We start from the raw sequence: 115,343 nt of genomic DNA on the forward strand, positions 1-115,343 counted from the left end.
TACGCTTAGTAATTTGGAAAGTAATTCAGAAATTTCTACAGATGTAGTACCAATAAGTACGGGTCTACCAGCTTGCGAAAGTTTGGTTACTTCCTCTATGATGGCATTGTATTTTTCTCGCTTTGTTTTGTAGATTAAATCATTTCTATCATCACGCGCTATAGGTCTGTTGGTTGGGATTTCTACCACATCTAATTTATAAATTTCCCAAAACTCACCTGCTTCTGTTACGGCAGTACCTGTCATCCCAGAAAGCTTGTTGTACATTCTAAAATAATTCTGTAGGGTAATAGTAGCAAAGGTTTGTGTTAACGCTTCAATCTTAACATTTTCCTTAGCTTCTATAGCTTGGTGTAAACCATCAGAATACCTACGGCCATCCATGATACGGCCAGTTTGTTCATCTACAATGAGAACTTTATTCTCCATTACAACGTACTCCACATCTTTCTCAAACAATGTGTAAGCCTTTAGTAATTGGCTCATAGTGTGGATACGCTCACTTTTAATAGCAAACTCTTTAAATAGTTCGTCTTTAAGTTCCGCTTCTTTTTCTATTTCTAGATTCTGATTTTCTATTTGGGCAATTTCTGCTCCAATATCTGGCATTACAAAGAAATCAGTGTCTTGGCCGCCAGATAGGTATTCAACTCCTTTTTCTGTTAGTTCTATCTGGTTATTCTTTTCGTCAATCGTAAAATACAGGTCTTCATCTACCTTTACCATTTCTCGATTGTTGTCTTGCATGTAAAAGTTTTCCGTTTTTTGGAGGAGTTGTTTTACGCCTTCTTCACTTAAAAACTTAATTAATGCTTTGTTTTTAGGCAAACCGCGGTGTACGCGCAACAATAGAAAACCACCTTCTTTTTGGTCACCTTCCTTAATTAACCGCTTCGCTTCCGCCAATACGCCTGTTAAGTGTTGCCGTTGTTTTTGTACAATGTCTGCTACTTTTGGTTTTAATTCTGTAAACTCATGTCTATCACCTTCTGGTACAGGACCAGATATGATTAAAGGTGTACGAGCATCATCTATTAAAACAGAATCCACCTCATCTACAATAGCATAATGATGCGGGCGTTGCACTAAATCTTTTGGCGTATGCGCCATATTATCTCTTAGGTAATCAAAACCAAATTCGTTATTGGTGCCATAGGTAATATCTGAATTGTAAGCCGCTCTTCTGCCTTGAGAATTGGGTTGGTGATTGTCTATACAATCCACAGAAAGCCCATGAAATTGAAATAACGGCGCCATCCAAGCACTATCCCTTTTTGCCAGATAATCATTGACTGTTACCAAGTGCGCACCTTTGCCAGAAAGGGCGTTTAAGTAAAGCGGTAGGGTAGCCACTAAAGTTTTACCTTCTCCTGTTTGCATTTCTGCAATTTTACCTTGGTGCAATGCAATACCACCTATGAGCTGTACGTCATAATGTATCATGTCCCAAGTAACTTCCTTGCCAGCTGCGTTCCAAGAGTTTTTCCAAATGGCGTTGTCTCCTTCTAAAGTTACATAGTCTGCGTCGCCAGACAATTGTCTGTCAAACTCATTAGCTGTAACGGTAAGTGTAGGGTTGTTGGCAAAACGTTTGGCAGTTTCTTTGACTACTGCAAACGCTTCTGGTAGAATTTCATTTAAAACGTCTTCAGAAAGTTTATAGGCCTCTTCATTCAGCTTGTCTATTTCTGTATAGATTTCTTCGTTCCTATCTATATCTGTAGAGGCTTCTGCTTCTTGCTCTAATGCTTGTATTTGTTCGTTAACACCAGCGCAGCGTTCTGCAATCTTATCTTTAAACTCTTGGGTTTTTTGTCTTAGTTGGTCATGGCTAAGGCTCTCTAGCGCCTGCTCAAAAGATTTTATCTTCTTTACTAAAGGTTGTAAGGCTTTTACATCTTTCTCGGATTTATCCCCTACAAAAACCTTTAGTACAGCGTTTAATATGCTCATGAATTAATATTTGTTTAGTTTCAGCAAAAGCTGTTCCATTGTCCAGAAGGACAAAAAATTGGTTACTAGGCTGCCAAAATTACATAAAAAAAAGCCTCTAAAAGAGACTTTTTATTGAGTTGTTTTACTAAAGGATGTTAATACTCATCCTCATTCCATAAGTAATCTTCTTCGGTTGGGTAGTCTGGCCAAATCTCTTCTATGGATTCATATATCTCTCCACCTTCTTCTTCCATAGATTGTAGGTTTTCTACAACCTCTAAAGGGGCTCCTGTTCTAATAGCGTAATCTATAAGCTCATCTTTAGATGCTGGCCAAGGTGCATCACTTAAATAAGAAGCCAATTCTAAAGTCCAATACATAGCAATGGTCTGATTTTAAAATTTTTGCAAAAATAATTTTTAAACCCTAAGTTCCAAGGATTTTCCAATTTAATTAAAGATTATTTTTAACATTTCAAAATTGAAACGGTAAAATTCTCAATTTATTGGTCGACTTTGGTCGGAATCCATTTCACCTCTTCGGCTTTTAATTCTTTTGACAACATCCGTGCCAACACAAATAAATAATCTGATAAACGATTTACATAGGCTAAAACGGTCTCTGGAACCGCTTGTTCTTCGTTTAAATAAGATATCATACGTTCTGCACGTCTACATACCGTACGTGCAATATGACAGTATGACACTGTAGTATGGCCGCCAGGTAATATAAAGTGTGTCATTTCTGGCAATTCATCATTCATTCGGTCCATTTCCTGCTCTAAAACGGCAATATCTTCTGCGCTTATTCTTGGAATTTTAAGCCGATTATCTTTATTGGGCTCGGTAGCTAATATGGCTCCTAAGGTAAATAGTTGGTGTTGTAACTGTGTTAAAAAATCCTTGTAAAACGTAGGTATTTCTTGGTCTCTTATAAGCCCTAGATACGAATTAAGCTCATCAATAGTTCCGTAACTTTCTATTCTAATATGGTGCTTAGGCACTCGTTTTCCTGTAAATAGAGCGGTGGTAGCCTTGTCACCTGTTTTAGTATAAATTTTCATGCAATTCTTTTCAGTTGTCAAAATGTTTCTCTTCAACTAGTTATCAAACCTACGTTTATCATCCATGAACTTTCTAGACTTTCTATTGCGTTGGTTCCGCTTGTTGTTAAAAAGGATAATAAAATACACCAAGGCTAAACCTCCTAGAATAAAATATATGGTGTTGTTCATCTTTTTGTTTTAAAATTAAGGCATTAAATTCTTATCGTGAAATGCTCTTTTTCTTGCTCTTTGCGGATAAATAAAATTCCGCACCAGAAAGCATCAATACTAACTGTAATATCTTTTGTGTTAATAAGTTGTTTCCAATCCCTTTTATTAGTTTTAAAAAGATTTGTAATAACAAAAACAGTGTCATTATGAATTTCTCCTTTTTCCATAAGGAAATCAAAATTGATTTGAGGTAATTCTTCTACAAGAACCAAATCATAAGGGGGGCTACCAAAAATTACATGTGGGTAGCATGCAGCTATTTCCTTTTTAAATTCTGCATGACCGTGCCAGAGGACATGCTTAATATTGAAATAGGGTATGCTTTTTAAGACTAAATTTTTTGTTCTATTGTAATGTCTTCTCGGTCTTTTATACAAGCACTTTGTGAGTAAATTATATACAAACGGACTATGTACGCCATGCTGGTTGGTAGACTTTACCAAGAAACTTAAATATGTGATAAAGTTAGCAATCATTAGCCTTCTAAAATAGAAGAAAGGTGAAACCACCGTTCTGTTTTGGCTTCAATTTCAGCTTCTACTTCTCCTAATTCAATAGATAGCGATGTAATTTGCTCCCCATCTAAAGTTTCGTCTGTAAATTTTTGCTGTAGTTCTTCTTTTTTCTTTTCTAGTTTCTGAATTTCTTTTTCTAAGTTTTTGTACTCCTTTTGTTCCATGTAGGTTAACGTAGGGGTATCTTCTTTAGTTTTCCAGTTGGCTTTTTCAGAGGCTACATTGTTTTCTCTTTTTTCTTCTCTTGCTTCTTGCAAGCGGCTACTCTCATACACCCTATAATCCGTATAATTGCCAGGGAAATCTTCTATTAAACCATCGCCTTTAAAAACAAATAAGTGATCCACTATTTTGTCCATAAAGTAGCGGTCGTGAGATACCACAATTAAACAGCCCGGAAAATCTAGAAGAAAGCTTTCTAAAACGTTTAAAGTGACAATGTCTAAATCGTTGGTAGGCTCATCTAAAATTAAGAAGTTGGGATTTTGAATTAATACGGTACACAGATATAATCTTTTACGTTCTCCTCCGCTTAACTTTTCTACAAAATCATATTGTTTTTTACGGTCAAAAAGAAAGCGTTCTAACAATTGCTGCGCAGAAATTTGTCTACCTTTTTTAAGTGGAATATAGTCGCCAAACTCTCTAATAACATCAATTACTTTTTGGCCTTCCTTAATTGTAATTCCTTTTTGAGTATAATAGCCAAACTTAACTGTTTCTCCTACTACAATTTTACCGGAGTCTAACTTTTCGCCCCCTGTTAGTACATTTAAAAAAGTAGATTTTCCTGTTCCATTTTTGCCAATAATGCCAACACGCTCCCCTTTAGTAAAACTGTAGTCAAATTTTTGAAGCATTACCTTATTTCCAAAACTTTTGGTAAGATTGTGTAGTTCTACAATCTTGCTGCCCAAACGTTCCATATTGAGTTCTAATTGCACCTCGTGCTCCTTTCTACGCTGGTGTGCTAAAGATTTTATTTTGTAAAAATCGTCTATTCTAGATTTAGATTTAGTAGTACGGGCTTTAGGCTGTCTCCGCATCCAATCTAACTCTTTCTTAAACAAAGATTTATTTTTATGTTGTTCTACGGCTTCTCTTTCTAGGCGCTCTCCTCGCTTTTCTAAATAATAACTGTAATTACCCTTATAACTGTATAATTGGTTGTTGTCTAGCTCTATAATCTCATTACATACACGTTCTAAAAAATAGCGGTCGTGCGTTACCATAAAAAGCGTAATGTTCTCTTTTCTAAAAAACTCCTCTAACCACTCAATCATTTCTAAATCTAGGTGGTTGGTGGGCTCATCTAAAATTAGGAGTTCTGGTTTATTAATTAGGGCGTTAGCAAGAGCTAAACGTTTTTTTTGCCCGCCAGAGAGCACTTTTACTTTTACATCTAAATCGGTAAGGTTTAATTTAAATAATATTTGCTTGTATTGGGTTTCAAAATCCCAAGCATGGTGGCGCTCCATAGCATCGAACGCCTTTTGATATTGCTCTTGGTCTTCTGGATTAGCAATAGCCTCTTCATAAGCCGCTATTACAGTAAGGATTTCGTTTCCAGATGCAAAGATGGTTTGTTCAATGGTAAGTTCCGGGTTTAAATCTGGCTCTTGTTCTAAAAAAGAAACCTTAATTCCTTTTCTGGTATTTATTTGTCCTGTTTCTGAGGTGTCTTTGCCTGATAAGATGCGTAAGATAGAAGTTTTTCCACTGCCGTTTTTGGCAATTAATGCAATTTTCTGGTCCTTATTTATACCAAAAGAGATATCAGAAAACAAAACTACCTCGCCATAGCTTTTAGAAATGTTTTCTACCGTCATTAAATTCATCTTACCCTATTTTATTTTATTGTAAAGGAACAAATATCGGATGGATAATGCTGCCATCAAAAATAGATTTAGAGGTGATATGGCGTGGATGCCAAAAGTCCACAAAAGAATTATAATTACAATTCCGCCTAGAGCTACCAATAAATAAGTTTTTAGCCATTTTGGAAACCCAGTAGATTTGCTAACTATAAAGGCCATATAGGTGTTAAATGGTAAAAGCCAAATAAAATTTAGATTAAAACGTGTAACCTCATGGTCAGTAGCTAACCATAGTAATAGAATAAAACAGCCTGCGATACCACTTAAAAAGAACAAGCTAAAATCTAATATTTTGCTTCTAAATCCATGCTTTCTGTCCAAATAGGTTATGGCAATAACTAGTCCTAAAAGAATTAGAAACCAAAACAATGGCGTAGTGATAAAAATGCTACCCTTTTTTACTTCTGGGTACTCTAAAACCGTGCGCTCCCTTTTAACTATAGGTTGGTCATCTATAGTGGTGTTTTTTAATTGTTCATGGGCGTAATATGGTAGAAACATTTGTTCTACCGCACTTGCCTTACGGTCAGTAATACCGCCAAAAGCTAAATCTATCCCAAAAGCGCCCCATGAGTTAATGGGTATAAACTCGTGGACTAAATTTCTAAAGGTTTTTTGTTCAGTAAGGTGATGGTCTTTAAAAGTTATGCGACTCCCAAATTGATTTTTAAGGACGACCCCGGTAATGCTAGAGCAATTGTTAAATAGAGGGTCATATAAATATTCTCTGTTCTCTGGCAGATAATTCTGTTCAAAAAACTGAAACATCTCATTTGTTTCTTTTGGTGTTAAATTCAAGATTTGTTCCTTTACCCATCGCCTATCAAGTTCATATTCATACAAGAAGCGGTCAAAGCTCCGTCTGCTAAGGGAGTAAATTAATTTCCCTTTTGTGAAATTGAGGTAAAAATTAGGCCTATTAAAATCGAACGTGCCATAATTGTAAATTACATCAATACCTTGTGCAGGGTCCTGTACTCTAAAAGCAGAATGTCCAAAGGAGTAATACAAAACATCACCCGCTCCACAAGTCATTACGCTTATTGTAGCCTTGTCAGACAAGGTAATTTGCTGTGCAAATGTCCATTTAAAACTCAGTAAGCACAACAGTATAAGGAGGTAGAAAGTTCTTTTCATAATCTGATATGCGCAAATATCCATATAATTGTTAATTGTTAAAAAAGTACAGTGCTTATATGCCTGTTTTTTAGCTTATTTTTACCAAAACACTAGTAGATGAAACAATACATTCCTAATTTAATTACGCTTCTTAATCTTTTTTGCGGTTGTGTTGCCATACTCTTTGCTGTAAAGAATCAGTTAGATTTGGCTGCTGCATTTGTGGTTTTAGGAATTATATTTGATTTTTTTGATGGATTTGCAGCACGATTGTTAAATGTTTCTAGTGAAATAGGAGTACAGTTAGATTCTCTAGCTGATATGGTAACGAGTGGCGTAGTCCCAGGAATCGTAATGTATCAACTACTAAGTATGGCTCAGGTGGGGGGCTGGAATGTAGATGTATTTGGAGTGCACTCATCTGTAGCTCTTTTGCCTCTCTTTGGTTTTGTAATTACATTGGCATCTGCCTACCGTTTAGCTAATTTTAATGTGGATGAGAATCAAGTTTCTTCTTTTATAGGCCTGCCAACACCTGCTAATACCTTGATGGTGTTGTCTTTACCATTAATTTTGCTATTTCAGCATAATGATACTTTGAATTCTATCATTTTAAATCAATGGTTTTTGTTAGGTTTTACTGTTCTCAGTGCCTATTTGCTAAATGCGAAGATTGCATTATTTGCATTAAAGTTTAAGAACTGGGATTTTAAAGAGAATGGTGTAAAATATCTGTTTTTGATTGGGAGTTTGATTCTCTTGCTTACCCTAAAATATTTAGCAATACCCATAGTGATATTGCTTTATATAGGGCTGTCTTTAGTTTCTAAAAAGTAAGGGGTTTAGAATTCTAGCTTCTTTTTACGTAGTTCAAAGTTTTGACCCAAATACACTTTACGTACCATTTCGTCTTGTGCCAAATCTTCTGGAATACCTGCTTTCAAGATTCCACCTTCAAACATCAAATAAGAACGCTCTGTAATGGCTAACGTTTCTTGTACGTTGTGGTCTGTGATAAGAATACCTATATTCTTATTTTTTAGCTGCGCTACAATCCGCTGAATATCTTCTACGGCTACAGGGTCTACACCAGCAAAAGGCTCATCTAACAAGATGAATTTTGGGTCTGTAGCCAAGGCTCTTGCAATTTCGGTTCGTCTACGTTCCCCACCAGATAGCAAGTCACCTCGGTTTTTACGTATATGCCCAAGGCTAAATTCATCTATCAAAGACTCCATCTTCATGTGCTGTTCTTTTTTAGAAAGATTGGTAGTTTGCAACACACTTAAAATGTTATCTTCTATACTTAGTTTTCTAAAGACAGAAGCTTCTTGCGCCAAATATCCTATACCGTTTTGTGCACGCTTATACATGGGAAACTCGGTTATTTCCATGTCGTTTAAAAATATCTTTCCACCATTGGGTTTAATAAGCCCAACAATCATGTAAAAAGAGGTGGTTTTACCAGCGCCGTTTGGGCCTAGAAGACCAATAATTTCGCCTTGTTTTACTTCTAAAGATATACCTTTCACTACCTTACGGCCGCGATAGGATTTCATAATATTGTCTGCGCGTAGAATCATAATGGATAGTCAAAGCTAACCAAACCAACTGAAATGCCTAGTAGGTTTGTGAAAAAATTAGTTCTCGTTTTCTTCCAAAGCTTCCCAATACTCGTAGGCCCTTCTTAAGTGTGGAATCACAATGGTGCCACCAACTAAAGTTGCTATACCTAAAGTTTCCATTACTTCTTCTTTAGTTGCTCCGTTTTCCTTAGAACTTTCTAAATGGTATTTAACGCAATCATCACAGCGTAATACTGCTGATGCCACTAACCCTAAAAGCTCTTTGGTTTTAATGTCTAATGCCCCTGGCATAAAAGCGTTGGTGTCTAGATTAAAAATCCGTTTGATTAATTTATTGTTATCACCTAGAATTTTATCATTCATTTTTGCCCTGTAGGCATTAAATTCTTCTACTTGATTAGCCATTTTTTGCTGCTTTTTCTTTTTTAAGGTCGCGCTTAATTACCACGCCTGAAATATAAATACTTACTTGATATAAAATAAGAACTGGTATGGCCACCACTATTTGGCTGGCTACATCTGGAGGTGTAATAACTGCAGAAAGTATAAGAACCACAACCAGTGCTATTTTACGGTATTTCTTGAGAGTTTCTGGAGTAACTAGTCCAATTTTAGTTAGGAAAAAGATAATTATCGGGAGCTCAAACATTATACCACATGCAATAACAGATGCTCTTACAGTAGAGATAAAAGAACTAATGTCTATCTCATTAGTAACCTCTTTACTAACTTGGTACGTTCCTAAAAAATTTATAGATAAGGGAGCAACTACGTAGTACCCAAATAAAACACCTAAAAAGAATAAAAAGGAGGCAACAAATATGAAGCCTTTACTGTATTTGCGTTCTTTCTCGTACAATCCAGGACTTATAAATTTCCATAGTTCATATAACAAATAGGGAAAGCCAAGAATAAATCCAGCCCAGATAGAGGTCCAAATATGCGCGGAAAACTGCCCTGCCATTGTTCTGTTTTGTATGGAAAAAGGGAGCGACTCTCCACAAAACTCAGAATCAATACCAAAGGTAGTCGCTATTTTGCAAAAGAATTTATAGGTGGGGAAGTCCATTTTTTTAGGACCAAAAATGACGGTGTCAAAGATAAAATCTTTCATAACAAATGCTACACAGCCAATGATAACAATGGCTAATGTGGAGCGTATCAAGTGCCATCTTAGTTCTTCTAAGTGGTCAAGGAAAGACATTTCGTTAGGGTCCTTTGCTACTTTTGCCATTAAGTTATTCCTTCGTTTATAAGATTATGAATATGTATAACACCCTTGTACTCGTTATCTTGTACTACTAAAAGCTGAGAAATTCCGTGTTTCTTTAGGAGTTCCATGGCTTTTACTGCTAAGATATCAGCTTCTATAGTTTTAGGAGCTCTGGTCATAATATCTTTTGCGGTTAGGGTGCTTATATTATCGTGTTTATTTAACATCCTACGGATATCACCATCGGTCACCACACCAACAACCTCCTTGTTTTCCATTACGGCCGTTACCCCTAACATTTTCTTAGAGATTTCTACAATAACCTCTTTAACGCTAGCATCTGCCGCTACTATAGGTTTTTCATTAGTCTCTACGATGTCTGCTACCCTCAAATACAAGCGTTTGCCTAAAGAACCTCCTGGGTGGTATTTAGCAAAATCTTCTTTACCAAATTCTCTCAATTCTAGCAAGCAAATGGCTAAAGCATCTCCCATAACCAATTGCGCGGTTGTACTTGTGGTTGGTGCTAAATTGTTTGGGCAAGCCTCTTTTTCTACATAGGTGTTCAAAACAAAATCTGCCTGTTTAGCTAAAACTGATTCTGCGTTACCGGTTAAACCAATTAAAGTATTGCCACCTCTTTTTATAAGAGGAATGAGCATCTTAATTTCTTCCGTATTGCCACTTTTAGATAGGCAAATAACCACATCATTATTCTGTATGGTACCAAGGTCTCCATGGATAGCATCGGCAGCATGCATAAATATAGAAGGTGTACCTGTAGAATTTAAAGTTGCTACTATTTTAGAGGCAATGAGCGCGCTTTTACCTACGCCAGAAATAACTACCCTTCCCTTACTATTAAAAATGGCAGTAACGGCACCTTCAAATTGTGTATCTAAAAAGGGAATTAAATCAAGTATGGCTTTGCCCTCGTTCTCTATAGTTTTGCGGGCAATTTCTAGAATTGCTTTGTTAGCGTTCAATGTTGTTGTGCTATTATGGGTTGTAATCTAAAAGAATGTATTATCTTTAATTTTACAAAATTAAACAAAGAAATCTGTATAGTTTATATAAAAAGGACGCTTGGATAAAAACTATGACCAAATCCTCTCATCTTGACCAACTTAATTGTTTGTCCTTTTTAAACTGAAATTAGAGAATGAGTGCTATTGCAATGGAATTACAGAACGCATTAAAGAAGTATTTTGGTTTTTCACAGTTTAAAGGACTTCAAGAACAAGTAATCACCAATATTTTAGAAGATAAAGACACGTTTGTAATAATGCCTACAGGTGGTGGTAAATCGCTTTGCTATCAATTACCTGCATTAATGCAAGATGGAACGGCAATTGTGGTTTCTCCTTTAATCGCCTTAATGAAAAATCAGGTCGATGCGATAAGAGGGGTGTCATCAGAACAAGGTATTGCCCATGTATTAAATTCGTCTTTAACTAAAACAGAAATTAAACAGGTTAAGAATGATATATCCTCAGGGGTTACAAAATTACTGTATGTAGCTCCAGAAAGCTTAACCAAAGATGAGAACATAGCGTTTTTACGTAGCGTTCAATTATCTTTTGTTGCGGTGGACGAAGCACATTGTATCTCTGAATGGGGACATGATTTTAGACCGGAATATAGAAACTTAAGGAGTATAATTTCTAGATTAGGAGATAATATTCCTATCATAGGGCTTACTGCAACGGCTACGCCAAAAGTGCAAGAAGACATCATTAAAAACTTAGGGATGGTAGATGCTAAAGTGTTTAAAGCATCTTTTAATCGTCCTAATTTGTTTTACGAAGTACGCCCTAAAACTAAAACAGTAGATGCAGATATAATTCGTTTTATTAAGCAAAACGAAGGCAAATCTGGGATTGTATATTGTCTTAGTAGAAAACGCGTAGAGGAGTTAGCGCAAGTATTGCAAGTAAACGGTATAAGCGCAGTGCCCTATCATGCGGGATTTGATGCTAAAACTAGAGCCAAATACCAAGACATGTTTTTGATGGAAGATGTAGATGTTGTGGTGGCTACTATTGCCTTTGGTATGGGTATAGACAAGCCTGATGTTCGTTTTGTCATTCATCATGATATTCCTAAAAGTATAGAGAGTTACTACCAAGAAACAGGTAGAGCGGGTAGAGATGGTGGCGAAGGCCATTGTTTGGCATACTATGCGTACAAAGATGTGGAAAAACTAGAAAAATTCATGTCTGGGAAGCCTGTAGCGGAACAAGAAATTGGTCATGCTTTATTACAAGAGATAGTTGCCTATGCAGAGACTTCCATGTCTAGAAGAAAATTCATTTTACATTATTTTGGAGAAGAGTTTGATGAGGTGAATGGGGAAGGAGCAGACATGGATGATAATGCTCGCAATCCCAAACCAAAAGAGGAGGCCCAAGAAAATGTGCTAAAACTTTTACGTACAGTATCAGAAACAAATGAAAAGTTCAAAACTAAAGAGATTGTAAAAACCCTAGTGGGGAAAACTAATGCACTAATAACATCTCATAAAACCAATGAACGTGAGGTTTTTGGTATAGGTGCTGATAGAGAAATTGGCTATTGGATGGCGCTCACTAGGCAAGTATTAGTTGCAGGCTATCTAAAAAAAGAAATAGAACGGTACGGCGTATTGGGAGTTACTAAAGAGGGTAAGGATTTTATGCAAAATCCTAGCTCTTTTACGATGACCTTGGATCATGAATATTCTGAGGCGGTCAATGATAACATCATTACAGCAGGCAAAGGAGCTGGTGCTAGTACGGACGAAAATCTTTTAAAACTGTTAAAGGATTTACGCAAAAAAGAAGCAAAAAAGAATGATGTACCACCATTCGTTGTGTTTCAAGACCCTTCCTTAGAAGATATGGCACTTAAATATCCTATTTCTATGGAAGAATTACTCAATATCCACGGAGTAGGAGAAGGTAAGGCTAAAAAATATGGGAAACCGTTTGTTGCCTTGATTAATAACTATGTGACGGAGAATGATATTGTTAGGCCAGAAGATTTAGTGGTGAAAAGCACTGGAGCCAATTCTGGATTGAAACTATACATCATACAAAATGTAGATAGAAAATTACCCTTAGATGATATCGCTTCTGCAAAAGGATTAGAGTTGCCTGAATTGATTAAAGAAATGGAACAGATTGTCTTTAGTGGTACCAAGCTTAATTTAGGCTATTGGATAGATGAGATTTTAGACGAAGACCAACAAGAAGAAATTCACGATTACTTTTTAGAAGCGGAAACCGATAGTATTTCCGCAGCTATGGAGGAGTTTGATGGAGACTATGAAGACGAAGAACTGCGTTTATATCGCCTTAAATTTATAAGCGAAGTAGCGAACTAGTTTATAATGGAGAATTATCAATATCAAAAAAAGCCCTTGAATTTGTTCAAGGGCTTTTTATTATGAGAAAATTGAATCTTTAATCTAATTCAATTCCTAATTGCTCATAAACTTCTCTCTGTTGTTCCATATAGCCTTCCCAGCCGCCAGCAGATATAATTTGGAAAATGCCTAATCCAAGAACTAGAATACCTAAAACCAAGCCTACAATTGCCAATATTCTGGCTGTATTTACTTGACTATAGTTAGAATATTGTTCAGGAGCAAGTGCATATGTCTTTTTATCTTTATTAGCTAATACTAGTGCTATAGCAGAAAGGATAATACCACCAATACCAGCACTAAAACAGCAGCATAGATAGCCAAAAATGCTAAGTACGATAGAAATGGTTGCATTAGGTAACTTTTGTTGTTCCATAAGAAATTGTTTAATGTAAAAGTTTGATTATATAGTTGATTATTATTAACCCTACAGTAGCGAAACTAAAAATATTGATTAGCAAGGTTACATTTTTTTTAGGACTTAACTTGCTAAAAATGAATAAACCTAATAGCGGAATTAAGGTGTATATCGCCGGATACATAAAAAAAGCATCTATAAATTCACCTCTAAGCAATAGTGCAATAGATCGTTGCAATCCACAGCCAGGACACTCTATCCCAAAGAGCTTTTTATTCATACATGGTAGCATGAATTTTTCTAAGGAGGCATGTAATGCTAACATAGAATTTAAGTTTCGGTTTTAATCAGGTTCAAATTACTATTATTTTTGAACTAGAAAACAGATAAGGTTAAAATTGTTTTAACAAATATGTTTAAAAAAGGAGATTCGGTAGAGGTGTTAGACGAGCCCATTAAAGGTAACGTCATCGCTATCAATAATAATCAAATTACAATAGAAACCGAAGATGGTTTTCCATTAACTTTTTCTGCTAAGCAATTGGTTAAAGTGGCTGGGGAAATTAAAGTAAGTAATTTTGAGGCTTTTCAAGTCCAAAAACAAAAAGACCGCCCACAGAAAAAGCGCAAACCTGTTGTTAAGCCAAAGGAACGTAATGCTCCTAAAATGGAGGTAGACTTACATATACACCAACTTACCAAATCTGTAAGGGACCTAACTAATTTTGATATGTTGAACCTTCAGTTAGATACTGCAAAACGTCAGTTAGAATTTGCAATCAACAAACGCATACAAAAAGTTGTCTTTATCCATGGAGTGGGAGAGGGCGTATTAAAAGAGGAGTTACACTATCTATTTGGCAGGTATAGCAATGTGTCTTATTATGATGCCGACTACAAAAAATACGGCCTCGGAGCCACGGAAGTATATATTAGCCAAAATGGTTAATTACTCGTAGTGGTAATTACGCCAAACTCATTGATAGTTAAATCTGTAATTCGCTCTTTGTTATCATTTTCTAATGTGATGCCTTGTAATTGAATCGTATGCTCAAAGGTAGTCTCATCTACAGCAACAGTGGTAATTAAGACCTGACCATCAGAAGCTTCTATCTCTTCTGTTACTGTTGGTGTGGCAGGCGGAAAATCTGAGCAGAAGTATGCGCTAGTCACATTATCAGAAAATATTCGGTAGGTTAATTGGGAACCGCTAGTGCCAATGTTACTGGTTATGGTACTTGAGCTAGCTTCGTTTTTTAGTAAACCGCTTGCTAATTTTAATATAAGGGCTTGGTCGTCATTTAGTTTAAAAAATAGCGTTGTACTTGTGGTAAGTGTACCACAATTTTGTGGGTCAACACTATCAAAATCAATGGTTTCTATTTGTAAATCGCCGTCGCTGCAGGCTATAAAGCTGCCCAAGGCCAAAAGTAAAAGTACTCGTTTCATGTTTTCAAATTTAAAGCAAATACATTTTATGCCGCAGGGCAAGCACATCAAATTTAGAAGTAATTAACAGAAGAATGGCTAATTTTGCTTTTTAGAAAATACGGATAGATGCAACAGGTTTACTTAGATAATGCGGCCACAACCCAAGTAAGACAAGAGGTTATTGTTAAAATGCAAGAAGCTTTAGCGACTGTTTACGGCAATCCTTCTTCTACACATAGTTTTGGTAGGTCTGCTAAAACAGTTGTAGAAAAAGCAAGAAAGACCATTGCTAAGTATATAAATGCGCACCCTGCAGAAGTTATTTTTACATCTGGGGGTACAGAGGCGGATAATATGATATTACGTTGCGCTGTAAGGGATTTAAATGTTGAAACTATAATTACCTCTAAAATAGAGCATCACGCCGTGTTGCATACGGTAGAAGAATTGGCTAAGGAATACCAAGTAAAATTACATTTTGTGCAAATAGATGCTTATGGTAATCCAGATTTAAACCATTTAGAATCTTTGTTAGCTAAAGATGAGACCAAAAAGTTGGTTAGTTTAATGCATGTAAATAATGAAATAGGGAATCTGTTAGATTTGCATACAGTTGGTAATTTGTGTCAAAAATATGGTGCACTATTCCATTCAGACACGGTACAATCTTTAGGTCATTATCCTTGGAACTTTAAAGAAACACCTATTCATTTTTTAACCGCTGCAGCTCATAAATTTCATGGACCAAAAGGTATTGGTTTTGCTGTAATTAAAAGAAATTCTGGGTTAAAACCACTACTATTTGGCGGTTCACAAGAGCGTGGCTTTAGAGCAGGTACAGAGTCCTTTCATAATATTGTTGGGCTAGAAGAAGCATTTACCATTTCTTACGACTCGTTGGCAGAAGAAATGGCCTACGTTAAAGAATTAAAGGCACATTTTATTAATGGTTTAAAAAGAGAATTGCCAGGGGTGGCTTTTAATGGCTATTCTGCAGATATGGATAAAAGTACCTATACTTTAGTCAATGTTAGGTTACCGTTTAATGAGCAAAAGTCTTTAATGCTTCTATTTCATCTAGATTTAAAAGGGATTGCTTGCTCCAAAGGTAGTGCATGCCAATCGGGGAGTGATTTAGGGTCTCATGTATTGACTGAGATTTTACCAGAGGAAGAACTTAAAAAGCCGTCGCTTAGATTTTCTTTTTCTAAATACAATACTATAGAAGAGTTAGATTATACCATTAGTATACTTAAAGAATTTGCCAATAGCTAGTTATTCTTTCTACGCTTCTTTTCTTTATCATATGGAAACTTTCTAGAAGCTGCTTTCATCATTTTGTCAATTAACTCGGTTGTGTTTTTTCCAGTTTTTTTTGTGATGGCCTTTTCGTATTTCCAAAGTAGTTTTCCAGTATCGCCATCTGCAATTTTAATGCCGATACGACCGTAATTGGCATCACCTCTAAAATAATCAAAGAAGCTAAACTCTGTAGATACGCCCTTAGAAAGTAAAACATTAAGGTCTAGGCTACCACTGATAATACCATCTACACCCAATATTTTGGACAGCTCTTTAGTGCTATACACATCTAAATTAGTGTAATCTATACCCTTTTCTTTTAAAATACGGTTGGTTTCCTTGGTTTCTTGAAAATCTACATTAAATTTCTTTTTCTTCTTGCGAATAGAAAAATATGTTTCTAAAGCATTTTGCACAGCATATGCTTCTCTTTCAGTAAGCGATTTTAATTCTTCTCCTGGACTTTGTTCTAGCTCTAATTGGGTGATAAAAGGTAAAATGGCTAGTATTTGGTGGTCATCCGTAAGGTCGTCAAAAGAAGCGCTCTCATAAATATTTTTCTGTGCATCAACTGTAAAACCTAGAAAAAGTAAACTAACTAAAAGTAAATATCGAATCATGAGTTCATTAAAAACGCATATTCATTTTTAAATTGAATAAGCGAGAGGTTAAAAAATTGGGTACCGCAATTTGATTTTGGCTTTCTACATCTCTAACCCATGTGTTTGTAATGCTATTTTGATTGTTAAAGAGGTTAAAAATTTCAAAACCTACATCTAACTCTTTAAAAACGGCCAACCAATGGTCTTTAGGTCTGTTAGAATTTCCGTCCGCAAAAATATAGGAAATTCCTAAATCCACCCGTCTATAGTCTCTTAATCTACGTTGAAACTCATAAGGATTTTCATAGTTAGGCGAGCCACCTGGCACTCCTGTATTATAAATAAGATTCAGGTATAATTTTATATTGGGTATTGTAGGCATATAATCTTGGAATAACACTCCAAATTTTAATCGCTGGTCGGTTGGCCTAGCAATATAGCCACGGTTGTTCCAATTTTCTTCTGTTTTTAAATATCCTACGCTCACCCAAGAATCTGCGCCAGGAACAAAGGTGCCGTTTAATCTTAAGTCCACACCGTACGCGTACGCCTTTGCAATATTAGCCGCAGCATAGCGGATGCGTACATCTTCTATAGTATAAGGGTTTACGTTATTTAAGTGTTTATAATAAGCTTCACTAATCAATGTAAAAGGACGAGAAAACCACTGAAAGGAATACTCATTACCTATAACTAGGTGTGTTGAGCGTTGTTCCTGTACAGAAGGCTGCACTATGCCTCTAAAGTTTCGCATTTCTCTATAAAATGGAGGTTGTTTATAACTCCCTACAGCAATTCTAAATAAGGCATCTTGTTCCCAGTTTGGTTTTATAGAAAACTGGGCTCTTGGACTAAAAAAAAGATGTGAGTTATTGTTGCCATTCTCCACACGAGAGTTCCAATAATGACCACGAATGCCAAGGTTGTAATAAATGTCATGGTTGCCCCATTGCGTTCTATTTTCCCATTGTAAATAAGCACTTAAACGGTCTGTCTTAACGTAATTTAGGGCTGCTACCTGTTCAAAAGGGATTATGGCGCCGGTAAATGGTTCTTCTGGCTGGTTATTAGGTATTGCCGTATTTGGAGGTCTTAAAGAAAAACCTGCAGAATCTAAGAAAGTCGCCTCTTGTAGCTGGTCTCTAAAATCTTCTAAACTAAATTTTACACCCCATCTAAATTGTTGGCTATCATTTTTAATTATCCCTTTATGTTCTAAATTTAAAATCAGGGCATCCAATTCGTTCCTAGCTCTACTTAGTTGAGCGCCTATACTTCTTGCATTTACTGCTTGTCCAAAATCAGTAGTCCCCAAATTATTTGCCACTTCACCAATTTGGTAGGCCGCAATAACATCAGATAGTTCACTCTCATTAGTATGGTAGGCACTGGCAATAACATCTAATTTTACATTGTCTTTTGGTAAAATACTTGCTTTTAGGGCTCCAAATTCAGTTTGGTATTGTGTTTTTTCTTTTCCATCATAATAAACAATTAAAGCCTTGGGCTCATTTATGGTGCCAAAATTAGTTTGCCTAGCTATAGGCGTATTGGTGTAATTGTTAAGTGCTACATGCCCCAAAACATTAAAAGAAAGAGTGGGGCTCACTTTAAAAATAAATTGAGATTGAGCATCTAAAAATCGAGGTCTTACTGTAGTTTGCGTTTGTTGACTATTTACAAAAAGGCTATTATCTCTGTAGCGTACGCCAGTGATACTGCTTACATTTTTGTTTTTAGAAATCGTTTCTAAAGTACTGCCGAATCCAAGAAAGCTAGCATTGGCGGCAACTGAAAATTGAGTTGGCCTCTTATAGGTTATTTCTAGTACAGAAGACAAGCGGTCACCATGTTTGGCTTGGAAACCACCTGCAGAAAAATCTACCTTAGAAACCATTTGTGGATTTATAATACTAAGACCTTCTTGTTGCGCAGACCGAATTAAAAAGGGACGATATACCTCTATTCCGTTAATATATATAAGGTTTTCATCAAAGTTGCCACCTCTTACATTGTATTGTGTGCTGAGTTCGTTGTTAAAATAAACTCCAGGAAGTAGTTTTAGTATGTTTTCTACTCCGGCGTTGGCAGCAGGAATTTTACGTACAAGTTCTGGAGCTATGGAGGTAATACCTTTTGTAATCCTATCTCCTGTGGGGCTTACCTCTACATTCGCCATTTGTATGGCATCTGCACGTAACACGGGATTAAATTCAAACGTTTCATTCGTGTTTAAAACCAAATTATTTACGGTAATTGTTTTAAAACCAATGTGTGTAAAAGTCAGTTGTAGGTTTTTATCTGCTATAACCTCTAATAAGTAACTGCCATCGCTGTTGGTTACCGTGCCATAGGGAATAGCGGTAATGTTAACGCCAGCTATGGGTTGTTGTGCTTCATCTAAAACAATACCTGTTATCACTGCGTTTTGAGCAAGAGACAAGGGTAGGGAGCAAAAGAAAACTAATAGAATTAGTAGGCCCCGATTGGTAATTTGTGCGCTATTTTCTAAAGAAAGTTTGTTCAAGTGTGGTAGTATTACCAACATTATCGGTTACCGTAACTTTTAAATTGCATTCGGTCTTATCCATAATCTTATCATCAAAAGTGTAGGTTATGGTTCGGGTCTTTGGCTCATATTCCATTAGAATCCATTCGCCATTAATTGTTGCATTATAACTGTTTATGCCACTTAAATCATCAGCAATGGTTAAGCTTAAATAACGATAATTAGTTAACCATTGTTTTGCTTTAAAATTTTTAGGCGTAATAACTGGTGGAGTTGTATCTTTTGCTATTGTATAAGTGCCAAACGTTCTAGTTCTAGCCGTAAATGTGTTGCCTCGTTTATACGTTTTGGTGTAACTCGGGGTTTGGTCACTATCTTTTAGTCTGGCTATGAATAGTTGTTTTCTTTCTTCAGCAGGGAATGCGGAAACATCAAAACTTATGGTAAAGTTTCTGTGTGCAGCGACCGTGTTATCATGAATGCCAACCGTATCTTTTCCTTTTTTTAGGTCGATGTAAAAATCGTTGTAAAACGTATTCTCAGGAAAAAAAACCTTAGCAGCACCAAGGTCAAAGCTATTGGGCTTATTGGCCAAGATATAATTATCGGTTTTTTCCACTTTTTTGGGGCTCTTAATGGCTTCTTTAGCTCCTTTGACAGGAATAATTAATTTGGTTTTATTTCCTTTGTAATCTGCTAAAAGGATTTCCACTTTATAAGATAACCCTTGCTCAATAGTAATCTTACCGTCTAGGTATAGCTGTTTATATATGCTTAATTTATTATAGGGTTCTTTAAATAATTTCTGAATTCGTTGACGGTGTTTACCAAAATGTTTGTAATCTATTAACGTATTGATGTAGCGTGATTCCGCAAAAGAAAAGGTTTCAAAATCAAACTCAGAGTATACTTTTCCGTTTACAATTTGTTTTACAGAATAAACACCATTTTTATTTGCGGCCATATCTAAACGGTCAAATCCATTAACTCCAAAACCAATGGTGCCTAAAGCAGTAACTTCATCCGCCAAAAAACTACCATCTTTTTGTTTGGTAAAATTAATTTGTAACTGATTCTCACTTCCGTTTATATGAGCATTTTCTAAAGGATAACCATATAGCCCAAGTAAGGTGGGGTTGGTTGCATCCCTTACTTCGTAACCATATAACAACGGATTGGTGGGTTTTTCTGTAACACTGCTACGGATTTCAAAATGAAGATGAGGACCACCAGAGCTCCCCGAGTTTCCGGAATATGCAATTACATCACCTTGTTTTATTTTTAATTCACCATAATCAGGAAATACCTCTACCTCATAAGACTTTTTCTGGTATTGTATTTTTTTAATATACGCTTCTATTTCTGGACTAAATTTCTGTAAATGTGCATAGACAGAGGTATATCCATTAGGGTGTGCAACATATAGTGCTTTACCATATCCCCAATGAGATATTTTTATGCGGGTTACCGTTCCATCTGCAATGCCGTAAATTGGTAAGCCTTCCCTCAACTGAGTTTTAATATCTATCCCTGCATGAAAATGATTGGAGCGTAACTCGCCAAATGTACCAGCCAAAATTATAGGTATATCCATGGGAGACCTAAAGACATCTTGTGGATATTTTGTTTGTGCCAATGAGCTAAAAACGGATAAAAATAATACACAGATTAAGGGTATGCGCATAGCAAGGAAAAGTATTTAGGCACTAAAGTAACTATTCGCTCTCAATATAAAAAGCAGGGAAAATGTTAAGAAAGTGAAAATGTAAGAATAATGTAAAAACTATTGTAAGGTATTTTTAGGATAGTTAACTTTGTTTGAATACGCATTGCAATTTGCATATGGCCGAACTTATTGAAATAGTTGATGCTTTAGAAAACAGAATGAGCAAAGTGTTGCACAAATTAGAAGTGTTGCAGCAGCATAATTTAAGTTTAACCCAAGAGGTAAACCGTTTAAAAGGGCAACAACAGGTAGACAAAGAGGCTTTAGAGGCTTGGGAAGAAAAGTACAATTCCTTAAAACTCGCAAATTCTATGCTGGGTAGTAATACAACAAATAAAACAGAAGCAAAGCTCAAGATAAATACACTGATACGCGAAATTGATAGCTGTATAGCACAATTAGCGGAATAGTGGAGAAGGATAATATGGGGGAAAAGCTAAAAATAAAGCTTTCCATTGCGGATAGGGTCTATCCATTGACCATTGACCCTAAACAAGAGGAAGGTTTAAGAAAGGCAGCCAAAAACATAGATATGTTGGCCAAAAAATTTGAGCAAAACTATGCGGTTCGTGACAAGCAAGATGTGCTTGCCATGTGTGCATTACAGTTTGCCTCCAAAATTGAGCAAGGAGATATACAAGAAGCAGAAAGCGTTAAAGAGGCAAAAGAGAGATTAAAAGCCTTAGACCAATTGGTCCGCACTAAGCTTGGCGTAGAATAAGTTCTTTTAAATAGAAAATTGTTACTGCCCACATTGGTACTATTTTTTTGACAAACTCAACACTAATACAATTAAAAAGGGTGAGTTTGGATTGTAAAGGCATGCCTTCTTTGTCAAGGATCCCTGATCAGTCTGGTAGCCCTAAACCTGTTAATAGGAGTTTGTACAAAACTTCTTGGCTAATGTGGGCTTTTTTTTTAAATCAAACTAAATATAGAGATGGATATTACAATTATTTCAATTGTAGCGGTGATTATAGGATTAGCAATAGGTTTTGGTATTGCTAAGATGTTAGAGAAGGGAAAGGCTACTAAGACAATCGCAAATGCGAAAAAAGAAGCAGAAAAAATACTTAAAGATGCCCAGAAGGAGGGCGAAAACATAAAAAAGGATAAGATTTTCCAGGCAAAGGAAAAATTTTTAGAGCTGAAAGCGGAGCACGAGAAAGTTATAATAAACAAGGATAAGAAGATTGCAGAAGCAGAAAAACGTACTAGAGACAAAGAATCTCAAGTGGGTAGTGAATTGGCTAAGAACAAAAGGTTAAAAGATCAACTAGAGGCTGAACTAAAAGACCTTGAGCACAAAACCGACATTCTAGAAAAGAAAAAAGCAGAGGTAGACCGTTTGCATAAAAGTCAAGTACAACAATTAGAAGTTATTTCTGGATTGTCTGCAGATGAGGCTAAAGCACAATTATTAGAGTCTTTAAAAGAAACTGCAAAATCTGATGCCATGGCATTTATGCAAAGTACCATGGAAGAAGCTAAACTTACTGCACAACAGGAAGCGCGTAAGATTGTAATTAATACTATACAGCGTATTGGTACAGAGGAGGCTGTGGAAAACTGTGTCTCGGTATTCAACCTAGAGTCAGATGATGTTAAAGGTAGAATTATTGGTAGAGAAGGTAGAAACATACGGGCTATAGAGGCGGCAACAGGAGTAGAGATAATTGTTGATGATACGCCGGAGGCTATCATTCTTTCCTGTTTTGATTCGGTAAGGAGAGAAGTAGCACGTTTGTCTTTGCACCGATTGGTAACCGATGGAAGAATACACCCAGCGCGTATAGAAGAAATAGTAAAGAAAACAGAGAAGCAGATTAATGAAGAGATTGCTGAAATTGGTAAGCGTACGGTTATCGATTTGGGAATACACGGTTTGCATCCAGAACTTATAAAAGCGGTCGGTCGTATGAAGTACCGTTCTTCTTACGGTCAGAATCTATTACAACACTCGAGAGAGGTGGCAAAATTATGTGGTGTAATGGCTTCAGAATTGGGTGTTAATCCTAAACTAGCTAAACGTGCAGGTTTATTGCATGATATAGGTAAAGTTCCAAATTCTGAAGTGGATGTAGAAACACCACACGCAATTTTGGGAATGCAGTGGGCAGAAAAGTATGGAGAAAAGAAAGACGTTTGTAATGCCATTGGGGCTCACCATGATGAGATAGAGATGACTAGCTTAATATCACCTATTGTTCAAGTGTGTGATGCTATTAGTGGAGCAAGACCAGGGGCTAGAAGACAAGTGTTAGATTCTTATATACAAAGATTAAAGGACCTTGAGGATATTGCTTTTGGTTTTGGTGGTGTACAAAAGGCATATGCTATACAAGCAGGTAGAGAGTTACGTGTTATTGTAGAGAGTGAAAAAGTTAATGATGATCAAGCAGCAGAATTATCTTTTAATATCTCTCAAAAAATACAAACGGATATGACCTATCCTGGACAGGTTAAGGTAACGGTTATACGAGAAACACGCTCTGTTAACGTTGCTAAATAATATGTAAAGCCCCGAAATTACTTCGGGGCTTTTTATTATAACTTCTCGGTAATTAATTTACTCCATTTTTTTGCTAAATCAAATTCACCATTAGGTTGAATTTTTTCATTTAAATTAAAAAATTCTAATAGCAGTGGTGGTTCTCCTTCTGCTTTTGCATAAAGCTTAAGTCCTAAGGAATTAATTGTTGCTATCCTTTTACTACCTTGTTTTGTGTTTATATAAGTGTCATAGAACTCACATTTGCGGTATAATTCCAAATCTATTGTTCTTTGTTCATTATTCTTGATGAAAAAGAGAATTTTGTCGTGTGCCTCTAGCCCTATGGCCATATCTAACAATATGTCTTTTTCTACAATAGTAGCGTGTATTGGAGTAGCCATTGCAGCTAAACCTAGGGTTAATTTTTTACGATTTTTATTACTCATCTTGCTTAACCAAACAAAAGGAGATAAGGATACAATAAGTAGTAGTATCCCTATTAAGGTATTGTAATAGTCCATGATCAATATGTATTTTATGTGATACATGCGTTTAACTACCTAATAGTTAGCGCCTTTAAAACTTAGTTGTAAAGTGTATTGTTACACAAAATCATGGAAGGGGTAGACAATGTCTTCCTTAGAAAATTTAGGAAATAAAGTGTTATTTTCTAATAACTTTTGGGCAAGTTGCTGGGTTTTATTTGCAGATAATACTTTTGTAATTATCGATTTGTTAAACCATTTTGTAAAAGGATTTTGTTGCCGCTTAACAGTTAAGATAGGTTTATAATCTACCTCTTGTACTTGTTGCTCGTGCTTTTGTATACTTTGGTGTACTACAAAGGTCTGCTCGTCTTTAGAAAGTACATCCTTTTGAATCTGCTCACTTGGTACAAAAGCCAATTGTTGTACCAATGTAACTAGGTACAATAACAAAAGGGGCAATCCTATATACTGTTTGCAAATAATATTCATGCAAACAAAGGTATAGCTTAAAAGTAAAAGCCCTATTATTTTAAGCAGTTCTTAACGTTCTTTAGTTCGTGCTCATTTTCTGCCAGGACAACAAGAATATCATTTGGTTCTATTACGGTAGAACCGTTTGGAGTGATAAAAGAATCATTGCGCTTAATCATAGCAATAATGGCATTCTTAGGAAAACTTAGCTCTACAATTTTCTTATGTACTGCTGTACTATTGTTGTCGATACTAATTTCAGTAATGGTGTTTTTTGGTAATTCTGCGATAAATTGCTCGGTTTCGTTGGTCGTTTTTTCACCTTCCGGATGTATTACATTAAGCCACTTTGCAACTACCGATAGCGTTGTTCCTTGCACTAATACAGAGGTGACCGATATAAAAAATACAATGTTAAAAATGATATTAGCCTTATCTATGCCTGCTAATAAAGGATAAGTTGCAAAAACGATAGGTACTGCACCACGTAACCCTACCCAAGAGATGTAGAACCTGCGTGCTAATTTCATTTTAAAAGGCATTAAACTTAAAAAGACTCCTATAGGGCGAGCTATAAAAATTAAAAACAAAGCTATTAATAACCCAATACCTATATAAGGCACAACCTGTGTGGGAAAAACTAGTAAACCTAAAGTTAAAAAAAGTACGATTTGCATTAACCATGCCAGTCCATCATACATTTTTAAAATGGTCTTTTTGTGTATTAAATCTTGATTACCTAAGTAAACAGCACAAATATAAATGGCTAAAAATCCATTACCTCCAATTGCATCTGTAGCAGAGAATGTGATAAACATTAATGTTATCACTAAAACCGGATATAAGCCCTCAAAACCGAGTTCTATTTTATTAATAATCCATTTGCTTAGTAAACCAAAACCGTAACCTGCCATCGCACCTAAAATCATTTGTAAGAAGAAGGTGGGCACTACACTTAGTATGTGTTGATCTTGATTTACAACCAAGGATAAAAAGGCAATGGTAAGTACATATGCCATTGGGTCATTACTACCACTTTCTAACTCTAAGGTTGGTCTTAAATTGGTTTTAAGAGCTATATTTTTAGACCTTAGAATAGAAAATACGGCCGCAGCATCAGTAGAAGATACAATAGAACCTACCAACATACTCTCATACAAAGTAAAATCACTTATAATGTATACAAAAGTACCTAGGCTTGTTGCAGTAAGTAAAACTCCAATAGTAGATAATGCCATGCCTTCTTTCCAAATAGGTTTTACGGCATTCCAATTGGTATCCAAGCCACCAGAAAATAAAATAAAGTTTAAAGAGACAATGCCAATAAACTGTGCCTGTTTGGGATTGTCAAAGGCTATGCCACCAATACCATCAGAGCCCGCTAACATTCCTATGAATAAAAATAATAGTAATGTAGGTACGCCAAATTTATAAGAGGTTTTTCCTGCTACAATACTTATAAAAAGTAGTACGGAACCCACTAGTAGTATATTTTCAATGGTAAGTTCCATAATACGGTTTACTATGATTAGGTTTAAGCGCAAAACTAAAGCCTGAATTTTTATAGGAAAGTTAAATAACCTATAAAAGTTCAGGCTCTGGTTTAATGTTGTAGAAGAAAATTATTCTTCTTCCGAGCTGGCAGTGTCTTCTTCGTCTTCTTTGGCCAGCTTATTTTCCATGATATTCAGGTTTTTAAGTTTTGCTTTCCAAGTAGCTAAAGCATCTTTATGTCTATTTATGTTGTTGACTACCTCTTTAACTAGCGGATTATCTTCTGATGCGTTAGAGAAAAACTGCAGGTTATTTTCTAATTGACGAATTTCACTTTTGCTTTCGTCAATTTTACGCTTTATAAAGGTACGTTCGTTACTAATAGCGCGTTCGTTATTATCTGCATTGGCTAATTGCTTTATTTTATCGCCATATTTCAATAACTCAGATTCTTGCTTGCTGATGTCTAGCTTCTTAAATAGCGCATCTATAATTTTATTAAACTTACCATTAATATGCCTTTTGTTGTAAGGAACGTGACCTACCTTTTTCCACTCGGTAATAAAGCCTTTTATTTTTGGTAAATCTTGGTCTTTGTCACCTGCCAACTTAAATTCTTTTAAACGACCAAGAATTTCATTTTTTAGGTTAAGGTTAGTAATTTCTTCTTTTTGACTTTCATTTTTTTGCGCATGTAACCTATCAAAATAATGGTTGCAAGCATCTTTAAAATCTTTCCAAATGCTATCAGAATACTTTCTTGGAACATGACCAATCTTTTTCCATTCGCTTTGAATGCGCTTCATTTCTGGAGTAGCATGGTCTAAATCTTCCGAATCTTTTAGCGCCTTTGCAGTCTCTAATAAGGCTCTTTTCTTTTCTAGATTATCATGCTGTTCTTTTTTTAGGTCCTTGTAGAAGCTATTTTTCTTTTTATTAAAACCTCTAACGGCATCTTTAAATCGGGCCCAAGTTTCTTCATTAACGCGTTGTGGCACTTTCCCTGCTTGGAAAAACTCTTCACGCAATGCTTCAACTTGTTTTATTTGGTTTTGAATTTCTTTGTGGCTATTACCAACAGCATTAGAAATTTCTTCTATACCAGCAATTATTTTGTTTTTGGTAACAAGGTTTTCTTCGTAGGTAGATTCTAATGCAGCAAAATGCTCTTGCCTTCTTGCATGCATCGCTTTTGTAGCTGCACTAAACTTATCCCAAATCTCTTCCCTAATTTCCTTTGCAACAGGACCAACCTCTTCTTTCCAGATTTTGTGTAATGTTTGCAGTTCGCGGAACGCTTTACCTAAGTCTGGCTCTTCTTGTAGTGCTTCTGCACGTGCAATAAGTTTTTGTTTTTCTTCTAAATTGTGCTTAAAATCTAAATCGCGTAGCTCACGATTTAAATGAAGAAAATCATAGAAAATTTCTATATGGTGATGGTAGGTGCGCCATACATCATTATAAGAATTACGCGGTATTGGCCCAGCATTACGCCATTTTTCTTGTAAATCTTTAAAGTTTTTGTACGTAGTATTAATATCTTCTTCTACATTAACTAACCCTTTTAACTCTTCTATTATCGCTAAACGGTTCTCTAGATTAGATTTTAAGGATTTTTCTAAATCCATGTAATAGGCATCTCGTTTCTCACGATACTCCTTGTACACTTCATTAAATTGTCTTTTAGTAACAGAATTGTATCTAAAATCTATTTCATTACCACCAGCATCAATAAATTCTTCCTTTTTTTCTTCTAAAAATGCTTGAAATTTAAGGTCAAACTCATGCTTAATCGCATTTACATGTTTGCTTATGGCTTGTACTTTTTCATTCTTTACCAGACGTTGCAATTCACCAACCAAGTTTTCCATGCTAAGGGCATGATAATCTAGGAACGGAATTTCATGTCTTTTTTCATTTTCAGAATCCTCTGCGTCTTCCGCATTTTCTTGGTCAATTTCATCTTGCACCTCGTCATTTATCGCAGCATCAGAAGGAGTAGTAGTACTTTCTACATGTATTGTTTTCTCTTCTAAGCGTTCTTCTGGCGTAGGTATCAACCCGTCTTTGTTTCCTACTTCTTGGTTCCCCCCAGCAGTTTCCTGTGGTTTATTTGCTTCATTGTCCATCTTAAATGGTCGTTTTAATTATTAGATTGATGGCTGTGTGCGGTAAGTTATAAAGAAAACCCACCGTAAACAAAAGTAATCATTCTTCTTTTGTCTCTATACCTATAAAACGAACAACTCTATAAATTTGATGGTAGTCTGAATCTTAAGTTAAGAATTCCATATTTCCCAAGCCTTTTCTGCTTGGCCTACCAACATAGGGTAACCATTTTGTACAACACAACCTTTTTTTTTGCCTTCCGCTAGAAAGGCTGTCACTTCTGGATTGTAAATTAAATCGAACAGTACATGGTTTTTGCCTAAATATTCGTAGGGTATGTTAGGCTTTTCTGCTACATTAGGGAATGTGCCTACAGGACTGCAGTTCACAATTATGGTATTAGATGATATAATTTCTTTATCTAATTCTATATAACTCAATTGCCCTGGCTTTGCGCTTCTAGAGACATAGGTGTATGCAATACCTAATGTTTTAAAGACATATGCAATGGCTTTGGAAGCACCTCCGGTACCTAAAATCAAGGCATTTTTATGGCTTATGTTAAGTAAAGGGGTAATGCTATTTTTAAATCCGTACGTGTCTGTATTGAATCCAATCCGTTTATTATCAATAAATTTAATGGTGTTAACGGCTCCAATTTCTTGTGCTGTTTTATCCAATTCATCTAAATAGGGTAGTACTTGTTCTTTGTATGGAATGGTAACATTGAGCCCAAATACTTCTGGGTTTTTTAAAATAGATGCTATTTCTTGAATATTTTGTAAATCAAAGTTTTCGTATGAAAAACCTTCAATTTTCATCACATTAAATTTTTCTGTAAAATAGCCCTGAGAAAAGGAGTACGAAATATCTTTACCTATTAGTCCTAGTCTTTTCTTTCCTGTTTTTTCCATACCAATCCAAACTTAATAACACAAAGATGCCGAAGATAATAAAGAAAATTGCGCCCCAAGTTTCCATTACCAAGATATCTGGCCAATATCTTTTGTAATTGAGTATAATGCTATCTCCATTGCTGTCCAAAAGTACCGTTCCTGAGAGGTCTGTTTTAAAGACTGTTTTTTTCCAAGGCCATAATACGCCTAAAGAACCTGTGATAAAGCCAATAATAATTGCAGTAGTATGCGCTTTGTAATGTTTTAACAAAAAGCCTAGGAAATGAGATAGTGTTACTAAACCTGTTGCAGAACCTAACGTAAAAACTGCTAAAATTTTTAATGTTTTTAAACGTTGGGGATTATTCCAAAAGCTAAAATCACCTTGTAGTACTTCGGCTATCGTAAAATATAAACTATTAACAGAATCTACCAATAACAATACATAGTTGCCAATAAGGATAAGGATGAAAGAACCAGATAGGCCAGGGAGTGTCATCCCAGAAACACTAATTATACCACAAAAAAAGATAAACCAAAGGTTGTCATTCTCTTTTGCAGGATTTAAAAAACTAATGCCAATCCCAACCAATAAACCAATGATGCCTAGGGGAATGGTTTTTTTGTTCCAATCCTTAAAATCTTTAGAAATATAGTAAATGGAGCCAATTATCATTCCAAAGAATGCTGCCCAGACATAGAGTTCTTTTCGTTCTAAGAAATAATCTAATAATCTAGAAACGCTAAAGTAACTGATAAGCATTCCTGTGATTAATAGCACTAAAAAAGCTCCGTTAATATACCTGAAAAAACTTTTAAAACGACCGTTAAACAGTAACTTGAATGCTTTAAAATTTACTTTTTGAAGGGAATAAATAAATTCCTCATAGAAGCCACCTACAAATGCTACGATTCCACCAGAAACTCCTGGAACTTTATTAGCAGCCCCCATGCAGAGGCCTTTAATAACTAAGAAAAATTTATCTGATAGTGTTCTTTGTGTTTGCATTAATCACTTATCGGTCTGTTTTTAGCTGCAATCCTTTCTAAGATAAAAATAAGTGAAAAACCTAGGATAGCTAAACCGATAGCGGGAATTAATTGCGCATCACCCTCAAAAGCAAAAGGAGAAACATTTTGTTCATTTATTGGTATCACCTTGTCATCAAACACCTTAGTTTCTAAAACTACTTTCCAAGGCCATATTTTATTTAAAGAACCAAGAATAAACCCTGTTAATAAAGCTAAGGTTACATTTTTATAGTTTTTAAACATCCATTTTAATAGGCGAGCAAAACTTAACAAGCCAAAAACAGCACCAAAACCTACCGTTGCTATGGTTAGTAAATCTCTTTGGTGTACAGCATCTAAAATAGTTTTATAAGACCCTAGAAGTACCAAAATAAATGCACCAGAAATACCAGGTAAAATCATGGCACAAACAGCCAATGCGCCTGATAGGAATAAGTAAGGAATACTATCTACATTTTCAGACGGGGGTATTGTGGTTATTAAATACGCGCCGACCGCTCCAACAATAAGAATTATAATACTCATAGCGTTCCATTGCTTAATTTCTTTGCCTACAAGGAAAATACTGGCCACCACAAGTCCAAAAAAGAAGGACCATAATAAAATAGGTTCATTGGCAAGTAACCAGCTCAAAAACTTAGCTAAAGAAAGTACGCTAATAAAGATGCCTATAAATAAGGCTACTAGAAAATTACCGTTTAACTGTTTCCAGCAAGCTTTAAAACCTTCCTTACGTAAGGTTTTGATTAAACCTAGATTTATGTTATTGATAGAGCTAATAAGCTCCTCGTAAATTCCAGATATAAATGCAATGGTTCCTCCAGATACTCCTGGGACTACGTCTGCAGCACCCATGGCCATTCCTTTTAAACTTATGATGGCATAATCCAATAACTTTCTAGGCATGAATCTTATGTTTGGCTACAAAGATACTATTTAGGTAGATGCTTTTGGACTTCTTTTAATGGTATCTTGAATCCATTTAACTTGTTGGAATTCTGGATACAATTCTGAAAAAACCTTAGATTTTTTAGGGTTTAGTTGTAGTGCTATGGTTAATTGTTCTTTAGCTAAATCTTGCTGATTATTTGTAAGATACAGACCTGAAAGCTGATAAATAAGTTCCGCATGGTTAGGGTAAAACTCTAACCCTTGCAGTAGAACTTGTATAGCAGCCGCACTATCCTTTAAATGATGTAGTGTTTTTGCCCAATTAGACCACGTACTAAACTCGTAATTACCCAATTCAACAGCTTGTTTATAGGCGAAGTCTGCTTCTGCATAATTACCTAAGGCATAAAAGGTATCTGCATTTAATCTCCAATATGTAGGGTTGTCTCCGTCTATATTAATGGCCTTGTTTACGTAGTGAAGAGCCCTTTCATAGTTTTCTTTTCTATAATAGAATTTGGTAATGGCAAGCCAGCCTTTATCCAATAAAGGGTCTTCATGTACAGTATGGTAATAATAATATTTGGCCAACTCGTCATTGCCTAATTTTTCATGGCATTTGCCAATACGTAAATAGGCGTGAGAGGTGGGGTCTTCTATTTCAATAGTAGTTTCGTAACAAGCTATAGCTTCATTAAGTTGCCCCATCTTCTCTAAAATCTTGGCTTTTTCAAAATAAGCACCCAAGAATGTATCATCAGAAATGATGGCGAAATCAAAAGCACTCAAAGCCTCTTTATGCATGTTTTTTTCGTCATACATTTTTCCCAATTGATGCCAAGCTACTTCGCAATACAGGTTTTTCTCTAAATAATCATTTAAAAATACTATAGCGCCATCAAAATCTTCTAAAAACTCAAAGCAATAAATAACATTATACAGAGAAGAGTAATCAGAGTCATCCACATCCAAGCATTTTATGAAACACTCTTTTGCTTTCTTATAGTTATCCATAAACAAATATTCCATGCCCATTAACGAATAGATATCAAAATTATCTTCGTTAGCGTTAAGAATTAATGCTTTTCTAAGCATGTTTACTGCTCCGTTATGGTCATCTTTTTTAGAGAGGATATTAGCACGTTGAATATAAATTTCCTCGTTGTGTGCATCAATAGTTTCTAGCTCATCTAACAAATCTTGTGCTAAGGTAAATTGGTCTTCAAAAACCAAAACTTCTACCTGTAAAAGTTTTATTTCCATACAATTTGGATGCTGTTGCAGTCCAATCTGTATGGCTTTTTTTCCTAGGGTTACCTTACCAATGTTTAAGTAGTGATGAATTATCTCCTCAAAGTCCTCTGCATCAAAAAAATAGACATCGTCTGTTTTAAGCATGGACTCAAACTTGTGAATGGTAGGGTTATGATTTTCGTTAGTATTTAACGCCATAGGTCTAGTTGTGGTTAACTATAAACTTAAAATTAGGATGATATTGCCCTAATTTTAGTCGATAGGTAGGGTTGTTATTAACAAATTAGTTAACAGGTTTAGGAATTTGTGTTGTTCAGAATGTCTAAAATCTGCTTACAACCCTTTGTAATTTCTGCTTCGGAAATGGTTAATGGTGGCGTAATTCTGACCGCTTTTTTTTCAAATAACAACCAAAAAAGAATAAGTTTCTCTTTTGCGGCTGTTAGTACTAAATGGTTTGCAATTTCTTCATTATCTAAAATCAAAGCCAGCATTAACCCTTTTCCTCTTATTTCTTTAATCAAAGGATGTACCAAAAGAGTTCTAAAAAGCTTTTCTTTAGCTACAGTAGCTGATATTAGTTGGCTTTTCTGCAGTTCCTGTAAAGTAGCCAAAGATGCTGCCGCAATGACAGGGTTGCCGCCAAAAGTTGTAATATGACCTAATTTTGGGTTTTGTAAACATGCCATTATTTGGTTAGAAGCTACAAAAGCACCTACGGGCATGCCAGATGCCATGCCTTTGCCAACTACTAAGATATCTGGAATACATTGGTAGTGTTCAAAAGCAAAGAGTTTGCCCGTTCTGCCAAAACCGGGTTGAATCTCATCTAAAATAAGTAACGTCCCAGTTTGGTCGCATTTTTCTCTAACTTTTTTTAGGTAATTATCTTGTGGGGTAATAAAACCTGCTCCCCCTTGTATGGTTTCTAGAATAACGGCAGCTACTTTGTCAGTAATTAAGTTTAGGTCTTCTTCTACATTAAACCCAATAAAACCTACATCTGGGATTAACGGGCGGAAAGAGGCTTTACGTTCTTCCATGTTCATAAGACTTAAGCTACCCATGGTATTACCGTGATAGGCATTTTTTGCCGCTAATATTCGTGAACGCCCCGTATATCTTCTAGCTAACTTTAGGGCACCTTCTATGGCTTCTGTACCCGAATTTACCAAATAGGTGCTCTCTAATGATTTGGGCAATACTTGGGCTAATGCCTTAGCATAATCTACTGCTGGCTTTTGTACATATTCCCCGTATACCATAACATGCATGTATTCTTTGGCTTGTTGGGTAATCGCAGCAACTACGGCAGGGTGGCAATGCCCCAACGTACATGCAGAAACTCCTGCAACAAAATCTAAATGGGCATGCCCCTCGATGTCAAAAATATAACTCCCAGATGCCTTACTAACTTCTAATGCTAGTGGGTAAGGCGATGTTTGTGCTTGGTATGTATAAAAATCTTCCGTCATGTAACTCCTACAAAATACCTGGTACTATTATCTAACCGCTTTTTTTACTTTGGATTTAGTGGGGTTAGTGGCTTTGCTGTTGGATTTTGCATTAATGGGTTGTTTCTTCAAGGGTTCACCACTACGTTCACTTTCTTCTGCATCTATATCTATGGGTGCGTCTATACCTCTTATTTTAACTAAGACAATGTTGTTATCATCCTCATCAAAAATATCTTCTTTCTTATAAATACGCTCGTCTCCACGCCAGATAAACCCTTTTAGTTTTCTGTTTTCTAAGGGCAAATCCTTTTCTGGATATATTTTACCTTCTGGATTTACAAAAAACGTAATATTCTCAATATCACTATTGTTGAGTTCTAATCTTATTTTACTGCTTATTGTCTTGTCTATGCCAATGAGTTCATTATCATCATTATACATGTAATAGATTACCTCTGTATTTTTTATAAGATCAACAATTTTAAGCTCATTCTCTATAAACTTACCCAGTAAATCTTTGCCTTTAGCTTGGTTATAACCTTGTTTACCAATGGTATCAAAAGAGCTAATAAATGCGTTGTTAATTACCTTTAAAGAATCTAATTCCTCCGTTTCTAAATTGGATAATAAATGGATACTATCACCTGTCATTTGGTTGTCCATGTTCCAAAGTACAGGATTGGTAATTAATTGTGTAATTCCTGTTTTCTCAGAAGAATGTATGGAATCGCACTTGCCACTCATGTCTGTTTTATAGAATTTAGCATTACTAAATGCCCGTAAAATTCTATTTTCTGGTTGCCCTGTTACCATTAGGGTATCGCCATGAATATAAAGTGAGTCTTGCTGAACTAAATTAATTGCCACAGCACGTTTAGTAGCGAAAACGGAATCTTTATCTTTAAAAACTTCAGCATAATGGGCGCGTATTACCCCGTTATTTACGGTGTCTGTAACTTTAATATTATTGGTAGCCGAGGCAAATGAACTTGCTTTATCAAAATATACGCTATCCCCTTCAATGATTCTATTACTGTAATCTATTCTTGTATTTTTTACACCATACCCTTGTTCTATCTTAGTATCATAAAACCCACGTTCGCAATAGATTTTATAAGCCTCTCCAGTAATGGTAGATGGTCCGTACATGTACGCATTTTTAGATACTCTGTAGTAGTTTAATTGTTCAGAGTCAATCACGTATTCTGGATTGTCTATATGCACATTCTTTTGGAATTGCACTTTTTTCAGTTCCATAAAGTACGTGCCAATAATACTAGTCAATACATTAGCAGAGTCTACCACTTTACCACCAGATTTATAATAAGACTCCTGCTTTTCTCTATCAAAGTATAGTGTATCTGTAGTCAAAGTCATTTGTTGGTCGCTCAAATCTACAGCTTCATAAGCTCTGGCTAGTTTGGTATTACCGTTATAGTCTAGCTTGCCACTATTCATTTCTATAGAATCTCCTTGCTGTAAACGTACATTGCCAATAGCACGTAAGCGGTTTTCTTGGGCATAAAATACGGCAACATCACACCACAAATCGGCCCCTTGATGTTCAAATTGTACTTGTCTCTCTTCATCTTTACTAAAAATAGAGGCTCCTGGAAATTTAGCCTCATCCTTGGTAAAGTTTGCTCCGTAAACAATGTTTATTTGTCTGCCTTCAGCTGGTTTTTCTTGCGCAAATCCAACAGAAAATACTAGTAGTAATAGTAGTGATGTAAATGGTTTCAATTGCTTGAAAATTTTGTTCAAAAGTAGCGTTTTTGAGCTTATATTACTTTTTGTTTAATATAGATTTAGCAGAAGCCGTATGCATGTTGATTTATTTTTTTAATATCGAATTGTAAAAATTTACAATTTTATGTTTTCTATTGGTATATAGAACGTAGGAGAAAAGGTAAGCATAGCGTTAATAAGTTGAAACCCGCTAAATTCTTTTAACGATGCCAGAGTGATGTTTTCTGTTAAAAGTATGCCTTGATTAAGTAGTCTTTGTCTACAAGTTCCCTGGAGTAAGCATTGCTTTGAAGTTATCCACTGCCCGTCTTTTAAAAAGGCAATATTAGCAAAATAGGTGTCTGTAAGTAGCCCATTTTTTAAGATGATAATATCATCACAATCCCCTCTTTTTTTCCATAATTGGGTTAAAGGAGAGCGGTCTGTAAATTTTAAATCGTAATCTATAACGTTATCCTCAACTACTTTAAGGGTTGTAATTTTCTTTGGAGCGTAGGTAGAAAATTCATATCGTTTCTTGTGCTGATTATAACAGATTTTTAATTTTACAGTTCCTTTTTTATAAGTATTTGGTATGGTTATACCTTGTAGCAATGAGAAATAAGGGCTTGTTCCGTAAAATTTTAGAAACGACCTTAAAAAACGAACCTCATGATATTCAGCATGCTGAATATCCCCATCCATTATACAAATAGTTTCAAAGAGTGGGAACATACACTTTTTTTAAAAGTTCATCATACTCTTCATCTAAAACACTTTGGTGTGTTATACCTCCGCCACTTTTAAAATAGGCTTTGTCATTTATTTGTTCAATAAATCTTATGGCAACTCCTATATCTATTGTATTACCGTCATAAACACCAAAAACACCAGTGTAATATCCTCGTTTATACTGTTCTGCTTCTTTAATTATGGCGATTGTTTTGTTTTTGGGAGCACCACTAATAGAACCAGCGGGGAGCAGTTTAAAGAGCAGTTGTGCAAAATTGTCTTTCCAGTTTAAAGGTAATTTGCCTCGTATTTCGGAACTTGTTTGGTACAGTCCGCCCGTGGCGGTATTTATTTTATCTACATATCTAAACTTAGTCACAGTAATTTCTTTAGCTACTAAGGATAAGTCATTTCTAATTAAATCTACAATGGTGTTATGCTCTTGTATTTCTTTGTGATTTTTAAGTAACAACTCTAAAGCATTAGGCAAATGTGCAGGTATGGTACCCTTCATAGGGTAGGAGTAGATGTGGTCTTCTTTTATTTTGACGAAGCATTCTGGAGAAAAGCATACAAATTGGTCTTTGAATAGCAATTTGTAAGGCGCATTGGCCAGATTAAATACTGTTCTTAAGTCCACGTTGCGCTTTAATTCCGTTGGGAAAGTTAAATTCAACAAAAAGCTATTGCCGGCATGAATATTATTCAGAACATGGTCGAAAGCTTTTTTATACCGTTCATAGTTGAGTGGTATTGGGTCTAAAGTAATATTAGAATCCGGTTCTGTTTTTAGGTTGGGAGCGTTAGAGAATCCTTTTATATTAAAAAGGATATTTTGTCTTGCCGCTTCTTTAGGAGATAGCGCAATGCAGTTTTCTTGTTCAAAGTCAATAATAAAAAAGAAAGGCTCTCCGTTGCATAAAAAACCTTTGGTCTTTTGTTCAAAAGAGAGCCTATCCATTAAAGTAATACTATTTTAACGTAGAATGGTCTGTAGTCTATCTGGTCCTACAGAAACAATCTTAATTGGAACATTCAATTCTTTTTCTAAATATGCAATGTATGCGTTCAATGCTGCAGGTAATTCTTCTGCCTTAGAAAGTTTGGTTAAATCTTCTTTCCAACCTTTAAGTTCTGTGTATACAGGAGTTACATATTCTGCTTCTATATTATATGGTAAATGTGTAATCTGTTCTCCTTTATAGTGGTATGCTGTACAAACTTTTATGGTGTCAAAACCACTTAGTACATCAGCTTTCATCATCATTAATTCGGTAACACCATTAATCTGTACGGCATATTTAAGTGCTACTAAATCTAACCAACCACAACGTCTTGGTCTGCCGGTAGTAGCGCCAAATTCGTTTCCAACACGGCCCATGGTAGCACCAGCGTCATCAAACAACTCAGTAGGGAATGGACCACTCCCTACACGTGTAGTATAGGCTTTAAAAATACCAAGTACGCTGCCAATTTTACCAGGTGCAACACCTAAGCCGGTACAAGCCCCTGCTGCAGTAGTGTTAGAAGAGGTTACAAAAGGATAGGTTCCAAAGTCAATATCTAAAAGAGAGCCTTGCGCACCTTCTGCTAGTATTTTTTTGCCAGCCGCCATGGCATCAAAAATGTACTGTTCACTATCTATAAATGTCAGTTTTTTTAAGGTTTCTACGCCCTCAAAGAACTCTGCTTCTAATTCATCTAAATTATATTGAATGTCTACATCATAGTAGGCAATCATCGCCTCATGCTTATCTGCTAAGGCTCTGTATTTTTCTTTCCAATCGGTAAATTCTAAATCGCCTACACGCATTCCGTTTCTGCCTGTTTTATCCATGTAGGTTGGTCCAATACCCTTTAAGGTAGAACCTATTTTTGCTTTACCTTTTGCGGTTTCTGATGCTGCATCTAATAAACGATGTGTTGGTAGTATTAGGTGCGCTTTTCTAGAGATTAATAATTTAGCAACAAAGTCTATTTGAAATTGTTCCAAGTTATCTAACTCTTTTTTAAAAATTACAGGGTCTATAACTACGCCATTACCCACTACGTTCATAGCATTTTTGTGGAAAATTCCAGACGGAATGGTGTGTAGAACGTGTTTTATACCATCAAATTCTAAGGTGTGGCCTGCATTTGGACCACCTTGGAAGCGTGCTATAATGTCATAGTCTTTGGTTAAAACATCAACAATTTTTCCCTTGCCTTCGTCTCCCCATTGGAGCCCAAGTAATAAATCTACCATTAAGTTTGTGCTTATTTGGTTACGTTTTCTTCGTTTTTGTTTCTGGTGCCGTAGAAGTATAAAGAATGGTTGTTGATTTTAATATCAAAAACCTCTTCAATGGTCTTTTTAATAGATTGTATACGTGGATCACAAAACTCTACTACCTCTCCCGTATCGGTTAAAATAACATGGTCATGTTGGCGGTCAAAATAGGATTTCTCGTATTGCGCTTGGCTAGTTCCAAATTGGTGTTTACGCACTAATTTACAATCTAAAAGTAGTTCTATAGTGTTGTAAAGGGTAGCTCTACTAACTCTATAATTTTTAGTTTTCATTTTTATGTACAAGGATTCAACATCAAAATGCTCATCACTGGCATAAATCTCTTGTAAAATAGCGTAGCGTTCCGGCGTTTTTCTATGCCCATTCTCTTCTAAGAAGGCAGTAAAAACGTTTTTTACGATTTCCTGATTTTTATCGTTCCCCATAATAGTGTAACAATCAACCCAACAAAGTTACATCTTTATTTAGATACGTACTACTTTATCAATACCGTTGATACCCTTTAAATTGTCGATAAGTTTTTTTAGTATGGTCTTGTTTTTTACAATTACGGTGATTTTGCCAGTGAACGTACCGCCTTCTGCACTAAAATTTAAATTACGCATGTTAACATGCATATTATCAGAGATAATGTTGGTAATCTCATTCATTAGCCCCAGGTTATCAATACCAGTAAGTTTAATGTCTGCGGAGAATTCTTCTTGGGTAGAGTCTATCCATTTGGCACTGATAATTCGGTACGCATAGTTAGACTGTAATTGTATGGCATTGGGACATGTTTTGGTATGTACCTTTATGCCATCTGTGACGCTAACAAAGCCAAAAACTGGGTCTCCAGGGATGGGATTACAGCATTTAGACAGTTTATAATTTAATTTTTCTTCCTCGCTCCCAAATACGAGCATATCGTATTTTTGGGTTATTTCTTCTTTGTCTAAATCTTCATTTACCTGAGTACGTCTTATCTTATTTTTAAAGAAATTGATAAACGCATTGTTATACGTAGAGGTAAAGTCTTTTATTTTTTGATTGTCTATAGCGCCATTGCCAACTCGGAAAAATAAATCTAAGCTAGTTTTAAGCTTAAAATAGTTCACCATTTGGTTCACTACATCTTCATTTAAGGTAATACGTTGTGAACGCAATTTTCTGCGCAACATTTCCTTACCCTCGTCTGCAATTTCTTTTTTCTCTTCTCTTAAGGACGATTTTATCTTTGCTCTTGCCCGTGCAGTATGGGCATAATCTAACCAGTTCTGGTTTGGCTTGCTATTACCAGAGGTAATAATTTCTACTTGGTCACCACTCTTTAATTTGGTGTTTAGGGGTACCAATTTACCATTAACTTTTGCGCCCCTGGTTCGCATGCCAATTTCCGTGTGGATGTGAAATGCAAAATCTAATGGCGAGGCTCCTTTTGGTAAGGATTTTAGTTCTCCTTTTGGAGTGAAAACAAAGATTTCTTTGCTGTAAAGGTTTAATTTAAATTCTTCTACAAAATCTACAGCATTAGTGTTAGAACTCTCTAAAGCCTCTTGTAGGCGGTTTAACCATTCCTCAATACCTTGCTCGTTTTGGGCGCCATGTTTGTATTTAAAGTGAGCCGCGTATCCTTTCTCTGCAATTTCATGCATACGCTCACTACGTATTTGTACTTCTACCCATTTGCCTTGCGGTCCCATTACGGTAATATGCAGGGCTTCATAACCTGTGGATTTTGGAGAGGTTATCCAATCTCTTAAGCGTACAGGGTTAGGTGTAAAGTGGTCTGTAACAATAGAATAGATTTTCCATGCTAAGAATTTTTCATTTTTACGGTCAGACTTATAGATGATTCTTATGGCGAATTTGTCATATACTTCATCAAAACCAATATTCTGTGCCATCATTTTTCTTCTTATAGAAAAGATGGATTTCATTCGCCCTTTAATATGATAATTTAGGCCTTCATCGTCCAAAGCATCCTCAATGACCTTGGTAAAATCTTGTATGTAACGCTGTTGTTCTTCTTCGGTATCTTCAATTTTATTAAAGATGTCATTATAAACCTCTGGTTCGGTGTATTTTAAACTTAGGTCCTCTAAGTGTGTTTTAATATTATATAATCCAATTCTATGGGCTAAAGGCGCATAAATATAAAGTGTTTCTGAAGCAATTTTAACCTGTTTATGCTCTGGCATGGAATCCATAGTGAGCATATTGTGGTAGCGGTCTGCAATTTTTATAATGATTACCCTAACATCATCATGCAGCGTCAGCAACATTTTACGAAAGTTTTCCGCTTGCTGACTAATATTCATGTCTTTTTTAAGGTGGGCAATTTTGGTAAGACCATCTACTATGCGGGCTACAGTTTCTCCAAATAGTCTTTCTAAATCAGCTAAAGTATATTCCGTATCCTCTACAACATCATGCAATAGAGCGGAAGCTATTGAAATAGCATCTAGACCAATTTCTGAGGCTACAATTTTAGCAACGGCTATTGGATGAAAGATGTAGGCCTCCCCAGATTTTCTACGCTGGTTTTTGTGGGCATCTACGGCAACATCAAAGGCAGAGCGTATCAATTTTTTGTCCTCATCGGTCAATGTTTGATAGCTAATGCGCAGCAATTCTTTGTATTGCTGTGCAATTTCTTTGTTTTCTTTTTCTATTGCAGCTTCCGTCATAGTAAATTAAAATTACGTCAATCTTTATTTGGAAGCAACAAAAATTATGCCTTAAGATTTCTAATGCGTTCTACAAGCGGAGGATGGGAATAATACATGAAAACGTAAGCTGGGTGGGGACTCAAATTACTTAGGTTATTTTTAGATAATTTTTTTAAAGAACTGATGAGCGGTTGTGCGGCATATGTTTCTTTGGCATAATTATCTGCTTGAAACTCGAATTTTCTAGACAGATAATTCATCACCAAACCAGTAAGGGTAGAAATAGGGCTGTATAGCAGTCCAAAAGCAAGTAGCGCAGCGTGGTAGCTTGGTATTTGGACTTTTATGGCTTTGGATAAATCTGGATTGTTGATGAATAACGAAAGAACAAAAAGGGTAAAACCTGTCGTTAATACAGATGCCAATAAGTTAACTACAATATGTCTTTTTTTATAATGCCCAACTTCGTGCGCTAAAACGGCAACTATTTCTTCTTGTTCCAAATCATTTAGTAAAGTATCAAACAAGGTCACGCGCTTTTGTTTGCCAAAACCAGAAAAATAGGCGTTGGCTTTAGTAGACCTTTTAGAGCCATCTATTACAAAAATGTTTTGTAATTGAAAACCAACTTTTTGAGCATAATTTTCAATCTTCAATTTTAATGTACCAGAACCTAAAGGTTCTTGCTTGTTAAATAATGGAACGATTAATTTGCTGTAAAATAAGTTTATAACAAGCATAAAGACTATAAAAACTCCCCATACGTAGAGCCAAAATTGAACACCAGCCCATTGTAAAAACCATATTAGAATGCTTAATAAGGCACTGCCAAAAACTATGGTTAATCCCCATCCTTTAAAAATATCTGTTACAAAAGTGGTTATCGTGGTTTTATTAAAACCAAACTTACTTTCTATTTTAAAGGTTTGGTAGTATGCAAATGGGATGGCAGCCAAGTTGCCTACAAAAAAAAGAATACCAAAAAATAATAAAGCTAGAACGTAGGGGTTGTCTGTATAAATACGTAAAGTTTGGTCTAACCAATTAAAACCACCAATCAATAGAAAAATAAGGGTGCTAAAAAAGGAAAACGCTTTTTGCAAAAAGCCAAAAGAATAATTGGCATTCTGGTAGTTTTTGGCTTTGCGGTATTCTTCTTGGTCAAAAACATCTGCCAGTTCTGGGGGAACTTTTTGTAGAAAGCTTTTGTGGTTTAATACCTCTAAAACCGTTTCAATTAAGTATTGTATCAGTAAAATTAATACGATACAATAAAAAAGGATGTTGGTATCCATGGTTTAGTTGAATCCGCGTTGGCGCTTCGCCTCAAAGATAAGAATTGCTGCGGATACAGACACATTCATACTATCAATTTCACCCTGCATAGGAATAATAATGTTTTGCGTAGAAGCTGCTAACCAATTGTCTGATAAACCTGTAGCCTCTGTCCCTACAACAATGGCAGCGGCTTTACTATAATCAATTTCTACATAATTTTTAGAAGCGCTAAGAGCAGCACAATAGATAGCAATATGCTTTTCTTTAAGAAAATTCAATATCTCTTTGGTAGACCCCATACCTATTTGTGTGGTAAAAGAACAACCTACACTAGAACGGATTGTATTGGGATTGTAAATATCTGTTTTTGGGTTTGCAATTAAAACCGCATCTATATTCGCCGCATCTGCCGTACGTAATAAAGCACCTATATTGCCTGGTTTTTCTGGAGCTTCTGCAACAAGGATAAGCGGATTGTCTGTAAGTTCTAAATTATTTAAAGTATGGCTTTTTGTATGTGCTAAGGCTACTATACCTTCAGTGGTATCCCTATGTGCAATTTTTTGGTACACTTCTTTGCTCACCCCAATAACTTCTTTAGCCGGGTAATTAATTAGGATTGAAGTGTCTGTTAAAATTGCATCGCAAAATAATATAGTTTCTAGTTGATAACCGCCTTTTAGGGCTAAGGATAATTCTCGTATCCCTTCTATCATAAATAATCCAGATTTTTTACGTTCTCTAGATTTGTCCTTTATTTGTACGAGCTTCTTAACCAGGGGATTATTTGGGCTACTGATGTATTTGGCGCTTTCCATGCGCCAAATGTACTTATTCCTGTAAACTATTCCAGTGCTTTACGACCAAAGCAAAAACTACAATAACAAAGCATGAAACAACTTACGCTATGGGTGTGGGTACTTATTTTTGTATCCTGTCAACCTAAAAAAAAGGAATCTGAAATTAGCAATGTATCCGAGGAGACTACACAAAAAGAAGTTCTTCATAAGTATCCGGAAGCCTTAGAACAGGTATTAGAAGCGCATGGCGGATTGGTTAGTTGGAAAAAGCAACGCACCTTAAGTTTTACTATTCCAAAACCCGATAATGAAGAAGTACACACTGTCGATTTAAAAACAAGGATGGATAAGATTGAAACACCTGCGTATGATATAGGGTTTGATGGCCATAATCCATGGTTTTTAGCTAAAGAAGGAGCGTTTAAGGGTAATGCTGAATTTTACCACAACCTGATGTTCTATTTTTATGCCATGCCTTTTGTGTTGGCGGATGATGGAATAAATTATGCAGAAACTGAACCATTGGAAGTTGAAGGTGTAATGTACCCCGGCGTTAAAATTACCTATAATGAAGGCGTTGGCACCTCTTTTAAGGACGAATATTATTTGCATTATGATGCCAACACATATAAGATGAAGTGGTTAGGGTATACCGTTACGTATAGGACTGGCGAAAAGTCTGAAAAAGTGAGTTGGATAAACTATAAAGAATGGGATAGCTTTAATGGCGTAGTATTACCTACAACTATAGCATGGCACAAAAGCGAAGGAAGAAAAATCATGGAAGAACGAAATGCAGTGTCGTTTAAGGCTATTAGTTTAAGCGAACAAGCCAAACCAATAGCGTTTTATGCTAAACCAAAGGCGGGTGAATTTTATGTAAAACCAGAATAATTAAAACTGTATTAGTATAGGTAAATGGTCCGAAGGGTAAAGTAAATTTGCTCTTCGGTCATCTATGGTGCGATAGGTTTTTGGTTTCAAATTTTTGGTCAGTATGTAATCAATTCTTCGGTCTAAAGGATGGGTTAGGTTAAATGCATTGTACGTACCAAAAGGACCATACACTTTTTCAGAGTTACGGTAGGCGTCTTCTAATTCTTCTATCAATATTGTTATTGGTGGTTGTTCTGGACTAGCATTTAAATCGCCCATAACAACAACTCGTTCCCCTTCTATTTTAAGCGCATGTATAAGTTTTAGGATTAGTTTAGACGAAGCAATTCTTGCTTGCTCCCCAAGATGGTCATAATGGCAATTAAAAACATATAGGTCTTGACCTGTATTTTTTTCCTTAAAATGGGCAAAAGTGGTTATCCGTTCCATGGCGGCATCCCATCCAACGCTTACCTTTTCTGGAGTATCAGATAACCAATATGTTTTGGTCTTGATTAAAGAAACCTTAGTAGTGTCGTAAAAAATTGGAGCGTATTCACCCTTAGTATTTCCGTCTTCTCTACCAACACCAACATATTGATAGCCACTTAGATTGGAATCTAAAAAAACTACTTGATTATTCAGGGCTTCTTGTACACCAAGTATAGTAGGTTGGTAAAAGTTAATCAATTGGGCAACTTCATTTTTTCTATGTTCCCACCAGTTTTCTTTATCCTCTGGATTGTTATATCTAATGTTATAGGTCATAGCTGTAGTTTGCCCTAAAGCAACTATAGTGATATTTAGTAGTAGAAGCGATGTTAAGATTCTCTTGGTCATTTTTAGTCTGTTAGGTTGATTATACACTACAAAAAAACCGATATGCAATAAATTATCAGCATATCGGTTTATTAATTTTAGGCTAAATCGGTTATTTTCCCGCTTCGTATTTGTCCATATAACGTTTCCATAATTTGGTTTGATGACTTTCTAAAGAAATGTCTCTACCATCAATAAAAGCCTTATCTAGTACATTTCCTTGCATATCTAACGCATCACCTTCAGCAATAAATAACGTAGCACTCTTGCCCACTTCTAACGTTCCGTAAGCATTATCTATGCCTAGAATTTTGGCGTTATTACCAGTGATGATTGCTAATGCCTTTTCTTTATCCATACCTTGAGCTACAATCTGCCCCGCATAAAATGGCAAATTCCTTGTTTGAAAGTTTGCAGCATCTGCATTTTGCATGCCTACCAAAAGACCAGCATCGGCCAAAATTTTTGGTAATTTGTAAGGATAATCATAGTCGTCATCTTCAAATAGGGGTAAGTTATGGGTATGTCTTACCAAAACTGGAACGTTATGCTTTTTAAGCAAGTCCGTAGTGGCTGGCGCGTAATACCCACCAACTAACACAACAGAAGCAATACCTGCAGCTTTTACGTTGGTTATAGCGTCTATAATTTCTTTTTCTCCATGAGCATAAACGTAAAGCTTTTTGTTCCCAGTAAACAAACCATTCATGGCTGCAAAAGCAGGATTTTCCTCTACTGATTTTCCTTTATTATAGGCCGCAGCATTAGCTAAAAATTCCTTTACCTGCGTTACGTTTTTATCATAATCTTTGTCTGGTCTGTATCCTCTAGGTTCCCCCATCCACCAGCGACCTCTACGGTAAGAACTTGGCCAGTTTAAGTGAACACCATCATCTGTCTTAACTGCAGCGTCCTCCCAGTTCCAAGCATCAAATTGCACGATAGAAGAGGTGCCAGATATGGTGCCTCCTTGTGGGGTAACCTGTCCAATTAAAACGCCATTGGGTCTCATACTTTCTACTACTTGAGACTCTGCGTTGTACGCTATAATACTGCGTACATGCGGAATCATTTCCCCAATTTCGTCTTGGTCTCTAGTGGGCCTAACTGCATCTATTTCTACCAAACCTAAAGATTTGGCTGGTGCAATAATGCCAGGGTAAACATGTTTACCTTCTGCACTTATGGTTTTACCTAATCTTGCAATTTTGGTATTGGCACTGCCAACAAATTTTAGCTTGCCTTCTGCAAACATGATTAAGGAATTCTCTATAATTTCTCCATTACCTAAGTGCGCGGTGGCTCCTTCTATGGTTATGGGTTCTGATTGCGGTTGTGCTGGAGTTTGTTGGGCATGGGAATAGAAACCCAAGGCAATCACAACTACTGCAAATATTTTTTTCATTTCTGGTTGAATTTTAAAGGGTTTCACACTCAAACAATGGCTTCTTACGTTGAATAGGAGCTTGGGTTTTAGCACCGCTAGCTTTTTTATTCAGCATCATAGTAATAAGCTTAGCACGCTCAGCTTTTATCGCTTCTCTTTGTGCCTTGTCTTTTTCTATATCAAAATAAACGGCTCCTTCTATCAATGTTTTTTCAGCTTTGGCGTATACAGACATTGGGTAATCTGACCAAAGCACTAAATCTGCATCATTACCCTCTTTAATGCTACCCACGCGGTGGTCTATATGTAATAGTTTTGCTGGGTTTAGCGTCACAGTTTTCCACGCTTCTATCTCTGACATGCCACCATATTTCATAGTTTTAGCCGCCTCTTGATTTAGTCGTCTAGACATCTCTGCATCATCACTATTGATAGCTACAGTAACCCCTTGGCTAGCCATAATTGCAGCATTGTAGGGAATAGCATCTTTTACCTCGTACTTATATGCCCACCAATCGCTAAATGTTGATGCGCCAACGCCGTGTTCTGCCATTTTATCTGCCACTTTATAGCCTTCTAAAATGTGCGTAAAAGTGTTTACTTTAAAACCGAATTTTTCGGCAACTTTCATCAGCATGTTAATCTCGCTCTGTACATAAGAGTGGCAACTAATAAAGCGTTCGCCATTGATGATTTCTGCAATTACTTCTAGTTCTTCATCTACACGGTAGGGCTGTCCACTTTTCTTTTTGGCATCGTATTCTTTTGCACGTTGAAAGTAATTCATAAACACTTGTTCAACACCCATTCTAGTCTGTGGAAAACGAGAATAACTATCCCAGTTGCTTTGCTTTACATTTTCTCCCAGTGCAAACTTGATGAATTTAGGCATATCTGGAAATAATAAATCATCTGCGCCTTTTCCCCATTTTAGTTTAAGAATGGCAGACCTGCCTCCAATTGGGTTTGCGGAACCATGCAGCAATTGTATGGTGGTAACTCCGCCTGCTAGGTTACGATAAATGTTTACATCTTTAGGGTCTACCACATCTGCCATTTTAACTTCTGCAGAAGAGTTGTGGCCAGCCTCGTTGATAGATAATCCGGCAATATGGCTGTGTTCGTCAATTACGCCAGCTGTAAGGTGTTTACCTGTAGCATCTATAACTTTAGCATTACCAGCACCTAAGTCAGTGCCAATCTTTGCTATTTTTCCATTTTTAACTAATACGTCTGTGTTTTTTAGAATTGCTTCCCCAGTCCAAACCGTAGCGTTCTTAAATAGTATATTTTCCGCCTTTGGCAACTCTGTATTTCCTAAGCCTATGTTGGGATAGGTCAATTGTACTAACTCTGGTGAACTTGCGGTTGCTTTTTCCTTTTCTTTCTGTTGAAAAGATTTTTCTTGTGCAGCAGTGAATTGTGTGGATGTACCGTTGGGCAAGATTAGTTTCCCAGCAATGTTTTTGCTAGTACCGTCTATTTTTGAGGTAGTGCGGTACAAATCGTTATCCTTAGAGAAGGAGAAGGTAAGCCAGTCTCCATCATAATTTATTTTTGAAGTAAGTTTAAGAGTATCTAGCTTTACTTCTAATTTAGGCTTACTTGCTTCACCAGAAATAGCTAAATTAAAGGTTTTGCCTTGTGCCGTAAGAACATAATCGCCACGAATGTCTACTTGGTCCATAGCATTGATTACGTTTTTTTCTCCTTGTACCCAGTTTTCATAGAGGGTAGTACTAGTTTCAAAAATATCACCAGAAGCAATTAAAAAATTAGCTTGCTTGCCCTTTTCTAAGGTCCCAATGGTACTAGATTTGCCAATAATACTAGCAGGTACAGTAGTAAGAGCCTCTAAAGCTTTGGTTTTAGAAAGACCGTAGGTAATTGCTTTGTTAATATTACTTAGAAAATCCTTGGTCTTTATGTCATTCAACGTAAAGGAAAAGATAACTCCATTTTCTGCTAATACTTTTGGATTAGACGGAGCTAAATTCCAATGGCGCATATCAGATAAGTTTACATATTTTGCAGCGAATGGGTCCGTTACATCATAAGCCTCTGGAAAGTTTAAAGGTATAATTAAACGTGCATTAGTTTGCTTAACTTGGTCAATAAACTGATACTCATCTCCTCCTCCAAGTATAGTGTATTGAATTCCAAATTGGTCACCTACTTTATCTGCACGCATAATGTTACCGTTATCACCAGCCGCAAATATTTGTGGTAAGCCTTTGTTAGTTATTAAAGCTTCTATTGAGCGGTCTTTGGTAGCTACATTCCCTTTAGCATACCAGTCCATGTCATAATACAACTGTCTCATTAAAGCTGTTGCCCCCATAAGACTAGTTGGGTAAGATTGTCTGGAAGTTACACTTTTAGAAAAAGAAAAATATTGAGCGGATTCGTCTTCTAAGATACGGTCTGCATCATTGCCGTCCGAGTTTAAAGCTACCAAGACACCTGTACCTCTGGCAATGCCATCTTGCACGTGTGCATTCACAACACCAAAACCAACTTTGCGTAATTCTTCTGCTTTTTTATCATCAAACTTAAACTTTTCAATAGCTGCCATTTCTGGCATAATGTGGTCGTTCCAATAAAATCCTTCTCTGGACGGTCCGTATTGCGAGGCTCTGCCGCTACCTGAGGCACGTTTAGGTTTTTCTATTCCAAAATCCGAGTACACATCTATAAAAGACGGGTATATACTCTTACCTGCAACATCTGTTACAATGGTGTTTTTAGGAATACTTACTGTTGTGCCAACACTGACAACTTTGCCATTTTGGATTAATAAAGTGGCGTTTTCTAAAACCTGTGTTGGTGTTACGTAAATTTTAGCATTGGTAAATGCCCTGTAGTTGTTGTTCTTTGCTTTTACGCCTGTATTATTAGGAAAGTAATCTTGCGCAAACAAAGAAACACTGCACCAGAATACTGCTAGTGCTAGGAGTCTCATTTTCATTAGTGGAATTTATTTGAATTAGTCCCTTTAAAGGTAAACTAACACAAATAACTGTGCAAAAAGCACACTAAAATCCTTTAGCTTTATGATAATTAATCAATAACCCCACCACTTTATTATAACTATGAATACCATCTGCCTGTTTATTTGCTTTTAAGAAACTATTAAATAAGGCTTTGAAAACAGGTTCCGTGATGTTTTCGTAACCATCCCAAAAACTTCTAAGTTCTGCGTAATTCTTTTTTACACCTGGATTTAAAGTTGCCCATAAACGATTAAAATCAGATTCGCTTTTTGCACGTAGGTCAGACAAGCAGTAGGCTAGTGCATGGGAATATGCGGCATATTTAAAATACGGGTCCTTGTTATTAGCAGTCACTAAAAAACCAATAAAATTGGTAGCAGATTCAGAAGAATAACCAATTTGATGCCCCGCTTCATGTCCGCTGATGGTTGGGAATCTAAGAATTGGAATTTTACCGTTTACTTGAGCTTCATTAGTAAATGGATTTAGATAACCACCATAACCCATGTAAGTTAGTGGCAGGCTATATAATGATGTTTTGAGACTTTTAGGTTGATATTTAAATTCTGGATAGATTACAGATAACGATTTATAACCCGCTGTGGTTTTTTTGAAAACTTCTTTTTGGCTGTAAGGGATAAAAACAGCTTGAGCGGTGTCTTTTGTTATGTTAAATTGAAGTGTATTGGTTTTTTCTATCAAATAGGTATTAAATTCTACCAATTCTTCTAAAGTGTAGTTCCTTTCTATCTCTAATTTCTCTTCAATAGGTAGCCTATGGTAATTTAACCCCCAAAATAAGTGAAATATAAAATAACCAATAGATAACGAAACACCGGTATCAGTAAAAAAATGCAATGGAGCCTTCCATACGTTTTTGCCTTTTAAAAAGAGGTAACGTAGTAAAGAAAAAGCTAGAAGGGTGTAAAAAATGTCGCCTACAGAAAAGGGAATCCAACCAGTTAATACGCGTAAAAATGTGCTTATCCAAAGATATATACCTTCGGAATAATAGGTTTCTACAAAATTAGGGTAGTGACTAAGCAAACGTACTAGCACAATTTGTGGTAGTAGGGATAACGCTATAATCCGTTTTGTTTTTGTATTCATTAATACTAACGAAGCTACAACAACTAGTGCATTCTTCCAATTTGTTATTCTATAAAGACCGAAGAAACTTTGCCATTAAAATTACCCTCTTTTCTGCTATGCAAATTTAGAATTAGGCCAAAGGTTTGGTCTCTATGTGCTTGTAGACTGATTGCTCCATTACGCAATTTGATTTTTCTCCCATTTAGCCGTACCTCAATAATTCTGTTACTTAGGTTGTAGTTATGATGCATATTGTCATCATCATAATCATCATCGTCTAATTTGTAATAATTAAAATTAGGGTTGTGTCTGTTGTATTCTTTTAGATAGATTTCCATTTGGTTGCCATCGTCCAAGAATAAAGAAATAAATATCTCGCCGTGACTCTCTATATTCGCTAAAGCGTCTTCTACATAAAAGGAATATACAGAACCATAATTTTGATGCGTAATTTTTCCTAAATTATGATGATTGCATTGAATAGTGCAGCGGTGCGGTGCGGGTTGTCTTCTTGGGGGAGCAGGTCTTCTACGGTTAATTACAACTACTTCTGGAAGGTCTATTCCAATTTCAATATGGCCACCAATATGGACCTGCGCGTTGGTTGGGATGCAACTAAGTAATACAACTAGAATTGTTAATCTGGTAAGCATTTTCATTTACTTGATTTTACAAGTGAAAATCAAGCATTATGCCAAAAACAAAAAGCCCTAACCATTTGGTTAGGGCTAGATAGTATATAAAAAATATGTTATTCAGCTATACCGGTAATTTCTAAATCGAAAACCAAAGTAGAGCCGCCTGGTATTGGGCCATAATCGTTGTCTCCGTATCCTAAATGTGGTGGTATAAAAAGGCGAACTTTATCACCCACTTTCATAGTTTGCAAACCTTCTCTAAATCCAGGAATTAATTTAGCCTCAGGACCGTATACCATAGGGAATGGACGGTAACCCCCTTGGTCTCTACGCCCAGGGTTAAGCTGTCCGTACTTTGCAGCAACTTCTTCTATATTACTATCAAATAAATTACCGTCTGTAAAATAACCCGCATAGTTAACCAAAACTTGTTGCCCCATTTGTGGTTGCTGTCCATTGGCATCATTTAATTTTAATACTTTTAGGCCGCTTTCTAGTGTTTCTGCTTTTTCTAACTGCTCTGCAATTTCAAAAGCAAAATCCTCTTTCATCTTTTTCATGGCTGCAATAACTTCTTCTTCTTCTTTAAAGTAGTCTTGCATTACTTTAATTGCATCAAACTTTTTAGCGTCTTTACCATTACGAATAATTTCTACTTTATTCATAGTAACTGGCTCAACAGGCTTGTCTCCGCTTCCTGTTTTTACTGCAGCAATAGAATCTACCACTTCTATACCCTTCACTACTTCACCAAAAACGGTATGTTTACCATTTAACCAAGGAGTTTCTTTATGGGTGATAAAAAATTGACTGCCATTGGTTTTAGGTCCAGAATTGGCCATGGAAAGAATTCCTTTCTTGTTATGCTGTAATGTATCTACAAATTCGTCCTTAAACTTATAACCTGGGCTACCAGAGCCAGTACCTGTTGGGTCACCCCCTTGAGACATAAAGTCTTTTATAATTCTATGAAAAGTAAGCCCATCATAATATTTTTTGTCTTTAAATTCTTCAGAAACAAATGGATTATTCCCTTCTGCAAGAGATACAAAATTCGCCACCGTTACAGGGGTTGCTTCTTTATGTAATTTTACTACAATGTCTCCCTTATTGGTTTGGATATCTGCATAAATACCATCGCCCAAATCTGCATATTTTCCAGATTTACATGCGGTCATTAAAAGTAAGAGGGTGCTTATCCCAAGCAATAATTTTCTCATCAAGGTCTATTTAAATTAGTACTGTCTTTTTTTATTTCGATTAGTGTAATGCTCGATTTTACAGGCATGTTAGGTCCTATTTTATCGTTATCTCCCTTATAGCCGTAGGCTTGGCTAGACGGAAATAAAAAGGTGGCTTGTTCTCCTTCTCTTAATAGTTTTACGGCATTACGAAGCCCTGGAAATAATTGGGATTTATCTACGGCATGTTGTACCAAGCCGATATCTTTTCTTTTGTAAATGGTATCTCCTGTAAAACTCATGATATTGTAGGTAAGAAAAACTACATCATCGGTTTGTGGTGTGTAAGCCAAACTATCTTTCTGGGTTTCATAAAAATACCAAAAACCACTAGTGCTGGTTTCGTATTCATTTAGGGTATCTTTCTGTATTATCTCCTTAATCGCAGTTTCTTCTGCGGCTAATAGGCGTTTGCTTCGCTCTGCGGATTCTCTAATAAAACTTGTGCTTTTTTGTTGCACAGGTTTTCTAGGTTCTGGCTCGCCACAGCTTAATAGAACTACACCTGCAAGAATACTTAAAATACTATTTTTCATGCGTGTAATGCTGTTTTGTAAGCTTCTAAAAGCTTTTTAAATTTAGTCACCGTTGCTTCCATTGAGTCATCACTTCTACCTCCTGCTGCATTATCATGACCGCCACCGTTAAAATGTTTTCTAGCGAATTGATTTACAGAAAAATCACCCACAGATCGAAACGAAATTTTAATAATGCCTTCCTCTTTATTTTCAATAAAAATCACCGCAAATATAATCCCTTCTAAGGTAAGCCCGTAATTAACAAACCCTTCGGTATCTCCCTTGGTGTAATTATGCTTATCCAATTCTTCTTGGGTCATGGTAATAAATGCAGTGCGATACTCTTGCAGAATTACCAAATTATTTAGTGCTGTACCCAAAAGATGTAGACGGGAAGGAGAATTATTATCAAATATATTCTGATTAATGGTAGTTCCCTCTGCTCCTTGGTCTAGTAAAGAGGCAATTACTCTATGTGTTCTACTGGTTGTAGACCTGTATTTAAAAGAGCCTGTATCTGTTAAAATACCAGTGTACAAGCTGGTAGCCATTTCTGGACTAATTAATGCTACCGCATTAAATGCTTCAACAACGTTGTAAACCATTTCGCAAGTAGAACTCATGCTGGTATCAGAATAGGTTATATCAGCGTAATCTGCGGGTTGTTGGTGGTGGTCTATCATCACAAATTTAGCCTTGGCGTTTGTTAGCAAGGCTTCCATCTGTTGTCCAGTCCTAGAAAAATGATTAAAGTCTAAAGTAAATATAAGGTCGGCATTCTCAATTAAACTCTTGCAATGCGCTTGTTGATATTCGAAAATTAGGATGTCTTTGCTGCCAGGAATCCATTTTAAAAACTTTGGAAAATCGTTTGGCACAATTATTTGAGCATCATGCCCTTGAGATGCTAAAAAACGCTGTAAACCTAAAGTAGAGCCAATAGCGTCCCCGTCTGGATTCTTATGAGGTACAATTATGATGTTTTTAGCCTTAGCTAGCAATGCTTTTAACTGCTTTACCTGTGTTGTATTCATGAGCCCAAATATAGTATTATAATAGCGTATTGCCGTTTTAAATTAGGCGTATAAAAAAGATATGTAATGCGTATTGGTAATCTTTAATTAAAGTAGATACTCTTGTGACTTTTATGAAAAGGCGTACTTTTGCGCAAAATTTCTAAAAAAATGACAGGTAATAGAACATTCACCATGATTAAGCCAGATGCTGTTGAAAACGGACACATAGGCGGTATTTTGGATAAAATCAGCGGTGCTGGTTTTAAAATCGTAGCAATGAAGTACACCCATTTAAGCAAAAGGGATGCAGAGGCTTTTTACGCTGTACACAATGAACGTCCATTTTTTGGTGAGTTGGTAGAATTTATGACCCGTGGTCCTATAGTAGCCGCTGTGCTAGAAAAAGATAATGCTGTGGAAGATTTTAGAGCTTTAATAGGAGCAACAAATCCGGCAGAGGCTGCAGAAGGTACAATCAGAAAATTATATGCTACTAGCTTAGGTGAAAATGCGGTACACGGTTCTGATAGTGATGAAAATGCTGCTATAGAAAGTGCTTTCCACTTTTCTGGTAGAGAAATTTTCTAAGTAAAAAGATTTGCTAAGCCGTATAATACGGTTCGTTATACAAGAAAAGCCACCTGTGAGGGTGGCTTTTCTATTAGCGTAATACTATTTTTTTTACGAGTTCTGAACCCAACTCTTCATTAATCATGGCAATTATCTTTTGTTTACCCATGCTCAATTCTTGGCGTAAAACAGAAGAGGTTAAGGATACGTATAGCGTTTCGTTTTTTAATTCTACTTGCTGGGTGTAGGTGTTAATTCCTGGCCCCATGAGATTGGTCCAAGCTTCTCGCGCATTTACCTTATTTATCCCTTTTTCTAGATTATTTTCCTTGATAAACGCTTTTAATACATCTCCTAAATGCTGTTGTTCGTTGTGTCTTTTAGCCATTAGGGTATAATATTTATAGGTTCGTATCTTTTGTAGGTATAGGTAATACCTTCCTTATCCTTGATGGAAAAATTAAGAGAGTCCAGTTGCTTTAATTGCTCGGTCCATTGGTTTAATCCATTTTTATATTGCAGCAAAAATTCATCGTCTTTTTTTAGAATGCTAAAAGGCTCAACATCCTTAGTGCTAGTATACGTCCCATCTAATTTTGGTTGTACTTTGCTTTTAATTCCTTTAAATTGATTTAATTGAATAAAATCTATAGTGGTATTTACAGTGTATTCTTTTTTAGTGCCATCGGCAAATTCTACCGTAGTAATTTCCCAATATCCGTTGAGTAAATGTAAGTCTGTCTCAGCGATAGATTTATCTGTACAACTTAAAATACCCAATAATAGGCCAATAACTATCCAGTACTTCATACTACAAGTTAAATATTTTATAAGATTGATGTATGTTTTTTACCACCTTTTCCGTTCGGTCTGCATGGGTGTCGCTTATAAATAGTTGACCAAAATGGTCATCATCTACTAATTTTACCAACTGCGCTACACGTTGCTCATCTAACTTATCAAAAATGTCATCCAATAGTAGAATAGGAGTGGTTTTGGTTTGTTCTTTAATCATTTTAAATTGCGCAAGTTTTAATGCAATTAAAAACGATTTTTGCTGTCCTTGACTACCAAATTTTTTAATAGGATGTTCTGCGATACTAAAATCCAAATCGTCTTTATGTATACCAGCAGAGGTGTATTGTAGCGCTCGGTCTTTTTCCAAACTGCTTTCTAATAAGGTAAGTAAATCATTATCATGCAATTTGCTATTATAATGTAAGGCGATGCCTTCTTCCTTTTTAGCTACATTTAAATATTGTTCTTTAAACAATGGTATAAAACGTTCTAAAAAATCTTTTCGCTTGTTGTAAATAGTAGTGCCGAGTGATGCTAGTTGTTCATTGTAAACCCCAAGAGTTACTGCGTCAAAAGTGTGGTTGGCAGCAAAATACTTTAATAGGGAATTGCGTTGCGTTACTATCTTATTATAGTTGATAAGGTTTTGTAAATACCCGTTGTCTGATTGTGATATCACACCATCTAAGAATTTACGGCGGGTATCACTCCCTTCAATTATTAAATCACGGTCGGCTGGCGATATAATAACTAAAGGTAAAAAACCAATATGTTCAGAGAAGCGTTCGTACGCTTTCCCATTTCTTTTAATTATTTTTTTAGTTCCTTTCTTATAGCTACAAATTACCTTTTCTTCTCGCTCATTCTTTTCAAAAAGGCCTTCTATCATAAAAAAGTCGGTCCCATGCTTAATATTTTGCGTGGTTACGGGGTTAAAGTAGCTTTTGCCAAAAGAAAGGTGGTAAATAGCATCTAACACATTTGTTTTGCCCACGCCATTTTGTCCTACAAAACAGTTTATTGTAGAATCAAACTCAAAATTTTCACTATCAAAACTCTTGTAATTAACTAAGGACAAATGTTTTAAATGCATAAAAAGGTGCTGTGGATTAAAAAAAGCAGCTCAGAACCCAAAAAATGGGGTTTCAAAAATAACGAATAATTTACCTTTCGATTTTAGATAAAAACTTTATTTTTGCCCGATTAAAAAAAGGAAGATGGCCACATATAAGAAGCGCGGTTACAAACCAAAGACAAAGGAAGAAGAAGTAATTATAGAAGAACAAGAAAGCACAACAGCAGAGGTATTTAATACACTGGATGAGGGTGCTTCTAAAACCGAAGCTTGGGTTTCTAAAAACCAAAATTACATTGTTGGTGCTATTGTAGCAGTTGCTGTTGTGGTATTAGGGTATTTGGCCTACACTAAATTTGTAGTGGAACCAAAAGACACTAATGCGGCGAATGAATTCTCTTATCCAATGCAAAACTTTAATGCAGCACTGACTAATGAAGCTCAGAAAGACTCTTTAATGACGTTAGCTTTAGAAGGTACGGAGGGTAAGTTTGGTTTTATTGATATTATTGAAGAATATAGCGGTACACCAACTGCAAACATGGCAAAATATGCTGCAGGTATGGCGTATTTAAACTTACAAAAGTATGATGAGGCTATTTCTTATTTAGAAGATTTTTCTTCTGACGATGAGGTTTATAGCGCTTTAGCTTTAGGTGGTATTGGCGACGCTTTTTCCCAATTGGAGCAACAAAAAGATGCTTTTGATTACTATAAAAAAGCTATTTCTGCCGCTGGGGAGAATGATTTTACGGCGCCTAAGTTTTTATATAAAGCAGGCGTTGCTGCCCTACAGTTGGGGAATAAAGAGCAAGCGTTGGATTATTTTAATAGAATTAAAGAAGAATTTCCAGCAGCAAAAGAGGCTAACTCTATAGACGCGTTAATTGGTTTTGCAGAGTAAGCATGGCTACAGAAAATAAAAACCTTTCCGTTTACAATAAAGAAGAATTGCCAAATGTGAGTCATTTAAAAATCGGCTTGGTAGTTTCTGAATGGAATGACAGTATAACAGAGCCCCTTTATCAAGGGGCTTTTGAAGCCTTAATAGATTGTGGTGTAGCACCAGAGGCAATTACGAGATGGAATGTTCCTGGTAGCTTTGAACTTACTTTTGGCGCTAAAAAAATGATTAAAGAATTGCCTGTAGATGCTGTGATAACTATTGGCAGTGTTATAAGAGGAGAAACTAGCCATTTTGATTACGTATGTAGTGCTACCGCACAAGGCGTTAAGGATTTAAATGTGCAGTTTAATGTACCTGTGATTTTCTGTGTGCTTACAGATGACACTATGCAGCAAGCCATTGACCGCAGTGGAGGTAAGCATGGTAATAAAGGTACAGAAGCCGCCATTGCTGCGCTAAAAATGGCTATGCTAGGCAATTAAATTCCTTAAGGAGTGCTACTTGCACCCTGTTGTTAACAAATATTGTGAGCTGTAGTTTAAGGCTTCCTGCTATTTTAAGTAACTTTGGAGCTACAGTAAAAGGAATATGCGCAACTTTTTAAAGTTAAGGACAAACCGGGATTTTGATTACAAACCACGTTTTTACAAAGGCGAGGGAAACCCTTACAAGATTGAGCATAAATTAGATCAGTTTAGGACAACTGCCACACACCAAAGAGGAATAAAACGGAAAGTAAGTAATGCCTTAAACGACCTTAAAACAGAGGGGGATAAGGATATGAAGAGGCGTTTTTTAATTATCCTTGGAATTTTGGTGTTGTTATTCCTTTTTATCATCGATTTTGATTTATCTATATTTTTAGGCTCCTAATGGCAGACATCATAAAACTATTACCAGACCATGTCGCTAACCAAATAGCAGCAGGGGAAGTGGTTCAACGACCGTCCTCAGTGGTGAAAGAGTTGTTAGAAAATGCCATAGATGCTGGAGCGGATACTATTAAACTCATTGTAAAGGATGGTGGCAAAACGCTAATTCAGGTAGTCGATAATGGTTCTGGAATGAGCGAGACGGATGCGCGATTAGCATTTGAACGCCATGCTACTTCTAAAATTACTTCTGCAGAAGATTTATTTAATTTACACACCAAAGGTTTTAGAGGAGAAGCGTTAGCTTCTATTGCAGCCATAGCACATGTAGAGTTGCAAACTAGAACTGCAACCATGGATATTGGCGTTTTAATTAAGATTGAAGGGAGCCAGATAAAAGAACAAGAAATGGTGGTGACGCCAGAAGGCACATCTATCGCTATTAAAAATCTATTTTTTAATATCCCAGCGAGAAGAAACTTTTTAAAATCTAACCAAGTAGAATTACGTCATATCACAGACGAATTTCAACGGGTAGCTTTGGTGCATCCAACCATTGCTTTTCAGTTTTATAACAATGGTTCTGAATATTTTAACCTTCCTTCAGAAAGTTTTAGGCAGCGCATTGTACATATTTTTGGCACTAAAATGAACGAGAAATTGGTGCCTGTAGCAGAAGACACAGCGGTTGTAAAACTTAATGGTTTTATTTGTAAACCAGCGTTTGCCAGAAAGAGTAGAGGAGAGCAGTTTTTCTTTGCCAATGGCCGTTTTATAAAGAGTCCATATTTGCATCATGCTGTGGTTTCGGCTTTTGAAGGTTTGCTAAAACCAGAGGTATACCCTGGTTATTTTATTTGCTTAGATGTGGACCCAAAGTCCATAGACATCAATATACATCCAACAAAAACGGAAGTTAAGTTTGATGATGAAAACACTTTATATGCAATTTTACGTTCTGCTGTAAAGCATAGTTTGGGGCAGTTTAATGTGGCACCGGTATTAGATTTTGATCGTGATCAAAATTTAGACACACCCTACGCCTACGAGCAAAAGCAGGCAAGTTTACCAAAGGTTTCAGTAGATGCTAGTTTTAATCCTTTTGCCGAAGAAAAAGTATCGACAACACAAAAAGGAGGGATAAAAGTAGCCTTGCCTAAAAAGCCAAGAACGGAAGGTTGGCAGGAACTATATGCATTTGATACTGTAGAAAATAATGTTTTTTCTAGCATTCAGGTAGAATCTGACTTAACGGAAACTAGTCTTTTTGATACAGAAGGAACAACGCAGGATGCCACCCACCAAACCTTTCAATTGCAACGTAAATTCATAGTAAGCACAGTAAAATCTGGTTTGCTACTTATTAATCAAAATAGGGCACACCAACGAGTATTATTTGAGCGTTTTTTGGAAGAAATAACTATTAAAAAAGCAGTTTCTCAGCAATTACTTTTTCCAGAAGTCTTGGAATATACAAGTACGGAGAAAGCACAAATTATGGCTGTAGAAGAGGTGTTGCATAATTTGGGATTTGATATAGATTATTCCCCAAAAAATGGGGTGGAGGTGCGGGGTGTTCCTACATTGTTGCCAGAAGGAAGTGTGGCTTTAGTCTTAGAAGACATTTTAGCTTCTACTGCTATTGGGCAAGAAGAAATAGGATTTTCTCAAGCAGAACAAATGGCAAAGATTATGAGCAATGCCTTGGCGGTCAAAACCGGTCAAGAGTTGAGCTCAGAAGCACAATTAGGATTGTTAAACGATTTATTTGCATGTAAAGAGCCCAAATTGAGTCCAACAAACAAAACAATTTATACCATTATTGGTGTTAACGAATTAGAGAATAAGTTTTAAAATGGGGAGGATTACAGAAGGGATTAAGCACTTAATCATTATAAATGTTATCTTTTTTATCGCAGGGATTTCTGGATTGGCAGATACCTTGTATCAATATTTAGCATTATGGTTTCCTTTGAACCCTAATTTTCAGATATGGCAAGTGTTTACACACATGTTCTTGCATGATTTTACGGGCTTTATGCATATTTTATTTAATATGTACGGCCTATGGGCGTTTGGTACGCCTTTAGAACGTATGTGGGGTCGTAACAAGTTTCTTTTCTTTTATTTTTCTGCAGGGTTAGGAGCGGGGTTAATACATATTGCAGCCAATTACTTTTTCTTTAGTCAAGGTTTGGATGCTGTGATGGCCAGCGGCTTAGCTAAGCAAGAGGTTATTGATGTTTTGGCTAGTGGTAGGTATAGTCCCGATTGGTATAATTTAGCATCTAAAGGAACTATAGATGGTTTTATATCAGCCTTTAATGCCCCAGCAGTGGGAGCCTCTGGTGCGGTATATGGGATTCTCGTTGCATTTGCTTTTACCTTTCCTAATGCAGAATTGATGATGATATTCTTGCCAATACCCATAAAAGCAAAATATTTTGTGCCTTTGATTATTTTGGGCGATTTGGTCTTTGGATTTAGTAGTGTAAATACAGGTATTGCCCACTTTGCACATATTGGTGGTGCACTCATAGGTTTTATAATGATGTGGTACTGGAAAAAAAATCAGTTTAATAATAATCGTTGGAACTAACCATGAAAAATGGTAATCTACAATATCAGTTTGCAAGGCTTTCTATAGCAGAGAAGTTAATAGTTGTCAATATCATCATTTTTATTGTAAGTGGCTTAATACAAGCTTTGTTTAGTACTAGTCCTAATACGGTAATGGGCTGGTTTCAATTGCCTAAAAATTTTGGGGAATTTATAGTACAGCCTTGGTCTTTAGTTACGTATTCTTTTTTTCATAGCGGAATTGGACATATATTTTGGAATATGTTGATGCTTTGGTTTGCCAGTCGTATTTTTTTAAACCTTTTTGATGCACAACGCTTTCTAACCGTCTATTTTCTTGGAGTTATTGTAGGTGGACTGTTTTTTTTATTGAGCTATAACATCTTTCCTGCGCTATTAAATACTAACACAGCATTGATTGGTGCTTCTGCTGGGGTTACAGCAGTATTACTGTTTGTATGTAGCTACATACCAAACCAGGATGTTAGAGTTTTTATCGTGAATGTAAAACTATGGCATGTGGGGGTGTTTTTTGTGTTAATCGATTTAATACAAATTCCATATGGTGGTAATATTGGTGGTAGGTTGGCACATTTAGGTGGTGCTTTAATAGGGTATATCTATGCACGGCAATTACTAAATGGAAACGATATAGGGGCTGGTTTTTCTACATTTATAGAAGGTTTTCAAAATATATTTAAACCAAAAGAAAAGAAACCCAAGTTTAAGAAGGTATACAAAAACCAAGCTGCAAGCAGCACTACAACAAGGGATTATGATAAGGTTGCAAGACAGAAAAGGATAGATGCTATTTTGGATAAGATTAGCAAAAGTGGTTATGAGAGTCTGTCTAAGGCAGAAAAAGATTTTTTGTTTAAAGCTGGTAAAGAAGATTAATTAGCGTAGTGAGATTGTCCTTTTGTTTACGTTGGTTAGTTAAAATTAATCTTGTAGTTGTTCTAATTACAGTTTTGTTGATTTTGTCTAGTTTTTCAAAAGAAAGTTTTTTTGGAGTCTTTTCTTTTCTAGGTTTGTTTATTCCTGTAATAGCCTTTGTACATTTTGGTTTTATTGTATTATGGTTAACGACTAAAAAAAAGTGGCGAGCTTTGTATTCTGTGCTGTCCATTGTTTTTATTTATTACGCTTTTGGATTGTTTTTCAGACCATTTTCTGGCCCTGGTGAAGAAACCATTTCAATCATGTCCTTTAATGCAAGAGGGTTTAATAGATATGATTGGATGGCAGATGAGAAAGGAGGGGACAGAATATCTAAGTTTTTGAATAAAAAATTTCCTGATATACTTTGTATTCAGGAACATACAAGAATTCGTTACAAACAACTGAAGTCCTATAAATACAGGGCGGAAACTCCCTATGGCTCCGACAAATCTACACAAGCGATTTTCACTAAATATCCAATAGTTAATAAGGGGTCTTTAGATTTTCCAGGGACAATTAATAATGTAATATTTGCGGATATTGTTATTCAAATGGATACGGTGAGGGTATATAATGTCCATTTGCAATCATATGTTGTAGATCCAAATGGAGATGTACTAGAAAAAGGAAAATATAAAAGTACTCTGAAAAAGATATGGTATGCGGTTGGTAAACAACATGAACAAGCATACCTATTAAAAAATCATATAAAGACTTCTGGTATACGTAAAATTTTAATTTGTGGCGACTTTAATACAACGCAGTTTTCCAATATTTATAGAACAATTAAAGGTAATCTACAAGATTCATTTTTAGAAGCGGGTAGTGGGTTTGGTAAGACATTTGATTTGTATGGATTTCCTATGCGTATTGACTACATTTTAGCAGACGATAATTTTGAGATTACATCACATAAAAACTATGATATACAATTGTCAGACCATTATCCAGTAATGGCAACTGTAAAATTTAGGGAATAAACTGGCAATCTACAATATCTGCTAGTATATGTATTAATAATGCTAAACCAATAATTCTCGTTTTTTTTACTACAAATAGGCTTACATAAACCATTATAGCCCAATAGGTGTGTAGGGGATGAAAGTTAATACTGCATCTATTAGGGTCAAATACAGGTGTACTCAATAGGTGGTCAAGGTCTATCACTATGCCTAATAGTAAGATTAGGCTAACTTTTTTCCATTTGTGAGGATATATGGTGGCAGCTAGCATAACCGGTACTAAGAAATGTATGCCGTAGTGCAAACAAAACCTAAGCATGTAAAAACGATAAATCCACCTCTTTTAAAAGACTTAGCGTATATGGTCCTTCATTAAATAACAAATCTAATGCACTAGTATTGGGTATAAAAGCATGGCGGTCCATGAATACTTGATTGTATTTGGGGGCATTAAAAGGGAATTGTTGCTTAGCATTCACCAAAAAACGACCATCTTGATGGCCCTCTATTGTTTTATGATAGGTTTCTGTTTTAGGAAAACCTAAATTTATGCTCAAGGCATCCTCAAAAAAACGCAAAGTATCAAAATTAAAATCGATAAGATACGTGTAATCTTTTGTGAATAACGGTGCTAATTCGTCTTCATAAAATTCAAAAAATGGTGACGTGCGATAAGCCGTTTGCAGCGTACGCCAATGCTGCCGTTGCCATTGCTCTTTATTATCAATCTTAACCTCACTATACTTTTGTCTCCCCTCGTTCTTCTTAATATGCTGTATAGGTATGGTCAGTGTATGTTTACCTTGGTCTGTACAGATATGATATCTATTCCGATAGGTTTGCTTCTGGAAATTATCTTGTGCTTCCCAGATACCTTGATGCTGTATGGCTGTTGTAAGGGTAGCAATATTGGGAAAACAAACAGGATGTAAAACTATAGTCGCCAATGTATTAAATTAAGCTTCTTCTGATTTTTTCTTCTTTTTTCTAAAGAAATCGAACACAAAATAACCCGCAAGCGCAATTAAAAAGAATTTAAAGTAAGATCTAGGTTCGCCACTACCACCAACTGTTGTAAATACACGATCCCAACGTACTTTTTCATTAAATTTAATACCGTCTTGAAAGTTGTCAAAACTCATCCAAATGAATACAGGTTTACCTACGATGTGATTCTCTGGAACAAAGCCCCACGTTCTACTATCTTCAGAATGGTCGCGGTTATCCCCCATCATCCAAAAATAGTCCATTTTAAAGGTGTAACTATCTGCCGGTTTTCCATTAATCAAAATCTGGTTTCCAGATACCTTTACTGTATTATGTTCGTAGTCTCTAATCACCTTTTTGTAAAGCGGTAAATTTTCTAAAGTAAGTTTAATACTTTTGTCCTTTTCCGGAATATATAGTGGTCCAAAATTATCGTTATTCCAGCTGTATAGCTTGTTCTGAGGAAAAATGTTATAACCTGCCTTGCCTTTAGGCTCTACTGCTCTAACGACAGAATCTACACTGCTATTCTTTTCTAATGTAGCTTTCATATCTTCTGTTAAATTCACCAAACGTTGCCTTGGTGTCTCTTCAGAAAGATTCGTTAATCTTGCATTTCGTATCACCTCAACAGGAATACCGTTCTGATTGGTAATAAGCGAAATTTTGCCATCAGAACGCTTGTCTGCAGCGAGTAAATAGGGCGTAAGAATTTGAAGTTGCTGCTGTGTAATAGGTTCGCTTACATACGTTCTCTGGAAACTGTCTGCTCCAACTTCGTTTAAAATACGGCTACTTACCCCTTTGTTAGCGTATACTATGTTGTTAAACATTGGTTTTGCGCGGTCATCTAGCTGTAATTCTTTACCATCTATATAAACGTCACCATCTATTACAGATAAAGTGTCTCCTGGTGTACCCACACATCTTTTTACGTAATTGGACTTTTTATCAATAGGCTTTTTTACACCCTGTTCTTTAACAAAAAACTGCCTAACCGTGTCTGCAGGCCAACTAAAAACAACGATATCATTTTTTTTGGGCGACTGAAACCCTGGCAATCTAAAATATGGAATTTGAGGCTTGTTTAGATAGGATTTAGTGCCAACAATAGGCAAGGTGTCGTGTACCATAGGAGCGGCAACCGCCGTCATAGGTGTTCTCGCTCCAAAATGAAATTTACTTACAAATAAAAAGTCGCCCACACGTAAGGTGCGCTCTAAAGAACCCGTAGGTATTACGTAGGGTTGTATAAAATAGGTATGTACCAAGGTGGCGGCAACTATAGCAAATACAATGGAACTTACCCATTCACCAACACCTGTAGTTGGTTTTAAACTACGGTCTTCTATATATTTTGCATCCATGGTGTAATTGACTACATAGATGTAAAATCCTAGGGTTAAAATTACTGCCCATGTTTGCCATAATTTGTTTTGTCCAAAACTTCTTATAGTTTCTACCCAAATTACAGGAAACATCAATAAGTTTATAATGGGGATAAATAGTAGTATAGTCCACCATTTTGGCCTATTGATGATTTGCATTAAAATTATAGCGTTGTAGACAGGTATTGCTGCTTCCCAAGCTTTTCTGCCAGCTTTAACATACAATTTCCAAGTGCCAAGAAAATGAATGACTTGTACTATTAGTATAAATAAAATCCACTGGGTACTATCCATAATTAATTGTTTATCTCGTAATCAGACAATAATTTATCGTGTTTGTTACCAATTAACTTAGGTTTAACACATCTTTCATGCTGTAAACACCTGTTTTGCCTTGCAGCCATTCTGCGGCAATGATTGCGCCCATTGCAAAACCATTGCGGTTGTGTGCAGTATGTTTTATTTCGATGCTATCTACATCACTATCATATTTTATGATGTGTGTGCCTGGAACTTCTCCTTCTCTAATGGAGGTAATGGCAATTTCATCGGGATGTGCACCTACCAATTGCCATCCTGAATAATCAGAATTAGCAATTATGCCTTCGGCAAGGGTAATCGCTGTGCCACTAGGGGCATCTATTTTATGTACATGATGAATTTCTTCCATATGGGCATGGTAATCCTTAAAACCATTCATCATTTGGGCTAGTCGTTGGTTCAACTCAAAAAATAGGTTTACGCCTAGACTAAAATTTGAGCCATAAATAAATGCGCCGTTTTTAGCTGAACACAAGGCGATTGCTTCTTCATATTTGGCCAACCAACCTGTGGTGCCAGATACAACCGGAATACCTTTCTCAAAGCACAAGGAAATGTTATTGAAAGCTGCATCTGGAGTACTAAAATCTATAGCTACATCTATCGCGTCAAAGTCTAGTTGATTTACATCTGTATCTAAATCTACTTTAGCAATAATGGTATGGCCTCTTTCTGTTCCTATTTTTTCTAACATACGGCCCATTTTACCGTAGCCGAATAATGCAATGTTCATAAGCTTAAAATTTTACTACCAACGTAAAGCCATAGCTTGGGTCGCCCGTAACTTCGTTGAGGTCTAGGTATGGTGATATGTCGTAGGCTAACTTATCACTAACATTAAATTGTTTTAAGTGTGCGGTTACATTGGCATCAATTATATTTAGTGCGTAAATACCAATGTTCAGCAATAACCACAAGTCTCTAGATTGCTGTATGTTTTCTTGTGCGTTCTCTAATCCTTCTGTAGATACGTTAATGACACCATTGCCATCTGGGTCATAAAACTCATCATCTGTAAAACCAGCCTTTCTACGTTTAAAAGCATTTCTGTACCTTCTGTATTTGGTATGTTCTGTAGAATAATTGTAGATACCCCAACCCATAATACCCCAAACAATGGGTGCTTTCCAATATTTTTTATTGTAAATCTGCCCTAAACCTGGTAAAACTGCTGAGTAAAATGCTGCTTTACTTGGGGCTAGTGGGTCAATAATTTCTGGAACATAAACAACTTCTTCAACAGTAATTCCTTTAGCTTTTGCGTTTGCTTTAATGGAATCCACAGCAGAAACGTTCCTAATAGAATCGGTTTCTACTTGAGCTAGAGCGACAAAAGAAAAAAGTAAGCATAGGGTAGTATGAAAAAGGGAATTATTCACCCGAAAGTATTTTTTGTAAACGTTGAAATTCTTCTTTGGAATGAAACGGAATTACAATTTTACCTTTTCCGTTGGCCGAAGCTGTTATGTCCACCTTAACGGCTAAATTGTCTTTTATGGCATCAAAGCGTTCTTGTATAAATTCTGGCAACTCTTTTTTTGCCTTTTTAGCTTTTGCACTGTTTTTATCACCACCTTCTTTATAGGCCTTTACCAATTGTTCTGTATCTCTTACAGATAATCCTTCAGCAACAATTTTCTCGTAAACGTCTATCTGGTCTTTGTTTTTTTCAATATTTACTAAAGCTCTACCATGACCCATACTTATAAAGCCATCTCGCATCCCTGTTTGTATAATAGGATGTAATTTTAATAGGCGTAAATAATTAGTTATTGTAGAACGTTTTTTGCCAACGCGGTCACTTAATTTTTCTTGTGTGATTTCAATCTCATCAATCAATCTTTGATAAGATAGTGCAACTTCTATGGGATCTAAATCTTGGCGTTGTATATTTTCTACCAAGGCCATTTCTAACGACTCTTGATCATTGGCTATCCTGATGTAGGCAGGTATGGTCTCTAAACCAACAATTTTAGAGGCTCTAAACCTACGTTCCCCAGAAACCAGTTGAAACTTGTTATAGTCTAATTTACGTACGGTTATGGGTTGTATAATCCCTAATTCTCTAATGGAGACGGCTAGTTCTTGCAGTGCTTCATCACTAAAATTTGTTCTTGGCTGAAAAGGGTTTACCTCAATAGAATTCAAATCTAATTCTACCACACTACCAATAACTTTATCCGCATTTTTATCAGTAACGGATTGTATGTCGTTTTCTGGATCTTTTAATAAAGCGGAAAGCCCTCTTCCAAGGGCTTGTTTTTTAGTTGCCTTCGCCATTTAAACTTTTTCCTTGTTTTTATTCAATATTTCGTTGGCCAAGTTTAGATAGTTGCTTGCGCCTTTGCTGCTTGCATCGTATTTAATAATACTTTCTCCGTAACTTGGTGCTTCACTAAGTTTTACATTACGTTGTATTATGGTGTCAAAAACCATATCTGCAAAGTGTTTCTTTACTTCTTCTACCACTTGGTTAGACAGGCGTAATCTAGAATCATACATAGTAAGTAGCATACCTTCAATATCCAAATCTGTATTGTGGATTTTTTGTACACTTTTTACTGTGTTCAATAGTTTACCTAGTCCTTCTAGAGCAAAATATTCACATTGTATAGGAATGATAACAGAATCTGCTGCCGTTAGTGCATTTAAGGTAAGTAAGCCTAAAGAAGGTGCGCAATCTATTAAGATGTAATCATAGGCATCTTTTAGGCCAGCGATTGCTTCTTTCATCATATATTCCCTGTTGTCTTTATCTACCAATTCTATCTCAATAGCAACAAGATCTATGTGAGCAGGTATTAAGTCAACATTTGGAGATTCGGTGGTTACTACAGTTTCTTTTGCCTTGTATGTGTGCTCTAATAACTGATAGGTACCCAGTTCTACACCTTCTACATCTACACCTAGACCAGAAGTGGCATTTGCTTGGGGGTCTGCATCAATTAGTAACACCTTTTTTTCCAGCACTCCTAAAGAGGCGGCAAGGTTAACGGTGGTGGTTGTTTTACCAACCCCTCCTTTTTGATTTGCAATAGCAATGATTTTGCCCATTGAACGCGTTAAGTTAGGGGTTAAAAATACAATTATTTACAACGCTAAAAAACGGAAATTGTTAACACTGGGTGAATAACTTGGGATAAACTCGTTAAACTACGTTAAACAAATCTTTAATTCCGAATAATTCAGTTTTAATTCATTAAAATTTCTAATAATGTAATAGCGGCTTTACTAATTTTAGTGCCAGGTCCAAACACTGCAGCAGCACCTGCACTAAACAAATAATCATAATCTTGTTTGGGTATAACGCCACCCACAATAACCATTATATCTTCTCTACCATGTTCAGCTAATGCTTTAATCACAGCAGGTACAAGTGTTTTGTGCCCGCCAGCTAAAGAAGAAACTCCTAAAATATGCACATCATTCTCCACGGCTTGTTTAGCAACTTCTTCTGGTGTTTGGAAAAGTGGTCCTATATCTACATCAAAGCCCAGGTCTGCATAACCCGTAGCTACAACTTTAGCGCCGCGGTCGTGCCCATCTTGCCCCATTTTAGCAATCATAATTCGTGGACGTCTACCCTCTTCTAAGGCAAACGTATCTGCTAGTTCTCTTGCTTTTAAAAAGCTCTCGTCATTATTTATCTCTTTGCTATACACACCAGAAACCGATTGTATTTTTGCCTTATGCCTGCCAAACGCCTGTTCCATAGCATCACTTATTTCACCAAGTGTTGCTCTAGCTTCTGCCGCATCCACAGCTAAAGCTAACAAATTTTTAGAAGAATCGCCAGCCAATTTAGCCTTAGAAACAGTAGTGATTTGTTCTAACAACTGTTTTACTTTTTTAGTGTCTCTTGTGGTTCTAATTTGGTTCAAGCGTTCAATTTGTTGCGCTCGTACTTTTTGGTTGTCTACCTCTAAAATTTGTAAATCGTACTCTTCTTCTAATTGGTATTTGTTAACGCCTACTAAAATTTCTTTACCACTATCTAAACGTGCTTGTTTTTTTGCTGCAGCTTCTTCAATTCGGAGTTTAGGAATACCCGCTTCTATAGCTTTTGTCATACCACCAAGCTTCTCTACTTCTTGAATGTATTCCCAAGCTTCATTCGCAATTTGGTCCGTTAGTTCTTCTACATAATAACTGCCAGCCCAAGGGTCTACCGTTTTTGTAATTTGGGTTTCTTGCTGTAAAAATAGTTGTGTATTACGAGCTATTCTAGCAGAAAAATCTGTTGGTAAAGCAATAGCCTCGTCCAAAGCATTAGTGTGTAAACTTTGCGTGCCTCCAAAAGCAGCTGCCATAGCCTCAATAGTTGTTCTCGCTACATTATTAAAAGGGTCTTGTTCTGTAAGACTCCACCCACTAGTTTGGCTATGCGTTCTAAGCATAAGAGACTTTTGGTTGCTAGGTTCAAATTTGGAAACAAGTTTAGCCCATAGCATACGAGCTGCGCGCATCTTAGCAATTTCTGTAAAATGCCGCATGCCAATACCCCAGAAAAACGATAAACGTGGTGCAAAATCATCTATTTTTAATCCTGCTTTTAGTCCTGTACTGATGTATTCTATACCATCTGCTAGAGTGTAAGCAACTTCTAAGGCAGCCGGAGCACCAGCCTCATGCATATGATAGCCAGAAATACTGATACTGTTAAATTTGGGCATCTGTTTGCTGGTGTATTCAAAAATATCTGCAATGAGCTGCATGGATGGCGTAGGAGGATAGATATAGGTATTGCGCACCATAAACTCCTTTAGAATATCGTTTTGGATGGTGCCTGATAACTGGTCCAAGGCTACTCCTTGTTCTTTTGCAGCAACGATGTAGAAGGCCATTATGGGCAATACCGCGCCATTCATGGTCATAGAAACAGACATTTTATCTAGTGGAATGCCATCAAATAACACCTTCATGTCTTCCACACTGTCAATCGCTACGCCAGCTTTACCAACGTCACCAATAACTCTTTCATTATCACTATCGTAACCTCGGTGTGTAGGTAAGTCAAAGGCTACAGAAAGACCTTTTTGACCAGCAGCAAGATTTCTCCTATAAAAGGCGTTACTTTCTTCTGCGGTCGAGAATCCTGCGTATTGTCTAATGGTCCAGGGTCTTCTAACATACATAGTAGAATAAGGGCCTCTTAAAAAAGGAGCAATACCTGCAGCAAACCCCTCATGTTCATTTATAGGTTTAGCTTCGCTACTTTGTGAACTTAGTTCTAAGTTTTGTATGTTGATTCTACTCATCTTTTAATCGGTTTTGTTCTACAGTTTCTGCTAATCTTTTACGTAGAATTGGTGGTAAAAGGGTTTTTCTTTTGTTGCATACCATGAAGGGCGATTTCTGTAGTGACGCCTTCATTTTATCTTGCGGATTTTGATATACATTAGTGCCTATTAAGGGTAGTTGGCCAGCATCAAACAAGGATTGTTCTTTTTGTGCAGCTGCTTTTATCTTTTTCTGTAAAATGCCTTTTTTTAGATTAGCTAAAAACCCGCCTGAAGTTTCTAATTGTTTCCATAAATCTAACGCAGCCTGTGCCAATTGATACGTTAATACTTCAATATAATAAGTGCCATCTGTAGCATGTAAGGCTTCATCTAGGTATGCTTCTTCTTTTAAAAGCAATAATTGGTTTCGTGCTATGCGGTCACCAAATTCATTGCTATAATTAAAAAGTGTATCATAAGGGGTGTTTATTATAGTATCCGCACCTCCCAAAACAGCTGCCATACTTTCTACAGTGGTACGTAGCATATTCACATTATAATCATAAATAGTTTTGTTCCGTAATGTAGGTGTAGCTGTTAATTTAAATGTAAAATTACCTTCGTACTTATTTTGCAGGCTTTCTAACAACCAACGTAAAGCTCTTAATTTTGCAATTTCAAAAAAATAGTTGCCTCCAATGGCAAGATTAAAATTTATATAGCATTGGCCACCAGCTTCTGCTAGGTTTAAATACTCACTTGCGTGTGCAAGTCCATAAGCTAATTGTTGCACGCAATTGGCACCCGCATTTTGGTACAATTCCAGATTTACTGTATGGCTGTAAACATTTACGGCGGTATTGGTAGCCATTAAGTCCTTCGCAGCCTGTAAATCGGTCTCCATAGTGCTAGACCAATTTCCGGTTTCTGCTAATTGCCCAATAGGATCATAGGTCAAAACCAAACTTTGATATTCTGGTTTCCATTCTTCTAATATACTTTTATAGTGTGTTGTAGAAGGGTTCGTGAATCCTAACTGTAAAGCAATTTCTTTTTTGTTTATTCCTTTTAATAGTGTAGATAGGTCTGCCGTAGTAGGGATAGCAGATATACAGATTTCTTGAGCACCATTATTAATGGCCTTTAATGCAACACTATTGCTTTCTTGTTCCGTGGCAAAAATAAGGTGTTGCGCTGCTCTCCACTGGTGCTTTTTAGGCATTTGGTAACGGGGCAATGCTTCTAAATCTTCTTGGGAATAGAAAGGTTTTACTTTTATACCTTCTAAAGTTTCCCAAACTAAGGTGTCATTATAGTCCGCTCCTTTAAGGTCTACCTGTATTTTTTGTTTCCATTGCTTGGCGCTAACCTCAGAAAACTCATCAAAAAGAGGATGTTGATCCATACTTTAAAGATTCAGTTTGTTAGTGCAAGGCCTGCAAAAGATATTTTATTAGAGCCTTGCTATTGCTTTAGTTTTAGACTGTCTTCGTATTCAATTAAAAAGATTTCTTCACCATCTTTTTTCATAAAATACTTTTCCCGAGCAAACTTTTCTAGCTCGTCTTTACTAGACAATTTTTCCAAGAGTTTTTTATCGTGCTCAATCTCTTTTTTTAAAAACTCCTTTTTCTGTTCAAGTTTATTTATTTCCTTTTGCAGCTCCCTGTGTATTAAAAGGGAATTGGTGTCAAAAAAGGCCATCCAAATAACAAAAATAGTCAAGACTAAAACATAGGTGTTAGTCATGATTTTAATCCATTTTTTTTGTCTTAAGGCCTTTAACCCCATTTATATCAACTTATTGTTAATAATGGTACGTACCATATCTACCGCAACTGTATTATAATGGTTGTTAGGTATGATTATATCTGCAAACTCCTTGGAGGGCTCTATAAATTGATTGTGCATAGGCTTTACGGCAGTTTGGTAGCGGTAAAGTGCCTTTTCTAAGTCGTGCCCACGTTCTTTAATATCGCGTTGTAAACGTCTTATTAGACGTTCGTCTGAGTCTGCATGTACATAAATTTTTATATCAAACAACTTTCGTAATTCAGGATTGCTTAATACCAAAATGCCTTCTACAATTATAACCTTTTTAGGTGCTGTAGGTATGGATTCTGGTAAACGTGTTTCTTCTACAAAAGAATACACAGGAATAGCTATAGGTGCGCCTGCTCGTAAGGTGTTTATATGTTGTATGAGCAAGTCAAAATCTATAGAATTGGGGTGGTCAAAGTTTACTTTGCTTCGCTCCTCTTTGGTAAGGTAAGATAAATCGTTGTAATACGAATCCTGTGAGATAACCACAACTTCATTTTCTGGAAGTTCATCAACTATTTGTTTTACAACTGTAGTTTTACCACATCCGGTACCACCCGCGATTCCGATAATTAACATGAGAATAATTTTACGCCAAAAATACACATTTGGCCCTATTTGCAGGGTTTTAAATGTGCAATACCTTAAATTTATATGTGCTTTTTATCTTTCTTACGAATTAAGCATTTAAAAATCAACAAGTAAAATTCATTTTTTGAATATTTGCTAATTATTTAGCAAATAACCTATCTTTAAATGCGAGAAATTTAATGATTTCAATGGAAAATAAATATATTCTTAAGGTTGATGGCGGTTCTGAGTTTTCGTTAACAGCAAAAGACCTTACTCAATTAGATGTAGTTGCGTCTGGTCAAAATCTTTTTCATGTTTTACATAACGATGAAAATTTTAAGGCAGCTGTGGTAGGGAGAGATTTTCAGAATAAAACCTATCAAGTAAAAATTAATGCCACTGTACACACGGTTACTATTCAAAATCCACTTGCCACACTAATCAAAGACATGGGTTTAAGTGTTAATGCAGGAGCTGTGGTCAACAGTATAGAAGCGCCCATGCCCGGTCTTATTTTAGATATTGCAATTAAAGTAGGACAAGAAGTAGCGGAAGGTGATACCCTGTTAATCTTAGAAGCGATGAAAATGGAGAATGTATTAAGCGCTCCACGCGCTGGGGTCATAAAAGAAATTGCAGTGGTTAAAGGCGATGCAGTTGAGAAAAAACAAGTGTTGATTACGTTTGAATAATTCTTGTAAAGTAAGATGAAAAAAATATTAGTTGCCAATAGAGGAGAAATTGCCCTTAGGGTAATGAAAACCGCAAAGAAAATGGGAATTAGAACCGTTGCTGTTTTTTCAGAAGCGGATAGAAATGCGCCACATGTAAGTTTTGCGGACCAAGCTATTTGTTTGGGGCCAGCACCTTCTAATCAATCGTATTTATTGGGTGATAAAATCATTGCAGAGGCCCAGCGTTTGGGTGTTGATGGTATACATCCAGGGTACGGATTTTTAAGTGAAAATGCGGATTTTGCAGAGGCGGTAGAAAATGCAGGTCTAACCTTTATAGGACCAAAATCTCATGCAATAAGGGTCATGGGTAGTAAGCTTGCTGCCAAAGAGGCGGTTAAAAGTTATGATATTCCCATGGTGCCTGGCATAGAAGAAGCCATTACAGATGTTGCCAAGGCTAAAGCCATCGCTAATGAAATTGGCTTTCCTATTTTGATAAAGGCATCTGCAGGTGGTGGCGGTAAAGGCATGCGTGTAGTAGAAAAGGAAAGTGATTTGGAGCAACAAATGAATCGTGCCATAAGCGAAGCTACTTCTGCATTTGGTGATGGCTCCGTATTCATAGAAAAGTATGTTACCTCTCCTCGTCATATTGAAATTCAGGTTATGGCAGACACGCATGGTAACTATCTTCATTTTTTTGAGCGGGAATGCAGCATACAGCGCAGACATCAAAAAGTAGTAGAAGAAGCGCCTTCCGCAGTATTAACCCCTGCCTTACGTACAGAAATGGGGGAGGCAGCTAAAAGAGTAGCTAAGGCCTGTGATTATGTGGGAGCTGGTACGGTAGAGTTTTTGTTAGACGGAGACCATAATTTTTACTTTTTAGAAATGAATACCCGCTTGCAAGTAGAGCACCCGGTTACCGAATTAATTGCTGGGGTAGATTTGGTAGAATTGCAAATAAAAGTAGCCCGTGGGGAAGCACTTCCTTTTAAGCAAGAAGATTTAAAAATTACTGGGCATGCTATGGAACTTAGAGTGTATGCAGAAGACCCGTTGAACGACTTTTTGCCAAGTGTAGGTTTGCTGTCTAAATACAACATTCCTGTTGGGGAAGGAATTCGCGTGGACAATGGATTCCAAGAAGGTATGGAAATTCCTATTTATTATGACCCAATGTTGGCTAAATTAATTACGTATGGAGCTACAAGAGAAGAGGCCATTGCTTTAATGGAAAAGGCTATTGCGGCCTATGAGGTAGAAGGGGTGCAAACTACCTTGCCTTTCGGAACTTTTGTTATGCAACACCATGCATTCACCTCTGGTGATTTTGATACTCATTTTGTTAAAAAATATTACAATCCAGAACAATTAAAAGAAGGACAAGAAAAAGAAGCACATTTGGCCGCCCTATTGGCCTTAAAATTGTATTTGGACGATAAAAAAACACTAAGACTGCCCATTGCTTAAAATTATGGACGATAAAATTAAACAGTTACAAGATAAAGTTACTCAGGCTCATTTAGGAGGCGGGGAAAAACGTATAGAAAAGCAACATGCTAAAAAGAAATTAACGGCTAGAGAGCGTATTGCATATTTACTAGACGAAGGTTCTTTTGAAGAGATGGGAATTTTAGTGACCCATAGAACAACGGACTTTGGAATGGAAAAGGAGCAGTATTACGGTGATGGCGTTGTTACAGGTTATGGTACAATATCGGGTAGGCTAGTTTATGTTTATGCGCAAGATTTTACCGTGTTCGGTGGTGCGCTATCAGAAACGCATGCAGAAAAGATTTGCAAGGTTATGGATTTGGCAGTAAAAGTAGGAGCCCCAATTATAGGCCTTAACGATTCTGGAGGAGCGCGTATCCAAGAAGGGGTACGTTCTTTGGGTGGATATGCCGATATTTTCTTTAGAAACGTACAGGCTTCTGGGGTAGTTCCGCAAATTTCTGCCATTATGGGGCCTTGTGCGGGTGGTGCCGTTTATTCCCCAGCAATGACAGATTTTATCGTGATGGTAGAGCAAACCAGTTACATGTTTGTAACAGGTCCCAACGTGGTTAAAACGGTTACCAATGAAGAGGTGACATCAGAAGAGTTGGGTGGCGCTAGTACACACGCCAGTAAATCGGGCGTAGCCCATAAGACATCGCCAAATGATGCTGCTTGTTTGGAAGATGTTAAGAGATTATTGTCCTATTTGCCTCAAAACAATCAAGAAAAAGCCAAAAAACTACCCTTTGTACCTGGAGAAGAGGTGAGAGAACAATTAAAGGGAATTATTCCAGATAATGCCAACAAACCGTATGATATGCATCAGGTAATTCATGGTATTATTGATGTAGATTCTTTTTATGAAATTCATAAAGACTACGCAGAAAATATAATTACTGGTTTTTCTCGTATTGGTGGGCGTAGCGTAGGGATAGTTGCTAACCAGCCCATGGTTTTGGCAGGAGTGTTAGATGTAGATAGCTCTATAAAAGCGGCACGTTTTGTTCGTTTTTGCGATGCTTTTAATATTCCACTTTTAGTTCTTGTAGATGTACCTGGCTTTTTACCTGGAACGGACCAAGAATGGAATGCAATTATTACCAACGGCGCTAAATTACTTTATGCTTTGAGTGAAGCCACTGTACCACGGGTTACCTTAATTACTAGAAAAGCATACGGTGGTGCTTATGATGTAATGAATTCTAAGCATATTGGAGCCGATTTTAACTTTGCTTGGCCTTCTGCAGAAATTGCGGTAATGGGCGCTAAAGGAGCTAGTGAAATTATTTTTAGAAAAGAAATTGCTGATTCAGAAGACCCTGAGGCTAAATTAAAAGAGAAAGAAGCCGAGTATGCAGATAAGTTTGCTAATCCTTACAGAGCAGCTAGTCGTGGTTTTATAGACGAGGTAATTTTACCGGAAAATACCCGTAGAAAATTACTGAAAACCTTTGCAATGTTAGAAAATAAAACTGTTGTGCCTCCTAAAAGAAAGCACGGTAACATTCCCTTATAGTTAACAATACAAGCATAAGTGTTTAACTTAACAAAAGTTAAACACTTATTGTTTCTGGCATGTTCTAAGAGTACCTAATTTTGCCAGATGCAAAACACAACCCAAAAACCTAGTTTTGAGTTCATCGCATTAATGGCTTCTTTAATGTCTATTGTAGCCTTGTCTATAGATGCGCTTTTACCTGCTTTTCCAGAGATAGGTGTGAGTATTAATAGTTTAGACGCTACAGAACATCAAAAATTGGTGACGATGATTTTCTTAGGGTTGGGTGTTGGACAACTATTTTTTGGTCCGTTATCAGACGCTATTGGTCGTAAAAAAGTGGTGTATTTAGGTATGGTTATCACGCTTTTAGCAAGCTTGGTTTGCGTGTTCTCTCCTAATTTAGAATGGATGCTTTTTGGGCGAATTGTTCAAGGAATAGGATTATCTACCTCTAGATCTATTTCTATCTCCATGATAAGAGATATGTACAAAGGAGATGTAATGGCAAAAGTGATGTCTTTTGTGACTGCTTTTTTTATTCTTGTCCCTGTTGTAGCTCCCGCATATGGTAAATTGGTTTTGGACCTTGCTAACTGGCAAGCCATTTTTTATTCGCAAATGGTCATTACAATACTTGTTGGATTTTGGTTTTGGAAGCGTCAACCAGAAACGCTAAAGCCAGAATACAAACAGCCTTTTACAATACGAATGTTTTGGGACGGGTTCAAAGAATTTTTAAAATACAAAGAATCAGTGGCTTTTACTCTTATTTCTGGTCTTGTGACGGGAGCATTTTTAGTGTATTTAAGTGCGTCTCAACACATATTTGAAGACCAATATGGATTAAAAGAATCGTTTCCCTATATTTTTGCAGGTTTAGCTATATCTATAGGGTTGTCTACACTATCTAACGGTACTTTAGTATTGCGTTTTGGTATGCGTAGGCTTTCCTTAACGGCACTTATTCTTTTCTGTATCATAGCTCTAGCATTTGTTGTCTTGTACATGGGGGGGGCAAACCCTAATGTGTATGTTTTGGTAGCCTTTTTATCGTTACAGTTCTTCTGTTTAGGGTTTATGTGGGGTAATTTTAGGTCTATAGCCATGGAGCCAATTGGCCATATTGCTGGTATAGGAGCTGCTATTAATGGTTTTTTCTCAACCGTGGTAAGTATCCCAATTGCTACTTTTATCGGATTATTTGTAGATACTCATGTATATCCTTTATTTATCGGGCTTGCCGTCTGCGGGCTATTGTCCTTAGCTATATTTCTTTACGTTCGCAAAGCGAAAAATTTGGTGCCGGCTACTTCTTAATTTGGATGATGTAACACGCCAGAGCAAGAATCTCTACTAGCACCGGTTACAGATTTGAGTATATTAATTTGGTTTTCTACCCTAAGCACTCCCATAAAAGCAAAAACTAAGGCCTCTTTGTAATCAATTATAGTTTTGGATGGAACTATTAATTGAATTCCTTCTGGTAAATAAGTGGTTAAAGTTTGTGTGTAAAATGTATTCAATGCTCCGCCACCTGTGACCAATAGTTGTGTATTTATAATTGGTTTTTCTTTTTTGATAGAAAATGCTATTTGTTGGCAATTATGATGAATTATAGTATGTAACAGGTCTTTTGTTGATGCGTCTTTAAATTTTTCTAATATAGGAATAACCGCTGCCCTAAACCACTCGTATCCTGTGCTTTTTGGGTAGGGCAATTGGTAATATGTGAGTGCATTTAACTGCCTAAGCAAATCTGGGAGCAAAGTTCCTTGACGTGCCAGGTTGCCATTCTCATCGTAAGCTAGTCCTATTTTAGCGGTTAAATAATTTAAAGGCATATTGGCAAGGCCGATATCATAAGCAATACGTTTCTCCTCCTTATCAAAAGAAATATTACTAATGCCGCCCAAGTTGAGACAAAATTGATGAGAAGCAAAGAGTAACTTATCTCCAATAGGTACTAAAGGCGCACCTTGACCACCAAGAGCTACATCTAAAGTTCTAAAATCATTAATTACAATACAACCTGAAGCTTCTGCTAACGCTTTGCCATCCCCTAACTGAAAAGTAATTCCCTCTGCGGGTCTGTGGTGAGAGGTATGCCCATGACTAGCTATAAAATCAACGGATATATGGTGTGTGTCCAAAAAGTTCTTGGCTTGTGTTCCAAGCCATTTGCCATAAGTAATATGTAGTTGTTGGTGTGCAGCAGGTGAAAGGGTAATGGCATGTTTAAGTTGCTGGTACAGCTGTTCTTGGTAAGGTATTGTTGTAGCTTGATTAATGCTGAATTTCCACTCATTTTCTTCCTGCCAAAGGCTGCAATGTGCAATATCTAATCCGTCTAAGGAAGTGCCAGACATTAACCCCAAAACCGAATACTTTTTCATATCAATCTAAATTTACAGGCAATTCTCCGTAGGAGGGCAGTTCTTCTAAAAAATGCTGTGCAGCGTAGGTTTGAAAAGGTTTAAAATCTTGATAAGTAATATAGATTCCTTTAGCCTTTTTATATGCTAAGGTATTCAGAGCGTATGGGTTGCCAAAGTGATAGATAAGAGCATTTTTTGTAGCTACAAGGGTATTGAATAATTCTATTTCTTCTTTGCTTAATCCAAAATTGTCTAAGGGTTTTGCAGAAGGCGGATTTACTACGATTAAGACCTGTTTGGAATTGATAGCTTCAACCAGATTAGCTGCCTTTTGTTTTAATAGTTCTGTAAAATAGGATGTTTTCGTTCCTAGGTTTACCAACTGAAAGGGTTCTTTTTTAAAGCGAGATAGATTAAAGTTTGGAGTGTAATTGGTAAGACTGTATTGAGCAATAGCCGCATTCAAACTACTTTCATTGGCAAAATTATGTTTTGTTTTTTGTTGTAACGCCTTTTGTTTTAAACGTTGAATGCGTTGGTATTTTTCATCGATTTCGGAAGCACTTGCTTCCGCTTCAATTTTAGCAATACCTGCTGCGGTATTTTCTGTAAAGCAAAGTATGTCTACCCCTGCCTTAAAAGCTTGCAGTTCAACTTCTCCTTTTATTGTAAACAATTTGCTAATACTGTGCATGTTTAAAGCATCAGAAATAACCACCCCATTGTACTGTAATTCTTCTCTGATCAAGCTGTTAATGATGGTTTTAGAAAGTGTAGCGGGTTTCTTAGGGTTCTGCTCTAACTGTGGTAGTGCCAAATGCCCAACCATAATGCTATCTAAATTTTCCTTGGCAATGTGTTTAAATGGGTATAACTCGTTTTCTTGTAAATTCTGTAGGGATTTGTTAATAATGGGCAACCCTATGTGAGAATCTACAGCAGTATCTCCATGCCCAGGAAAATGCTTCACAGAATTTAGAATACCACAAGAAGCCATACCGTCTAGAAAGGCCTTTGCCTTAGCGGTTACCCGAATTTTATCGCTCCCAAAAGAACGATACCCTATTACCGGATTTTTAGGAGTGCTATTTATATCTATTACGGGAGCTAAATTCCAGTGAATACCGGCGTGTAAACAGTCTTGTGCAATTTGTTGCCCTACTTGGTAAATCAGAAGGTTTTTAGAAAGCGGTAAAGCACCCAATGTAATAGCGTATGGATACTGCGGGGTATTTTCAATGCGCATGGCCAAACCCCATTCTGCGTCTATTGCTATTAAAAGCGGGTATTTTGCCGCTTTTTGATACCGGTTGATGAGGTAGGTTAACCGCTCAAAACTTTGTTCATTGTAAAGAACCTTTTTTTTACCCTCAAAATTAGTTGCAGCGCTTGCTCTGGAGTGAAAAAAGCATAGTGCCCCTACATGATGTGTGGCAATCAAGCCTTCTAAAGATTTAATTTCTTCTTCTGAATCGTTTATAAAAGCAGCGGGCATAAATAGCTGACCAATTTTTTCTCGGAGCGTCATTACTAATTGTTTAAGGTTTTTTTACCAAAATCCGCAGGGTAATCTAAAAATCGTACTAATACGAGCGCAGGAATAGCTGCAAAAGCAACCCAAAAAAAGAATCCGTCGTAACCCAACCACTCTTGGATATAACCGCTAATCATTCCAGGTAACATCATCCCAAGAGCCATAAAACCTGTAGCTAAAGCATAATGACTTGTTTTGTAAAAACCTTCTGCTACGTAGATAAGGTATACTAAAAAGGCAGCAAATCCAAAGCCATAACCAAATTGCTCTATGATTACGGTGCCTACTATGGCAAACATACTGGTAGTTTTAGTAATTGCTAAAAGTGCGTACAACAGATTAGGTAAGTTAAGCGAAAGAATCATGGGAAGCATCCATTTTTTTAATCCATCTTTAGAAATCAAAATTCCGCCAAGAATACCACCTAACGAAAGAAAAATAATGCCTACTGTTCCATAAATTGTTCCAACAGCTTCAGTAGCTAATCCCAAACCGCCTTTTGCGATATCATCCAATAAAAAAGGAGAAGTCATTTTTACCAATTGAGACTCTCCTAGGCGATAGGTTAAAATAAAAGCTAAGGATAACCAAATACCCTTTTTTGCAAAAAATGTGCTGAAAATAGTTCCAAAATGCGCATTTTGATTGACTTTAGGACTATTTTCCTCTGCTTTGGGAGATGTAAAGAAATTGCTAATGGTGAGTACGGCCATCAATACGGCGGTGGCTATCATTGTAAAACTCCATGCTTTAGCCGTATTTTCTAGTTGATGCTCTAGAAAACCAGCTAGGATAACAATAAGACCTTGACCTGTAACCATGGCTAGACGATAAAATGTACTGCGCATGCCAATAAAAAAAGATTGCTTTTTCTCACTCAACGCCAACATATAATAGCCGTCAGATGCAATGTCATTGGTTGCAGAGGCAAAAGCAACCATCCAAAAACAAGCAAGGGTAGCTGTTAAAAAAAAGTCGGTTTGTAGAGTAAGTCCAATCCCTAAAAAAGCCAAAGAAATAAGTAATTGCATACTCAAAAACCACTTTCGTTTGGTAAAATTTAAATCTACAAATGGACTCCACAAAGGTTTTAAAACCCATGGAATATAAAGCCAGCTTGTGTATAGTCCAATTTCTGAATTGCTTAGGCTAAGCTTCTTATACATGATAACAGACAAACCTACTACAATAATGTAGGGTAAACCCTGAGTAAAATAAAGGATTGACACCCAAAGCCATGCATTTTTATCTTTATCGTTTGTCATTAATTTAATTTTATAGCTATGGGCAAACTATGCTGCCCATATTTACTTTCAAAAACCAGCACGAGTTTTTTTCGATTCTTAGTAAGTTTTATTGGTAGCCGTAAAATGTCATCTTTGGAAAGATACCGTTTTCCTAAAAGTCCTTTAGGTTCTGTGGGTTCTTTTTTATAGATAAGCACGCTGCGTTGTTTTTGTTCTGATTTAATATTGAAAATGTAATTTTTATCTTTTTTTTCTAGTTGAGTTACCGTAATGTTTTGCGGTAAGGGAGCATCATATAACGGTGAATGGCTAGGAGTGTAAGCTTTGTGTTTGTATAATTTACGATGTATGGTTTTGGCTACTTCCTCATGTGCTAAAAGGGATTTAGCACTAAAGAACACGTTTCCAGAAATGTTGTTGGCACTTCTTACATAGTTTAATTGAGTGGGTAGTTCTAGTGGATTTTCCCAAGCAATATCTGCATTGTTTTTAATCTTGTAGGGACCATTACCAATATAAATACGGCTATCAAATGCATTGGTACTCCACCAATCTGCTAATATTTTATGTGAGGCTGGAGCAAAATCCATGCTCCAATAGATTTGGGGAACTAGATAATCTATCCAACCTTTCTCCATCCATAATAGTGGGTTTGCATACAAATCGTGATAGGTAGTCTGCCCTGCTTTGGTAGCAGAACCCTTCGGGTCTGTAGTGTCATTCTTCCAAACACCAAACGGACTGATGCCAAATTGAACCCACGGCTTAGTGTTTTTAATGGTAGTATAGACATTTTTAATCAATGAATCTACATTGCTGCGTCTCCAATCCTCTAACGGTAGTTTTTTTGGATTGTAATTTGCGTAGCTTGTGCTATCTGCAAATATCTGGTCTTTAATGGTGTAGGGGTAAAAATAATCATCAAAATGTAGCGCGTCTATATTGTATTTTTGTACCACCTCTTGCATTATTTCGGCTAAATGTGCTTGTACTTCTGGGTTCCCAGGGTCATAGTAGTACTTGGTTCCGTAAGGAATCATCCAATCTTTATGTTGATAAAAGTCATGTGTAGTGCTTAGTTGCAAAGTATCCAAGGTCATGGTAGCCCGGTATGGGTTTAACCATGCATGGAATTCCATACCTCTTGTGTGCGCTTCTTTTATTAGAAAAGGAACTATGTCTACCGTTTCTTTTAAACTTGCCCCTTGTTGGCCGGTTAGATACGTGGACCAAGGTGCTAATTTAGTAGGGTAAAGGGCATCTCCTGCAGTTCTTAGTTGTACTATTACAGCATTAAAATTATGAGCTTGATAGTAGTCTAAAAGCGCCAAATAATCTTTCTTTTTTTTCTCAAGGTTATCGCTCCCGTTTTTGGGCCAGTCAATATTGGCAACTGTGGCAATCCAAACGCCTCTAAATTCGGCAGGTGGCGTAGGTACTGCTTTAAATGTACTGCAAGAACCTATGAAAATAGCTAAAATAAGGGCGCTAAAAATAATTTTCATACTTGGGATTACTACATAAAAGGTCTACAAAAAGCTGTAGACCTTTTACAAAGGTAACTAACAAAATATAGCTTTAGTACTTAAAAATGATATTGAACAAAGCCCTCCATAGCCTCATATTCAGCAAGGCCTAATGCATTATATTTTGCAGCTGTTTCTGTATTTCTTTGTTGTGCACGCTGCCAAAATTCGCGCTCATCATTCCCAGGAAACATAGCACTATCTTTTTGGGATTGATGTTTAAATATGGCATTAATTTTACGTTGCATATCTTTTGGTCCAATGGGTACTGCCATTTCCATAGAAGCAATGTCCCATTCTTGCCATGCGCCACGGTATAGCCAAACTTTGCAATCTTTTAACCATTGAGCCCCCGATGTTTTTAACTGTTCCAAAGCCAAATAAATTATTTGTAGGCATACTCTATGAGTACCGTGTGGGTCCGATAGGTCCCCAGCAGCAAAAATTTGATGCGGTTGTACTTTATTTAATAGGTCTACAGTTAACTGAATATCTTTTTCTGAATGTGGCTTCTTTTTTACGGCACCAGTTTCATAAAACGGAAGGTTCATAAAATGTGCATGCGCTTCTTTTACGCCACAATAGCGACAAGCGGCTAAGGCTTCTCCTTTACGGATTAGGCCTTTATATTCTTGTATTTCTGAGCTATCTATTTGGCCGGGTTTTTTGTTGTTTAAAAACTCCCGAACCTCCTTCATTTTAGTTTTTAACTTTTCATCTCCCTTTTCTATTTCTAAGGCAAAATCTAGAAAACGAATTACCTCATCATCAAATACCGCAATATTGCCAGAAGTTTGATAGGCAACATGTACCTCATGGCCTTGGTCTACTAACCGAAGTAGCGTACCGCCCATAGAGATTACATCATCATCTGGATGTGGACTAAAAATAAGAGCGGTTTTAGGGTAGGGGAGCGCGCGTTCTGGTCTATGGCTATCATCTGCGTTAGGCTTACCGCCAGGCCAACCCGTAATAGTAGCCTGTAATTGATTAAATACTTTTAGATTAATCTGCTCAGCAGAACCTATTTCTGCTACCAAATTTCCCATTCCATATTCATTATAATCTTCATTAGTGAGCTTTAAAATAGCTTTTGATAGCTTTTCTGATAACCAGATGGTTGCTTTTTTGATAAGGAAATCGTTCCAAATTACCTCTCCTACTAACCAAGGAGTTTCTACACGAGTTAAAAAAGAAGCTGCCGCTTGGTCTAGGATAAAATCGCATTGAGTATGTTTTTGTAAAAAGGTAGCTGGTACGGTTTCTCTAATTTTGCCCTCAACAGCTTCTTTGACGATGTGGGATTTACCTTCCCCCCAAGCCATTAGTATTATACGTTTAGCGGCCATTATAGTACCTACCCCCATGGTTATGGCGCGTTGTGGTACATTTTCCTCGCCAAAAAAATCGCTCGCAGCATCTAATTTGGTAACCCGGTCTAACCGCACTAAACGGGTTTTACTATGAATGCTAGAGCCAGGTTCGTTGAAACCGATATGTCCCGTTCTACCAATACCAAGTATCTGAATGTCTATACCTCCTAAATCTTGAATGCGCTGCTCATAGGCGTCACAAAATGGCCTAATATCACTGGTATGCAAATTTCCATCAGGAATATGCACGTTTTTGCGATTTATGTCAATGTGGTTAAAAAGATGCTCATTCATAAAACGAACATAACTATGTATACTTTTTGGGTGCATAGGGTAGTATTCGTCCAAATTAAAAGTGGCAACATTTTTAAAACTTAAGCCATCTTCTTTATGAAATTTTACCAAATAATCGTAAACCTTAGTAGGCGTAGAACCAGTAGCTAAGCCTAAAATTGCCATTTTGCCTTCTGCCTGTCTCTTTTTAATCAGTTTGGCAATTTCAGTTGCTACAAAATAAGAAGCACGGTCAGCATCTTCATGAATAAGGGTGTTAACCTTTTCAAATTTTTGAATTTCTGCTAGATTAGCATCTGAGGTAATTTGCTGTTTATTGATAGTTTTGGTCATGTATATTTGGTATTTTGAGTTTAAAACAGCATAAAACTACAAAATAATCTTTTTTATGCTTTTTATTGCTATTAAATATGCGTCAAATTGCGTTTTATTGTATTAATTCGATTTTTTTATAATAAAAACAGCATAAATTCATTTTAGTTATCTTTGTATTTCTAGCAACGAATCATGTTAAAAGAAGAAAGGCAACGCATTATCCTCAACGAAGTTGAATTACATAATAAAGTTTTGCTAACGGATATAGCAGAACAATTAGCAGTGTCTATAGACACGGTGAGGCGAGATGTAAAGGAATTAGATGGGGATCAAAAACTTAGGAAAGTTCACGGTGGCGCAGTTTCTTTGGGATTTGCTAATTACAGTCCATCCAGAGCCAATGTATACGCTTTAGATAAAAAAACGACTATTGCAGAAAAAGCAATAAAGCTTATCAAAGCAAATAGTGTAATATTAATAGATGGAGGAACCACCTGTTTAGAGTTAGCTAGGTTATTGCCACAGCATTTGCATTTAACTTGTTTTACCCTAAGTTTACCAGTGGCGATGGAATTGCTGAATAAACCTAATGTTGATACTATCTTTATTGGCGGTAATTTGTCTAAAGATTCGCAAATATCGTATGGAGCTAATACCATCAACAATCTGAGTCAACTAAAAGTAGATTGGGCTTTTATTGGTACAGGTTATGTTGATGCAGCTTTTGGTTTAACAGAGTTTGATTGGGATATTGTACAAACAAAAAAGGCAGTAATCAAGGCGGCGAAAAAATCGGTTTTACTGTGTATTTCAGAAAAACTGAGTTCTCAGCACCGCTATAAAACCTGCGATGTAAGACAGATACACACCATGGTAACGGAGTTGCCTGCAGACCATAGAGATTTAAATCCATTTAAAAATCAAGAAATAACGATAGTATAGTATGGCTACATTCCAAAAAATAACGGAACAACCTTCTTTGCATAATGATTTAGAGCAACAATCTACCTTAAACCTATTAGAAAAAATTAATGAAGAAGACCAAAAAATTGCGGCAGCGGTGGCTAAGACTATTCCCCAAATAGAGCAATTAGTAGAAGCTTTGGTAAGCCGTTTTAACCAAGGGGGGCGTCTTTTTTATATCGGAGCTGGTACTAGTGGTCGCTTAGGAATATTAGATGCTTCAGAAATCCCGCCGACGTTTGGAATGCCCTATGACCGCGTAATTGGTCTTATAGCTGGTGGAGATACAGCAATCAGAAAAGCGGTAGAGTTTGCAGAAGACAATACTGTACAGGCTTGGAAAGACCTTTCTGAATATAACATAACTACAAATGATGTAGTAGTTGGGATTGCAGCTTCTGGGACAACTCCTTATGTGATGGGTGGTATAGAAGATGCTAAAAGGCATGGAATACTCACTGCGGGAATTACCAATAATCCGGGTTCTCCTTTAGCATTACAAAGCGATATTGCCATTGCGGTAGAAGTAGGGCCAGAATTCGTAACGGGCAGTACCCGTATGAAGTCAGGTACCAGTCAAAAATTAGTGTTGAACATGATTTCTACGGCATTAATGATACGAATAGGACGTATTAAAGGAAATAAAATGGTAGACATGCAATTGAGTAATAAAAAGTTGGTAGACCGTGGTACCCGCTATTTGGTAGAAGCTTTGAATCTATCTTATGAAGCAGCGGAGAAGGCCTTAAAAGAGTTCGGAAGCGTACGTACAGCTATGCAAGCCTTAAAACCTTAGTTTTTAGCTGGAACTAGTTTATATATCCCTTTATTCTCTACACCAATATAAATAAAACCGTCAGAATCTTGGGTCAGGCTTCGTACCCTGCCAATGCCATCTAACAACTTTTCACGCCGAACAACTTTGTTGTTTTTAAAAATTAATCGCTCTAAATATTGAAAAGCTAAAGAGCCGACGAGTAGATTGCCTTCCCATTCTGGATAGATACTTCCAGTTACAAAAAGCATATCACAGGGAGCAATAGAGGGTACCCAATAATGAATAGGTTGCTCCATGCCGTTTTGTGCTGTTTTATCTGTAATTTTTGTGCCACTATAATTAATACCATAGGTAATTTGGGGCCATCCATAATTTTTACCCCTTTGTATAATATTTATCTCGTCCCCACCTCTAGGCCCATGTTCATGAGACCAAAGTTCTTTTGTTTTAGGATGAAAGGTTAATCCCTGAGGATTGCGATGACCGTAACTGTAAATGGCTTTTTTTGCTTTAGAACTATTTACAAAAGGATTATCATCTGGGATACCTCCATTGGTAGTTATTCTGTAAATTTTACCACCATCTCTAGAAATATCTTGCGGGTTCTTGTCTCTATTGCCTCTATCGCCAACAGAAAAATATAAATTTCTTTTACCGTCTATAACTAGTCTTGAACCAAAATGATGAGCGGTACTACTATTAGGGCTCGCTTTATAAAGTACTTTTACTTCTACAAGCTCTTGATTGTTAAGTTTTGCTCTAGCTATGGCTGTATTACTTCCGTTACCTGTACCTTCTGGAGAACTGTAAGCAAAATATAAATATCCGTTATTTTTGTAATCTGGATCTAAAATTAAGTCGAGCAACCCACCTTGACCACTAGTTTTTATGGTAGGTAAATTTTTTATTTCCTTAGATTCACCATTTTTAAAATGAAGTAGTTTACCTGCTCTTTCGGCAATTAAAATACTTTGGTCAGGTAAAAAAACAAAGCTCCAAGGAACGCCAGTATAGCGGAGGTACAAATCTGCTGTAATGCCTGTTTTTTCTGGGGTTGCAATAGTTTTGTCAGTTGTTTGCGCACAAGAGGTGTTGAGCAGTACAACGAAAAAATGCAAGGTGAGTATATACTTTTTCATAAATTCATCGTTAGAATAATAGTTTTATAGGTTGAAATGCAAATTTCTATCTACGAATAAAAATAATGAGATTATAAGCTAAATAATTACGCAAAGAAATATTAGGCTCCCAAATCCCGGTATTTCTTTTAACAGACTTAACCTATGCTGAGCAATAAGACCTCACGTGTTTTATATGCACTACTTTTGGTACTAGTATCCTTAGTAGGCTATGCTTCTTTCACTAAAGCCAATTTTAGTGGACTAAGCTTTTATGAGTCTAATACCCCCCTAGCAGACCAAAACACAATCCCAGAAGAATTAAAAGAAAGCCAAAACAGTTCTGCTGATATTAAAGATTTATCTTTTGAAGCACCTGCTGCAATGATGTTTACTACTATCATTACCAATGCAGATGAAACTATTGGTTGTTCTGATAATGGATTTACCATTGCACGTTACAATTTGTGTGGTGAGTTTGATGATAGAACAGTGACCCTTTCTGGTTCTTATAGTTCTTACGTATGGGAACAATACACATACACAGGAACTGGAGCAGCAGACATTAATGATTCTTGTCCAGATACCAATAATGCCAGATGGTCAGTTGTAGATAATGATGCCAATTTTACCATTGATGCCAGTACAATAAATCCTACGAGTGGAGGGGAATTTAGAGTTAGAGTAAACGGTGGAGCATATTACTACTTTAAAGTTAAAAAGAGTACTATTACCCAAACATTTGTAAAAAGAAATTACATCTGTGACGTTCCTGGTAGAATACAAATTACGAATCTTTCTAGTGCCTACGAGTATGCAATAAATCCGGGAACTGGCTACGGCGCATGGCAAAATTCTGCCATTTTTGAAGGATTAACTCCAGGCACCTATATAGTGAAAGCAAGATTACGCAATACGCCAAATACTTGTGAATATCCGTATGAAGCCATAGAGATAGAAGAAAGAGAGATAGATATAAATGTTACTTATACGGATGCTAATTGTTACGGTGAAACAGGTAGCATAACCGTACAGGTAAATGATGTTCCTGGCCCATACAAATACACCCTTTTAGATCAGAGTGGTGTACCCCAAGAATTTACAACATTCATTGCCACAAACCCCTATACTTTTTCAGCTGTAGGTTTTGGTACTTATAGTGTACAAGTAGAGACACAGCAATGTGCCGGTGACCCTGGCAATGGAATCCCCGCTCCCAGACAAACAACAGATGTTAATGGCAACCCCATCACTATTGGTGATGGATTGGTGCCATTGGCGGCTTCTACGGAAGTTAATGAAAGTTTAAATGCAGCTTGTGGTGTTAATAATGTAGATATTGTAGTCCGTACCTCTGGTGGTGCTGGTCCGTTTACTTTTACTACGAGTGATGGTGGTAATAGTGGAGGCTCTTATACTACCTCTACTACTTACAATGTATCCGCGGCCGGAGATTATGAATTTTATATTACTGATAGCAATGGTTGTACTATTACGGCAACAGCTACTGTAGAAGAGCTTACGCCTCCAGATTTAACGGTAACAGGTACCAATGGTACTTGTAGTAATGGTGGTGCAAAACTTAATTTTTCAGTGAGTGACTCTAAAGGATATAACTTGTCTTTTAGAGCAACTCCAAGTGATGCCTGGTCTCCTAATCCAATTCTTTCTGTGGCAGCAGGCACGTATGCTAATATCCAAGTAAGGTACCAACAAGGAACCGTTGATTGTATACTGAATGTGCCAACGAGTGTTACGGTGACCAGCGTTGGTACTATTACTGGAAATGCCGTTAAGATTGCAGATAGAACTTGTGATGGTTCTGGAGGAGTAGATGGTGGTATTATTGAGTTTCAAGGCCCGTTTGGGGGTGGTTCTGGTAGTGGCTATGTATTTAGTATTTCTGGTGATGCGCCTTCTAACTTTTCAACCCAAACCACCTATAGCAATTTAGCACCAGGTACTTACACCCCTATAATAAGAGATGGTGGTGGATGTAGATTGGAGTTAACACCTATAACTATTTTGGATGTAGATCCGCCTACCAACATAGATTTTACCCAAAGCAATACAAACTGTGCTGCTAATACCTCTGATGTGCAACTAACAGTAACAGCTAATGCTGCTATCGCTACTTTTGAAGTGATAAGTCCGGTAGCAATTAACAATGGGGCCTCAGATACTTTTATTGGGTTAACCAATAATACCAATTATACCTTTAGGGTCACAGATGTAAATGGTTGTCAATACGAAGAAAGTTATAATCCATCGGTAATAAGTTCTGTAAGAGCTAGAGTCAAATCTGGTGGTGATTTAAGAGTTTGTTCTGGAGCTTCAGATGGTTCTGGTACATTTATAGTGGATGGTTTTACCAATAATTATACCTATAATATTAATGGTGGGGCAGAAAGTGCACCGCAGAATGCTTCCGAAGTAGACATTACAGGCTTGGCAGCAGGTAATTATACAATTACGGTAACTGACGTAGATTCGGGTTGTACAGATACAGCCATATTAACGGTAGCAGAGCCAGCTTCTGCTATTAATTTAACAGGTACGGTTACTGCCATGAGTTGCGATAACAACAATTTAGGTAGGGTAGTAGCCAATGCAACCGGGGGTTGGGGTAGCTATAGCTATACATTAGATTATCCAGATGGTACCACACAGGCAGGCCCTAAATCGGGAACTTCCTTTGGTAATTTAGGTCAAGACGGTACCTATACGCTAACGGTTGAAGATGTTGAGGGTTGTACAGATACGTTTACCTTCAACTTAACAAGATTAGATGCTCCAGTAATAGCATTAGATGCAGCTACAGATTATTGCTACGACCCAAGTTCAGGAGCAACGGTGGTAGTTACTGCTTCTGGCGGAACGGCAGGGCCTCCATATACCTTTAGATTAGACAATGGTACACCCCAAGCCTCTGGTACGTTTACCAATGTAGGTTCAGGAAGCCATACGATAGAAGTAGAAGATGCTAACGGATGTACTGATGAGGTTACGGTGAACATACGTCCACAACTGCGAGTAGCGGCTAATATTGTTGCAGAGATACCCTGCGGTGGTGCAGATGGAGAAATAGAAGTACGTGCACGTAACGGATACTTATCGGGCTCTGGAATAAAAGCTTATGAGGTTAGTGCAGACAATGGTACCACTTGGTCCGCTGCTACACCTTTGACCGCCAATACATTTAGCTATTTTACCAATGTACCGGGTACGTATGTGTTTAGAGTAACGGATAATCAAGGTTGTGTTGCTACCTCCTCTCCTGTAGAATTGGCGCCACCAGTAAATATAGACCCCGCTAGTACAGAAGTTTTCCCCGCAAGCTGCGGAGAAACAAATAATGGTAGAGTTATTATTACACCAGATGGAACTAGTGGTTTACCGCCATACGAGGTTAATTTTGATGGTAGAGGATGGGATTCTCAAACCGCTTTCTCTAACCTAAACGCTGGGCAAACTTACACGTTTCAAGTTAGGGATGCTAGAGGTTGTTTAACTGTTTTAGATAATGTTACAATTCCCACAGATGCTACCCCTGCGCCAGATGCAGCAGTGAGTCAAGTATTGGCTACCTGTACAACCGGCGTTGTAGAAGGTGGTATAAGTATCACTGGAGTAACCGGTGGTGTTGCTGATTTTACCTATATTTTACAAGATGAATTTGGAACAGAACTAGATATAATAGGACCTACGGCGAGTACTACGGAAACATTTACGGGTTTTGAGCCAGGGAATTATAGAGTAATTACAATTGATAGAAACGGTTGTACAGATACAGATGAGGTAACAGTAACACAAGCGACATTAGATGTGATTCCAGACCCAGTACCATTTCCAGTTTGTGGTCCATCGGGCTTCTCTAACACCGTGGAAATTGTTGGCGGCACAGGTCCTTTCTTAATCCGTTTGGTAGGGGATCCAAATCCGCCTGTGGTTCCAAATGTGCCGCCAAGAAGACACACTTTTAACGATTTACAATATGGAGTAACCTACGTGGTAGAGGTTACAGACCAGGGTACAGGTTGTATTTATGAAGAAGAAATACCACCAATTACTGGTCCAACAGCCTTAACAGTAACAGCAAACTCCACACCTGGTGCCTGTGATGTAAACAGAAACGGAGAAATACAATATACTATTGACCAATTTACAGTAGGTGATATGTTGGAGTTAGAATTGATGAATTCTGATGATGGTACCGTGGTAAATCTAGGTACAATTACTCCAGGTGCTGTTCCATATTCTGATGTAATAGCAGAATTAGCAGGGAACTATCAATTAATTGTGACAAACCTTACAGATAACTGTAATGCGGCGGCATCTGTAACTATTGAAGAAAATTTACCGAGTTATCTCATCTTATCAGAAGAACCTGCAAACTGTAATGCTTTAGGGCAGATTACAGTGCAAGGTTACGGTGGTGATGGAGGTCCTTACGAGTTTGCTTTTATGCCAGATGGCGTAACGCCAGTAGCAGGAGATTACAGTAATGAAACCACTTTTGTAGGTGCTGCAGGAGATTATGATGTGTATGTAAGAGACGGTTCTGGTTGTACTTCTTTTGATATTGCAACAATCATTGCACTTAGACCAGATTTACCAACGCCAGTGATAAATGTGGTGAATCAGTGTGATGTTACTGCAACTAGTTTTGAAATCAATGTAAGTATACCTACAGCTCTTGCAGATACCCCAAGATTTACTATGGGTGGTACTACGCAAATTGGTGTGGTAAACGGAAGTGTTTATGAAACTACATTCTTTGTGAATTCACCTGGAAACTATACTATAGATGTACAAGATGCAGATGGTTGTACTAGTGTGGGTGTTGCAGAAGTGTTCGATTTTCTAACGGTAAGTGGAGAATTTAGTACCATGCCTACGTGTTTTGATGCTGATGGAACTATTACTATTGATGTGACAGGGGGTAGTGACGATTTTAATTTTGAACTTCAAGATGGTTCTGGTGTTTATATAGGTCCTACATTGACAGGAAACCGTACAGCAGGTGTATTTACAGGTTTGGTAGCGGGCAATTACAGAGTCTATATTTTAGATAATGAAACAGGATGTTCAGATACGGTAAATATTAATCTAGATATACCTACACCTCCCGTATTACAGCCTTCCATTGTACAGAACATTTCTTGTAATGGTGCTAACGACGGCGCTATAGATATGCTGATAGACCCCGCAAGTGCTGTGGATACACCGTTTACTTATAATTTGTACGAGGCTGGGACATCCACTCTAGTCGCTACTAATGGTTCTGGAGTGTTTAACAATTTAACCCCAGGATTTTATGATGCAGTGGTGGTTACCGATAGAGGTTGTGAAGATAGAGAGGATAATATAGAAATAGAAGAACCACCAGTTTTTGAGATTGGTGCTTCTGCACCAGATTTTACCTGTGAGGTAGGCGCAAACAGATTTAGCAGTACGATTATTACCGTTGCTATTGATCCCAGCGGAACAGGCAATGTGGGTACTTCTGGGTATCAATATAGCATAACAGGTTTTAGCAACTACCAAACTAGCAATACATTCGAAATTATAGATAATGGTACTACACAAACTGTTACCGTGTATGCAATAGATGGTAACGGTTGTCAAGACCAAGTAGATGTGATTATTGCACCGCCAACAGATGTTGTACCAACCATTACAGATACCACAGCATTAACCTGCGCTACAGACGAGCTGGTAGAAATAACAGTAACGGGCACTACAAATTACGAGATTGAAGTAACGCCAGCTGTACCAGGTAGCCCATTTAACAGTGGGGGTACCGCAGCAACAACAATTAATTTACCTGCAGCTGGGGAATATCAATTTGTGGTAAACGATTTATCACCAAATGGGTGTTCTTATCCATTACCAAAATATACCGTAGTAGAGCCTATAGAACCAATAGCATTAATTTCTGAAGCAGCACCAATACGTTGTGACGGAGATACCAATGGTGCATTATTTATTGATGTATCTAATTATACCGGAAATTATAGTTACGAAGTTTTTGCCGTGGATGGTGCGGGAACACAAACTAGCACTGGCGTAACAGGTAACTTTAACACGGCGGACTATCCAGATATAAATGGAGACGCCGCCAGGATTTCCGGATTAAATGGTGGTAATTTTGTAGTCAGAATTACTTCAATAGATACGCCATTTTGTTCAGCGGAAAGCAATTTAGCAACGGTACGTACGCCAAGTGGACCGTTATCTGTAAGCACTACAGAAATTGGCAATGTAAGTTGTACGGACAATACAGGAAGTATTGAAGCTATTGGTACGGGCGGTTGGGATGTTGCTCCCTATGAGTACCAATTGTTGCAAGATGATGGTTCTGGAACATATCCTACAGTGATTACAGCTTTTTCAGGACAGCAATTATTTGAGAATTTAGCGAGTGGCGACTACCGTGTTGAGATTAGGGATGTAGAAGGTTGTGTGTCTTTTGATAACATCACCCTAAACCCAATCACCCCAATCACCGCTGGTATTAGAGAACCATCTGGCTTAGTGTGCCCTGGTGGTAACAACGCTGTTTTAGAGGCCTATGACCTAACTACAGGAGATGCTACTACGGCTACGGCAGGTGCATCAGGAGGTGTGCTGGGTGCAGGCTATAAATATCAATTAATTTACTTAGGTAGTAATAACATCGCCGATGAGTTGTCCCGTAGTGGATTGCAGGATTCCCCCACCTTCATCGGTACAAATGGGGAAGGATACATCAGTGCAGGATGGTACGCAATAGAAATTTCATCTAGCTATTCTTGTATAGGAGTAACAGCACCTTACTATGTAAATCCGCCACCTGCTATTATACCGAGTTTAGTACAAGTAAGGGCTCCCGGTTGTGGCGGGCTTGGTCAGATGCGTTTAACGGTAACAAATCCAGAAGCTGGGTTTGAATACGAATATCGTTCTGTAAATACTCCAGATCCTATAAACGACCCTTATATTTCTATGGGCGCCGGGGTTACCAGTGTAATTATAGATGGTGGTCCAGGGTTCTATCAATTTGATGTGAGAAAAGTAAATCTAAATAATACTTGTGATCCAGTTGCCTCTAATGGTTTAACCTTGGTAGATGCTCAAGATTTAGATTTAGTAGTTAACTTACCAGATGATATTTCTTGTGCCTCAGAAACAGATGGGCGTATAGAGTCTTTCTCTTCTGGTGGTGTAGGTTCTAACCAATATTTCTTGTACATGGGAGACCCTGGAGACCCATTTGCGCCAAATGCATCCGCGACCTTGGTAAGAGGTCCATTAACAGATGGTACTTTTGAAGGATTGCCAGAGAGTGCAGATTATTATGTTGCCGTAACTAGTGGTTCTACCTGTTTTGATGTAGAAGGTCCGTTTGTAATTACCAGACCTGCCCCAATAGAGTTTGTTAGTACTACAACAAACGTTAGTTGTAGTGGAGAGGAAGATGGTAGCGTAACGATAGCGGTAACTAGTGGTGGTGAAGGATTAATACAGTTTGCTATAGGTCCTAATTTTAACGAGTTCTTTAATGATGCCGAGAACCCAGGTGTTTATACTTTTGATGAGTTAACAGGTAGTCCTACAGGTACAGAATACGTGGTATTAATTCAAGATTCTCAGGGTTGTTCAGAAACTGAAATAGTTACTATCTATGCTCCAGAAGAATTGCAGGCTACGGCTGCTACAACACCAGAAACATGTTTGGGTGTAGCAGATGGTAGCGCTCAATTGAGTATTACAGGTGGAACTCCGTTTGTAGATGCTCTTACAGGAGAAACCTATTTTGAGGTAGCCTTTAATAGTAATTTAGAGGAAGATTATGTTAGAAATGATAGTCTGTTCTATGACAATCTATTAGGAGGAGAAACTTACGTCTTCTTTATAAGGGATGCTAGTGGTTGCGAAACTACTGTGTTTGCAGAAATTTCTAGTGGTGTGGATTTAGTGCCAACCGCAGAAGTGGTGTACGGGTGTGAGGGTATCTTTCCATTTAGTACAGTAACCATAGATTTAACCGATAGAAGTGAACTGTCAAGAACGCTTTTTTCTTTAGATGTAAATGATATAAGTTTAGCAACAGATGAGCGTGTATTTGGTAATTTACCAGAAGGGGAGCACACTGTTTATGCATATCATGAAAACGGCTGTGTAACCTTTGTAGAATTTTCGGTAGAAAGTTATGAACCCTTAATCTTGACCGCGGAACAAACCGGCCCTGGAGAAATTACAGCCGTTGCAACAGGTGGTTTTGGAGGATATGAGTTCTTCTTTAACGGAGATTCTTATGGTGCAGAGAACGTATTTACTATTAATTATGACAGTAATATAGAAATACGCGTGGTAGACGCTAATGGTTGCGAGGCATTGTTGTTAATGCCGTTCGATTTTGAAGGTATGCCAGAGTTCCCAGATTTCTTTACGCCGAATGGAGATGCCAGAAACGACAATTGGTTTGTAAAGAATGCGGACCTATTCCCTAACATGGAAGTTAAAATATTTGATAGGTACGGTAGGGTAGTGGCCATATTAACAGATGTAAAAGGATGGGATGGAACCTATGAGGGCTCACCTTTACCAACAGGGGATTATTGGTATGTTGTAAATGCCAATGACGCAGATAAACAACAATTTGTGGGGCACTTTACCCTTTACAGATAAAAATTTTGTTTGAAGATTGTAATTATGGGGTTATTGAGATTGCCTTTATAGATTTAAACGCAAGACAACAATAAAAAAATACAATCTAATAAACATCCCGCAAATAGCGGGATGTTTTCTTTTCAAAATAAGGTATACAAACAGATATAAAATACTGTTCAATAAATAAAAGATAATCTATTATAGTAAATGTATTATTAATGATGAGCATAATGGATACACTATTGGAGGAAAAAACAATTTTAGCCTCTAAAGAAGATTACTTTGGATTTAAATGTTATTTTTGCATCCCAAAATCCGGGATGTGGCGCAGTCTGGTAGCGTACACGCATGGGGTGCGTGTGGTCGCTGGTTCGAATCCAGTCATCCCGACAAGGTATAACAAAACAAAGGCTTCCAATTACGGAAGCCTTTGTTTATTATATTACTAAGCAGCAATTTTCCTACATTCCTCCGCACATGCTTTGCAACTTGTTGCGCATGCAAGACAATGAGCATGATTGTGCGCTATGCACTGTTCTGCACACCAATCACATATTTCAGCGCAAATAGCAGCATAAGCCCTGCTAAACTTAGAATTAGCACTCATACTTTTAATACAGGCCAAACAAGCGTCTATACATTCCATACAACACTTTGGACAGTCATTCATACTTTCTTTCCCCGCCATTTGAGATAGGCAGTACTGGCAATCCACTAAACATTGCTGACATAAAGCGATACAAGTAGTGTATTTCTTATTCATATTGTTGGTTTAAATTCCTTTAAAAATTAGCGCTAAAGAAATTACAAAGGCAAGACAAAAGAATAGTCCTGAGCCAATTAAATAAATTTTAGTTCTAATTAGTGTTTTGTTAGCGTTACTTATAGTTGTCATAGTTTTTTTTTTTTTTTGGTACGTTGTCTTATGTAAACAACACAACAAAGATGCAACACCATTTTAGGGTATAATTGCTGCATTAAAATTGTGTTTAACTCATTTCATTAAGAAAACATTTAGATATGCACACTTAGCATCTAATGGATACTACTAAATAGAGAAGGAAATTTTGAATTTCGTAATTAAGAGCTCGTCTATTTGAAAATTTAATTTTTAAGTAGGGCAACAATTTTCATATTAAAATTTAACTAAGGCTCTATTGATAAATTCACAATAAACTTCGTCAAACGGATAGCTGCAGACAATTTTAACATCTCATGATTTTTGTCATCAAATACTGCTTTGATGTCTTCTATTTTTGTGCTTATGTGGCTTAATTACAAGGTTTTAAAGGGTGTGTTGGTTTTTGATTCAAAAATGCAAATAGATGGTGTCAAAATCTATTTTTAGGTCATTTTATAAAATGAAGCGAACCTAATAACCCTCTTAACATAGTTTTAAGTTGCTAAAAAGTGAGGTTGTGTTAACCTCTTACTGATAACTAAAAACTAACTTGAATATGCGAAAGAAAATTTCGATGTTATTCTTGGTACTCTTAGCTGTACCATGTATTGCATTAGCGCAAATGAATGTGTCGGGAACCGTCACAGATGATATGGGTACTCCTTTACCCGGCGCTACAATTATTTTAAAGGGAACCACAAACGGTGTAACCACAGATTTTGATGGTAATTATACCATCCAAGCCAATGAAGGCGATGTTTTGGTATTTTCTTACATCGGTCTTAAAAACAAAGAAGTCACCGTAGCTACAGAGGTAATTAATGTTTCTTTAGAAAGTGACGTTGCCCTTTTAGATGAAGTTGTAATAATTGGTTACGGTACCACTACAAAAAAAGACGCTACAGGTGCCGTGCAGTTATTGACATCAGAAGATTTGAATAAGGGAGCTATCACTACAGCAGACCAAATGATTACGGGTAAATCTGCCGGTGTACGTGTGGTTAACAATGGTGGTGACCCAGATGCGGGGATAAACATTCGTATTCGTGGAGGTTCTTCCTTAAATGCGAATAACAGTCCGTTAATCGTAATTGATGGTGTGCCATTATCCAACCAGAATCCTGCTGGTCAGGCAAACCCATTAACCTTAATTAACCCAAATGATATTGAATCTTTTTCGGTATTAAAAGATGCTTCCTCTACGGCTATTTACGGTTCTAGGGCTTCTAATGGGGTAATTATTATTACTACTAAGTCTGGTACTAAGGGAGCACCACAGTTTAATTTCTCTTCTAACGTACAGGTTGGTACGTTGAGCAATCAAATAGATATTTTTGATTCTGCGGAGTATGTAGATTTTATCCAAAATACCTATCCAGACAGTGCTGGGTTACTAGGTTTAAATGGTACTATTTATGATACCAACTGGCAAGAAGAGATATACAGAACCTCTTACACCGTTAATAATAACCTTACGGCTAGAGCAAACCTTTTTAATAAAATCCCAATTAGAGCTTCTTTTGGCCATTCAGAAATTGCGGGTATTTTAAAAGAGTCGCAATTGGATAGGTACACAGCGTCTTTAAATATTGCACCAGAGTTTTTTGATCAGCATTTAAAAGTGACTATCAATGCTAAAGGAATTGCTACAGAAAAAGACCAGCCAGATGGTGGAGCTATTGGTAGTGCCTTAGCTGCCAATCCAACATTACCAATATATGACCCACAAGGTGGTATTTTCGGAGGCTATTTTCAATTAACAGATGATCAAGGTATAGTGGGGCCAGCCAACCCATTAGCATTACTAAAGCAACGTGAGCGTAATGAAGATGCAGACCGTTTTATTGGAAGCGCTGAATTTAGATATAAAATTCATGGTTTTGAAGAGTTAACAGCGGTGGTTAACGCAGGTATAGATTATTCAGAATCTACTATAAACGAGTACTTTTTGCCAAGTGCCGTGGGCGCATATACCGTTTTTGATGGGCTGGAGATATTCAACAATTTCAGTCCAAGTTACAGAGAAAATCAAATTAAGAGAGACCATTTGTTAGATGCCTATTTGTCTTACGCTAAAGATTTTGAAGGAGCTTTGAACAGATTAGATGTCCAAGCGGGTTATGCATACCAAAACTTTGTAGTCGATGGCGCACCTTTTTCAACAGTTACTAATAATGGTTTTAGAGAGCGTGTAAATGAAAATAGATATTATACAGAGCTTAATCTCCAGTCTTTCTTTGCTAGAGCAAATCTTACACTATACGAGAATTTTTTATTGACAGCATCCATTAGAGCAGATGCGTCATCTTTATTTAATGAGAACGATAGATGGGGGTATTTTCCTGCAGCAGCCTTAGCTTGGAAATTAGATGAGGAAAAATTCTTTGAAGAAACGGATTGGATAGACCAATTAAAACTAAGATTAGGTTGGGGTCTTACAGGACAACAAGATGTTACTAATATTGTTGGTTACTATCCTAGTACGGCATCATACGGTATTGGTAATGAGACGGTTCAATATAATTTTAACGGTCAAAGTATTCCAGGTTATAGGGCTAATCCTTACAATCCAAATTTAACTTGGGAATCAACTTCAACTTACAATTTAGGAATAGATTTTAATTTATTTTCTAATGTTCTTAGTGGTAATATAGATGGTTATATAAGGAATACTACCAACTTGTTGGCAAATGTTCCACAATCAGAAGGAGCCCTGTCAAATGAATTTGTGGAAAATGTTGGTGAAACCGAAAGTAAAGGTTTTGAAACTGCACTACAATTTAGACCTATACAAACGGATGATTTCACCTTAGAATTCAATGCTAATGCAGGATTTAATGAGACCTATATTACTACATTGGGTAATATCACTCAATATGGGAACGGTGGAGGCATTGGCCGTGGAACTGGTGTAAACATTGGGCAAACTGCTGTAGGGGAGCGTAACCGTACCTTCTGGTTGTATGAGCAAGTGTATGATGCTGATGGTAAGGCGATAGAGGATGCTTTTGTAGACCAGAATGGCGATGGCATCATCTCTGATGCGGACAGAAGATTTATTCCGTTTGAACCTAAATGGACGTACGGTTTTGGTACGTTTATTCAGTACAAAAACTTAGATTTTACAGCTAACTTAAGAGGGCAAATAGGAGGTAACGTCTATAATGCTAATTTGTTAAATAGAGGATTTGCTCAAGCAGCAATTCCGCAAACAGATTCTGGATTCATCAATAATACGTTGGATTTATATGATGGTGTGCAGTATAATGGTTTTCCAGAAATTCCTTCAGATACACAGGCCTTATCGGATTTTTATTTATCAGATGCCTCTTTCTTAAGATTAGATAATATAACTATTGGTTACAACCTTAAGCCTTTTGAAGACAAAAAATTAAGCTTAAGATTTTACGGTTCTGCCAATAATGTTTTTGTTATTACGGATTATGACGGTTTAGACCCAGAGAACTTTAATGGTATAGAATCTTCGCCTTATGCAAGACCACGTACCTATACATTAGGTGTAAATGTTGATTTCTAAAAACGAACTACAAATGATAAAAAAAATAATATTCGGACTATTTGCAGCTACTGTTTTAGTAGGCTGTACAGACGATTTAAATACGGAGCCAAGGGTAGAACAGAGTTTAGATAACTTATTAGATTCGGACCCAAACGCCACATTAGGTATTCTAGGTAAATTATATGGTGGTCTGGCATTACACGGTATAGGTATACCGGGTAGCGGAAATCAGCAAGCAGATATTGCCGGAGATGACCCAGGAGAAACGGTATTCTTTAGAGCAATCTGGAATATGCAAGAGCTGACCACAGATATAGCTAAAAACCGTTGGGGAGATGGTGGTTTAGATCCTTTAACTACGGCTACTAACTGGGTACCTACCAATAAATTCTTTGGTTATTTATATAATAGAAGTTACTTCAATATTGCACAAATCAATAACTTTATTATAGATGTACAAAAGACAGATGAACCTAATGCCGATTTATATGTGGCAGAAGCTCGTTTTCTACGTTCGCTATTCTATTATTATTTGATGGACACCTTTGGTGGTGTGGTCATTGTAACCGAAGCAGATGGGGTTACGGGCGTAAGAAGAGCGCGCAACACCAGAACAGAAGTGTTTGATTTTGTAGAGAGCGAATTGTTGGCTGTAGAGGAGACTATACCTGCAAGTAATGAGTATGGTAGGGCAAATAAGGCTGCAGTACACATGTTATTAGCAAAGGTGTATTTAAATGCAGAAGTGTATACGGGTACAGACAGGTATGCAGATGCATTGACGTATAGTGAAAAGGTGATTTTAGAATCGCCATTTACTTTGGATGATGATTACCAATCTATATTTCAAGGTGATAACTTTACTTCTCCAGAAATAATTTTCCCAATTATAGGAGATAGAAATACTGTACAATCTTTTGGTACGGCTACATATCTAACTAATGGTAGTTTAGGAGATACTACTATGCCAATAGCAGACTTTGGAAATTCTGAAAGTTGGTTTGGTCACCGTTGTACGCCTGCTATTTATGGTTTGTTTGGCGATTTGGAGACTACTCCAGATAGCAGAGCTATTTTCTGGACAGAGGGGCATAGTTATGAAATGGACGATTACCGTACGTGGGAGAGTGGTTACCCAACAACTAAATTCCAAAATCAATACTCAGACGGAAGTTCTGGTCAGAGTCGTTTCTCTGATACCGATATTCCATTATTCCGTTTAGGAGACGCCTATCTAATGTATGCAGAAGCATTTTTTAGAGGTGGTGGTGGTTCTGCAGCTCAGGCGGTAGATTACATTAATGCGCTAAGAGAAAGAGCTTACGGTGATGCTAGTGGAAATATCACAGAAGCAGATTTAACTGAACAGTTCTTGATAGATGAGCGTGCACGCGAATTGTATTATGAAGGTCATAGAAGACAAGATTTAATTCGTTTTGGTCGCTTTACTGGAGGAACTTACAATTGGCCTTGGAAAGGTAATGTGGCAGATGGTACTTCTATTCCGGATCATTACAACTTGTTTCCATTTCCTTTAGAAGCATTACAAGCAAATCCATTATTGGAACAAAACCCAGGCTATACTAACTAAAAACTAAAACGATGAAGAAAAATTTAGCATTTATATATGCATCCATCGTGGCAATGGCACTTTTGGTGACAGGTTGTAGCGATGATGATGAAAACATAAGAGTAAGTAGTGAGGCAAGTACACAACTTACACTATCCTCAACAGAGGCTTTAGAATTAACTAGAGATATGACGGGAGAAACCGTGTTAAGCCTAAACTGGACTGCTCCAGATTTTGGCTTTACTGGTGCAGTACCTACGTATAACGTGGTTGTAGGGGTTGATGCAGCTACAGAGGCTATGCCAGCCCGTGTAAATGTGGGTAACGTGCTAAGTAAAGATTTTTTAGCAGAAGAATTGAATGATGCCGTGGCAGATGCAGGTGCTTTAGCTGGCCTAGAAAACGAAGTTAAGATTTGGGTAGAAGCTATGTTAGGTAAAGATGTAGTGGCATCTTCTGCTGCACAAGTCTTAACCATTACAGGGTATGCAACTACCTTCGATTTAAGTTCGCCTTGGGGTCTAGTGGGTTCTGCAACGCCTAACGGTTGGGATGGTCCAGATGTACCTGTTTACAGTACAGCTATCGCTAATGAATTTGTGGCTTACGTTACACTAGTAGACGGCGAGCTTAAAATTCGTGAAAATAACGATTGGACCGTAAATTATGGGGACACTGGTGCCGATGGTATTTTAGACCAAAACGGTGATAACATCCAAGTTACGGCAGGTACTTACAAAGTAATGTTTAGCTTAAACGACTTTACCTACAGCATAGAGCCATTCACATGGGGATTGGTTGGTGATGCTACACCAAATGGTTGGGATGGTCCTGATACTCCTTTAACGTATGACTCTTCTTCTGACCAATGGAGGGCAGTGGTAACACTGACTGATGGCGAAATGAAGTTTAGACAAAATAATGATTGGGCCGTAAATTTTGGTGATACCGGTGCAGATGGTACTATTGAAGCAAATGGTGATAATATTGCCGTAGAGGCCGGTAATTATCTAGTTTCGGTAGATTTTACCAATAACCTGTATACTTTAGAACCTATAGATATTTGGGGCTTAGTAGGTGATGCTGCTCCCAATGGATGGGACGGTCCTAACGTACGTTTTACACCAGATTATGCCAACGAAGGCGTTTGGATTTTGGAAAATGTTACGTTGTTAGACGGTGAAATTAAATTCCGTACCAATGATGCCTGGGATTTTAATTATGGAGATGATGGCAATGACGGTACGTTAGAGACAGACGGTGCTAACATTCCCGTAAGTGCAGGTACGTATACCATAACATTGTATTTGGCAGATGCCGATAACCCAACCTACACTATCGAATAAATCAAGAAATTATGAAAATCAAAAAATATATACATCTAAGTCTGGCTGCGTTAACCTTGGTGTTCGCAGCTTGTACTAACGATGATTTTTCGCCCTTAAAAGTTAAAGAAGCAAACGATGCAGAAGATTTACCTTCTGGCTCGGCAGCTGGTAGAACAGATGCATTAGTACCGGGTAATGGTGTTATGATGCAAGCCTTTTATTGGGACGTTACCGAGGGCGGAATTTGGTGGAACAATGTAGAATCCAAACTAGACAGCTGGGCAGCCAACGGAATTGATGCCATCTGGATTCCGCCAATCTCTAAAGGTCAAAGTGGTGGTTTTTCTATGGGGTACGACCCGGCAGATTACTTCGATTTTGGTGACTTTCAACAGCATGGAACTGTAGAAACCCGCTTTGGTAATCGTGCAGAATTAGAAAATATGATTGGTACTGCGCACGAGAATAATATTGCAGTTATTGCAGACATCGTACTAAACCACAATTCTGGTGGACAGTTAGAGTACAACGAGTTTAGACAAATTGAAACCTATACCTTGTTTGAGCCAGCTTCTGGTTTATTCAATAGAACTTGGTTAAACTATTTGCCTAACGCAGAAAATTTAAAGGATGAAGGTAGATTTGGTGGTTTTCCAGACTTGGATTTAAAGAATGACTATGTGCGCGATTGGTTATGGCAGTCCGAAGAATCTGTAGCCAATTACTACATGAATACGTTGAAAATTGACGGTTGGAGATTCGATTTTGTAAAAGGTTTTTCTCCAGATGTTGTTAAAGATTGGATTGCTACCGTTGGCGGTTATAGCGTTGGGGAAAATTTTGATGGCAATGTAGAAGGTGTTGTTGGTCCTTGGGTAGAAGCCTCTGGTGCCAACGCTTTTGATTTTCCTAACTTCTTTAATATGCGTAATGCCTTTTTAAACGGTAATTTAAATGAGTTGGTGAAACCTAGCTTACTATCTACCATGCCAGAGAAAGCTGTGACATTTGTGGGTAACCATGATACGGAAGCTAGAGATGGAAGTAACGAATTTCCAGATGAGTTTGAAACCCATGCTTACGCATACATTATGAGTGCTCCAGGATATCCTTGTGTATTCTATTCGCACTATGAGGATAGCGGTGAAGAGCAAAAAACTAAAATTAACCAGTTAATTCAGATTCGTTCAGAATTAGCTGCTGGGGATTGGACAGTGAATTATGTTTCTAACCAAGAGTTTGTGGCTATCCGTGGTGGCGATGCAGAGAAACCAGGTTTGGTATTATACATTAACTTAAGTGGAGAAGAAGCGTCCAGAGAAGTACAAACGCATTGGGCTAGTGCCAATATTAAGGATTACACAGAAGAATATTTAATTTTTGAGCAATCAGATGCTAGTGGTTTGGTTACATTAAAAGCCCCAGCCAACGGTTATGCCATTTGGGCAGCTACAGAAGACGAACAGTTGGCTTTCCCAGAAGTATTATATGTGCCAGGAGGTTACCAAGGATGGGACCCATCATCTGCTCCTGCCTTAAATGCTGTAGAATTACCAAACTTAGCCGGTACGTTTAGCGGTCACGTTCGTTTTACAGAAGCAAGTAACGAATTTAAATTTACAGATGCTCCAAATTGGGATAATGGAATTTACGCAGATGAAGGGGATGGTACAACAGGTGTATTGGCTTCTCCTGGGAACAACATTATTTTGGCAGGACCTCAAGATTATGAAATCAATGTTGACTTGGCTAACAACACCTGGTCTGCCAACACTTGGGCAATTATAGGTAGTGCTACGCCAAACGGTTGGGACGACCCGGATACGGATATGTCTTATGATTTTGACAGAAACGTTTGGACGGTAACAACTACCCTTACAGATGGCGAATTAAAATTCCGTGCCAATAATGGATGGGATGTAAACCTAGGGGACACTGGTGCAGATGGTGTGTTGGATAATGGTGGTGATAATATTGCTGTAACTGCTGGTAGCTACCAAATAGACTTAGATGTGGCAAACAATTCATTTACCCTTGGTAATTGGGGTGTTATAGGTAGTGCTACGCCTAGCGGTTGGGACGCTGATACCAACATGACATATGATACGGTTAACCAAGTTTGGACCATTACATTAGATTTGGTGGCAGGTGAAATGAAATTTAGATTTAATGATGATTGGGCCGTTAATTTAGGAGATAATGATGCGGATGGTAGCGTGGAGCAAGATGGTGCTAACATTGCTGTTACAGCAGCGGGGAATTACACTATCACCTTAAATTTAGCTACCAATACATTTGTAGTAGTACAAAACTAAAGTTTAAGTTTTCAGTTTAGTTAATTATAATTGTGGAAAGAAGGGTTGCCAATTGGCAGCCCTTTTTTTATGAATAGTAATAGAAGCCATAAGCAGCAAGGCCATAGTATCCCTTACCAAATTTTACTGTAATTACTATATCACAAGAAAATAGAAGTTTGATAGGAACTAAAACTCGGTATTTGCTAGTTTTGTACAAAAATTTAAAGCCTTTTAGGCATAGAATTTAGTAAGAGTTTTGTGGATGCAAAGGGATAAAATTTACAGTATTAAATTGACAATCAATAACTCCAACTGTAGAATTAATCAATTGGTATTGGTTGTTCTTTTCTTTTTTGCCATCCTTAAAATTCACGGGCAAACTACCTTTATTGTAGATTATGTTCCAGAGTATACCAATGTTTCCCAAGACCTTTTCCTCTCTGGCTCTTTTAACAACTGGAACCCGTCTGACCCTGATTACAAGTTTACATTACAGGCCGATGGGAATTATGTGTTAGCAAATAAAGAATTTGAAAATTCTTGGATTTCTTATAAAATAACCAGAGGTAGTTGGGAAACTGTAGAAGTAAAAAAAGAAGGACTGCCACTCACTGTTCGTAAACATTCTTTTAATAAAACAGGGTCAGAAACTGTTACCTTACAGGTAGCCGGTTGGACAGATAATTTTAATGCACTATCTAACGTAGATTGGCTTACCGTAAGACTAATAGACATTCCAAAAAATACACCACCCAATACCTCTATTTATATATGTGGTAATTTTAATGGATGGGTACCTGGTGATGAGCGGTATCAACTAAAAGTTGCGGGTAATGGAATGTACGAAATTACAATACCAATTTATGAGAATCGGTTGGAGTACAAATTTACTCGTGGTAATTGGTCCACGGTAGAAGGGAGTAGTTATGGCAGACCACGACCTAATCGGGTTTTAGAAAAAGAAGATTTAAATCCAAACCAGCCTGTAGAAGACAGTATTGCGTATTGGGAGGACCAATCTTACGGTATTTTTAATCCATATACCCTTGTTTTGGTGTTAACGGCACTACAGGGGTTTTTCTTAATTTTCATTATAAACAGTAATCAGAATAACAATAAGTGGGCTAACCAAGCTTTAAGCGTGCTTATTTTTGTAATATCTTTAACTTTAATAGCGCGTGTAGTAATTTATGACCGCGTTATTTATACCAACTATCCCAAATTATCGCTGCTTACAGATTTGGTGTTTTTCTTGTATGGGCCAACGCTGCTTATTTATATTAAAAGATTATTGCATCATGCTAAAAAAGCCATATGGCATTATTGGCCACATTTTGTGCCATTCTTTCTACAATGTGTTATCTATGTAAGCTTCTTTTTTAAGCCTACACATACCTTTATAGAGCAGAATTTATTTCAGTCTATGGATTCCCCACCGTATTCCATTTACGAGGTAATTGTCTTAATAGCATTGGTGTTTAACATTTGGTATTGGTTTAAAGTTAAAAACATCATCAATAATTATTTTAAGAATATTGAGCATAATTATTCAACTGATCAAAACATAAAATACCTAAATACCATTCTAATTATTTTAGGTATTTGTCTTGTACTTTGGACGGTTATTATTCTTGTAGATATATATGGCACTTTTACAGAAAAGCCTGTAAATGCGCTGAACAATTTTTTAATAGATGGTATTTGGATTGTATTTTCTGTAGTGGTGTTTTTCTTAGGGTATTTTGCCATAAAGCAACCTCAAATTTTTAGAATGCCAGAAGAAGAGGAAAACCAAGAAGAAAAAGCGCCAGAAATAGAAAAGTCACCCTTAGAATCAGAAGAATTAGAGTCACTTAAACAAGCACTGCATCAAATGATGATAGAGGAGCAAGTATACTTAAATCCTCAATTGAGTTTGCCAGAATTAGCAGAAAGGATGAATTCTAACGTACATACGCTTTCTAGAGCAATCAACGCAGGCTTTAATAAGAATTTTAGAGATTTTGTAAATCACTATAGAATAGAAGATTTTATCGTTCGTGCTCAAGATGAGAAATATAAAAATCAGACCTTCTTAGCTATTGCGTTAGCGGTAGGTTTCAATTCTAAATCCTCCTTTAATCGCTCCTTTAAAAAAGTCACAAATAAGTCGCCAAGAGAATATTTTAATGACTTAGAGCAAAACACGCCCTAGGTGTTCTTAAATAAGGGTCATTTTATAAGAATTAATTACCATATTATAATTTAAGTCGATACAAACCTCCATTCTCATTAGTTTAGTTGTAACTGAATAAAAAACTAATTTGATGAGAATTACTTCTTTTTTTACTTGGATACTGGTGTTAGTTTTAACACAAGTAACCGCCCAAAATTCTATTTCCCGTTTAGAGCCACCAAATTGGTGGGTGGGCATGGAATACAACACTATTGAATTATTAGTTTACGGCAAGGATATAGCCACTTTTGATGTTGCTTTAAAACCGTATGATAAGGTACAACTGCAAAGTGCAAAAAAAGTAACTAATCCCAATTATTTGTTTATCAATTTACAAATAGATGATACTGCTCAATCAGGACATTTAGCCTTAGAATTTAAAAAGAATAATTCGGTGGTATTTGAACAACCTTACGAGCTTAAAGCCAGGACAAATAACCGTAAGAATATAGAAGGATTTAATACATCTGATGCTATCTACTTAATTACACCAGACCGTTTTGTGAATGGAAATCCAAGCAACGATGCTGTTGCAGGAATGTTGGAACAACCCAACCGAAAGGATAAAGGGGGTAGGCACGGAGGAGATGTGCAGGGTATTGTAAATAGTTTGGATGCGATTAAGGATATGGGGTTTACCGCCATATGGACCAATCCTATTTTAGAAAATAACATGCCCTCTTACAGTTATCATGGATATGCCATTACTGATTTTTATAAAGTGGACCCGCGTTATGGTAGCAATGAGGCGTATAGAGCTATGGTAGAGCAAGCCTCTGAAAAGGGAATGAAGGTAATTATGGATATGATTGCCAACCACTGTGGATTGGAACATTGGTGGATGAAAGATTTACCATCTGACGATTGGATTAACCAATGGGATACCTACACCCAAACCAATCATAAAAAGACCGTGGTTTTAGATCCCTATGCCACTAAAAAAGATACCAAAGAGTTTTTTGATGGATGGTTTGTCCCAACAATGCCAGATTTAAATCAGCGCAATGCCGCTATGGCTAACTACCTAATTCAAAATACACTTTGGTGGATAGAATATTCTGGCATCGCTGGTATCCGTATGGATACATATCCTTATCCAGACATGTACTTTATGCGAGATTGGACAGCCGCTGTGATGGGAGAATACCCAAATTTTAATATTGTAGGAGAGGAGTGGGTGCTCCGTCCTACTATCGTATCATATTGGCAAAAAGGAAAAGAAAATGCTAATGGCTATATCTCTGAATTAAAAAGTGTGATGGATTTTCCCATACAACATGCACTAGTAAACTCCTTAAACGATACCAACTCTTGGAATGTGGTTTATGAGGAATTGGGGCAAGACTACTTATATCCAGACCCAAATAACTTAGTGGTTTTTCCAGATAATCATGATATGAGTCGCATTTTTACCCAGCTTAATGAGGATGCAGCCTTAGTTAAACTCGCGTTGACTTACATAGCTACGGTACGTGGTATTCCACAGATTTATTATGGTACGGAAATTCTAATGGGTAATAAAGGTACCGAGGACCACGGTATTATTAGAACAGATTATCCTGGCGGATGGGCAAAAGACAAGGTAAATGCTTTTACAGAGAAAGGATTAACTGCTGAACAAAAAGATGCAAAGGCCTATTTAAGTAAGTTATTTAATTGGCGAAAAAATGCGGAGGTTATCCACAACGGAAAGCTGATTCATTTTGCACCAAAAGATAATGTTTATGTTTTCTTTAGATACAATGAGAATGAAAAGGTGATGGTGATTTTAAATAAGGGAGAAGCAACAACCTTAAATGTAGAAGATTACTTAGAAGTTCTTGGCGGTAACTTAAATGGTACAGAGATTTTAACCAATAAAACCTATAACAATATGGACCATATAGATATAGCTGCAAAAACTGCAATGGTTATAGAAGTAGAGTAGCATTTAATTTTTCAGTTTAGTGTAGAAAACACCAATCTTGAGCGGTTGGTGTTTTTGTTTTTAGAGTTATCGAGTGGTTTCTCTTTCATAATTTGTTTTGTACTCCTTGGGAGATAACTGAAACTTTTTTTTGAATGCCCTATTAAAATTGGAAAGCGAATTAAATCCTGCAGCAAAACTTATTTCATTAATAGACATATTTGTTTCTATCAATAATTTGGTAACCACACCCAAGCGGTAATCTAACAAGTAACTGGTGAAACTTTGACTTGTTCGCTTTTTAAAAAAATGGCTAAACGCAGATTCGGACATATTGACCAATTGTGCAACTTTACCCAGCTTAATGTCTTGTTGGTAGTTTTTACGAATGTAATTGATTACCGTAGTTATTCTTCTGCTTTCTCTTTCTTGGTTATAATTAGCGCTAGGAGGATTGCTTAAAACTTTATAATCCTTAGAAATGGATAACAAATGTAAAATCTCTAAAAAAATGAGAAAAGATTTAAAGTCCCCGTTGCTTTCTATTGCGTCTATTTTTTCTTTAACCAAGCTTTTGGTAGGTTCGGCAAAAGCGATACCACGTTTAGAAAGCTCTAGTAGTTTTTTAATGTCTTTAGAGACATTGTATTCCATAAATTTGCTATGCAGAAAGTGTTCTTGAAACTGTATGGTCGTAACACTAGCTGTACTCACTAAGGCTTCTGATTTCCATAAATGTTTTAATTCTGGACCTAAAAGCGTAAGGTCTGTTTCTTCACATTTTTCTATGGAATCCCCAACGGTGCGTGTACCTTTGAAGTTGGTAATTAAATTTAATTCGTATTCATCATGAAAATGCAAAGGATAATCAAAAAGTGCATTTTCATGTTTTAAAATAACAAAAGGGTCATTAGATTTTATGGGGGTAATTTCCTTAATCGACTTCATTAACAGCGCTCCTCAGTAAGTAAATTTTATAAAATACTTCTCTAGAATTTTAATAATTATTTAAAGTAGTATTCAGAATATGACCTAAAAATAATCAAAATACTATCAATAATTCAAAAAACGCACAGTTTTGAGCAAGATATATTCATAATGCACAAACTACCTATCCTAATTTTGAATCTATAATTAACTAATAAACTAAAGCTAAATGAAGAGGATTAACCTTTTATGGTTATTCTCCACTATGCTGATTTTGTTGTCCATGACTACTGCACATGCGCAAATCAAAATTAGTGGAATAGTAACAGACCAAGCTGGCCAGCCGTTTCCAGGCGCCACAATTTTAGAGAAAGGTACCCAAAACGGTACTACAACAGATTTTGATGGATTGTTTTCCTTATCGGTAAGCAATACAACAGCACAACTAGAAGTATCCTATATAGGCTTTGCTTCTAAAGTACTTGCTGTAAATGACCAGACCAATTTTACCATTATTCTGGAAGAAGATGTGTCTCAGCTAGATGAGGTAGTGGTTGTGGGTTACGGTACGGTAAAAAAGAGTGATCTTACAGGCTCTGTGGCTGCAGTAGATATGGATGATATTCCCTCTAGACCAGCAAACTCAGTAGATGGTTTATTACAAGGTCAAGTGGCAGGGGTGCAAGTTACTGCACCTTCTGATAATCCTGGAGCCGGTGCTGTGATACGTATTAGAGGAGGTAGCTCTTTAAGAGGAGGTAATGACCCTCTAGTAGTAGTAGACGGTTTCCCGATTGGTAATGCTGGGGATTTAAAACAAATTTCGCCACAGGACATTGCTTCTATGGAGATTTTAAAAGATGCTTCTGCATCTTCCATTTACGGTTCTCGTGGTGCTAATGGTGTAATAATCATTACCACTAAAAAAGGTAAAATGAATAGTACAGAGGTCTCTATTTCCCAGCAAAATACCTTTTCCAGATTTACTTCAGAATTGAATCTTTGGAGAGACCCTGTATTGATGGCAGAGTTGAGCAACGAGGGTAGAATAAATGGAGGTTTTGTTCCGCTTTACGTAGGTGCGCCAGACCCAAATGGCGTGTATTATCCTTCTGTAAATGAGTTAAGAAATGGTTCTTGGGCGTTTAATACACCTTGGGATAAGGTGGTCTTTAGGGACCCAATTTCTAATAACACCAATTTTGCAGTTCGTAGTCAGAATAAGGATTCGCAATTTAGTTTAAGTGGTACATATTATACTAATGAAGGGGTTTATATAGATAGTGATTACGAGAAATTGAACGTAAACCTAAACACTTTAAGAAAATTATACGACGGTAAAGTTACGGTGGGCGCCAATGTTATCTATTCTAAAGGCAAACAGAATAATAATAACGATTTAGCATATTGGAGAAATCCTATATTTCCTATCTATCAGAATAATGACCCTACGCAGGATTATTTTCTTATTGGGCCTCAAGATTTTAGCCACCCTATAGCCCTGACGAATACGAGGTCTAATACCAATACATTTATGGATTTTATTAGTTCTGTATTTGCAGAAATTGAGTTAAATCCATCTTTAAAACTTAAATCGCAACTAAATTATAAGTTTGGTAAATCTACTACAGATTTCTACAATCCTAAGCGATATACTTTAGATGGTACCTTTAATAATGGTGCTGGTGGTATCAATAATTGGGAGTCTAATGAAACGGTTTCAGAAACCTTTTTAACGTTTGATAAAAAGTTAAAGGATAAACATAGTTTTAATGCTATGGGTGGAGTTTCTTATCAATATTACCAAGCCAGAACTTCAGAACTTAGAGCGTTCGATTTTTTAAATGAATCTTTAGGTAATGGCAATCTTGCGGTAGGCAATCCAGAAAAACAAAGAGTCGCCAATAGCAAAACCGAAACAGTATTGTATTCTGGTTTAGGTAGATTAAATTATGCTTATGACGATAAATATCTGGTAACTTTTACAATGCGAGCGGATGGTTCTTCTAAATTCGGAGAAAACAATCAATGGGCTTATTTTCCTTCCGGAGCAATAGGCTGGAAACTGCATAACGAGAAATTTATTCAAGATTTAGATGTTTTTGATGAATTTAAACTTAGAGGTAGTTTTGGTATCTCTGGTAACCAAGGTATTTCTCCTTACCTAATTAACAGTAGGTATGGGCAAGACCAGTATTACGTAGATGGTTCTTGGCGTACAGCCATTGGTCCAGGATTTGTAGTTGGGCAAGACAGCCAAAGTGGTAAAAAAACTTGGGGTGGTATACCTAATCCAGATTTAAAATGGGAGACCACAAGACAATATAATATTGGAGCAGACTTTGCTTTTTTAGATAGAAGACTAAGAATTACGGTAGATTACTATAACAAGTATACATCAGATTTATTAAGAGAAAGATTGCTGTCTCCGTCTTCTTCTTATGATAGAATGTGGGTGAATGATGGTGAAATAGAAAACAAAGGGATAGAACTTACCTTAGATGGTACTATAATCAGTACAGACAAGTTAGATTTAGCCGGTACACTCATCATGTCTAGGAACAAAAATAAAGTGGTGAATCTAGGTGATGCCTTGGCTTCTGGTTTAAATACAGATAAGTTAACAGGTACTAAATACGAGTTTTCTGGGAGCCAAGTAGAAGCGTTTAGAGCTATCCCTAACATATTAGCTGTGGGGCAACCTATAAATGTATTTTATGGTTACCAAGTAGATGGTATTGTGCAAAATTAAACAGAAGGCTTGGCGGCTGGATTATCTGGAAATTTAGCGCAACCGGGAGAATTTAAGTATGTAGACTTAAATGAAGATGGTGTAATAGACGAAGATGATAGAACAATAATTGGTGACCCAAATCCTGATTTTACGGCCAGTTTAAATTTACAAGCAAGATACAAACAGTTTGATTTGTCTTTGTTTTTTAATGGGGTGTTTGGGCAAGATGTTTTTAATACCAAGAAATTTGGTGAGCCTAGTAATTTACCGTTTAGGTGGACTTTGGATAATCCTACTAATGCGTATCCAAGCTTAAGAGACGGTAGAATTCTCTATATGTCAGATTGGTTTATAGACAAAGGAAGCTTTGTAAGGCTACAGAACTTAACCCTTGGCTATAGTTTTGAGGATTTAAAAATGGCATTCTTTAAATCAGGGAGAATCTCTTTAAACGCCACCAATTTATTTACACTTACAGATTTTGAAGGTTACGACCCAGAATTAGGAGAAAATGGTATTTACTGGGGCGGTTATCCAAAGCTTAGAAATTGGACTATAGGACTAGAATTTACATTCTAGTAGACAACAACGAGCGTCTTAAATAATCCAGACAAAAAAGAATTTAAAAATGAAAATCACTAAAATAATAATAGGAATCGTACTTCTTATAGGAGTGGTTTCTTGTGAGAGTTTAGATGTAGAACCAGAGGGTTTTTATTCTGATGAAAACTTTTATGACACCTTGGAAGATGCAGAAGCATCTTTATTATACGCCTATGATGCGTTAACATTGGTCAGCTATGCACCAGTAAGTTTTTATCTAACAGAATTAGCTTCGGATAACTGTGTGGTAAAACCAGACGAAGGAGCAGATGCACTAATGTTTGTTAATTGGCAAGTAACTGCACAAAATGAACTGTTGTCTCAATATTACAGGTCTGCCTATATAGCTATTAACAGAGCCAATGCGGTGTTAGAAAATGTAGAGGGTAGGGGGTACAATCACGAGGAGGAAAGTAGATTACTTGGAGAAGCTTTGTTTCTAAGAGCCTACAATCATTTTAATTTGGTTAAAGCTTTTGGCTTGGCTCCTTTGCAAAGCTCCTTAATAGATAAGCTAGACGAGACCACAGCAGTACCTCCACAAAATATGCAAGAGGTGTATAGCTTTCTAATAGCAGATTTAGAAAGAGCTGTTACTTTATTAAAAGTAAATCCAGTAGCGGGTAAGGCAGATAAAGTAGCGGCACAGGCTTTATTAGCTAAAGTGTATTTGTTTGCTGCTTCTGCTAAAGAAAGTGGTGTGCCGCAATACGACACTTTGACGGCCTCTGTAGAAGATTTATACGCAGCTGCTGCTGCAAACGCAAAGGAGGTTTTAACAGGGCAAACCACTTATGGATTTGAAGAAGACTTACAACAGATATATAATGTAGATGCACCCAACGGTAAAGAGCATATATTTATCTTGTCCATGGACCGTTCTGGTACTAATGAAGGGGATTATTCTAAGCTCTCTAAATATTTTATTCCTTGGCTGGGTGGCGCTACCGTGTATTTGCAAAATA

General features: G+C 37.0%; 95 protein-coding genes, 1 tRNA gene and 1 other RNA gene (2 of these 97 cut by a window edge). 34 read left to right on the top strand and 63 right to left on the bottom strand.

Annotated elements, in window-relative coordinates; genetic code table 11:
* The 7 genes from secA to FBT53_RS09290 all read right to left on the bottom strand — a co-directional run.
* Nucleotides 1-1,953 carry the 5' portion of a preprotein translocase subunit SecA gene (gene secA / locus FBT53_RS09265; protein ID WP_136950906.1) on the bottom strand. It extends 1,413 nt beyond the left edge of the window, so only the first 1,953 of its 3,366 coding nucleotides appear in the window; it begins with the start codon at nucleotides 1,951-1,953; its stop codon lies beyond the left edge, outside the window.
* Between the two features lie 137 nt (nucleotides 1,954-2,090).
* Nucleotides 2,091-2,315 carry a DUF2795 domain-containing protein gene (locus FBT53_RS09270; protein ID WP_010520089.1) on the bottom strand — a complete coding sequence of 75 codons (225 nt, stop codon included), beginning with the start codon at nucleotides 2,313-2,315 and terminating at the stop codon, nucleotides 2,091-2,093.
* Nucleotides 2,316-2,437: 122 nt separating this feature from the next.
* Nucleotides 2,438-2,998, bottom strand: a complete 561-nt coding sequence (locus FBT53_RS09275; RefSeq protein ID WP_136950907.1) for a cob(I)yrinic acid a,c-diamide adenosyltransferase — start codon at nucleotides 2,996-2,998, stop codon at nucleotides 2,438-2,440.
* A gap of 36 nt (nucleotides 2,999-3,034) precedes the next feature.
* The gene (locus FBT53_RS16365; protein WP_255578253.1) at nucleotides 3,035-3,169 is read right to left on the bottom strand and encodes a hypothetical protein; all 135 of its coding nucleotides are present in this window, start codon (nucleotides 3,167-3,169) and stop codon (nucleotides 3,035-3,037) included.
* 23 nt (nucleotides 3,170-3,192) lie between these two features.
* Nucleotides 3,193-3,687: a hypothetical protein gene (locus FBT53_RS09280; protein ID WP_136950908.1), complete on the bottom strand. Its 495-nt coding sequence runs from the start codon at nucleotides 3,685-3,687 to the stop codon at nucleotides 3,193-3,195.
* Entirely contained in the window at nucleotides 3,687-5,564 is a 1,878-nt protein-coding gene (locus FBT53_RS09285) for an ABC-F family ATP-binding cassette domain-containing protein (protein WP_136950909.1), read from the bottom strand. The genes FBT53_RS09280 and FBT53_RS09285 overlap by 1 nt, the downstream gene beginning before the upstream one ends.
* 6 nt (nucleotides 5,565-5,570) lie before the next feature.
* The gene (locus tag FBT53_RS09290) at nucleotides 5,571-6,740 is read right to left on the bottom strand and encodes a DUF4105 domain-containing protein (RefSeq protein ID WP_136950910.1); all 1,170 of its coding nucleotides are present in this window, start codon (nucleotides 6,738-6,740) and stop codon (nucleotides 5,571-5,573) included.
* A gap of 99 nt (nucleotides 6,741-6,839) precedes the next feature.
* On the opposite strand from FBT53_RS09290, the gene FBT53_RS09295 reads away from it, so the two are divergent.
* Entirely contained in the window at nucleotides 6,840-7,559 is a 720-nt protein-coding gene (locus tag FBT53_RS09295; protein WP_136950911.1) for a phosphatidylcholine/phosphatidylserine synthase, read from the top strand.
* Nucleotides 7,560-7,564: 5 nt separating this feature from the next.
* On the opposite strand, the gene lptB is transcribed toward FBT53_RS09295, so the two are convergent.
* The 4 genes from lptB to FBT53_RS09315 are packed head-to-tail and all read right to left on the bottom strand — an operon-like array spanning nucleotide 7,565 to nucleotide 10,507.
* Nucleotides 7,565-8,305, bottom strand: a complete 741-nt coding sequence (gene lptB, locus FBT53_RS09300) for an LPS export ABC transporter ATP-binding protein (RefSeq protein ID WP_136950912.1) — start codon at nucleotides 8,303-8,305, stop codon at nucleotides 7,565-7,567.
* A gap of 57 nt (nucleotides 8,306-8,362) precedes the next feature.
* A complete protein-coding gene (locus tag FBT53_RS09305; protein ID WP_136950913.1) occupies nucleotides 8,363-8,713 on the bottom strand; it encodes a carboxymuconolactone decarboxylase family protein in 351 nt (116 codons plus the stop codon).
* Nucleotides 8,706-9,542: a twin-arginine translocase subunit TatC gene (tatC, locus tag FBT53_RS09310; protein ID WP_136950914.1), complete on the bottom strand. Its 837-nt coding sequence runs from the start codon at nucleotides 9,540-9,542 to the stop codon at nucleotides 8,706-8,708. Before tatC ends, FBT53_RS09305 begins: the two co-directional genes overlap by 8 nt.
* Nucleotides 9,542-10,507: an SIS domain-containing protein gene (locus tag FBT53_RS09315; RefSeq protein ID WP_136950915.1), complete on the bottom strand. Its 966-nt coding sequence runs from the start codon at nucleotides 10,505-10,507 to the stop codon at nucleotides 9,542-9,544. The genes tatC and FBT53_RS09315 overlap by 1 nt, the downstream gene beginning before the upstream one ends.
* A gap of 176 nt (nucleotides 10,508-10,683) precedes the next feature.
* On the opposite strand from FBT53_RS09315, the gene FBT53_RS09320 reads away from it, so the two are divergent.
* Nucleotides 10,684-12,885 (top strand): ATP-dependent DNA helicase RecQ, encoded by a 2,202-nt coding sequence (locus FBT53_RS09320; protein WP_136950916.1) that lies wholly within the window; start codon nucleotides 10,684-10,686, stop codon nucleotides 12,883-12,885.
* Between the two features lie 79 nt (nucleotides 12,886-12,964).
* On the opposite strand, the gene FBT53_RS09325 is transcribed toward FBT53_RS09320, so the two are convergent.
* Nucleotides 12,965-13,303, bottom strand: coding sequence for a CCC motif membrane protein (locus FBT53_RS09325; protein ID WP_136950917.1), 339 nt, complete (start codon nucleotides 13,301-13,303; stop codon nucleotides 12,965-12,967).
* 10 nt (nucleotides 13,304-13,313) lie between these two features.
* Nucleotides 13,314-13,610 carry a DUF2752 domain-containing protein gene (locus FBT53_RS09330; protein ID WP_136950918.1) on the bottom strand — a complete coding sequence of 99 codons (297 nt, stop codon included), beginning with the start codon at nucleotides 13,608-13,610 and terminating at the stop codon, nucleotides 13,314-13,316.
* An 87-nt stretch (nucleotides 13,611-13,697) separates the two neighbouring features.
* Between FBT53_RS09330 and FBT53_RS09335 the strand changes: the two genes are divergently transcribed.
* Entirely contained in the window at nucleotides 13,698-14,234 is a 537-nt protein-coding gene (locus tag FBT53_RS09335) for a Smr/MutS family protein (protein ID WP_136950919.1), read from the top strand.
* Here the strand turns inward: FBT53_RS09335 and FBT53_RS09340 are convergent.
* Nucleotides 14,231-14,734 (bottom strand): hypothetical protein, encoded by a 504-nt coding sequence (locus tag FBT53_RS09340; RefSeq protein ID WP_136950920.1) that lies wholly within the window; start codon nucleotides 14,732-14,734, stop codon nucleotides 14,231-14,233. The genes FBT53_RS09335 and FBT53_RS09340 overlap by 4 nt on opposite strands.
* A 108-nt stretch (nucleotides 14,735-14,842) precedes the next feature.
* Here FBT53_RS09340 and FBT53_RS09345 point away from each other — a divergent pair, with 108 nt between their 5' ends.
* The gene (locus FBT53_RS09345; RefSeq protein WP_136950921.1) at nucleotides 14,843-15,991 is read left to right on the top strand and encodes a cysteine desulfurase family protein; all 1,149 of its coding nucleotides are present in this window, start codon (nucleotides 14,843-14,845) and stop codon (nucleotides 15,989-15,991) included.
* Here the strand turns inward: FBT53_RS09345 and FBT53_RS09350 are convergent.
* From FBT53_RS09350 to FBT53_RS09360, 3 genes are read right to left on the bottom strand one after another with little or no spacing between them, the layout of a single operon-like run.
* Nucleotides 15,988-16,638, bottom strand: coding sequence for a hypothetical protein (locus FBT53_RS09350; protein WP_136950922.1), 651 nt, complete (start codon nucleotides 16,636-16,638; stop codon nucleotides 15,988-15,990). The two genes, FBT53_RS09345 and FBT53_RS09350, sit on opposite strands and share 4 nt — an antisense overlap.
* A 7-nt stretch (nucleotides 16,639-16,645) precedes the next feature.
* Entirely contained in the window at nucleotides 16,646-19,147 is a 2,502-nt protein-coding gene (locus tag FBT53_RS09355) for a carboxypeptidase regulatory-like domain-containing protein (RefSeq protein ID WP_240729803.1), read from the bottom strand.
* Nucleotides 19,122-20,813, bottom strand: coding sequence for a M23 family metallopeptidase (locus FBT53_RS09360; protein WP_136950924.1), 1,692 nt, complete (start codon nucleotides 20,811-20,813; stop codon nucleotides 19,122-19,124). The genes FBT53_RS09355 and FBT53_RS09360 overlap by 26 nt, the downstream gene beginning before the upstream one ends.
* 158 nt (nucleotides 20,814-20,971) lie before the next feature.
* On the opposite strand from FBT53_RS09360, the gene FBT53_RS09365 reads away from it, so the two are divergent.
* The 4 genes from FBT53_RS09365 to rny all read left to right on the top strand — a co-directional run bounded on the left by FBT53_RS09365 (nucleotide 20,972) and on the right by rny (nucleotide 23,367).
* Nucleotides 20,972-21,265 (top strand): hypothetical protein, encoded by a 294-nt coding sequence (locus FBT53_RS09365; RefSeq protein ID WP_136950925.1) that lies wholly within the window; start codon nucleotides 20,972-20,974, stop codon nucleotides 21,263-21,265.
* Nucleotides 21,266-21,279: 14 nt separating this feature from the next.
* On the top strand, nucleotides 21,280-21,576 hold the full coding sequence (locus tag FBT53_RS09370; protein ID WP_136951082.1) for a cell division protein ZapA: 297 nt from the start codon (nucleotides 21,280-21,282) through the stop codon (nucleotides 21,574-21,576).
* Between the two features lie 54 nt (nucleotides 21,577-21,630).
* Nucleotides 21,631-21,739: non-coding RNA, 6S RNA (ssrS, locus tag FBT53_RS09375), on the top strand.
* 56 nt (nucleotides 21,740-21,795) lie between these two features.
* Nucleotides 21,796-23,367: a ribonuclease Y gene (gene rny / locus FBT53_RS09380; RefSeq protein WP_136950926.1), complete on the top strand. Its 1,572-nt coding sequence runs from the start codon at nucleotides 21,796-21,798 to the stop codon at nucleotides 23,365-23,367.
* A 35-nt stretch (nucleotides 23,368-23,402) separates the two neighbouring features.
* On the opposite strand, the gene FBT53_RS09385 is transcribed toward rny, so the two are convergent.
* From FBT53_RS09385 to FBT53_RS09465, 17 genes are all read right to left on the bottom strand, one after another.
* Nucleotides 23,403-23,870 carry a hypothetical protein gene (locus FBT53_RS09385; RefSeq protein WP_136950927.1) on the bottom strand — a complete coding sequence of 156 codons (468 nt, stop codon included), beginning with the start codon at nucleotides 23,868-23,870 and terminating at the stop codon, nucleotides 23,403-23,405.
* Between the two features lie 81 nt (nucleotides 23,871-23,951).
* Nucleotides 23,952-24,326 (bottom strand): hypothetical protein, encoded by a 375-nt coding sequence (locus tag FBT53_RS09390; protein ID WP_136950928.1) that lies wholly within the window; start codon nucleotides 24,324-24,326, stop codon nucleotides 23,952-23,954.
* A gap of 35 nt (nucleotides 24,327-24,361) precedes the next feature.
* A complete protein-coding gene (locus FBT53_RS09395; RefSeq protein ID WP_136950929.1) occupies nucleotides 24,362-25,819 on the bottom strand; it encodes a potassium/proton antiporter in 1,458 nt (485 codons plus the stop codon).
* Nucleotides 25,820-25,930: 111 nt separating this feature from the next.
* Complete coding sequence (locus tag FBT53_RS09400) at nucleotides 25,931-27,931, bottom strand: DUF349 domain-containing protein (protein ID WP_136950930.1); 2,001 nt, start codon at nucleotides 27,929-27,931, stop codon at nucleotides 25,931-25,933.
* Nucleotides 27,932-28,081: 150 nt separating this feature from the next.
* Nucleotides 28,082-28,825, bottom strand: coding sequence for a shikimate dehydrogenase (locus tag FBT53_RS09405; protein WP_136950931.1), 744 nt, complete (start codon nucleotides 28,823-28,825; stop codon nucleotides 28,082-28,084).
* On the bottom strand, nucleotides 28,785-29,816 hold the full coding sequence (locus FBT53_RS09410; protein ID WP_136950932.1) for a DUF368 domain-containing protein: 1,032 nt from the start codon (nucleotides 29,814-29,816) through the stop codon (nucleotides 28,785-28,787). The genes FBT53_RS09405 and FBT53_RS09410 overlap by 41 nt, the downstream gene beginning before the upstream one ends.
* Nucleotides 29,816-30,745 carry a DUF368 domain-containing protein gene (locus FBT53_RS09415; RefSeq protein ID WP_136950933.1) on the bottom strand — a complete coding sequence of 310 codons (930 nt, stop codon included), beginning with the start codon at nucleotides 30,743-30,745 and terminating at the stop codon, nucleotides 29,816-29,818. Before FBT53_RS09415 ends, FBT53_RS09410 begins: the two co-directional genes overlap by 1 nt.
* A gap of 30 nt (nucleotides 30,746-30,775) precedes the next feature.
* Nucleotides 30,776-32,182: a tetratricopeptide repeat protein gene (locus FBT53_RS09420; protein ID WP_136950934.1), complete on the bottom strand. Its 1,407-nt coding sequence runs from the start codon at nucleotides 32,180-32,182 to the stop codon at nucleotides 30,776-30,778.
* A 98-nt stretch (nucleotides 32,183-32,280) separates the two neighbouring features.
* Nucleotides 32,281-33,459: an aspartate aminotransferase family protein gene (locus FBT53_RS09425; protein ID WP_136950935.1), complete on the bottom strand. Its 1,179-nt coding sequence runs from the start codon at nucleotides 33,457-33,459 to the stop codon at nucleotides 32,281-32,283.
* 27 nt (nucleotides 33,460-33,486) lie between these two features.
* A complete protein-coding gene (locus tag FBT53_RS09430; protein ID WP_136950936.1) occupies nucleotides 33,487-35,205 on the bottom strand; it encodes an OstA-like protein in 1,719 nt (572 codons plus the stop codon).
* A 99-nt stretch (nucleotides 35,206-35,304) separates the two neighbouring features.
* Nucleotides 35,305-35,904: an aminotransferase class IV gene (locus FBT53_RS09435; protein WP_136950937.1), complete on the bottom strand. Its 600-nt coding sequence runs from the start codon at nucleotides 35,902-35,904 to the stop codon at nucleotides 35,305-35,307.
* Nucleotides 35,888-36,862 (bottom strand): aminodeoxychorismate synthase component I, encoded by a 975-nt coding sequence (locus FBT53_RS09440; RefSeq protein ID WP_136950938.1) that lies wholly within the window; start codon nucleotides 36,860-36,862, stop codon nucleotides 35,888-35,890. Before FBT53_RS09440 ends, FBT53_RS09435 begins: the two co-directional genes overlap by 17 nt.
* 15 nt (nucleotides 36,863-36,877) lie before the next feature.
* Nucleotides 36,878-38,146, bottom strand: coding sequence for an adenylosuccinate synthase (locus FBT53_RS09445; RefSeq protein ID WP_136950939.1), 1,269 nt, complete (start codon nucleotides 38,144-38,146; stop codon nucleotides 36,878-36,880).
* 11 nt (nucleotides 38,147-38,157) lie between these two features.
* Nucleotides 38,158-38,616, bottom strand: a complete 459-nt coding sequence (locus FBT53_RS09450) for a Fur family transcriptional regulator (RefSeq protein ID WP_136950940.1) — start codon at nucleotides 38,614-38,616, stop codon at nucleotides 38,158-38,160.
* A gap of 39 nt (nucleotides 38,617-38,655) precedes the next feature.
* The gene (locus FBT53_RS09455; RefSeq protein ID WP_136950941.1) at nucleotides 38,656-40,860 is read right to left on the bottom strand and encodes a bifunctional (p)ppGpp synthetase/guanosine-3',5'-bis(diphosphate) 3'-pyrophosphohydrolase; all 2,205 of its coding nucleotides are present in this window, start codon (nucleotides 40,858-40,860) and stop codon (nucleotides 38,656-38,658) included.
* 44 nt (nucleotides 40,861-40,904) lie between these two features.
* Nucleotides 40,905-42,137, bottom strand: coding sequence for a M48 family metallopeptidase (locus FBT53_RS09460; protein WP_136950942.1), 1,233 nt, complete (start codon nucleotides 42,135-42,137; stop codon nucleotides 40,905-40,907).
* Nucleotides 42,138-42,140: 3 nt separating this feature from the next.
* The gene (locus FBT53_RS09465; protein ID WP_136950943.1) at nucleotides 42,141-42,938 is read right to left on the bottom strand and encodes an RNA methyltransferase; all 798 of its coding nucleotides are present in this window, start codon (nucleotides 42,936-42,938) and stop codon (nucleotides 42,141-42,143) included.
* A gap of 72 nt (nucleotides 42,939-43,010) precedes the next feature.
* Here FBT53_RS09465 and FBT53_RS09470 point away from each other — a divergent pair, with 72 nt between their 5' ends.
* Nucleotides 43,011-43,814, top strand: coding sequence for a DUF6503 family protein (locus FBT53_RS09470; RefSeq protein ID WP_136950944.1), 804 nt, complete (start codon nucleotides 43,011-43,013; stop codon nucleotides 43,812-43,814).
* Here FBT53_RS09470 and FBT53_RS09475 read toward each other — a convergent pair whose 3' ends face one another.
* From FBT53_RS09475 to FBT53_RS09510, 8 genes are all read right to left on the bottom strand, one after another.
* Complete coding sequence (locus FBT53_RS09475; RefSeq protein WP_136950945.1) at nucleotides 43,815-44,636, bottom strand: endonuclease/exonuclease/phosphatase family protein; 822 nt, start codon at nucleotides 44,634-44,636, stop codon at nucleotides 43,815-43,817. It abuts the gene before it with no gap.
* Between the two features lie 91 nt (nucleotides 44,637-44,727).
* The gene (locus tag FBT53_RS09480; protein ID WP_136950946.1) at nucleotides 44,728-46,020 is read right to left on the bottom strand and encodes an amidohydrolase family protein; all 1,293 of its coding nucleotides are present in this window, start codon (nucleotides 46,018-46,020) and stop codon (nucleotides 44,728-44,730) included.
* Between the two features lie 13 nt (nucleotides 46,021-46,033).
* Nucleotides 46,034-48,970, bottom strand: coding sequence for an amidohydrolase family protein (locus tag FBT53_RS09485; RefSeq protein ID WP_136950947.1), 2,937 nt, complete (start codon nucleotides 48,968-48,970; stop codon nucleotides 46,034-46,036).
* A gap of 67 nt (nucleotides 48,971-49,037) precedes the next feature.
* Nucleotides 49,038-50,105 (bottom strand): DUF3810 domain-containing protein, encoded by a 1,068-nt coding sequence (locus tag FBT53_RS09490; RefSeq protein WP_136950948.1) that lies wholly within the window; start codon nucleotides 50,103-50,105, stop codon nucleotides 49,038-49,040.
* A 44-nt stretch (nucleotides 50,106-50,149) separates the two neighbouring features.
* Nucleotides 50,150-50,746: a hypothetical protein gene (locus FBT53_RS09495; protein WP_136950949.1), complete on the bottom strand. Its 597-nt coding sequence runs from the start codon at nucleotides 50,744-50,746 to the stop codon at nucleotides 50,150-50,152.
* Nucleotides 50,747-50,838: 92 nt separating this feature from the next.
* Nucleotides 50,839-51,945: a peptidylprolyl isomerase gene (locus tag FBT53_RS09500; protein ID WP_136950950.1), complete on the bottom strand. Its 1,107-nt coding sequence runs from the start codon at nucleotides 51,943-51,945 to the stop codon at nucleotides 50,839-50,841.
* Entirely contained in the window at nucleotides 51,945-52,502 is a 558-nt protein-coding gene (gene gldI / locus FBT53_RS09505; RefSeq protein ID WP_136950951.1) for a gliding motility-associated peptidyl-prolyl isomerase GldI, read from the bottom strand. Before gldI ends, FBT53_RS09500 begins: the two co-directional genes overlap by 1 nt.
* Nucleotides 52,499-53,518: a bifunctional oligoribonuclease/PAP phosphatase NrnA gene (locus FBT53_RS09510; protein ID WP_136950952.1), complete on the bottom strand. Its 1,020-nt coding sequence runs from the start codon at nucleotides 53,516-53,518 to the stop codon at nucleotides 52,499-52,501. The genes gldI and FBT53_RS09510 overlap by 4 nt, the downstream gene beginning before the upstream one ends.
* Nucleotides 53,519-53,668: 150 nt before the next feature.
* Here FBT53_RS09510 and FBT53_RS09515 point away from each other — a divergent pair, with 150 nt between their 5' ends.
* Nucleotides 53,669-54,088, top strand: a complete 420-nt coding sequence (locus tag FBT53_RS09515) for a nucleoside-diphosphate kinase (RefSeq protein ID WP_136950953.1) — start codon at nucleotides 53,669-53,671, stop codon at nucleotides 54,086-54,088.
* A 73-nt stretch (nucleotides 54,089-54,161) separates the two neighbouring features.
* Here the strand turns inward: FBT53_RS09515 and FBT53_RS09520 are convergent, their stop codons facing one another.
* From FBT53_RS09520 to FBT53_RS09530, 3 genes are read right to left on the bottom strand one after another with little or no spacing between them, the layout of a single operon-like run.
* A complete protein-coding gene (locus FBT53_RS09520; RefSeq protein ID WP_136950954.1) occupies nucleotides 54,162-54,458 on the bottom strand; it encodes a DUF721 domain-containing protein in 297 nt (98 codons plus the stop codon).
* The gene (locus FBT53_RS09525) at nucleotides 54,458-54,880 is read right to left on the bottom strand and encodes a hypothetical protein (RefSeq protein WP_136950955.1); all 423 of its coding nucleotides are present in this window, start codon (nucleotides 54,878-54,880) and stop codon (nucleotides 54,458-54,460) included. The genes FBT53_RS09520 and FBT53_RS09525 overlap by 1 nt, the downstream gene beginning before the upstream one ends.
* 1 nt (nucleotide 54,881) lies before the next feature.
* Nucleotides 54,882-55,961, bottom strand: a complete 1,080-nt coding sequence (locus FBT53_RS09530) for a DNA replication/repair protein RecF (protein ID WP_136950956.1) — start codon at nucleotides 55,959-55,961, stop codon at nucleotides 54,882-54,884.
* A gap of 124 nt (nucleotides 55,962-56,085) precedes the next feature.
* On the opposite strand from FBT53_RS09530, the gene FBT53_RS09535 reads away from it, so the two are divergent.
* The 7 genes from FBT53_RS09535 (at nucleotide 56,086) to FBT53_RS09565 (ending at nucleotide 62,224) form a co-directional block, all read left to right on the top strand.
* Nucleotides 56,086-56,847 (top strand): tol-pal system YbgF family protein, encoded by a 762-nt coding sequence (locus FBT53_RS09535; protein ID WP_136950957.1) that lies wholly within the window; start codon nucleotides 56,086-56,088, stop codon nucleotides 56,845-56,847.
* Nucleotides 56,848-56,849: 2 nt separating this feature from the next.
* Nucleotides 56,850-57,332 (top strand): 6,7-dimethyl-8-ribityllumazine synthase, encoded by a 483-nt coding sequence (gene ribH / locus FBT53_RS09540; RefSeq protein WP_136950958.1) that lies wholly within the window; start codon nucleotides 56,850-56,852, stop codon nucleotides 57,330-57,332.
* Between the two features lie 106 nt (nucleotides 57,333-57,438).
* The gene (locus FBT53_RS09545; RefSeq protein ID WP_136950959.1) at nucleotides 57,439-57,723 is read left to right on the top strand and encodes a riboflavin synthase subunit beta; all 285 of its coding nucleotides are present in this window, start codon (nucleotides 57,439-57,441) and stop codon (nucleotides 57,721-57,723) included.
* Nucleotides 57,723-59,576, top strand: coding sequence for a DNA mismatch repair endonuclease MutL (mutL, locus tag FBT53_RS09550; protein WP_136950960.1), 1,854 nt, complete (start codon nucleotides 57,723-57,725; stop codon nucleotides 59,574-59,576). The genes FBT53_RS09545 and mutL overlap by 1 nt, the downstream gene beginning before the upstream one ends.
* Nucleotide 59,577: 1 nt before the next feature.
* Nucleotides 59,578-60,321: a rhomboid family intramembrane serine protease gene (locus tag FBT53_RS09555; RefSeq protein ID WP_136950961.1), complete on the top strand. Its 744-nt coding sequence runs from the start codon at nucleotides 59,578-59,580 to the stop codon at nucleotides 60,319-60,321.
* Nucleotides 60,322-60,323: 2 nt separating this feature from the next.
* Nucleotides 60,324-61,199 (top strand): rhomboid family intramembrane serine protease, encoded by an 876-nt coding sequence (locus FBT53_RS09560; RefSeq protein WP_136950962.1) that lies wholly within the window; start codon nucleotides 60,324-60,326, stop codon nucleotides 61,197-61,199.
* Between the two features lie 77 nt (nucleotides 61,200-61,276).
* A complete protein-coding gene (locus FBT53_RS09565) occupies nucleotides 61,277-62,224 on the top strand; it encodes an endonuclease/exonuclease/phosphatase family protein (protein ID WP_169630346.1) in 948 nt (315 codons plus the stop codon).
* On the opposite strand, the gene FBT53_RS16275 is transcribed toward FBT53_RS09565, so the two are convergent.
* From FBT53_RS16275 to udk, 11 genes are all read right to left on the bottom strand, one after another.
* A complete protein-coding gene (locus tag FBT53_RS16275) occupies nucleotides 62,214-62,525 on the bottom strand; it encodes a DUF6122 family protein (protein WP_136950964.1) in 312 nt (103 codons plus the stop codon). The genes FBT53_RS09565 and FBT53_RS16275 overlap by 11 nt on opposite strands.
* Nucleotides 62,518-63,153: a WbqC family protein gene (locus tag FBT53_RS09575; protein WP_136950965.1), complete on the bottom strand. Its 636-nt coding sequence runs from the start codon at nucleotides 63,151-63,153 to the stop codon at nucleotides 62,518-62,520. The genes FBT53_RS16275 and FBT53_RS09575 overlap by 8 nt, the downstream gene beginning before the upstream one ends.
* Nucleotides 63,154-63,162: 9 nt before the next feature.
* Complete coding sequence (gene lepB, locus FBT53_RS09580; protein ID WP_136950966.1) at nucleotides 63,163-64,875, bottom strand: signal peptidase I; 1,713 nt, start codon at nucleotides 64,873-64,875, stop codon at nucleotides 63,163-63,165.
* Between the two features lie 52 nt (nucleotides 64,876-64,927).
* Nucleotides 64,928-65,635 carry a 4-hydroxy-tetrahydrodipicolinate reductase gene (dapB, locus tag FBT53_RS09585; RefSeq protein ID WP_136950967.1) on the bottom strand — a complete coding sequence of 236 codons (708 nt, stop codon included), beginning with the start codon at nucleotides 65,633-65,635 and terminating at the stop codon, nucleotides 64,928-64,930.
* Between the two features lie 4 nt (nucleotides 65,636-65,639).
* Complete coding sequence (locus FBT53_RS09590) at nucleotides 65,640-66,281, bottom strand: DUF5683 domain-containing protein (RefSeq protein WP_136950968.1); 642 nt, start codon at nucleotides 66,279-66,281, stop codon at nucleotides 65,640-65,642.
* Nucleotides 66,274-67,182, bottom strand: coding sequence for a ParB/RepB/Spo0J family partition protein (locus FBT53_RS09595; protein WP_136950969.1), 909 nt, complete (start codon nucleotides 67,180-67,182; stop codon nucleotides 66,274-66,276). Before FBT53_RS09595 ends, FBT53_RS09590 begins: the two co-directional genes overlap by 8 nt.
* Complete coding sequence (locus FBT53_RS09600; protein WP_136950970.1) at nucleotides 67,183-67,956, bottom strand: ParA family protein; 774 nt, start codon at nucleotides 67,954-67,956, stop codon at nucleotides 67,183-67,185. It lies immediately after the preceding gene.
* Between the two features lie 137 nt (nucleotides 67,957-68,093).
* Nucleotides 68,094-70,160: a methylmalonyl-CoA mutase gene (gene scpA / locus FBT53_RS09605; RefSeq protein ID WP_136950971.1), complete on the bottom strand. Its 2,067-nt coding sequence runs from the start codon at nucleotides 70,158-70,160 to the stop codon at nucleotides 68,094-68,096.
* Nucleotides 70,153-71,529, bottom strand: coding sequence for a methylmalonyl-CoA mutase subunit beta (locus FBT53_RS09610; protein ID WP_136950972.1), 1,377 nt, complete (start codon nucleotides 71,527-71,529; stop codon nucleotides 70,153-70,155). The genes scpA and FBT53_RS09610 overlap by 8 nt, the downstream gene beginning before the upstream one ends.
* Before the next feature lie 59 nt (nucleotides 71,530-71,588).
* Nucleotides 71,589-71,915, bottom strand: coding sequence for a septum formation initiator family protein (locus FBT53_RS09615; RefSeq protein ID WP_136950973.1), 327 nt, complete (start codon nucleotides 71,913-71,915; stop codon nucleotides 71,589-71,591).
* Entirely contained in the window at nucleotides 71,916-72,524 is a 609-nt protein-coding gene (gene udk, locus FBT53_RS09620) for a uridine kinase (RefSeq protein WP_136950974.1), read from the bottom strand.
* A gap of 200 nt (nucleotides 72,525-72,724) precedes the next feature.
* On the opposite strand from udk, the gene FBT53_RS09625 reads away from it, so the two are divergent.
* The 4 genes from FBT53_RS09625 to FBT53_RS09640 all read left to right on the top strand — a co-directional run bounded on the left by FBT53_RS09625 (nucleotide 72,725) and on the right by FBT53_RS09640 (nucleotide 77,516).
* Nucleotides 72,725-73,210 (top strand): acetyl-CoA carboxylase biotin carboxyl carrier protein subunit, encoded by a 486-nt coding sequence (locus FBT53_RS09625; protein WP_136950975.1) that lies wholly within the window; start codon nucleotides 72,725-72,727, stop codon nucleotides 73,208-73,210.
* A 15-nt stretch (nucleotides 73,211-73,225) separates the two neighbouring features.
* A complete protein-coding gene (locus FBT53_RS09630; protein WP_136950976.1) occupies nucleotides 73,226-74,668 on the top strand; it encodes an acetyl/propionyl/methylcrotonyl-CoA carboxylase subunit alpha in 1,443 nt (480 codons plus the stop codon).
* A 4-nt stretch (nucleotides 74,669-74,672) separates the two neighbouring features.
* Nucleotides 74,673-76,214, top strand: a complete 1,542-nt coding sequence (locus FBT53_RS09635; protein WP_136950977.1) for an acyl-CoA carboxylase subunit beta — start codon at nucleotides 74,673-74,675, stop codon at nucleotides 76,212-76,214.
* 87 nt (nucleotides 76,215-76,301) lie between these two features.
* Complete coding sequence (locus tag FBT53_RS09640; protein ID WP_136950978.1) at nucleotides 76,302-77,516, top strand: multidrug effflux MFS transporter; 1,215 nt, start codon at nucleotides 76,302-76,304, stop codon at nucleotides 77,514-77,516.
* Here FBT53_RS09640 and FBT53_RS09645 read toward each other — a convergent pair.
* The 5 genes from FBT53_RS09645 to nagB form a co-directional block, all read right to left on the bottom strand.
* Nucleotides 77,513-78,592, bottom strand: coding sequence for an anhydro-N-acetylmuramic acid kinase (locus FBT53_RS09645; protein WP_136950979.1), 1,080 nt, complete (start codon nucleotides 78,590-78,592; stop codon nucleotides 77,513-77,515). The genes FBT53_RS09640 and FBT53_RS09645 overlap by 4 nt on opposite strands.
* 1 nt (nucleotide 78,593) lies before the next feature.
* Nucleotides 78,594-80,102, bottom strand: coding sequence for a glycoside hydrolase family 3 protein (locus tag FBT53_RS09650; protein WP_136950980.1), 1,509 nt, complete (start codon nucleotides 80,100-80,102; stop codon nucleotides 78,594-78,596).
* 2 nt (nucleotides 80,103-80,104) lie between these two features.
* Complete coding sequence (locus tag FBT53_RS09655; protein WP_136950981.1) at nucleotides 80,105-81,373, bottom strand: MFS transporter; 1,269 nt, start codon at nucleotides 81,371-81,373, stop codon at nucleotides 80,105-80,107.
* On the bottom strand, nucleotides 81,373-82,860 hold the full coding sequence (locus FBT53_RS09660; RefSeq protein ID WP_136950982.1) for a glycoside hydrolase family 10 protein: 1,488 nt from the start codon (nucleotides 82,858-82,860) through the stop codon (nucleotides 81,373-81,375). Before FBT53_RS09660 ends, FBT53_RS09655 begins: the two co-directional genes overlap by 1 nt.
* A gap of 80 nt (nucleotides 82,861-82,940) precedes the next feature.
* The gene (nagB, locus tag FBT53_RS09665) at nucleotides 82,941-84,881 is read right to left on the bottom strand and encodes a glucosamine-6-phosphate deaminase (RefSeq protein ID WP_136950983.1); all 1,941 of its coding nucleotides are present in this window, start codon (nucleotides 84,879-84,881) and stop codon (nucleotides 82,941-82,943) included.
* Between the two features lie 174 nt (nucleotides 84,882-85,055).
* Here nagB and FBT53_RS09670 point away from each other — a divergent pair, with 174 nt between their 5' ends.
* Nucleotides 85,056-85,805 carry a DeoR/GlpR family DNA-binding transcription regulator gene (locus tag FBT53_RS09670; protein ID WP_136950984.1) on the top strand — a complete coding sequence of 250 codons (750 nt, stop codon included), beginning with the start codon at nucleotides 85,056-85,058 and terminating at the stop codon, nucleotides 85,803-85,805.
* Nucleotide 85,806: 1 nt separating this feature from the next.
* Complete coding sequence (gene murQ / locus FBT53_RS09675; protein WP_136950985.1) at nucleotides 85,807-86,622, top strand: N-acetylmuramic acid 6-phosphate etherase; 816 nt, start codon at nucleotides 85,807-85,809, stop codon at nucleotides 86,620-86,622.
* Here murQ and FBT53_RS09680 read toward each other — a convergent pair.
* Nucleotides 86,619-87,743: a PQQ-dependent sugar dehydrogenase gene (locus tag FBT53_RS09680; protein ID WP_136950986.1), complete on the bottom strand. Its 1,125-nt coding sequence runs from the start codon at nucleotides 87,741-87,743 to the stop codon at nucleotides 86,619-86,621. The two genes, murQ and FBT53_RS09680, sit on opposite strands and share 4 nt — an antisense overlap.
* Nucleotides 87,744-87,887: 144 nt before the next feature.
* On the opposite strand from FBT53_RS09680, the gene FBT53_RS09685 reads away from it, so the two are divergent.
* The 8 genes from FBT53_RS09685 to FBT53_RS09725 all read left to right on the top strand — a co-directional run bounded on the left by FBT53_RS09685 (nucleotide 87,888) and on the right by FBT53_RS09725 (nucleotide 110,135).
* Nucleotides 87,888-96,395: a T9SS type B sorting domain-containing protein gene (locus tag FBT53_RS09685; protein WP_136950987.1), complete on the top strand. Its 8,508-nt coding sequence runs from the start codon at nucleotides 87,888-87,890 to the stop codon at nucleotides 96,393-96,395.
* 298 nt (nucleotides 96,396-96,693) lie between these two features.
* Nucleotides 96,694-96,767 (top strand) — tRNA-Pro (locus FBT53_RS09690).
* Between the two features lie 1,067 nt (nucleotides 96,768-97,834).
* On the top strand, nucleotides 97,835-100,816 hold the full coding sequence (locus FBT53_RS09700) for a SusC/RagA family TonB-linked outer membrane protein (RefSeq protein WP_136950989.1): 2,982 nt from the start codon (nucleotides 97,835-97,837) through the stop codon (nucleotides 100,814-100,816).
* Nucleotides 100,817-100,829: 13 nt separating this feature from the next.
* Nucleotides 100,830-102,389 (top strand): RagB/SusD family nutrient uptake outer membrane protein, encoded by a 1,560-nt coding sequence (locus tag FBT53_RS09705; RefSeq protein WP_169630347.1) that lies wholly within the window; start codon nucleotides 100,830-100,832, stop codon nucleotides 102,387-102,389.
* Between the two features lie 11 nt (nucleotides 102,390-102,400).
* The gene (locus FBT53_RS09710) at nucleotides 102,401-103,714 is read left to right on the top strand and encodes a SusF/SusE family outer membrane protein (RefSeq protein WP_136950990.1); all 1,314 of its coding nucleotides are present in this window, start codon (nucleotides 102,401-102,403) and stop codon (nucleotides 103,712-103,714) included.
* An 11-nt stretch (nucleotides 103,715-103,725) separates the two neighbouring features.
* On the top strand, nucleotides 103,726-106,011 hold the full coding sequence (locus tag FBT53_RS09715) for an alpha-amylase domain-containing protein (RefSeq protein ID WP_136950991.1): 2,286 nt from the start codon (nucleotides 103,726-103,728) through the stop codon (nucleotides 106,009-106,011).
* Nucleotides 106,012-106,255: 244 nt separating this feature from the next.
* Nucleotides 106,256-108,187, top strand: coding sequence for a helix-turn-helix domain-containing protein (locus FBT53_RS09720; RefSeq protein WP_136950992.1), 1,932 nt, complete (start codon nucleotides 106,256-106,258; stop codon nucleotides 108,185-108,187).
* Nucleotides 108,188-108,299: 112 nt separating this feature from the next.
* Nucleotides 108,300-110,135, top strand: coding sequence for a glycoside hydrolase family 13 protein (locus FBT53_RS09725; RefSeq protein WP_136950993.1), 1,836 nt, complete (start codon nucleotides 108,300-108,302; stop codon nucleotides 110,133-110,135).
* A gap of 66 nt (nucleotides 110,136-110,201) precedes the next feature.
* Here FBT53_RS09725 and FBT53_RS09730 read toward each other — a convergent pair whose 3' ends face one another.
* A complete protein-coding gene (locus FBT53_RS09730) occupies nucleotides 110,202-111,062 on the bottom strand; it encodes an AraC family transcriptional regulator (RefSeq protein WP_136950994.1) in 861 nt (286 codons plus the stop codon).
* Nucleotides 111,063-111,270: 208 nt separating this feature from the next.
* On the opposite strand from FBT53_RS09730, the gene FBT53_RS09735 reads away from it, so the two are divergent.
* The 3 genes in view from FBT53_RS09735 to FBT53_RS09740 are tightly spaced (at most 49 nt apart) and all read left to right on the top strand, a layout consistent with a single transcriptional unit that may run on beyond the window.
* Nucleotides 111,271-113,793 carry a SusC/RagA family TonB-linked outer membrane protein gene (locus FBT53_RS09735; protein WP_240729804.1) on the top strand — a complete coding sequence of 841 codons (2,523 nt, stop codon included), beginning with the start codon at nucleotides 111,271-111,273 and terminating at the stop codon, nucleotides 113,791-113,793.
* Between the two features lie 9 nt (nucleotides 113,794-113,802).
* Nucleotides 113,803-114,354: a hypothetical protein gene (locus tag FBT53_RS16280; protein ID WP_240729805.1), complete on the top strand. Its 552-nt coding sequence runs from the start codon at nucleotides 113,803-113,805 to the stop codon at nucleotides 114,352-114,354.
* A gap of 49 nt (nucleotides 114,355-114,403) precedes the next feature.
* Nucleotides 114,404-115,343, top strand: partial view of a RagB/SusD family nutrient uptake outer membrane protein gene (locus FBT53_RS09740; protein ID WP_136950995.1) — the 5' portion only. The gene runs 560 nt beyond the window's last position; the window shows 940 of its 1,500 coding nt (coding positions 1-940); the start codon lies at nucleotides 114,404-114,406; the stop codon falls past the right edge of the window.

Source organism: Flavobacterium sp. ASW18X, assembly GCF_005144745.1.
In the GTDB taxonomy this organism is placed as follows: Bacteria; Bacteroidota; Bacteroidia; order Flavobacteriales; family Flavobacteriaceae; genus Croceivirga.

Bases quoted from the DNA above. Each gene is read 5' to 3' on its own strand.
- FBT53_RS09270 (WP_010520089.1), bottom strand. From the start codon at position 2,315: ATGTATTGGACTTTAGAATTGGCTTCTTATTTAAGTGATGCACCTTGG.
- FBT53_RS09275 (WP_136950907.1), bottom strand. From the start codon at position 2,998: ATGAAAATTTATACTAAAACAGGTGACAAGGCTACCACCGCTCTATTT.
- FBT53_RS16365 (WP_255578253.1), bottom strand. From the start codon at position 3,169: ATGAACAACACCATATATTTTATTCTAGGAGGTTTAGCCTTGGTGTAT.
- FBT53_RS09280 (WP_136950908.1), bottom strand. From the start codon at position 3,687: ATGATTGCTAACTTTATCACATATTTAAGTTTCTTGGTAAAGTCTACC.
- FBT53_RS09285 (WP_136950909.1), bottom strand. From the start codon at position 5,564: ATGAATTTAATGACGGTAGAAAACATTTCTAAAAGCTATGGCGAGGTA.
- FBT53_RS09290 (WP_136950910.1), bottom strand. From the start codon at position 6,740: ATGAAAAGAACTTTCTACCTCCTTATACTGTTGTGCTTACTGAGTTTT.
- FBT53_RS09295 (WP_136950911.1), top strand. From the start codon at position 6,840: ATGAAACAATACATTCCTAATTTAATTACGCTTCTTAATCTTTTTTGC.
- lptB (WP_136950912.1), bottom strand. From the start codon at position 8,305: ATGATTCTACGCGCAGACAATATTATGAAATCCTATCGCGGCCGTAAG.
- FBT53_RS09305 (WP_136950913.1), bottom strand. From the start codon at position 8,713: ATGGCTAATCAAGTAGAAGAATTTAATGCCTACAGGGCAAAAATGAAT.
- tatC (WP_136950914.1), bottom strand. From the start codon at position 9,542: ATGGCAAAAGTAGCAAAGGACCCTAACGAAATGTCTTTCCTTGACCAC.
- FBT53_RS09320 (WP_136950916.1), top strand. From the start codon at position 10,684: ATGAGTGCTATTGCAATGGAATTACAGAACGCATTAAAGAAGTATTTT.
- FBT53_RS09325 (WP_136950917.1), bottom strand. From the start codon at position 13,303: ATGGAACAACAAAAGTTACCTAATGCAACCATTTCTATCGTACTTAGC.
- FBT53_RS09330 (WP_136950918.1), bottom strand. From the start codon at position 13,610: ATGTTAGCATTACATGCCTCCTTAGAAAAATTCATGCTACCATGTATG.
- FBT53_RS09335 (WP_136950919.1), top strand. From the start codon at position 13,698: ATGTTTAAAAAAGGAGATTCGGTAGAGGTGTTAGACGAGCCCATTAAA.
- FBT53_RS09340 (WP_136950920.1), bottom strand. From the start codon at position 14,734: ATGAAACGAGTACTTTTACTTTTGGCCTTGGGCAGCTTTATAGCCTGC.
- FBT53_RS09345 (WP_136950921.1), top strand. From the start codon at position 14,843: ATGCAACAGGTTTACTTAGATAATGCGGCCACAACCCAAGTAAGACAA.
- FBT53_RS09350 (WP_136950922.1), bottom strand. From the start codon at position 16,638: ATGATTCGATATTTACTTTTAGTTAGTTTACTTTTTCTAGGTTTTACA.
- FBT53_RS09360 (WP_136950924.1), bottom strand. From the start codon at position 20,813: ATGCGCATACCCTTAATCTGTGTATTATTTTTATCCGTTTTTAGCTCA.
- FBT53_RS09365 (WP_136950925.1), top strand. From the start codon at position 20,972: ATGGCCGAACTTATTGAAATAGTTGATGCTTTAGAAAACAGAATGAGC.
- FBT53_RS09370 (WP_136951082.1), top strand. From the start codon at position 21,280: ATGGGGGAAAAGCTAAAAATAAAGCTTTCCATTGCGGATAGGGTCTAT.
- rny (WP_136950926.1), top strand. From the start codon at position 21,796: ATGGATATTACAATTATTTCAATTGTAGCGGTGATTATAGGATTAGCA.
- FBT53_RS09385 (WP_136950927.1), bottom strand. From the start codon at position 23,870: ATGGACTATTACAATACCTTAATAGGGATACTACTACTTATTGTATCC.
- FBT53_RS09390 (WP_136950928.1), bottom strand. From the start codon at position 24,326: ATGAATATTATTTGCAAACAGTATATAGGATTGCCCCTTTTGTTATTG.
- FBT53_RS09395 (WP_136950929.1), bottom strand. From the start codon at position 25,819: ATGGAACTTACCATTGAAAATATACTACTAGTGGGTTCCGTACTACTT.
- FBT53_RS09400 (WP_136950930.1), bottom strand. From the start codon at position 27,931: ATGGACAATGAAGCAAATAAACCACAGGAAACTGCTGGGGGGAACCAA.
- FBT53_RS09405 (WP_136950931.1), bottom strand. From the start codon at position 28,825: ATGGAAAAAACAGGAAAGAAAAGACTAGGACTAATAGGTAAAGATATT.
- FBT53_RS09410 (WP_136950932.1), bottom strand. From the start codon at position 29,816: ATGCAAACACAAAGAACACTATCAGATAAATTTTTCTTAGTTATTAAA.
- FBT53_RS09415 (WP_136950933.1), bottom strand. From the start codon at position 30,745: ATGCCTAGAAAGTTATTGGATTATGCCATCATAAGTTTAAAAGGAATG.
- FBT53_RS09420 (WP_136950934.1), bottom strand. From the start codon at position 32,182: ATGGCGTTAAATACTAACGAAAATCATAACCCTACCATTCACAAGTTT.
- FBT53_RS09425 (WP_136950935.1), bottom strand. From the start codon at position 33,459: ATGACGGAAGATTTTTATACATACCAAGCACAAACATCGCCTTACCCA.
- FBT53_RS09435 (WP_136950937.1), bottom strand. From the start codon at position 35,904: ATGTTCCCACTCTTTGAAACTATTTGTATAATGGATGGGGATATTCAG.
- FBT53_RS09440 (WP_136950938.1), bottom strand. From the start codon at position 36,862: ATGGATAGGCTCTCTTTTGAACAAAAGACCAAAGGTTTTTTATGCAAC.
- FBT53_RS09445 (WP_136950939.1), bottom strand. From the start codon at position 38,146: ATGGTAGATTTATTACTTGGGCTCCAATGGGGAGACGAAGGCAAGGGA.
- FBT53_RS09450 (WP_136950940.1), bottom strand. From the start codon at position 38,616: ATGGGGAACGATAAAAATCAGGAAATCGTAAAAAACGTTTTTACTGCC.
- FBT53_RS09455 (WP_136950941.1), bottom strand. From the start codon at position 40,860: ATGACGGAAGCTGCAATAGAAAAAGAAAACAAAGAAATTGCACAGCAA.
- FBT53_RS09460 (WP_136950942.1), bottom strand. From the start codon at position 42,137: ATGGATACCAACATCCTTTTTTATTGTATCGTATTAATTTTACTGATA.
- FBT53_RS09465 (WP_136950943.1), bottom strand. From the start codon at position 42,938: ATGGAAAGCGCCAAATACATCAGTAGCCCAAATAATCCCCTGGTTAAG.
- FBT53_RS09470 (WP_136950944.1), top strand. From the start codon at position 43,011: ATGAAACAACTTACGCTATGGGTGTGGGTACTTATTTTTGTATCCTGT.
- FBT53_RS09475 (WP_136950945.1), bottom strand. From the start codon at position 44,636: ATGACCAAGAGAATCTTAACATCGCTTCTACTACTAAATATCACTATA.
- FBT53_RS09480 (WP_136950946.1), bottom strand. From the start codon at position 46,020: ATGAAAAAAATATTTGCAGTAGTTGTGATTGCCTTGGGTTTCTATTCC.
- FBT53_RS09485 (WP_136950947.1), bottom strand. From the start codon at position 48,970: ATGAAAATGAGACTCCTAGCACTAGCAGTATTCTGGTGCAGTGTTTCT.
- FBT53_RS09490 (WP_136950948.1), bottom strand. From the start codon at position 50,105: ATGAATACAAAAACAAAACGGATTATAGCGTTATCCCTACTACCACAA.
- FBT53_RS09495 (WP_136950949.1), bottom strand. From the start codon at position 50,746: ATGAAAATGCTTACCAGATTAACAATTCTAGTTGTATTACTTAGTTGC.
- FBT53_RS09500 (WP_136950950.1), bottom strand. From the start codon at position 51,945: ATGAGAAAATTATTGCTTGGGATAAGCACCCTCTTACTTTTAATGACC.
- gldI (WP_136950951.1), bottom strand. From the start codon at position 52,502: ATGAAAAATAGTATTTTAAGTATTCTTGCAGGTGTAGTTCTATTAAGC.
- FBT53_RS09510 (WP_136950952.1), bottom strand. From the start codon at position 53,518: ATGAATACAACACAGGTAAAGCAGTTAAAAGCATTGCTAGCTAAGGCT.
- FBT53_RS09515 (WP_136950953.1), top strand. From the start codon at position 53,669: ATGACAGGTAATAGAACATTCACCATGATTAAGCCAGATGCTGTTGAA.
- FBT53_RS09520 (WP_136950954.1), bottom strand. From the start codon at position 54,458: ATGGCTAAAAGACACAACGAACAACAGCATTTAGGAGATGTATTAAAA.
- FBT53_RS09525 (WP_136950955.1), bottom strand. From the start codon at position 54,880: ATGAAGTACTGGATAGTTATTGGCCTATTATTGGGTATTTTAAGTTGT.
- FBT53_RS09530 (WP_136950956.1), bottom strand. From the start codon at position 55,961: ATGCATTTAAAACATTTGTCCTTAGTTAATTACAAGAGTTTTGATAGT.
- FBT53_RS09535 (WP_136950957.1), top strand. From the start codon at position 56,086: ATGGCCACATATAAGAAGCGCGGTTACAAACCAAAGACAAAGGAAGAA.
- ribH (WP_136950958.1), top strand. From the start codon at position 56,850: ATGGCTACAGAAAATAAAAACCTTTCCGTTTACAATAAAGAAGAATTG.
- FBT53_RS09545 (WP_136950959.1), top strand. From the start codon at position 57,439: ATGCGCAACTTTTTAAAGTTAAGGACAAACCGGGATTTTGATTACAAA.
- mutL (WP_136950960.1), top strand. From the start codon at position 57,723: ATGGCAGACATCATAAAACTATTACCAGACCATGTCGCTAACCAAATA.
- FBT53_RS09555 (WP_136950961.1), top strand. From the start codon at position 59,578: ATGGGGAGGATTACAGAAGGGATTAAGCACTTAATCATTATAAATGTT.
- FBT53_RS09560 (WP_136950962.1), top strand. From the start codon at position 60,324: ATGAAAAATGGTAATCTACAATATCAGTTTGCAAGGCTTTCTATAGCA.
- FBT53_RS16275 (WP_136950964.1), bottom strand. From the start codon at position 62,525: ATGCTTAGGTTTTGTTTGCACTACGGCATACATTTCTTAGTACCGGTT.
- lepB (WP_136950966.1), bottom strand. From the start codon at position 64,875: ATGGATAGTACCCAGTGGATTTTATTTATACTAATAGTACAAGTCATT.
- dapB (WP_136950967.1), bottom strand. From the start codon at position 65,635: ATGAACATTGCATTATTCGGCTACGGTAAAATGGGCCGTATGTTAGAA.
- FBT53_RS09595 (WP_136950969.1), bottom strand. From the start codon at position 67,182: ATGGCGAAGGCAACTAAAAAACAAGCCCTTGGAAGAGGGCTTTCCGCT.
- FBT53_RS09600 (WP_136950970.1), bottom strand. From the start codon at position 67,956: ATGGGCAAAATCATTGCTATTGCAAATCAAAAAGGAGGGGTTGGTAAA.
- scpA (WP_136950971.1), bottom strand. From the start codon at position 70,160: ATGAGTAGAATCAACATACAAAACTTAGAACTAAGTTCACAAAGTAGC.
- FBT53_RS09610 (WP_136950972.1), bottom strand. From the start codon at position 71,529: ATGGATCAACATCCTCTTTTTGATGAGTTTTCTGAGGTTAGCGCCAAG.
- FBT53_RS09615 (WP_136950973.1), bottom strand. From the start codon at position 71,915: ATGGGGTTAAAGGCCTTAAGACAAAAAAAATGGATTAAAATCATGACT.
- udk (WP_136950974.1), bottom strand. From the start codon at position 72,524: ATGTTAATTATCGGAATCGCGGGTGGTACCGGATGTGGTAAAACTACA.
- FBT53_RS09625 (WP_136950975.1), top strand. From the start codon at position 72,725: ATGGAAAATAAATATATTCTTAAGGTTGATGGCGGTTCTGAGTTTTCG.
- FBT53_RS09630 (WP_136950976.1), top strand. From the start codon at position 73,226: ATGAAAAAAATATTAGTTGCCAATAGAGGAGAAATTGCCCTTAGGGTA.
- FBT53_RS09635 (WP_136950977.1), top strand. From the start codon at position 74,673: ATGGACGATAAAATTAAACAGTTACAAGATAAAGTTACTCAGGCTCAT.
- FBT53_RS09640 (WP_136950978.1), top strand. From the start codon at position 76,302: ATGCAAAACACAACCCAAAAACCTAGTTTTGAGTTCATCGCATTAATG.
- FBT53_RS09645 (WP_136950979.1), bottom strand. From the start codon at position 78,592: ATGAAAAAGTATTCGGTTTTGGGGTTAATGTCTGGCACTTCCTTAGAC.
- FBT53_RS09650 (WP_136950980.1), bottom strand. From the start codon at position 80,102: ATGACGCTCCGAGAAAAAATTGGTCAGCTATTTATGCCCGCTGCTTTT.
- FBT53_RS09655 (WP_136950981.1), bottom strand. From the start codon at position 81,373: ATGACAAACGATAAAGATAAAAATGCATGGCTTTGGGTGTCAATCCTT.
- FBT53_RS09660 (WP_136950982.1), bottom strand. From the start codon at position 82,860: ATGAAAATTATTTTTAGCGCCCTTATTTTAGCTATTTTCATAGGTTCT.
- nagB (WP_136950983.1), bottom strand. From the start codon at position 84,881: ATGACCAAAACTATCAATAAACAGCAAATTACCTCAGATGCTAATCTA.
- FBT53_RS09670 (WP_136950984.1), top strand. From the start codon at position 85,056: ATGTTAAAAGAAGAAAGGCAACGCATTATCCTCAACGAAGTTGAATTA.
- murQ (WP_136950985.1), top strand. From the start codon at position 85,807: ATGGCTACATTCCAAAAAATAACGGAACAACCTTCTTTGCATAATGAT.
- FBT53_RS09680 (WP_136950986.1), bottom strand. From the start codon at position 87,743: ATGAAAAAGTATATACTCACCTTGCATTTTTTCGTTGTACTGCTCAAC.
- FBT53_RS09685 (WP_136950987.1), top strand. From the start codon at position 87,888: ATGCTGAGCAATAAGACCTCACGTGTTTTATATGCACTACTTTTGGTA.
- FBT53_RS09700 (WP_136950989.1), top strand. From the start codon at position 97,835: ATGCGAAAGAAAATTTCGATGTTATTCTTGGTACTCTTAGCTGTACCA.
- FBT53_RS09705 (WP_169630347.1), top strand. From the start codon at position 100,830: ATGATAAAAAAAATAATATTCGGACTATTTGCAGCTACTGTTTTAGTA.
- FBT53_RS09710 (WP_136950990.1), top strand. From the start codon at position 102,401: ATGAAGAAAAATTTAGCATTTATATATGCATCCATCGTGGCAATGGCA.
- FBT53_RS09715 (WP_136950991.1), top strand. From the start codon at position 103,726: ATGAAAATCAAAAAATATATACATCTAAGTCTGGCTGCGTTAACCTTG.
- FBT53_RS09720 (WP_136950992.1), top strand. From the start codon at position 106,256: ATGCAAAGGGATAAAATTTACAGTATTAAATTGACAATCAATAACTCC.
- FBT53_RS09725 (WP_136950993.1), top strand. From the start codon at position 108,300: ATGAGAATTACTTCTTTTTTTACTTGGATACTGGTGTTAGTTTTAACA.
- FBT53_RS09730 (WP_136950994.1), bottom strand. From the start codon at position 111,062: ATGAAGTCGATTAAGGAAATTACCCCCATAAAATCTAATGACCCTTTT.
- FBT53_RS09735 (WP_240729804.1), top strand. From the start codon at position 111,271: ATGAAGAGGATTAACCTTTTATGGTTATTCTCCACTATGCTGATTTTG.